General features: G+C 38.5%; 112 protein-coding genes, 2 riboswitches and 1 other annotated feature (2 of these 115 only partly in view). Of the genes, 24 read left to right on the top strand and 88 right to left on the bottom strand.

The window, feature by feature from the left end:
- The 6 genes from MHH95_RS07260 to MHH95_RS07235 all read right to left on the bottom strand — a co-directional run.
- Positions 1-868: the 5' portion of an O-antigen ligase family protein gene (locus MHH95_RS07260; protein ID WP_340726958.1), read on the bottom strand. It extends 710 nt beyond the left edge of the window; only the first 868 of its 1,578 coding nucleotides appear in the window; its start codon is at positions 866-868; its stop codon lies beyond the left edge, outside the window.
- Between the two features lie 18 nt (positions 869-886).
- Positions 887-1,381, bottom strand: a complete 495-nt coding sequence (locus MHH95_RS07255; protein ID WP_340726957.1) for a tetratricopeptide repeat protein — start codon at positions 1,379-1,381, stop codon at positions 887-889.
- Between the two features lie 848 nt (positions 1,382-2,229).
- Positions 2,230-4,791 carry an S-layer homology domain-containing protein gene (locus MHH95_RS07250; protein WP_340726956.1) on the bottom strand — a complete coding sequence of 854 codons (2,562 nt, stop codon included), beginning with the start codon at positions 4,789-4,791 and terminating at the stop codon, positions 2,230-2,232.
- Positions 4,792-5,483: 692 nt separating this feature from the next.
- Complete coding sequence (locus MHH95_RS07245; protein WP_340726955.1) at positions 5,484-6,206, bottom strand: WecB/TagA/CpsF family glycosyltransferase; 723 nt, start codon at positions 6,204-6,206, stop codon at positions 5,484-5,486.
- A 79-nt stretch (positions 6,207-6,285) separates the two neighbouring features.
- On the bottom strand, positions 6,286-7,554 hold the full coding sequence (locus tag MHH95_RS07240) for a nucleotide sugar dehydrogenase (protein ID WP_340726954.1): 1,269 nt from the start codon (positions 7,552-7,554) through the stop codon (positions 6,286-6,288).
- 443 nt (positions 7,555-7,997) lie between these two features.
- A complete protein-coding gene (locus tag MHH95_RS07235) occupies positions 7,998-8,477 on the bottom strand; it encodes an IDEAL domain-containing protein (protein WP_340726953.1) in 480 nt (159 codons plus the stop codon).
- Between the two features lie 448 nt (positions 8,478-8,925).
- Between MHH95_RS07235 and MHH95_RS07230 the strand changes: the two genes are divergently transcribed.
- Complete coding sequence (locus MHH95_RS07230) at positions 8,926-10,500, top strand: SWIM zinc finger family protein (protein WP_340726952.1); 1,575 nt, start codon at positions 8,926-8,928, stop codon at positions 10,498-10,500.
- Between the two features lie 51 nt (positions 10,501-10,551).
- A complete protein-coding gene (locus MHH95_RS07225) occupies positions 10,552-13,305 on the top strand; it encodes a DEAD/DEAH box helicase (protein ID WP_340726951.1) in 2,754 nt (917 codons plus the stop codon).
- Between the two features lie 172 nt (positions 13,306-13,477).
- Here MHH95_RS07225 and MHH95_RS07220 read toward each other — a convergent pair whose 3' ends face one another.
- Positions 13,478-13,888, bottom strand: coding sequence for a single-stranded DNA-binding protein (locus MHH95_RS07220; RefSeq protein WP_340726950.1), 411 nt, complete (start codon positions 13,886-13,888; stop codon positions 13,478-13,480).
- 256 nt (positions 13,889-14,144) lie between these two features.
- Between MHH95_RS07220 and MHH95_RS07215 the strand changes: the two genes are divergently transcribed.
- Positions 14,145-14,573, top strand: a complete 429-nt coding sequence (locus MHH95_RS07215) for a YwpF-like family protein (protein ID WP_191700828.1) — start codon at positions 14,145-14,147, stop codon at positions 14,571-14,573.
- Between the two features lie 89 nt (positions 14,574-14,662).
- On the opposite strand, the gene MHH95_RS07210 is transcribed toward MHH95_RS07215, so the two are convergent.
- The 42 genes from MHH95_RS07210 to MHH95_RS07005 all read right to left on the bottom strand — a co-directional run bounded on the left by MHH95_RS07210 (position 14,663) and on the right by MHH95_RS07005 (position 50,921).
- Positions 14,663-15,025: a hypothetical protein gene (locus tag MHH95_RS07210; protein ID WP_340726949.1), complete on the bottom strand. Its 363-nt coding sequence runs from the start codon at positions 15,023-15,025 to the stop codon at positions 14,663-14,665.
- 112 nt (positions 15,026-15,137) lie between these two features.
- A complete protein-coding gene (locus MHH95_RS07205; protein WP_340726948.1) occupies positions 15,138-15,521 on the bottom strand; it encodes a hypothetical protein in 384 nt (127 codons plus the stop codon).
- 191 nt (positions 15,522-15,712) lie between these two features.
- On the bottom strand, positions 15,713-16,150 hold the full coding sequence (gene fabZ, locus MHH95_RS07200) for a 3-hydroxyacyl-ACP dehydratase FabZ (RefSeq protein WP_340726947.1): 438 nt from the start codon (positions 16,148-16,150) through the stop codon (positions 15,713-15,715).
- Positions 16,151-16,325: 175 nt separating this feature from the next.
- On the bottom strand, positions 16,326-16,616 hold the full coding sequence (locus MHH95_RS07195) for a DNA-directed RNA polymerase subunit beta (protein WP_340726946.1): 291 nt from the start codon (positions 16,614-16,616) through the stop codon (positions 16,326-16,328).
- Between the two features lie 25 nt (positions 16,617-16,641).
- Entirely contained in the window at positions 16,642-17,481 is an 840-nt protein-coding gene (locus MHH95_RS07190) for a flagellar hook-basal body protein (protein ID WP_340726945.1), read from the bottom strand.
- A gap of 66 nt (positions 17,482-17,547) precedes the next feature.
- Positions 17,548-18,390, bottom strand: a complete 843-nt coding sequence (locus tag MHH95_RS07185) for a flagellar hook-basal body protein (RefSeq protein ID WP_340726944.1) — start codon at positions 18,388-18,390, stop codon at positions 17,548-17,550.
- A 71-nt stretch (positions 18,391-18,461) separates the two neighbouring features.
- Positions 18,462-19,454: a rod shape-determining protein gene (locus tag MHH95_RS07180; RefSeq protein WP_340727316.1), complete on the bottom strand. Its 993-nt coding sequence runs from the start codon at positions 19,452-19,454 to the stop codon at positions 18,462-18,464.
- A 191-nt stretch (positions 19,455-19,645) separates the two neighbouring features.
- Positions 19,646-19,912: a sporulation transcriptional regulator SpoIIID gene (locus MHH95_RS07175; protein ID WP_191700818.1), complete on the bottom strand. Its 267-nt coding sequence runs from the start codon at positions 19,910-19,912 to the stop codon at positions 19,646-19,648.
- Between the two features lie 150 nt (positions 19,913-20,062).
- Entirely contained in the window at positions 20,063-20,713 is a 651-nt protein-coding gene (locus MHH95_RS07170; protein ID WP_340726943.1) for a M23 family metallopeptidase, read from the bottom strand.
- Positions 20,714-20,762: 49 nt separating this feature from the next.
- The gene (gene spoIID / locus MHH95_RS07165; RefSeq protein WP_340726942.1) at positions 20,763-21,671 is read right to left on the bottom strand and encodes a stage II sporulation protein D; all 909 of its coding nucleotides are present in this window, start codon (positions 21,669-21,671) and stop codon (positions 20,763-20,765) included.
- Positions 21,672-21,903: 232 nt separating this feature from the next.
- Positions 21,904-23,205, bottom strand: a complete 1,302-nt coding sequence (gene murA, locus MHH95_RS07160; RefSeq protein ID WP_340726941.1) for a UDP-N-acetylglucosamine 1-carboxyvinyltransferase — start codon at positions 23,203-23,205, stop codon at positions 21,904-21,906.
- Positions 23,206-23,570: 365 nt separating this feature from the next.
- Positions 23,571-23,813 carry a DUF1146 family protein gene (locus tag MHH95_RS07155; RefSeq protein ID WP_340726940.1) on the bottom strand — a complete coding sequence of 81 codons (243 nt, stop codon included), beginning with the start codon at positions 23,811-23,813 and terminating at the stop codon, positions 23,571-23,573.
- A 133-nt stretch (positions 23,814-23,946) separates the two neighbouring features.
- Positions 23,947-24,354 (bottom strand): F0F1 ATP synthase subunit epsilon, encoded by a 408-nt coding sequence (locus tag MHH95_RS07150; RefSeq protein WP_340726939.1) that lies wholly within the window; start codon positions 24,352-24,354, stop codon positions 23,947-23,949.
- A gap of 23 nt (positions 24,355-24,377) precedes the next feature.
- Positions 24,378-25,793, bottom strand: coding sequence for a F0F1 ATP synthase subunit beta (gene atpD, locus MHH95_RS07145; protein WP_191700812.1), 1,416 nt, complete (start codon positions 25,791-25,793; stop codon positions 24,378-24,380).
- 48 nt (positions 25,794-25,841) lie between these two features.
- The gene (gene atpG, locus MHH95_RS07140) at positions 25,842-26,699 is read right to left on the bottom strand and encodes an ATP synthase F1 subunit gamma (RefSeq protein ID WP_340726938.1); all 858 of its coding nucleotides are present in this window, start codon (positions 26,697-26,699) and stop codon (positions 25,842-25,844) included.
- Positions 26,700-26,802: 103 nt separating this feature from the next.
- Positions 26,803-28,311: a F0F1 ATP synthase subunit alpha gene (gene atpA, locus MHH95_RS07135; RefSeq protein ID WP_191700810.1), complete on the bottom strand. Its 1,509-nt coding sequence runs from the start codon at positions 28,309-28,311 to the stop codon at positions 26,803-26,805.
- A 29-nt stretch (positions 28,312-28,340) separates the two neighbouring features.
- Positions 28,341-28,877 carry a F0F1 ATP synthase subunit delta gene (locus MHH95_RS07130; protein WP_340726937.1) on the bottom strand — a complete coding sequence of 179 codons (537 nt, stop codon included), beginning with the start codon at positions 28,875-28,877 and terminating at the stop codon, positions 28,341-28,343.
- Positions 28,874-29,395, bottom strand: coding sequence for a F0F1 ATP synthase subunit B (atpF, locus tag MHH95_RS07125; RefSeq protein WP_340726936.1), 522 nt, complete (start codon positions 29,393-29,395; stop codon positions 28,874-28,876). The genes MHH95_RS07130 and atpF overlap by 4 nt, the downstream gene beginning before the upstream one ends.
- Before the next feature lie 170 nt (positions 29,396-29,565).
- Positions 29,566-29,790: a F0F1 ATP synthase subunit C gene (gene atpE, locus MHH95_RS07120; protein WP_191700807.1), complete on the bottom strand. Its 225-nt coding sequence runs from the start codon at positions 29,788-29,790 to the stop codon at positions 29,566-29,568.
- Positions 29,791-29,867: 77 nt separating this feature from the next.
- On the bottom strand, positions 29,868-30,593 hold the full coding sequence (gene atpB, locus MHH95_RS07115) for a F0F1 ATP synthase subunit A (RefSeq protein ID WP_340726935.1): 726 nt from the start codon (positions 30,591-30,593) through the stop codon (positions 29,868-29,870).
- A gap of 30 nt (positions 30,594-30,623) precedes the next feature.
- Positions 30,624-30,995 (bottom strand): ATP synthase subunit I, encoded by a 372-nt coding sequence (locus MHH95_RS07110; protein WP_191700805.1) that lies wholly within the window; start codon positions 30,993-30,995, stop codon positions 30,624-30,626.
- A gap of 610 nt (positions 30,996-31,605) precedes the next feature.
- A complete protein-coding gene (gene wecB, locus MHH95_RS07105; protein ID WP_340726934.1) occupies positions 31,606-32,760 on the bottom strand; it encodes a non-hydrolyzing UDP-N-acetylglucosamine 2-epimerase in 1,155 nt (384 codons plus the stop codon).
- 120 nt (positions 32,761-32,880) lie between these two features.
- The gene (upp, locus tag MHH95_RS07100) at positions 32,881-33,510 is read right to left on the bottom strand and encodes a uracil phosphoribosyltransferase (RefSeq protein ID WP_191700803.1); all 630 of its coding nucleotides are present in this window, start codon (positions 33,508-33,510) and stop codon (positions 32,881-32,883) included.
- A gap of 300 nt (positions 33,511-33,810) precedes the next feature.
- Complete coding sequence (gene glyA, locus MHH95_RS07095; protein ID WP_340726933.1) at positions 33,811-35,055, bottom strand: serine hydroxymethyltransferase; 1,245 nt, start codon at positions 35,053-35,055, stop codon at positions 33,811-33,813.
- Between the two features lie 76 nt (positions 35,056-35,131).
- A complete protein-coding gene (locus MHH95_RS07090; RefSeq protein ID WP_340726932.1) occupies positions 35,132-35,677 on the bottom strand; it encodes a TIGR01440 family protein in 546 nt (181 codons plus the stop codon).
- A gap of 14 nt (positions 35,678-35,691) precedes the next feature.
- Entirely contained in the window at positions 35,692-36,129 is a 438-nt protein-coding gene (rpiB, locus tag MHH95_RS07085) for a ribose 5-phosphate isomerase B (RefSeq protein WP_191700800.1), read from the bottom strand.
- A gap of 216 nt (positions 36,130-36,345) precedes the next feature.
- Positions 36,346-36,690 carry a c-type cytochrome gene (locus MHH95_RS07080; RefSeq protein ID WP_340726931.1) on the bottom strand — a complete coding sequence of 115 codons (345 nt, stop codon included), beginning with the start codon at positions 36,688-36,690 and terminating at the stop codon, positions 36,346-36,348.
- A 170-nt stretch (positions 36,691-36,860) separates the two neighbouring features.
- The gene (locus MHH95_RS07075; protein WP_340726930.1) at positions 36,861-38,153 is read right to left on the bottom strand and encodes a methyl-accepting chemotaxis protein; all 1,293 of its coding nucleotides are present in this window, start codon (positions 38,151-38,153) and stop codon (positions 36,861-36,863) included.
- Position 38,154: 1 nt separating this feature from the next.
- A complete protein-coding gene (locus tag MHH95_RS07070; RefSeq protein WP_445682994.1) occupies positions 38,155-38,613 on the bottom strand; it encodes a low molecular weight protein arginine phosphatase in 459 nt (152 codons plus the stop codon).
- 10 nt (positions 38,614-38,623) lie between these two features.
- Positions 38,624-39,121 carry a manganese efflux pump gene (locus tag MHH95_RS07065; RefSeq protein ID WP_191700798.1) on the bottom strand — a complete coding sequence of 166 codons (498 nt, stop codon included), beginning with the start codon at positions 39,119-39,121 and terminating at the stop codon, positions 38,624-38,626.
- A 123-nt stretch (positions 39,122-39,244) separates the two neighbouring features.
- Complete coding sequence (locus tag MHH95_RS07060) at positions 39,245-40,279, bottom strand: L-threonylcarbamoyladenylate synthase (RefSeq protein ID WP_340726929.1); 1,035 nt, start codon at positions 40,277-40,279, stop codon at positions 39,245-39,247.
- 49 nt (positions 40,280-40,328) lie between these two features.
- Positions 40,329-40,925, bottom strand: a complete 597-nt coding sequence (locus MHH95_RS07055) for a stage II sporulation protein R (protein WP_340726928.1) — start codon at positions 40,923-40,925, stop codon at positions 40,329-40,331.
- A 44-nt stretch (positions 40,926-40,969) separates the two neighbouring features.
- Positions 40,970-41,833 (bottom strand): peptide chain release factor N(5)-glutamine methyltransferase, encoded by an 864-nt coding sequence (prmC, locus tag MHH95_RS07050; protein ID WP_340726927.1) that lies wholly within the window; start codon positions 41,831-41,833, stop codon positions 40,970-40,972.
- Positions 41,820-42,896: a peptide chain release factor 1 gene (gene prfA / locus MHH95_RS07045; RefSeq protein ID WP_191700794.1), complete on the bottom strand. Its 1,077-nt coding sequence runs from the start codon at positions 42,894-42,896 to the stop codon at positions 41,820-41,822. Before prfA ends, prmC begins: the two co-directional genes overlap by 14 nt.
- A gap of 455 nt (positions 42,897-43,351) precedes the next feature.
- Complete coding sequence (locus MHH95_RS07040) at positions 43,352-43,924, bottom strand: thymidine kinase (RefSeq protein WP_340726926.1); 573 nt, start codon at positions 43,922-43,924, stop codon at positions 43,352-43,354.
- A 390-nt stretch (positions 43,925-44,314) separates the two neighbouring features.
- Positions 44,315-44,515 carry a 50S ribosomal protein L31 gene (rpmE, locus tag MHH95_RS07035; RefSeq protein ID WP_191700793.1) on the bottom strand — a complete coding sequence of 67 codons (201 nt, stop codon included), beginning with the start codon at positions 44,513-44,515 and terminating at the stop codon, positions 44,315-44,317.
- A gap of 268 nt (positions 44,516-44,783) precedes the next feature.
- Positions 44,784-46,067, bottom strand: coding sequence for a transcription termination factor Rho (gene rho / locus MHH95_RS07030; protein WP_340726925.1), 1,284 nt, complete (start codon positions 46,065-46,067; stop codon positions 44,784-44,786).
- A gap of 187 nt (positions 46,068-46,254) precedes the next feature.
- A complete protein-coding gene (gene glpX / locus MHH95_RS07025) occupies positions 46,255-47,220 on the bottom strand; it encodes a class II fructose-bisphosphatase (protein ID WP_340726924.1) in 966 nt (321 codons plus the stop codon).
- Positions 47,221-47,373: 153 nt separating this feature from the next.
- A complete protein-coding gene (locus MHH95_RS07020) occupies positions 47,374-48,651 on the bottom strand; it encodes a UDP-N-acetylglucosamine 1-carboxyvinyltransferase (protein WP_340726923.1) in 1,278 nt (425 codons plus the stop codon).
- A gap of 63 nt (positions 48,652-48,714) precedes the next feature.
- Positions 48,715-49,365 (bottom strand): fructose-6-phosphate aldolase, encoded by a 651-nt coding sequence (gene fsa / locus MHH95_RS07015; protein WP_191700789.1) that lies wholly within the window; start codon positions 49,363-49,365, stop codon positions 48,715-48,717.
- 137 nt (positions 49,366-49,502) lie between these two features.
- Positions 49,503-50,357 carry a class II fructose-bisphosphate aldolase gene (locus MHH95_RS07010; protein WP_340726922.1) on the bottom strand — a complete coding sequence of 285 codons (855 nt, stop codon included), beginning with the start codon at positions 50,355-50,357 and terminating at the stop codon, positions 49,503-49,505.
- Positions 50,358-50,543: 186 nt separating this feature from the next.
- Positions 50,544-50,921, bottom strand: coding sequence for a response regulator (locus MHH95_RS07005; RefSeq protein WP_340726921.1), 378 nt, complete (start codon positions 50,919-50,921; stop codon positions 50,544-50,546).
- 131 nt (positions 50,922-51,052) lie between these two features.
- Here MHH95_RS07005 and MHH95_RS07000 point away from each other — a divergent pair, with 131 nt between their 5' ends.
- Positions 51,053-51,616, top strand: coding sequence for a DUF2529 family protein (locus tag MHH95_RS07000; protein ID WP_340726920.1), 564 nt, complete (start codon positions 51,053-51,055; stop codon positions 51,614-51,616).
- 117 nt (positions 51,617-51,733) lie between these two features.
- On the opposite strand, the gene MHH95_RS06995 is transcribed toward MHH95_RS07000, so the two are convergent.
- From MHH95_RS06995 to MHH95_RS06920, 16 genes are all read right to left on the bottom strand, one after another.
- Positions 51,734-53,338 carry a CTP synthase gene (locus tag MHH95_RS06995; protein WP_339215113.1) on the bottom strand — a complete coding sequence of 535 codons (1,605 nt, stop codon included), beginning with the start codon at positions 53,336-53,338 and terminating at the stop codon, positions 51,734-51,736.
- A 239-nt stretch (positions 53,339-53,577) separates the two neighbouring features.
- Positions 53,578-54,156, bottom strand: coding sequence for a DNA-directed RNA polymerase subunit delta (gene rpoE / locus MHH95_RS06990; RefSeq protein ID WP_340726919.1), 579 nt, complete (start codon positions 54,154-54,156; stop codon positions 53,578-53,580).
- Between the two features lie 414 nt (positions 54,157-54,570).
- Positions 54,571-57,813, bottom strand: a complete 3,243-nt coding sequence (gene icmF / locus MHH95_RS06985) for a fused isobutyryl-CoA mutase/GTPase IcmF (protein ID WP_340726918.1) — start codon at positions 57,811-57,813, stop codon at positions 54,571-54,573.
- A 92-nt stretch (positions 57,814-57,905) separates the two neighbouring features.
- A complete protein-coding gene (locus MHH95_RS06980; RefSeq protein ID WP_340726917.1) occupies positions 57,906-58,541 on the bottom strand; it encodes a TetR/AcrR family transcriptional regulator in 636 nt (211 codons plus the stop codon).
- Between the two features lie 3 nt (positions 58,542-58,544).
- The gene (locus MHH95_RS06975) at positions 58,545-59,681 is read right to left on the bottom strand and encodes an acyl-CoA dehydrogenase (protein WP_191700781.1); all 1,137 of its coding nucleotides are present in this window, start codon (positions 59,679-59,681) and stop codon (positions 58,545-58,547) included.
- A 131-nt stretch (positions 59,682-59,812) separates the two neighbouring features.
- Positions 59,813-60,949 carry an acyl-CoA dehydrogenase gene (locus tag MHH95_RS06970; RefSeq protein ID WP_340726916.1) on the bottom strand — a complete coding sequence of 379 codons (1,137 nt, stop codon included), beginning with the start codon at positions 60,947-60,949 and terminating at the stop codon, positions 59,813-59,815.
- Between the two features lie 9 nt (positions 60,950-60,958).
- Positions 60,959-61,813 (bottom strand): 3-hydroxybutyryl-CoA dehydrogenase, encoded by an 855-nt coding sequence (locus tag MHH95_RS06965; RefSeq protein WP_340726915.1) that lies wholly within the window; start codon positions 61,811-61,813, stop codon positions 60,959-60,961.
- Positions 61,814-61,826: 13 nt separating this feature from the next.
- Positions 61,827-63,017, bottom strand: a complete 1,191-nt coding sequence (locus tag MHH95_RS06960) for an acetyl-CoA C-acetyltransferase (RefSeq protein ID WP_340727314.1) — start codon at positions 63,015-63,017, stop codon at positions 61,827-61,829.
- 267 nt (positions 63,018-63,284) lie between these two features.
- Positions 63,285-65,639: a heterodisulfide reductase-related iron-sulfur binding cluster gene (locus MHH95_RS06955; protein ID WP_340726914.1), complete on the bottom strand. Its 2,355-nt coding sequence runs from the start codon at positions 65,637-65,639 to the stop codon at positions 63,285-63,287.
- A 196-nt stretch (positions 65,640-65,835) separates the two neighbouring features.
- Positions 65,836-66,396 (bottom strand): cob(I)yrinic acid a,c-diamide adenosyltransferase, encoded by a 561-nt coding sequence (locus tag MHH95_RS06950; protein WP_191700777.1) that lies wholly within the window; start codon positions 66,394-66,396, stop codon positions 65,836-65,838.
- A 30-nt stretch (positions 66,397-66,426) separates the two neighbouring features.
- Positions 66,427-67,893 (bottom strand): adenosylcobinamide amidohydrolase, encoded by a 1,467-nt coding sequence (locus MHH95_RS06945; RefSeq protein ID WP_340726913.1) that lies wholly within the window; start codon positions 67,891-67,893, stop codon positions 66,427-66,429.
- Positions 67,893-68,900, bottom strand: a complete 1,008-nt coding sequence (locus tag MHH95_RS06940; RefSeq protein ID WP_340726912.1) for a FecCD family ABC transporter permease — start codon at positions 68,898-68,900, stop codon at positions 67,893-67,895. The genes MHH95_RS06945 and MHH95_RS06940 overlap by 1 nt, the downstream gene beginning before the upstream one ends.
- The gene (locus MHH95_RS06935; RefSeq protein ID WP_340726911.1) at positions 68,884-69,840 is read right to left on the bottom strand and encodes an ABC transporter substrate-binding protein; all 957 of its coding nucleotides are present in this window, start codon (positions 69,838-69,840) and stop codon (positions 68,884-68,886) included. Before MHH95_RS06935 ends, MHH95_RS06940 begins: the two co-directional genes overlap by 17 nt.
- Positions 69,841-69,980: 140 nt before the next feature.
- Positions 69,981-70,172: riboswitch (cobalamin riboswitch) on the bottom strand.
- Between the two features lie 102 nt (positions 70,173-70,274).
- On the bottom strand, positions 70,275-71,444 hold the full coding sequence (locus MHH95_RS06930; protein ID WP_340726910.1) for an acyl-CoA dehydrogenase family protein: 1,170 nt from the start codon (positions 71,442-71,444) through the stop codon (positions 70,275-70,277).
- Between the two features lie 284 nt (positions 71,445-71,728).
- Positions 71,729-73,396, bottom strand: coding sequence for an arginine--tRNA ligase (argS, locus tag MHH95_RS06925; protein WP_340726909.1), 1,668 nt, complete (start codon positions 73,394-73,396; stop codon positions 71,729-71,731).
- Positions 73,393-73,836 carry a DUF1934 domain-containing protein gene (locus tag MHH95_RS06920; protein WP_340726908.1) on the bottom strand — a complete coding sequence of 148 codons (444 nt, stop codon included), beginning with the start codon at positions 73,834-73,836 and terminating at the stop codon, positions 73,393-73,395. The genes argS and MHH95_RS06920 overlap by 4 nt, the downstream gene beginning before the upstream one ends.
- Before the next feature lie 194 nt (positions 73,837-74,030).
- Between MHH95_RS06920 and MHH95_RS06915 the strand changes: the two genes are divergently transcribed.
- Positions 74,031-75,113, top strand: coding sequence for a diguanylate cyclase domain-containing protein (locus MHH95_RS06915; RefSeq protein ID WP_340726907.1), 1,083 nt, complete (start codon positions 74,031-74,033; stop codon positions 75,111-75,113).
- Between the two features lie 51 nt (positions 75,114-75,164).
- Here the strand turns inward: MHH95_RS06915 and speB are convergent, their stop codons facing one another.
- The gene (gene speB, locus MHH95_RS06910) at positions 75,165-76,037 is read right to left on the bottom strand and encodes an agmatinase (protein ID WP_340726906.1); all 873 of its coding nucleotides are present in this window, start codon (positions 76,035-76,037) and stop codon (positions 75,165-75,167) included.
- A 329-nt stretch (positions 76,038-76,366) separates the two neighbouring features.
- On the opposite strand from speB, the gene MHH95_RS06905 reads away from it, so the two are divergent.
- The gene (locus MHH95_RS06905) at positions 76,367-78,424 is read left to right on the top strand and encodes a transglycosylase domain-containing protein (protein WP_340726905.1); all 2,058 of its coding nucleotides are present in this window, start codon (positions 76,367-76,369) and stop codon (positions 78,422-78,424) included.
- Positions 78,425-78,755: 331 nt separating this feature from the next.
- On the opposite strand, the gene MHH95_RS06900 is transcribed toward MHH95_RS06905, so the two are convergent.
- On the bottom strand, positions 78,756-79,268 hold the full coding sequence (locus MHH95_RS06900) for a YwhD family protein (protein WP_340726904.1): 513 nt from the start codon (positions 79,266-79,268) through the stop codon (positions 78,756-78,758).
- A gap of 65 nt (positions 79,269-79,333) precedes the next feature.
- Between MHH95_RS06900 and MHH95_RS06895 the strand changes: the two genes are divergently transcribed.
- Entirely contained in the window at positions 79,334-79,519 is a 186-nt protein-coding gene (locus MHH95_RS06895) for a 2-hydroxymuconate tautomerase (RefSeq protein WP_191700766.1), read from the top strand.
- Between the two features lie 539 nt (positions 79,520-80,058).
- Here MHH95_RS06895 and MHH95_RS06890 read toward each other — a convergent pair.
- Positions 80,059-81,366: an HD domain-containing protein gene (locus MHH95_RS06890; protein ID WP_340726903.1), complete on the bottom strand. Its 1,308-nt coding sequence runs from the start codon at positions 81,364-81,366 to the stop codon at positions 80,059-80,061.
- A 189-nt stretch (positions 81,367-81,555) separates the two neighbouring features.
- On the bottom strand, positions 81,556-81,780 hold the full coding sequence (locus MHH95_RS06885) for a DUF1450 domain-containing protein (protein ID WP_008404549.1): 225 nt from the start codon (positions 81,778-81,780) through the stop codon (positions 81,556-81,558).
- Positions 81,781-82,001: 221 nt separating this feature from the next.
- Between MHH95_RS06885 and MHH95_RS06880 the strand changes: the two genes are divergently transcribed.
- On the top strand, positions 82,002-82,643 hold the full coding sequence (locus MHH95_RS06880; RefSeq protein ID WP_340726902.1) for an RsfA family transcriptional regulator: 642 nt from the start codon (positions 82,002-82,004) through the stop codon (positions 82,641-82,643).
- A gap of 14 nt (positions 82,644-82,657) precedes the next feature.
- Here the strand turns inward: MHH95_RS06880 and MHH95_RS06875 are convergent, their stop codons facing one another.
- Positions 82,658-83,485: a lipoate--protein ligase family protein gene (locus MHH95_RS06875; protein ID WP_340726901.1), complete on the bottom strand. Its 828-nt coding sequence runs from the start codon at positions 83,483-83,485 to the stop codon at positions 82,658-82,660.
- Between the two features lie 164 nt (positions 83,486-83,649).
- Here MHH95_RS06875 and hemQ point away from each other — a divergent pair, with 164 nt between their 5' ends.
- Complete coding sequence (gene hemQ / locus MHH95_RS06870) at positions 83,650-84,387, top strand: hydrogen peroxide-dependent heme synthase (RefSeq protein ID WP_340726900.1); 738 nt, start codon at positions 83,650-83,652, stop codon at positions 84,385-84,387.
- 224 nt (positions 84,388-84,611) lie between these two features.
- Here hemQ and MHH95_RS06865 read toward each other — a convergent pair whose 3' ends face one another.
- Entirely contained in the window at positions 84,612-84,797 is a 186-nt protein-coding gene (locus tag MHH95_RS06865; protein WP_191700761.1) for a hypothetical protein, read from the bottom strand.
- A 414-nt stretch (positions 84,798-85,211) separates the two neighbouring features.
- Between MHH95_RS06865 and gerQ the strand changes: the two genes are divergently transcribed.
- Positions 85,212-85,523 (top strand): spore coat protein GerQ, encoded by a 312-nt coding sequence (gerQ, locus tag MHH95_RS06860; protein WP_191700760.1) that lies wholly within the window; start codon positions 85,212-85,214, stop codon positions 85,521-85,523.
- Between the two features lie 68 nt (positions 85,524-85,591).
- On the opposite strand, the gene MHH95_RS06855 is transcribed toward gerQ, so the two are convergent.
- The 6 genes from MHH95_RS06855 to MHH95_RS06830 form a co-directional block, all read right to left on the bottom strand.
- Positions 85,592-87,277 carry a methyl-accepting chemotaxis protein gene (locus MHH95_RS06855; protein WP_445683003.1) on the bottom strand — a complete coding sequence of 562 codons (1,686 nt, stop codon included), beginning with the start codon at positions 87,275-87,277 and terminating at the stop codon, positions 85,592-85,594.
- A gap of 20 nt (positions 87,278-87,297) precedes the next feature.
- Entirely contained in the window at positions 87,298-88,473 is a 1,176-nt protein-coding gene (locus MHH95_RS06850; RefSeq protein ID WP_340726898.1) for an amidohydrolase, read from the bottom strand.
- 137 nt (positions 88,474-88,610) lie between these two features.
- Positions 88,611-88,988, bottom strand: a complete 378-nt coding sequence (locus tag MHH95_RS06845) for a DUF423 domain-containing protein (RefSeq protein ID WP_340726897.1) — start codon at positions 88,986-88,988, stop codon at positions 88,611-88,613.
- 50 nt (positions 88,989-89,038) lie between these two features.
- Positions 89,039-89,311: a YwdI family protein gene (locus tag MHH95_RS06840; protein ID WP_340726896.1), complete on the bottom strand. Its 273-nt coding sequence runs from the start codon at positions 89,309-89,311 to the stop codon at positions 89,039-89,041.
- Positions 89,308-89,490 carry a uracil-DNA glycosylase gene (locus MHH95_RS06835; protein WP_340726895.1) on the bottom strand — a complete coding sequence of 61 codons (183 nt, stop codon included), beginning with the start codon at positions 89,488-89,490 and terminating at the stop codon, positions 89,308-89,310. Before MHH95_RS06835 ends, MHH95_RS06840 begins: the two co-directional genes overlap by 4 nt.
- A 39-nt stretch (positions 89,491-89,529) precedes the next feature.
- Positions 89,530-90,240, bottom strand: coding sequence for a uracil-DNA glycosylase (locus MHH95_RS06830; RefSeq protein WP_340726894.1), 711 nt, complete (start codon positions 90,238-90,240; stop codon positions 89,530-89,532).
- A gap of 162 nt (positions 90,241-90,402) precedes the next feature.
- Between MHH95_RS06830 and thiD the strand changes: the two genes are divergently transcribed.
- From thiD to MHH95_RS06810, 4 genes are all read left to right on the top strand, one after another.
- The gene (gene thiD / locus MHH95_RS06825) at positions 90,403-91,251 is read left to right on the top strand and encodes a bifunctional hydroxymethylpyrimidine kinase/phosphomethylpyrimidine kinase (protein WP_340726893.1); all 849 of its coding nucleotides are present in this window, start codon (positions 90,403-90,405) and stop codon (positions 91,249-91,251) included.
- Between the two features lie 111 nt (positions 91,252-91,362).
- Positions 91,363-91,713 carry a YojF family protein gene (locus MHH95_RS06820; protein WP_340727313.1) on the top strand — a complete coding sequence of 117 codons (351 nt, stop codon included), beginning with the start codon at positions 91,363-91,365 and terminating at the stop codon, positions 91,711-91,713.
- 13 nt (positions 91,714-91,726) lie between these two features.
- Positions 91,727-92,404: a bacillithiol biosynthesis deacetylase BshB2 gene (bshB2, locus tag MHH95_RS06815; RefSeq protein ID WP_340726892.1), complete on the top strand. Its 678-nt coding sequence runs from the start codon at positions 91,727-91,729 to the stop codon at positions 92,402-92,404.
- A 388-nt stretch (positions 92,405-92,792) separates the two neighbouring features.
- Positions 92,793-94,145 (top strand): YjiH family protein, encoded by a 1,353-nt coding sequence (locus MHH95_RS06810; protein WP_340726891.1) that lies wholly within the window; start codon positions 92,793-92,795, stop codon positions 94,143-94,145.
- Positions 94,146-94,217: 72 nt separating this feature from the next.
- On the opposite strand, the gene MHH95_RS06805 is transcribed toward MHH95_RS06810, so the two are convergent.
- Positions 94,218-94,967 carry an SDR family NAD(P)-dependent oxidoreductase gene (locus MHH95_RS06805; RefSeq protein WP_340726890.1) on the bottom strand — a complete coding sequence of 250 codons (750 nt, stop codon included), beginning with the start codon at positions 94,965-94,967 and terminating at the stop codon, positions 94,218-94,220.
- Between the two features lie 347 nt (positions 94,968-95,314).
- Here MHH95_RS06805 and ilvA point away from each other — a divergent pair, with 347 nt between their 5' ends.
- On the top strand, positions 95,315-96,577 hold the full coding sequence (ilvA, locus tag MHH95_RS06800; protein WP_191700744.1) for a threonine ammonia-lyase IlvA: 1,263 nt from the start codon (positions 95,315-95,317) through the stop codon (positions 96,575-96,577).
- An 80-nt stretch (positions 96,578-96,657) separates the two neighbouring features.
- On the opposite strand, the gene MHH95_RS06795 is transcribed toward ilvA, so the two are convergent.
- From MHH95_RS06795 to MHH95_RS06785, 3 genes are all read right to left on the bottom strand, one after another.
- A complete protein-coding gene (locus MHH95_RS06795) occupies positions 96,658-97,452 on the bottom strand; it encodes an ABC transporter ATP-binding protein (RefSeq protein WP_191700743.1) in 795 nt (264 codons plus the stop codon).
- Positions 97,445-98,485: an ABC transporter permease gene (locus MHH95_RS06790; protein ID WP_191700742.1), complete on the bottom strand. Its 1,041-nt coding sequence runs from the start codon at positions 98,483-98,485 to the stop codon at positions 97,445-97,447. The genes MHH95_RS06795 and MHH95_RS06790 overlap by 8 nt, the downstream gene beginning before the upstream one ends.
- Before the next feature lie 196 nt (positions 98,486-98,681).
- Positions 98,682-99,698, bottom strand: coding sequence for an ABC transporter substrate-binding protein (locus MHH95_RS06785; RefSeq protein ID WP_191700741.1), 1,017 nt, complete (start codon positions 99,696-99,698; stop codon positions 98,682-98,684).
- 292 nt (positions 99,699-99,990) lie between these two features.
- Positions 99,991-100,035: riboswitch (PreQ1 riboswitch) on the top strand.
- 6 nt (positions 100,036-100,041) lie between these two features.
- On the opposite strand from MHH95_RS06785, the gene MHH95_RS06780 reads away from it, so the two are divergent.
- From MHH95_RS06780 to MHH95_RS06745, 8 genes are all read left to right on the top strand, one after another.
- Positions 100,042-100,527: a QueT transporter family protein gene (locus tag MHH95_RS06780; protein ID WP_340726889.1), complete on the top strand. Its 486-nt coding sequence runs from the start codon at positions 100,042-100,044 to the stop codon at positions 100,525-100,527.
- A 171-nt stretch (positions 100,528-100,698) separates the two neighbouring features.
- Positions 100,699-100,906, top strand: a binding site (T-box leader).
- Positions 100,907-100,966: 60 nt separating this feature from the next.
- Positions 100,967-101,950 carry a metal ABC transporter ATP-binding protein gene (locus tag MHH95_RS06775; RefSeq protein WP_340726888.1) on the top strand — a complete coding sequence of 328 codons (984 nt, stop codon included), beginning with the start codon at positions 100,967-100,969 and terminating at the stop codon, positions 101,948-101,950.
- Between the two features lie 6 nt (positions 101,951-101,956).
- Positions 101,957-102,994, top strand: a complete 1,038-nt coding sequence (gene trpD / locus MHH95_RS06770; protein ID WP_340726887.1) for an anthranilate phosphoribosyltransferase — start codon at positions 101,957-101,959, stop codon at positions 102,992-102,994.
- Positions 102,991-103,785, top strand: coding sequence for an indole-3-glycerol phosphate synthase TrpC (gene trpC / locus MHH95_RS06765; RefSeq protein ID WP_340726886.1), 795 nt, complete (start codon positions 102,991-102,993; stop codon positions 103,783-103,785). The genes trpD and trpC overlap by 4 nt, the downstream gene beginning before the upstream one ends.
- Positions 103,782-104,399 carry a phosphoribosylanthranilate isomerase gene (locus MHH95_RS06760; RefSeq protein WP_340726885.1) on the top strand — a complete coding sequence of 206 codons (618 nt, stop codon included), beginning with the start codon at positions 103,782-103,784 and terminating at the stop codon, positions 104,397-104,399. Before trpC ends, MHH95_RS06760 begins: the two co-directional genes overlap by 4 nt.
- Complete coding sequence (gene trpB, locus MHH95_RS06755; RefSeq protein ID WP_340726884.1) at positions 104,396-105,583, top strand: tryptophan synthase subunit beta; 1,188 nt, start codon at positions 104,396-104,398, stop codon at positions 105,581-105,583. The genes MHH95_RS06760 and trpB overlap by 4 nt, the downstream gene beginning before the upstream one ends.
- The gene (trpA, locus tag MHH95_RS06750; RefSeq protein WP_340726883.1) at positions 105,580-106,359 is read left to right on the top strand and encodes a tryptophan synthase subunit alpha; all 780 of its coding nucleotides are present in this window, start codon (positions 105,580-105,582) and stop codon (positions 106,357-106,359) included. The genes trpB and trpA overlap by 4 nt, the downstream gene beginning before the upstream one ends.
- A 66-nt stretch (positions 106,360-106,425) precedes the next feature.
- Positions 106,426-106,659, top strand: a complete 234-nt coding sequence (locus tag MHH95_RS06745) for a sulfate permease (RefSeq protein ID WP_340726882.1) — start codon at positions 106,426-106,428, stop codon at positions 106,657-106,659.
- Positions 106,660-106,694: 35 nt separating this feature from the next.
- Here MHH95_RS06745 and MHH95_RS06740 read toward each other — a convergent pair whose 3' ends face one another.
- From MHH95_RS06740 to MHH95_RS06715, 6 genes are all read right to left on the bottom strand, one after another.
- On the bottom strand, positions 106,695-108,308 hold the full coding sequence (locus MHH95_RS06740; RefSeq protein ID WP_340727312.1) for a long-chain fatty acid--CoA ligase: 1,614 nt from the start codon (positions 108,306-108,308) through the stop codon (positions 106,695-106,697).
- Positions 108,309-108,665: 357 nt separating this feature from the next.
- A complete protein-coding gene (locus MHH95_RS06735) occupies positions 108,666-109,616 on the bottom strand; it encodes an L-threonine 3-dehydrogenase (RefSeq protein WP_340726881.1) in 951 nt (316 codons plus the stop codon).
- Positions 109,617-109,886: 270 nt separating this feature from the next.
- Positions 109,887-110,207, bottom strand: coding sequence for a YolD-like family protein (locus tag MHH95_RS06730; protein WP_340726879.1), 321 nt, complete (start codon positions 110,205-110,207; stop codon positions 109,887-109,889).
- Between the two features lie 15 nt (positions 110,208-110,222).
- The gene (locus MHH95_RS06725; RefSeq protein ID WP_340726878.1) at positions 110,223-111,476 is read right to left on the bottom strand and encodes a Y-family DNA polymerase; all 1,254 of its coding nucleotides are present in this window, start codon (positions 111,474-111,476) and stop codon (positions 110,223-110,225) included.
- Between the two features lie 560 nt (positions 111,477-112,036).
- Positions 112,037-112,198, bottom strand: coding sequence for a hypothetical protein (locus MHH95_RS06720; protein WP_340726877.1), 162 nt, complete (start codon positions 112,196-112,198; stop codon positions 112,037-112,039).
- Positions 112,199-112,534: 336 nt separating this feature from the next.
- Entirely contained in the window at positions 112,535-113,326 is a 792-nt protein-coding gene (locus MHH95_RS06715; RefSeq protein ID WP_340726876.1) for a carbon-nitrogen family hydrolase, read from the bottom strand.
- 155 nt (positions 113,327-113,481) lie between these two features.
- Here MHH95_RS06715 and MHH95_RS06710 point away from each other — a divergent pair, with 155 nt between their 5' ends.
- Complete coding sequence (locus tag MHH95_RS06710; protein WP_340726875.1) at positions 113,482-114,663, top strand: pyridoxal phosphate-dependent aminotransferase; 1,182 nt, start codon at positions 113,482-113,484, stop codon at positions 114,661-114,663.
- A gap of 208 nt (positions 114,664-114,871) precedes the next feature.
- Here MHH95_RS06710 and fabG read toward each other — a convergent pair whose 3' ends face one another.
- Positions 114,872-115,343, bottom strand: partial view of a 3-oxoacyl-ACP reductase FabG gene (fabG, locus tag MHH95_RS06705; protein ID WP_340726874.1) — the 3' portion only. The gene runs 281 nt beyond the window's last position; the window shows 472 of its 753 coding nt (coding positions 282-753); its start codon lies beyond the right edge, outside the window; the stop codon is at positions 114,872-114,874.

The raw sequence follows: 115,343 nt of genomic DNA, 5'->3' as shown, positions 1-115,343 counted from the left end.
CTACCCAAAGAATAAATGGGATCACACTTAAGAACGTTACAAATCCGTTTGTAGATACTGACATTAGCATAATAGCTACTGAAGCACATGCGGTTATTAAGCCAATTAAACTTTCATAACCCTTTTCAGCTATTACTGCCCAACCTAAATACATTACAGTCATCATTGCAAACATACCACTCATGTAGTTCCATTGGTTTAATGTACCTAATAGTTGCGAGCCTTCACTTATACTAGCCCCTTCTGGCAACATAATGGAAACCAAATTTTGCATGAATCCTAATTGTAGTAAATCATGGCCGTAAAAGTTACGAATCATTATAAATAAATTTATAAATACTAAAGGCATCATTGCATACATAATCATGTTAATAACATTTTTAGGATATGTAATATTCATCGCCACAAAGAATAAAGCAATATAACACAACCATAATATTGCACCTTCTGAACGGTTATACTGTCCACTTAGTGCGACTGTAATATTAGGAGACATTAAAGTTGATGCAAGAATCGCTAATATAAACCCTCCTAATATATAATTAATAAATGATTTTTTAATACTACCATTCATAAAAAATAACTTAGATAAGAAAATTATTAAAATTACAACAGTTATTACTAAAATAAACGAAGCTTTGTAATGGGTAAATAATTCACCTTTCATACCAGATGACAGTATATCTACGTTAGAAACTAAAGGACTGATAAACTCCTTAACATTTGCCATTACAATTAAGGGCATAATCCCCAGTAAAGTTAATAATAAACGAAATATCCACTTATCTGCGTTCGCTCGGGATCGACTATTTTCTTGTTCATCACTGAATGAATCGGACTTATGTATTTCTTCGTAAAATGAAGCCATATTACCTAACCTTTCTTATTACATATTATCAATTTGATTCAACAATTCCATTACTCGTTCCTGATAATTTGGATAAGTTTCCGGTGTCCATCCCCAGTCACGGCATTGTTCTAATACAATTTTCGAATCCAAATATTTCTCAGCAAAAAATAGTACTTCTGCAAATTGAATCATAAACATTGGATCTTCAACCTTATGTGGATTTAAATCAAGAGACTTTTGAAGTAAAATTACTGCTTGATTGTACTCACCTTTCCCTGCTGCTATGAGGCCACCTAAATAATTTGCCACTTCTGAATCAGGTTTTTTTAATAATAACTCATTTATAAAATATGAAGCGTCCTCATTATTACCTTCCTGAAATAATTGAACAGCTTGTTGATAAAGCATATCCTCATATTTAAATACTTCATCCTGTTTACTTGCAAGCACTTTCGCAGATACAATGCCTACTACTATTAAAATTACTAAGCCCAGTAATATATACTTCCTAGTCGACTCTTTATTCTGCATAGTTCACAATCCTTTATGTATTGAAATTTTAATTAACGAATTTATTATACACTAAATTTCTCTTAATTTCCTTATAATTCCGCAAGTTTAATATAAATTATTGTAAAGTAATTTTATTGTTATATAATTAATTTTGTTAGTTGCAGTGTAAATTGAAATAACCAGTCCTTATATTAGTATTTTAAATTATTAATTACAATTTATCCCATGAATTCTTATAGTAACAGATCTGTTAAAGAAAGCGTTCCGGATCTCTCAACTTGTTTGTGAAATTGAAAGAGTCCTCCTAATCAGCCATTGTTTGTTTTAGTTGATACTCCCCCTTTAGTTCGATCTGTTTCTTTGAGCTTTTTTAAACTTTACAGCCTCTTTACGCATTCGCATGCACTTTTTCCTGAACTTCTAGAGGAACTTAATTTAATGCCCTATAAACATAACGACAATAATGTAAGCTGTCTATCACTGATTGGTATCCCTAAAGACTAACCGACCGCTTTATGGACCTTTTTCTTAAAGCGACGAATTACTTTGTACTAGAGGTAACTTTAACTTTCACTACTTCTTTAATATTTCGCTTTTAGTGGCTAAGGATACTTTTTCAGTAGAACGCTTCCAACAACCATATGCATAACAACGGCGCTAAAAAAAATTCGGTCATTTGCTCAAACCTTTTTAAGTGCTTAATTTTTTGTACTTAGTGATAGTGATAGTGTACTATCGTTGTGCATTGGTGCTATTCTAGACATTGCTTGTTATAGATTATAATAAAAAACTTAAAAAGCGAAATTGCATAATGCAATTTCGCTTTTTATAACAAGATTAAATCCTAGCCTTTTAAAACAATTCTACTATTGTGCTCTAAATACATTTCTGTTGTTAGAATCAGTAGCATATATAAAGTTATAAGCTTTACCTTTATAAGAAATTGTAACTGTTTCTCCAACTTTTACCGGAGCTGTTCCAAAGCCTAGATATAGAACTTTATTGTTAGCAGCATCAGTAGTTACTGTAGCAGTCGTAGTACCAGTACCATCAAGATTTGTTTTAAATGCATTAATACTTGTAGCTGCCACTGCTTCATTAAATGTTAATGTAATTGAAGCTGCGTCTTTTGTAGTAGGAGTTTGCACTACTTCTGAAATTGAGAAGTAAGAAGTGCTTGCACCTGATAAGAATGTAGCTGTTTTTGTAACCGAAGTTAAACCTGATAAGCCAGTGTTAGTTGGTGTTGCAGTAACACGAACATCTGAACCATTAGATTTTAAGAAGATTGAAACTTCCGTTCCACCTCTTGCTACTTCACGATTTGGTAGAGTTCTAGAAGTATATGCCGCTACTGTAATAGGATTACCGTTATTATCTAATATTGGATTTCCAGCTGCATCTACAAATTGTACTTCTTGTGCACCTGCACGTACTGTAAATTGTACTGGTGTCGCAACGTCATAAGAACGAGCTTTACCATTTTGATCTGATAATTGGTAAGTAAATTCAGCAACTGTATCACTACCAAATGTTGTTGTAGGTTTACCTTCATTCTTAACTACTAGTTCACTTCTATAATCAGCAGCACGTGTATCACGGAAGTAAGTAATTTCACCTGTAACTTGTAAATCTTTATCGTCTAATTTACCACGTTCAGAACCTGTTCCTGTACCATTATCAATAAATACGATTGGCGTTACGAATGCATCAGCAGAAGGATGAGCAACTGTAAATTGAGCAACACCATCTTTATCTGTAACAATACGGAATGTATCAGCAGTTGTTTCTGTTGCTGCTTCACCGTCTGCATCATATACCTCTACTGACGAACGTTCAGTTGTTGTATCATTTTTAAAAGTAACTAAAAGTTCTGCATTAGCTAGAGCTTTACCTTCTTTATTTTTAAGCGTTGCAACATAATCACGTCCACCAGTTTCATCAGGGCTTAACCATCTAGATGCTGTTTGGTTACCTTCAGCTTTTATTGTTAAATCAAATACTGATTCTTTAGCAAATGTTACTGTTGAACCAACGGCTTGTAATGCAGTAGTGTCATATCTTGCATCTGTATTTGGATTGTTAAAGAAAACAATAGGTGTTACCGATGCATCATCACCAGTTAATACTAAGTTAGCTTTACCTGTAGAATCTAATTTAAGAACACCTACTTTGTAACCACCTGTTGTATATTCATATGCATATTTTACAGATGAAGTATCTCCAGTAGTATTTAAACCTAAGAATTCTACGCCACGTACTGCTTTTTCAGGCGCAACATTTAAGTTTTCTTTGAAAGCTACGTAAACTGTTTCACCAGCTTTATTAAGACTACTATTAATTTGATAAACTTTTTGTTCACCATTTGCTAATGTTGTTTCTTCTGTAACATCTTTAATTGCTAATTTTGTATTCCAGTAAACTTTTGCAGCAGCTTTTAAAGCTGGTTTACCAGTTGCATACGCATTAACATTATCTGTAACACCTTGAGAACGAGTATAAGTATAAGTAGCTACACCATTTTCATCAGTTTTTACAGTCTCAGTTAATTGAGGAACAATAGTTGTATCTTCTGCCAATGTACTATGGAATACATCAAATTTCACTGGAATATTAGCAGCAGATTCACCTTCAGCTACAGTTGCTTTAGCTTTTAAAGTTACTGTTTCACCATAAGTACCTTGGATTGAAGTTTCTTCGAATGCAATTGCAGTTGGTAATACTGATGAAGCTTCTTGATCTTCTTGACCAGCAGCTGTGTAGTCAGCGTTGATTGTTTTGTGTAAGAATGACGCGAATTGACCACGAGTTGTGTTACCTTTTGGGTTGAAAGCAGGTGCAGCTGGGTTTGTAATGTCATAGAAGTCTAATACAGAAATCGCTGTGCGAGCTTCTGCTTTAGCTTGAGTTAAGTCAGTTACATCACCTTTGAAATCTTGAGTAGCTACGTACTCTTCTAAGCTGATATTGTATACAGTGTTAACTGTACGTACTAAAGTGATAGCCATGTTTTCGCGAGTGATTGGGTCACCAGCTAAAAGGTTACCGTTAGAACCTACGAATACGCCAGCTTCTTTAACTAGAGAAGCGTATTTTAATAGCTCTTCGTTAGTTTTTGTAGTTAAGTCAGCGAATGCTGGACGAGTTTTGTAGTCAGCAGCAGCTTCATAACCTTTAGTTTCTAAGAATTTACCTAATAATTTAACTACGTCAGAACGAGTTAATTCTTTGTTAGGCTTGAATGTGCCATCTTGGTAACCAGAGATGATCCCATCACTTACTAATGCAGTGATTGCTTCCTCGTGTGTGTTACCTGAGATGTCCGATAATGATGCAGCAGATGCAACTGGTACGATTGCAGATGCTACTAATGTAGCTGTCGCAGCTGTTGCTACGAATTTTTTGTATTTCTTTGGTTGGTTAGCCATTGAAAAATTTCCTCCTCATAAGTGAAAATAATAATTTTAGTTACCCACACGAAAAATGTGCAGAAAAACTAACTACACATAAATTCTAGTAGTATACATTTACTATGTCAATCTTTTTTTACCAATAAAACCACAAATAACCTGTTTATATAAGGTAGAAGATATAAAACAGCAAATATATTCAGATAACTTAAAATTTCTTTAATTATGACACACATATACTCACAAAGACAACATTTTCTTTCATAATTAATTAATAAACCTATTTTAATATAGTTATTTCATTTGTAAATTTTAGGTTTCCATAACTTAATAAGGTATGAAATTGGTTATATAATACAGTAATACCAAGGTTTTAAGTGTAAATATCGCATTACAAATATTACTAAAATATTACTTTTATAATATAATGATTATTTATGTGAACATATTTTTTACTACCTAGTTAGTATATTAAACGTATAAATTTATAGAACCAATTCGATAAAATTCGACAAAAATAAAATAAGAAAAAGGCTTTAGCATATAGATGCTAAAGCCTTTTTCTCGGGCTACCAACCGTTTTTTCCTTGCAGGGAAAAGTATAAATTTAACTATATATTGTAGAGGAAATCTTACTACTGAATTTAGTGTAACACTTAGATTACAATTACACAATCAAATATTACAAAGATTACACTATTTTTTTTCCATTACTTGTTCCTTTTAGAATTCCGTGCCACTTCCAGCAAGAATAAAGGAAGCGCTACTTGACGTTTAATCCGATGTGGTTCCTTCATTAAACGATAAAACCACTCCATTCCCACCTTTTGGAAAGCTTCTGGTGCGCGTTTCACATTTCCTGCCAGTACATCAAATGACCCACCCACTCCTTGGTAAATCGTTGGATGTAGTTGACCTCTGTTTGAATTAATCCAGTTTTCTTGCTTCGGTGACCCCATTGCAACAAATAATAAATCAGGCTTCGCTTCATTAATTTTGTTTATCACTTTTTGATTATCCTTTTCATAGCCGTCCTGTGTGCCTGCTATTTGAATCGTTGGGTAAAGCTCTTTTAACTTCTCTGCTGCTTTATCAGCAACACCTGGCTTTCCGCCGTATAAAAAAATCGGCTTTCCGCGTTTTGCAGCTTCTTCACATAGGCGGAGCATCATATCTACACCTGTTACACGTGATGTGATTTGACCTTTTTGAATTTTCGAAGCTAAAATGACACCGATGCCATCCGGAATTTGAAACTCAGCATTATTGAGAAGTGTTTTTAATGCCGGGTCTTCTTTTGCTTTGATTATTTTTTCCGGGTTGATGGCCACGATTAATGATTTTTGCTCTTTTTCGATTTGTTCAAATACGATTGGCAACAAATCATCATAGCTTTCGGTGTTCACTTGTATGCCGAGTACAGTTTCTTTCATATTAACTCTTCCTTTCTCAATATTGCTTCTATAAATACAGCAGGCAGTACGCTTTATACGTACTGCCGAATTTACTTTATTAGTTCTTCGCATCTCCAAGTAAGTGGAACTGGAAGCCTGCTTTTTCCCATACTTCGCGGTTTAAGCAGTTTTTCGTATCAAATACGATTTTGCTTTTTGCATTTAACGTTGCAGGATCAAGCTCACGGAATTCTTTATGATCTGTTAGGAATACTAAAATATCCGACTGCTCTAATGCTTCCTGCATGCTTTGTGTTTGTGTTGCATGCTTATTTTGCTTAATATGCGGATCATGCGACACAACTGTTAAACCAAGTTTTTGCAATTCATCAATAACAATTGTTGACGGGCTTTCACGCATATCATCAACATTTCCTTTGAATGCTAAACCGAAAGCGCCTACTGTTGCACCAGCAATACCATTTTTATTTAAAATAGCTTGTGTTTTTTGTGCTGTGAAGCTTGGCATAGAGTCATTTGTATTACGGGAAAGGTGAATAATTTGAGCTTGTTCGCCACCTAATTCCACTAGGAACCATGGATCTACTGCGATACAGTGACCACCTACACCTGGTCCTGGGAAATGAACGTTTACACGTGGATGGTAGTTCGCAAATTTAATCGCTTCCCAAATATTCACGTCTAACTTCTCTGCCATTTTCGCTAATTCATTGGCAAATGCGATGTTTACATCACGGTAAGTGTTTTCCATAACTTTTACTAATTCTGCTGTCGTCGCGTCTGTTAAATGGATTTCACCTTTAACAAATGTTTCGTATAGCTCCTTCGTAAGCTCAGCTGATTTTTGAGAAATCCCGCCAACAATACGATCATTGTTAACTAACTCTTCAAAAATACGGCCTGGAATAACGCGCTCTGGAGAATGGGATACAAATAGCTCTGTCCCAATTTTAAGACCAGATTTCACTAATTCTGGTAGCATTACATTTTCAACAGTTTTTGGAGGAACTGTTGATTCTAATATTACTAAATCGCCTTTTTTCACGAAAGGTACGATTGAAGCCGTTGCCTGACGAACATATTCTAAATTCGCTGTATTGTCCGGATTAATCGGTGACGGTACCGCGACAATGTACACATCTGAAGTTACCGGTGTTGTAGATGCAGTTAAAAAGCCTTCATCTACTGCCTTATTCAGGCGCTCCTGCAAGCCATTCTCCTCGATATGTAATTGTTTTTCCTGAATACTTTTCACAGCTGCTGGATTCACATCAACACCGTGTACCTTTACGCCGTGATTTGCAAACATTACCGCCGTTGGTAAGCCGATATATCCTAACCCAACGACACAGATTGATTTTGTCATGATCGTTTCTCCCTTTCACTTTCAAAAAAGCTATATCTCATTGTTTGATTATTGTTTAATTTGTTCCGCGCATTTCGCCCGCATTCAATTTTATACGGTTTTTATATCTCGCTATATATATGTAACGATATTATTAATCGAATGGTTGCAGTTCAATGCTTAGAAAAATAGTCCTGCCTTACAGTATACAACTTTCTATACGCTGTGTGAAATAGTTTTTCTTTTTTGTTAAGTTTGGGAAGGTTAAGAATAATGTTAAGAAAAGCATTTTAATGATTATCCGATATATTCTTAAATTTCCCCTTTAAATAAGTATTATACATCTTAATATCCGCCCTTTTAATCGCACCTCACCGCAACCCCTGTTATTTCCATCCCCCCAAAAAAGAAAAAACCCCATTAGCTAAACTAAGCTAACAGGATTTAATATTGATGTTGGTCGATCACGATGCGTAGCCTCCAGTTAATTTTGCTTTCTCTGCCATTAGGTCATGGAATAATGCTTCGTTGCGTGCTTCTAGTGCATCATCGATTAAGCGTGTTAAATTATTTTCTTCCAAGTTACGTACAATACTTTCAACTTCTTCATTAAATTGATACTGCTTTTCACTATCCGTTGGTCTTACTTGATTGGACACTTCCTCGATAAGAGGCATTAAGTATTCATGTACATTGGATACAAGTAAAAGTTGATATAGTGGAAGACGTACAAATCGATTACCGCGCTGGAAGACAAATACTTCTGATAAATTTTCAACTTGCATTGAATTTAAATCAATAATCATTTCCTTGCCCTCGATCGGAATGAAGTGGAAAATTTCCTCTTCTTTTGTGATTGAAAAATATTGATAAGCAAAAACTAAGCGTAATTTCGTACCTGTCATTTTTGTATAGAATGGCTTCATAAATTGAACTTGAATCATTGGAATTCCTCCTTTATTTTAATTTTCACGCAATTTATTCGAGTCCTAAGACCTAATTTCAATTATCATATGGATTGTTTCACCGAAAAGTTCCTGCTGCTTTACTCATTTCTTATAGTTTCCCCATACTTTCTTTTTTTCAAACTTCCTAAACTTAACATTCCTATAAAAAATTTATTCTGTACTATTCAAATTACCGCTTTGTAGTAATTCGTATTATAATGGAAGGAACGACTTTTTTAACTTCTTACAGTAAAACCCTTTTTTAGGTTATTGACGTATACAGAACGCTCCTCCCATAGGGTGGCAAGATCGCTGTAATTTTTAGCCTGTTTTTTGCGGAAGTTAAAGCCTCCAACATTCAAGTAAGGATTCTTTGCGCTATCGAACAGCAAATCCGAACAAATAACACCGAGGCGTAATTGATAATTAGGAGGGGAAACCCGTTTTGAGTTTAACGTTTTCTGAAATTGCTCATGCTCATAAAGATTTTATTCAACATACATTACAAACTTTTGAAGATCAGCTTCACCCTTCAGCCGATGAAGATGCAGAATTGGTGACTCGCGCTATGTTTTCCATACGCAATCAGGCAATCAAGCCGCCACATTATTCTACATTTACTCAAATCCTCGTATGCCAAATACAGGATGTGAATACTGCTGAAGTGACAATTAATTTCCCAAATAAGGAAATTAGCTGTAGTTGCCCTAAAAAGGAGCTGTGTCGGCATCAGCTCGCAACTATTTTAAAGCTATCGCAATACTTTATTTCCTTACAGCAATGGCTTTCCAATTGGCGTTCAAAAAAATCCATTCCATTGCATTCACTGGCTGCAACACGAAGCCCGGAGAACTGGCAAAGGATGGCCGATGAAATACTGAATTATGCGGTAAAAGGTCCCCAGCCGATTGAGCCTTATGCACTTTCTGCACTAAGCGAAAGTATTCGTTCTAAAATTCAACGTCATCGTCCGTATGAGCAGGAATGGCAGGAACTATACCAATTGTTTATGGATGTTGCCATTTTGAAGCATTTCCTTTTGCATGCGGTTAAAACTAAATCAGATATGGAACATCATTATTTTCAATTCTTTTTGGAAAATACATTAAGTCGCATTCAACGTTCGATTGATGTATTAAGTAAAACGACACGCTTATTTGCAACAGAACCGTTTTATGATGCCTTGCAACAAAGTGTCAGAGACATTCTCTTCATTGAAAAGGGAGCAAAATCATTCCGCCTGGCACTGTATTTACAATTTTGGACGAAGCTCTTTTATGAAAAGAAACGCATTACAAATGAATTAATGCTTTTGGAACAAAGCTCTGATATCGAAACGGATTTGGATTTAGATGTAGTATTGGCGATTTTCTATATTTTATTAGGTTCTACATCACCTTTAAAGCGTGTAACGGAAATATTGGATGAAGATAATGTAGAAAGCTTTATAGAAGTCGCACAATACGCTCTTCAAAAAAGCTATGTCGATGAAGCAGCGATTATTTTGAAAAAGGCGCTTCCTTTATTACAGACGTTCGTACAGGATAATTTGCTCCCGATTCGTCGTCAGAAATTTACACGTAAGCTCGATAAATTATATGGACAAATTTCTTTAACGGAAGAGGAAGAGCTGGCATTATACGCTTCTTTTGGACGATATGGCATTGAATCATTTTCCAATTATTTATTGCGCCACAATCGCTTGGATGAATGGGTGGCTCTGCATCAGCTTTATAAGTCTTCCATTCCTTATTTGGAGCAATGTGGCTTAAAGGATGTTGTCGCACATTCTCCAGAAACTGCGCTTCCTCTTTATCATTACTATGCGATGGAGGAAATTCAGCAAAAGTCACGTCAAAATTATAAACAAGCCGTACGAATTTGGCGTGCCATGAAAAACGCTTCCAAAAAAGCCGGAAAGCTCGACTATTTCACATCATATATCGAGGCCGTACAGCAACAATTCAAGCGTTTACGTGCGCTACAAGAAGAAATGAACAAAAGCAACTTACTCGGATAAGTTATGTATTTTGCTAATAGGAGGTGACATTGCGTTTTTAGCGCAAATACTATGCATTATTTATTTAATACAAAGCTACCCTTTTTAAAAGTATTTCGCATCAAGCTTACGGAGTTACGTCCTGGTTACTTCCGCGCTACTGCGTACAATAAAAATGACTTAATTTTACCGACAGCCAACTGGATCCCGTCGCTATTTTTTAAGTTTGAACAAAATTTCTATGGATTAAGCACTTCGTTGGAAGAACGTGATTTAATCCTATCAGCAGCTCAATTACTCGATGTTCTATCACCTGCTAACCGCCATCCATTTTTGGACTTTGCTGCTTATGACGAGGAAACCGTTGAATACTTTAAGACATTGCAAACGACTCTGCCACTATGGAACGCTCCGACACTTTGGCAACAGGCAACGGTGACTGCAGAAGGTTTTTCATTTCCAAATGACCTATTACAATATGCGATTGAACAAAAGTTGATGGACGCAGGGTTAACTAAGGACGATACATTGTCACTCATTCCTTTTTTCCAAAATGGTGGCTGGCCGATGCAAACTTCACATGTATTTGACGGTGTTAAAATGGCACTACGTTTAAGCGAACCTGAAGAAAATGAGGAAAATTGGGTTTTAGAAACCGTTCTTATTAGCCCAAGCTCTGTTAAACATTGGACACCTGCTTCGTCAAAACGCAAACTTCTAATTGAAGAGGCATTGCCGAAAAAATGGAGTACGATTGCAAATAGTATTGAAGAGATACAAAAGCAAATAATTGATTTAATTCAATTAAATGCGGAAAGTACGCACTTTATTCATACCCATTTCAATGATCTTGAAGTACGTGATTTTCTACGTCAAGAACTAGCCAAATTACAGGCATTAGGTTTTGAAGTGATTTTACCTGCATGGCTGAAAGAATTAAGACAATCTAAAATGCGTGTACGAGTTAGTGCGAATAACCAATCAGCTAGAAGTGTGGCAGGTCTTGACGATATATTAACGTTCAAGTGGCAATTTTCCATGAATGGCGAAGAAATTTCAGCCGAGGCTTTCCAAAAACTTGTGGACGAAAAACGGGAATTTGTTCGTGTCGGTACAGAATGGTTCCGAATCGATGCAGAATGGCTCAATGAAATGCGTGAACTGATGGAACAGGCGAAAGAAGAAAATTGGACAGTACGCGATTTACTATTCCGTGAACTCCCTGAAACGCTGACTGCGCCTTTGGAAGATGAAGGAGATTCAGATGCCGAGCGTGATGACCCATTATTCGCATTTGAAATGCAGCAATCGCTTCAATCCTATATTGACCAGCTGCAAAATAAAAAGGGATTACCAAAAGTCAAAGTACCAGTTAAGCTCCATGCTGAGTTACGTCCATACCAGCAGGAAGGTTTTGAATGGCTCGTCTTTATGCGTGACCAAAAATTCGGAGCTTGTTTAGCAGATGATATGGGGCTTGGTAAGACTGTACAGCTAATTACGTACATGTTGCATACGGTATCTGTACTTCAAATAGATAAACCGACATTAATTGTATGTCCAACATCTGTTGTTGGAAACTGGCAAAAAGAGATGACTCGCTTTGCTCCTGATTTAGAAGTCTATACACATTATGGTCCTCGTCGTCTAAAAGGGGATGACTTAACAAGCTTTGTAGCGACGCAACGTCCTCATGTCATTCTTTCGACATATGGAACGGTTACTCAGGATGCTGATGATTTACAGCAAATTAATTGGTCCACAATCGCTTTGGATGAAGCACAAAATATTAAAAATATGCAAACATTGCAATCGCGTGCGATCCGTAAATTAAAGGGCGATCATCATATTGCGTTAACTGGAACACCTGTTGAAAACCGCCTTTCAGAGCTTTGGGCCATTTTTGACTTTATCCATAAAGGTTACTTAGGTAGCTTTACGAAGTTTGCGGATAATTTTATTACGCCAATTGAACGCGATGAATCAGAAACTCATAAACGCGTTTTACGGATGAAGATTCGTCCGTTTTTACTGCGTCGTTCTAAACGCGATCCAGATCTTCAGCTAAACTTACCGGAAAAGCAAGAATCACATGAGTTTTGTGCACTTACACCTGAGCAAGCTGCACATTATGAAGGTTATATTCAAGATACGCTAGCATCACTTGAACAACTGACAGGTTTTGAGAAAAAAGGGCGTATTTTAAAAATGCTCAATAAATTAAAACAGCTATGTAATCACCCTGCGCTATTCTTAAAAGAGCCATTTGATAGTGCAAATAGTATGGTCAAACGTTCAGTAAAGCTAAAGCGTATTATTGAAATGACGAAGGAAATTATAGATAATGGTGAGCAATGTTTAATTTTCACCCAGTACATCGGAATGGGTAATTTAATCCAACATTGCTTAACAGAACTTTATGATGTGGATGTCCCGTTCCTAACTGGGAGTATGCCAAAACAACAACGTGACAATTTAGTCGAACAGTTTCAGGCAGGTGAATTCCCTGTATTTTTACTTTCGCTTAAAGCGGGCGGTACCGGGCTCAACTTAACTGCAGCTACACATGTACTCCATGCTGATCGATGGTGGAATCCAGCAGTTGAAAACCAAGCGACAGACCGGGCTTATCGAATCGGGCAAACACAGTTTGTACAGGTGCATAAGTTTGTTACGATTGGGACAATTGAAGAGAAAATTGATAAAATGATTGCAATGAAATCTACTCTGTCCGAAGAATTAATACAATCGAGCAAATGGCTGACTGAGCTTGATGATTCAGAATTAATGGATTTACTCGTTCTCGATACCGGCAATTTAAAATAATAGAAAGAGTCTACTTTTACGCCATGAAGTAGACTCTTTTTTATGCTTACTTCACTACTTATATTCAGTTGTTATAGGATTGTGAGAAAGAATGTACTACTGTGCGGTCAAACAGTAGATTAAAGCTGTTCACCTCCGCTATAGGAATTTTACTTTTAGGAGAGTACACAATTTAAAGTGGTTTTACGAGTTTGCTGTCATGTTCGGGTAGTACGAAATCTGCTGAAATAGAGGGTGATGATGCAAGTATTTCTGCTTCACCAGGGGTTTTTAATGCATAAAATTGGACTTCCTCAGCATTCACTTCCATCGTATACACCTTTTGGTTATCACGATTTGTATAGGTTCTTGACTGTATACGTCCTTTAATACCGATGAGCGAACCCTTTCCACAATACTTCGTGATTACTTCGGCTATTTTCCCCCATGCAATACATTGTACGAAATCCGCATCGACCTTCCCTTCACTATTTTTATATGGGCGGTTAATGGCGACTGCGAAACTTGTTTGTACACGCCCTTCCGATAATTGTCTGAGTACAGCATCTTTCGTCGTTCGTCCAACAAGTCCAACATGATTCATTCTTTGACCTCCCTTCTTTCGGAACTAGCTTTATCATAGCCGACATAATTCTTTTTTGGCAAAACGGCAAAATGACAATTTCAAGCGAAATGAGCTTCGAAAAATTTTATTTAGCCTACTTGGTTACAGACGGATTTTTAGGTAAATGCTAATAAACAGTAGCTTGAAAGCATTAATTTAAGTATGCTGATTTTTACAGTTTCGCATTTTTTATATGTTATACTTTTACAAAAGACAATTGAGGGGGTTTTAATAATTGAAGACATTTAAAATGCTTGGTTTCGATTTATTACTTTCGAATGAAATTAAAAAGATCCCTTTAATTGATGGGATTATTATTAACCAGGAAAACAGCCATCAAATGTGGATTTTAGAGCTTTTTACAGAAGATACATACTATGATTTTTTCCAAAACTACATCACATCCGGCGAAGCTATTGATGCACGTGCCATTATTTCTCTTCCTGACAATGAACCCGCCCCATTCGCTGTTGTCGTACATTCCATTACAAAGTTGGACGATAAAATTTCAGTACTTATAAAAGGTCGGTTAAAGGCACAGCGTAAAAAGTACGCAGAGCTATTATTAGGAAAGCTGCTTGAGGACGGTTTACGTAACGATGAACTACTTGAAGCATTTGAACAAGGGATGCGTAATCGTCCTTCATTAAAAGATAAAAAATGAAAGTACAGTAATTGTTACTGTGCTTTTTTTGTGCAAATGTTAAGATGAACAAAAAAACCAGCGTCCTAATGAACGCTGGTTTCCTTTTATTAACGGTTGTCTATCTTGTCTTTATCATTTCGGTCTTTTTGATCCTCAATGATATCTTCTTGGTTAACGGATGGTGCACCTGGTGCAGTTACGCCGTTATCACCATTTGGACCGCTTGAGCCATTCGGTACATTGGTATTGTTGTCCATTGTACTTTCATTTGTTTGCCCGTTTCGTGCATTCGGATCGACTGTGTCAACCGTATCATCAATGACATCACGTGTATCATCCATTACATCATTGACACCATTTTTAACATCACCTGCTGGTGTGTTGCCATTTTGAGCGTTGTCGTCGTTGTTACACGCCGCTAAAAATAACGCTGAACCAAGTGAAAGTGCTAACAAAAATGATTTTCGCATAAAAAAATCCCTCCTCTCCGTATACAATCATTGATCAATCACATCATGTCCTCATGTGATCGTACATAGATTGCCCGGGAAAAGAAGGATCTATCCTACAAAAAAAGTGTGGTTATTTTAATTTATCTTTTAAAAGCTGTTCAACATAAGCGGCTTCTGCTTTGCAGTCAAATTTGAAATTTGTTCCTAATTTTTTCTGCAATTGAGCAATGTCTTTCTTTTGCTTTTCTGTTGGCTCTTCATTTAAAATTTTGGCAATGATCTCGTCCATTTTCTTTGCAATTTCTTCATGGAATTCTGTGCTCAGCAAAATGTCGGCTGGTATTTTATCAATCCAAGCTGCACTTTCCTTAAAATACTTTTGCCAGCTTACCATGTAGTCTTCCATTGAAAACTTTTCTTCGTCCCAGCCAATGCTTGCTAAATACGCTTCAAACGACGTCGATATTGATCGTGTAATGCTAATTTTTACGCCTGAAGACAGTTGTTTATACATCTATTTTAAAACCTCCTACGTTTAAAGCCGAACTTCGCTCATTATATATGAGTGTTTGTAACTTCCATAAAAAAGGGGTAACTTACAATAATCGCGCTATTTGCGATATTTGGGAACTTTTTGTAAAAAGATGTTGAATAATATCTTCAACCTTTATATTTTATAATCTTTATGTTATAAATGCAAATCGCTTACTTTGGCTGTTCTGGTCCAATAGCAAACAAAATTTCACATTCACATACGAGCTCGCCGTCAACTGTTGCAGTTCCGCGACCTTTACCCATTTGCCCACGCAATTTTATAAATTCAACTTCTAACTTTAATTGATCGCCCGGTACAACTTGGCGTTTAAAACGACAACTATCTATACCTGTCAGAAAAACAAGTCTCCCTTTATATTGCGGTGCATTTAATAGAGCAACACCGCCAACTTGTGCCAATGCCTCGACAATTAAAACACCTGGCATAACCGGATAGCCCGGAAAATGACCATTAAAAAATTCTTCATTTATCGAAACGTTTTTTAAACCTAGCGCACACTTTCCTTCTTCTATTTCCAGAATGCGATCTACTAATAAAAACGGATAGCGGTGTGGTAATATATTTTGAATTTGTTCTGAGTTTAACAAAATAATCCCCCTCATTTACTCTATAATATTATGTATATAAATGTTCCTAAATATGTATGGCTCAATAAAACAACGAAAGTATGGAAGAAAAGCGCATAATTCCTTGCTGCTTTTGTTCCGCAATATACTTTTTCGTTGCAAAGGGATTGTTCGGTAATGATTTTCCCGACAATCCCTACTCTTTCCCATTTATAATATTGAGAAGATGCTGCCATGTATCGCCTTTTAAAACATCTGATGTCGCGCCATCCCCTATAATACTATAGCCAACAATTAGCCCTGCAATTGTTGCGATGCCAAAGATAAGGAGGACAACTATTATACGCAGCCAAATGGGAATTAGACGAAGTCGGACCCAGCGAGTAGGCTGATCCGTATTGGGCTCAGAAACTTCTTTTAAGCTACGTCTCGTCTTTTTTGCTGGAGACGCTTGTTGTACAACTCGTCTATCTAACTCTTTTGTCATAAATTTTCTCCCTTAGAAATACTGCTTAGCGAATGCCGTTAATCAGTCCAAGCATTTGGTCTGCAATAGTTACTGCACGTGTATTAAATTGATATGAGCGCTGTGCCTGAATCAGATTGGTCATCTCTTGCGATAAATCTACATTCGACATTTCAAGAGCACCTTTTTGAATACCTACCTGACGATTCGCTCCCTGTAAATCCGTTAGCACTTGTGCTTGTGTAAATCCAAGTTCATCTAAGTTTTCCGGTAACCCAATATATGTCCCACCCTGTAATTTTTCCATTACTTGTGGTTTTTGCAATGATGAAATACCTAATTGGAATGTTAAGGTTGTACCATTTGCATAATTCGCAACTAAAGTTCCATCAGAATCCATCGTGAATTGTGTCACATCATCGGGGAATGTAATCGGCTGACCGTTTGCATCTGCTACTTGGTATCCGTCACTGTTCACAAGTGTCACAATTCCAGCTTCTGTAGGAGATACGTAAAAGCTACCATTACGTGTGTATGCAGTACGCACTTCACCTGCATCATTTTGCATCAATACATTAAAGTATTGATTTTTCGTTGTTAAAGCAAAATCCAAATCACGTTCTGTTAATTGGATTGAACCCTGTGCCTGGTTTGATTGGATTTGACCAATTTGTGCCCCAACACCATAACGGATGCCTACAGGCGTATCCCTTACAGTACGGTCATATTCATCGTTTTTAAACTGTTGATAAAGCATTTCAGAAAAATTTGCCTGCTGCGCTTTATAACCATGCGTATTACTATTTGCAATATTTGAACTGATTGTATCTAGTTGCTGTTGAACTTGTGACAATGTGTTTGTCGCAGTCACCATTGTACGTAACATTTTCTAGTACCTCCTTAATTATACGAAACTTCGACGGTTAATGAAAATCATTTGCCATTTCCTTATTTAGTTAACGCGTCCAATTTCGTTTACGGCTTTCTCCATGCTCTTATCATATGCCTGCAGCACTTTTTGATTTGCTTCAAATGCGCGATATGCCGTTAAAAGATCTGTCATTGCTTTTGATGCATCGACATTTGAACCTTCTAAATACTGTTGTTGCATTGAAAACTGAACATTTGCCTGGCCGTAAGCTGAAGGTAAATCGACACCATCCAATGTGTTAAATAAACCATTCTCTTGTTTCATAAGTACATCTGGATTTTCAGAAAATGCGACACCTAATGTGCCAACCTGTACATCATTTTCGTCAAAAATTGCACCATCCGCACTAATACGAATATTGTCGTTTGCAAATTGCAGACGCTCACCATTCGAATCCAATACAAATAGTCCTTGAGGATTTACTAAATTTCCTAGTCCGTCCATTGTAAAGTTCCCGTTACGAGTATAGCTTTCTACACCATCTTCATTTTCCAGACGGAAAAATATTTGAGCTGAATTGCCTGAAGCCTCGTCAATTGGTAACGAACTATTTATTAATGCCACATCTGTCGTTAGGCCTGTAGAGTAAATTTGGCCTTGCGCTTGATTAGGCATAGTTTCTTGTAAATATACACCAGCATTTAACGCGCCCACTGGATTCAGCTTCTTTAATGCAAAGCCTTTTTCTGTAGGGATTGTTGTCGAATTTACTGCAGACATCAACATATCCGGAAAAGATCGGATTGTCGTTTGGTCTGATTTGAAGCCAGGTGTATTAGCATTGGCCATATTATTTGTCAGAATTTCTGTTTTACGTTGTTGTGCAACCATTCCTGTAGCTACTGTATAAAAACCTTTAAACACCCTTTTCACCTCTAATTATGTTTGTATTTATAATTTATCGGTAAAATTTAAAGAATTATTAGTAATTTAACTTATTTATTTACCGCACGATCAATATTGTCCAGCATAATTCCAGTTCCAATTGCCACACAATCCATTGGGTTTTCCGCAACAAATACAGGTACTTTCAGCTCTTCAATTAACAGCTGGTCAATCCCATGCAATAAAGCACCACCGCCTGTTAAAATAACACCTCGATCGATAATATCTGCCGATAATTCCGGTGGCGTTTTTTCTAGGACATCTTTCGCTGCCTGAACAATCATCCCAATCGATTCACGCAATGCTTGCTCAATCTCTTCTGAATTGATTTCGATTACTCTTGGTAAACCAGTAACCATATCTCGACCGCGAATTTCCATTGTGTCTTTGCGTCCACCAGGGAAAACTGTGCCGATTGTTGTTTTAATATTTTCTGCTGTGCGTTCGCCGATTAACAGCTTGTATTCTTTCTTTATGTATTGCAAAATATCATTGTCGAATACATCCCCAGCGACTTTTATAGATTCGCTTGTTACAATATCCCCCATAGACAGCACCGCAACATCCGTTGTACCTCCACCGATATCAACGACCATATTGCCACTAGGCTGGAAAATATCCATACCAGCTCCGATTGCTGCAACTTTAGGTTCTTCTTCCAAGTATACCTTTTTGCCGCCCGATTTCTCTGCTGCTTCCCGAATAGCTTTTTGCTCAACGGATGTAATATTAGTTGGACAGCAAATTAAAATGCGTGGCTTTGAAAGAAAACCTTTTAAGTCCAATTTATTAATAAAATGCTTCAGCATTGCTTCTGTTACATCAAAATCAGCAATTACTCCATCCTTTAATGGACGAATTGCGACGATGTTTCCAGGTGTACGTCCTACCATTTGACGTGCCTCTTCACCGACTGCCAGTACTTTATTTGTCTTTTTATCAATCGCTACTACAGATGGCTCATTTAATACAATCCCTTTACCTTTTAGGTGAATGAGCACATTGGCAGTACCTAAATCTATCCCAATATCTTTAGAAAACATGTTTTGTAATTCTCCTTCCGACCATTTCAACATGCATACGAATCTTTATCTCTGTATCTTAGTCATTTTATCATATACAGTACTTAATTACATCAATATTATGGGAAGGTTTTTCCTTTATAATGGATTTTAATGGAAGAATTATGGAGTTATAATCACTTAAAAAAGCATTTAGTTGCTATAAAAACAGCCTAAATGCTTTTTTCTTGTTGCTTTGATATCCATTTTTTACGTGTTGCTTCACCACCGCGTAAATGGCGAATTGATTTGTTGTAGGATAATACCTGTTGTACTTGTAGCGCAAGTGGTTCATTCACTTGTTTTAGGCGCTCTGTCAAATCTTTGTGTACAGTACTTTTAGAAAATCCCGTCATTTTCGCGAGTGCACGCACGGTTACCCCTGTCTCTACCAACAGTTCACCCAATCGAACGCAGCGTTGCCGAATATGTTCGTGCACGTCCTCTCCCTCTCTATCTCAATTCTAAAGAGCCTTGCTTTCTTAATATTTCACCTTATGTGAGTTGGCTCTTATTTATTCGAGTTAGAATGAAGGAATCGATGAGATCTTGCTAAAAACATTTCTGTATCAATCCATTTTATCAGGAAATCAAAAGGATAAATATTTATTCGGGTTCACTAATACCCCATCTTCAACAACTTCGAAATGTAAATGGATTCCTGCTGTAGGATTCCATTCATTTTCTTGGGAAGTAGCGATTGGCTCACCTTGAGAAACTTTATCTCCTTGTTTCACAAGAATATCTGCCACTGAGTTATAGCGCGTTTGCATACCGTTTGGATGTGTTAGGGTAATCATATTGCCCGTAAACGAATCCATTTTAACCTCTGTCACTTCACCGCTCATTGCAGCTACTACTTCAAAAGGCTCGCTATTAATCGCGATTGATACCCCAGTTGATGTTGTAAACACTTGATTAAATACAAGTAATGCATTTTCTCGTGTTGCTTCATCTTTTGTGACATCATAAAAATCTTGTAAAATTGTTACTTCACTTAAGTATTGTTCTTTAAATGGATACTTTAATGTTTCCTGAGCTGTAGAAGTTGGAATAATTGTTTCTTCCACTGGTGCAGTTACTTCAGTTAATAATTCTTTTTCTTCCTGACTTTCGTATAAAGCGGTAAAACTAAAAATTACAGCCACAATCATTAATGCCATACTACTGTACGCTACCGGCCAAAACCACTTTTTTTGTGTAAATGGTTTCTGAGAAGGCTTTTGTTTAACTTCTCTCATGTTCATCACCTCAAGTGAAAGTGTAGACAGGAGTTTTAAAAGTTAAACATCATTTTTTACAATAATTTATCAATTTTAAGGTAGTATTTGGATAATAGTGCGCAAGTATTTGTTTAGCCGCTGTTCCACTATGTGCCATCGCATTGGCACCATACTGGCTCATGCCTACCCCATGCCCGTAGCCAAAAGTCGTAATTGTAATACCAGTAGCTGTAGCTGACCATTTAAAACTGCTGGATTTCAAATTTAAAAGTGTTCTGATTTCTCGTCCTGACCAGATTTTTTTGCCGATTTTTATCTGCTCTATACGTTTAGAATCATTGAGCTGAATTTTAGCGTTTTGTAATTCGGATTTTGTGAAGTTCTGTTGAAGCATTTTATTTAGTTGCTCAAATGTGTAGTGTGTTTCTTCAGGATCTACTTTCTCGGGTGAAGTGGTAGTTTTTAAATAAGGTATGGAATTGCCACTATAATTTTTGGCGGATTCTGTTTGTTGATAGGACGCAGCATGAAACATTGCTGTAATTAGTTCATCATTGTAGGTGAGGATTTGATTGGCTGTTTGCTGAACTGCTTCTGTAAGTTTTTGTTCATATTCTGCAAAGGTAGTTTGCCATTTTTGTTCACGTAAATTTTGATCATTGTATACTTGGTGTGCGGTCGTTGTAAGAATTGGTTTTGCTCCATAGTCTGTCTGCTTCAATACGTAAGTGCGAGCAGCAATAGCCTGAGCCTTCAAAGCTTCTAAATGGAAGCTTGCCGGCATCTCTCCTGCAAGTACACCGATTAAATAGTCTTCAATTGGTATTGTTTCATTGTTTGCAGTAATAAGTAATGGACATGACGCTGCTTCTGTTATTGGATCAGTTGAAGTTGTGCTTGGTTTTTTAGTCTTAAAAGTAAGAGGGATTAAAAATAATAAAACACAAATGATAAAATAAATTATAATTTTTTTCATGAGACAGTATATGAGAAGATTGGAGGAATATGAGTTGGATTATTTAAGAGAAAGTGAGATATGAACATTCTACTTTGTATTGTCATTATCTATTTTTCGGGACATATATTTTACTGACTAGGAAGTTGCGTTGATTCCTATATAAACTCTCTATTATTATAAAAATCTCTTGAAAATTAAAAAGCATTCCGAAAACTTTACTAGTCCTCGAAATGCCTTAAACTATTTATATTTAAACGGGTACGATTGTTTCCTGTAAGATCTCTTCTTCTGTATCGATGCGCTCAATATGTGCACCTAGAGAAGCCAATTTTTTGTGGAAATCTACATAACCTCGGTCTAAATGGTGTAATTTCGTTACTCGTGTTATACCTTCCGACACTAACCCAGTTAATATAAGTGCTGCTGCTGCGCGTAAATCTGTAGCTGAAACTTCAGCTCCCTGAAGATTTTTTCCACCTTCAATAAATACAGAGCGTCCTTCGATCTTTGCGTCTGCATTCATTCGACGGAATTCTTCAACATGCATGAAACGGTTTTCAAAAACTGTTTCCGTAATGATGCTTGTTCCGTTCGCTGTTAACATTAAGGCCATCATTTGTGATTGCATATCGGTAGGGAATCCTGGATGGGGCATAGTTTTAATATCCACCGCTTTTAAGGGGTCATTTGAACGTACACGTACGCCTTCATCTTCCTCAATAACTTCAACGCCCATTTCACGCATTTTTGCGATTAATGCCGTCATATGCTCAGGTACTGCATTTTCAATAAGTACATCACCGCGTGTAATTGCTGCTGCTACCATAAATGTTCCTGCTTCAATACGATCTGGAATAATGTAATGCTCACAACCTTTTAGTTCCTTAACACCCTCGATGCGTATTGTATCTGTCCCCGCACCGATAACACGACCACCCATCGCGTTAATAAAGTTTGCTAAGTCTACTATCTCAGGTTCTTTTGCTGCATTTTCAATAATCGTTGTACCTTTTGCAAGTGCTGCTGCAGTCATAATATTTTCTGTAGCTCCTACACTTGGGAAGTCTAAATAGATTTCTGCGCCTTTTAATTCATCTTTCACCTTTGCTTCCACATAACCATGTCCAAAGGAGATTTCAGCACCCATTGCCTCAAAGCCTTTTAAATGAAGTTCAATAGGACGAGAGCCAATAGCACATCCGCCAGGTAATGCAACACGTGCATAGCCATTACGTGCCAATAGTGACCCCATCACTAAAATCGATGCTCGCATTTTACTAACAAATTCAAATTGTGCTTCACTTGATAGCTTCATAGAGGCATCTATTATCATTTCATTATTCTCAGCATTAAACTCTACAATTGCATTTAAACTTTTTAATACTTCACCAATCGTTCTAACATCTGCTAGGTTCGGTACGTCTTTAATCATATTTTTATTTTTAGAAGCTAATAGAGAAGCAGCTAAAATTGGTAATACGGCATTTTTTGCACCTTCAACGCGTACTGTACCTTTTAGAGTCTGACCCCCAGTAACAATAATTCTCTCCACAATTCGTCCCTCCGAATTCAATTCTCTTATAATAAATGGATAAGTTCAATTTAACTATAATTATTTTAAACTTCATTTGACTTCAATTTTACACACAAAAATCATACTACATTTATTGGCACTGTATTTCAAGCACCCAAATTACTATTTTAAGCTAATTTTTCTGAAAAGGCTATTAAATTATAATACGCAGCGCAACTATTTAATGTGAATAGACAAATTTTCACATATAAGTACCACCATCTACTAACTACCCAAAACCTCTATATTCGCAAACGTCTATATTTCCTAGGAAATTTTATTTCTTGGAGTGAAAAACAAACAATTATTGCTCCCTACAAGAAATAAAATGGTCATACCCCTTTTTAACCGAATATATAAGGGATAGTTTGCGACCAATCCAGAAAATTTAAAAAGAAGTCTGCTACAGCCGAGCCGATTGCAATACTCATAAATATATAGAAGAGCTGGATCTGAAACGTTTTCCCTTTTTTAAATAATTGTTCAATACGTAAGCCTTGTAATGCATAAAGAGCCATTCCTATAAATATAATGTATGCTAAAACATTAATGATTGCCTGTTGACCAGCTTCAACAAATAAATCCATTTTTCTCCACTCCTTTTATAAAACGGGAATATGTTTCGCGCAATTTTAAACGCTTTCAAATTTTTTGTTACTCGTAAATATGTTACACCCAAAAAAAGCGGGCAGAGAGACCTCTGCCCGCACGTCATCAAATTTAGATGTTACCCTCATGAACGTTGATACGATTCATCGCACGATTTAAAGCTAGTTCCGCACGTTTGAAATCGATGTCATCTTGTTTCTTTTGAAGGCGACCTTCAGCACGCGCTAACGCTTCTCTAGCACGTGCAATATCGATTGAAGCAGCAACTTCAGCAGAAGGAGCCAAAATCGAAATTTTATCAGGACGAACTTCAATGAAACCACCGCTAATCGCTGCAACTTCTGTCGTGCCATCTGCTTTTTTAAGCTTCACTGCACCAATAGCAAGTGGAGCAACCATAGGAATATGGCCAGCTAAGACACCGATTTCACCTGAAGTCGTTTTAGCGATTACCATCGTAACCTCTGAATCGTATACTGAGCCGTCGGGAGTGACAATATTGACTGTAACTGTCTTCATATTTTTTCCTCCTCGTCAGCTAATTAAACTTGTACGCCCATTTCTTTAGCTTTCGCTACTACTTCATCAATTGAACCAACTAAACGGAAAGCATCTTCTGGTAAGTGATCCCATTTGCCATCAAGGATTTCCTTGAATGAACGAACAGTTTCTTTAACAGGTACATAAGAACCTTTTTGACCAGTGAATTGCTCCGCTACGTGGAAGTTTTGAGATAAGAAGAACTGGATACGACGAGCACGTTCTACAGTTTGTTTATCTTCATCAGATAACTCATCCATACCTAAGATAGCAATGATATCTTGTAACTCACGGTAACGTTGGATTGTACGTTGAACACCAGTTGCGATTGCATAGTGTTCTGGTCCAACGATTTCCGGTGATAATGCACGAGAAGTCGAAGCTAGTGGGTCTACAGCTGGATAGATACCCATCTCAGATAATTTACGCTCAAGGTTAGTTGTTGCATCTAAGTGGGCGAATGTTGTAGCCGGAGCCGGGTCAGTATAGTCATCGGCTGGTACGTAAATCGCTTGGATAGAAGTTACAGAACCTTTTGTAGTAGATGTGATACGCTCTTGTAATTTACCCATTTCTGTAGCAAGTGTTGGTTGGTAACCTACCGCTGAAGGCATACGACCTAATAGGGCAGAAACCTCAGAACCTGCTTGTGTGAAACGGAAAATGTTGTCGATGAATAAAAGTACGTCTGCACCTTGCTCATCACGGAAGAATTCAGCCATTGTTAAACCAGTTAAAGCTACGCGCATACGTGCTCCAGGTGGCTCATTCATTTGACCGAATACCATTGCAGTTTGTTTGATTACGCCTGAATCTGTCATTTCGAAGAATAAGTCGTTACCCTCACGAGTACGCTCACCTACACCTGCGAATACAGAGATACCTGCGTGTTCTTGTGCGATGTTGTTGATTAATTCTTGGATTAATACTGTTTTACCTACACCGGCACCACCGAATAGACCGATTTTACCACCTTTGATGTATGGTGCTAATAAGTCTACTACTTTGATACCTGTTTCAAGGATTTCTACAGTAGTTGATAATTCATCGAATGTTGGAGCTTCGCGGTGAATTGAATCACGACGAACGTCTGCAGGAATTTCTTCACCTAAATCGATAACTTCACCAAGTACGTTAAATACGCGACCTAATGTAGCATCACCAACTGGTACTGAGATCGGTGCTCCTGTGTTTGTTACTTCTGCTCCACGTTGTAAACCATCAGTAGATGACATGGCAATTGTACGAACAGAATCGTCACCTAAGTGAAGCGCTACTTCTAATGCAAGAGTAGTCGGAGCTTCGTTAGGACGTTCAATTTTAACTGTTAATGCGTTATAAATATCTGGTAATTGACCATTAGCAAACTTTACGTCTACTACTGGACCCATTACTTGAAGAACGTGTCCGTTGTTCATTACTTTGTACCCTCCTATCGTATTCTTATACGACGTTGGTGAATGCGCCTATTCTAAGGCAGCAGCTCCACCAACGATTTCTGTAATTTCTTGTGTAATCGCCGCTTGACGTGCACGGTTATATTGTAGAGAAAGGTCTGCAATAAGATCGTTTGCATTGTCTGTAGCGTTTTTCATGGCTGTCATACGTGCTGAATGTTCACTCGCTTTTCCATCTAATATAGCGCCATAAATTAAGCTTTCCGCATATTGTGGAAGTAATACTTCTAAAATGGCTTCACCTGATGGCTCAAATTCATAAGCAGCATCGCTTGATGAAGGTGCAATATCAGTTAAAGGAAGAACTTTTTTCACAGTCACTTCGTTTTGAATAGCAGACACGAAGTGATTGTAGTACATATAAAGTTCATCATACGTACCGTCAATGAACATACCAACAGCATTACGAGCGATTTCTTTAATATCAGCAAATGATGGTTGGTCTGGAAGACCGATAACATCTGCGATAACATTGTGTCCACGCTTTACAAAGTAATCACGAACAACACGACCTACTGCTAAGATTACATACTCATCTGTAGAGTTGTGACGTTTCATAATAGTGTTTTGAACCTCACGTAAAATGCTTGAGTTGTAAGCACCTGCTAACCCGCTATCAGAACCGATAACTAAGTAAGCTGTTTTCTTAACAGGACGAGACGTTAACATTGGATGTCCACTATCTTTAGTACCTGCTGCGATTGCGCCTACTACCTCTTGAATTTTCTCCATATATGGAACGTAAGCCTTAGCGTTTTGCTCTGCACGGCGCAACTTTGAAGAAGAAACCATTTGCATTGCTTTAGTAATTTGTTTCGTAGACTTTGTAGAGTTAATACGACCTTTAATTTCGCGTAAGTTTACCACTGGTATTTCACCACCTTTTGATTTTTATCAAGCTCTTATTAAAAAAGAGTTGTCCAGTTTTTCACGCTTTATAAACATGCGTGAAAAACCGTTCAATTCTTACTTACTCAGATTTAGCGAAAGTCTTTTTGAATGCGTTAATTGCTTCAACATACTCTGCATCTGGAGCAAGTTCTTTAGTTGTACGAACATGATCTAAAACATTTGTGTGGTTTGTATCTAACCAGCTTAAGAATTCGTTTTCAAAACGAACGATATCTTGTACTGGAATATCATCTAAGTGACCTTTAGTTAATGCATAAAGGATCGCAACTTGTTTTTCAACTTTAAGTGGTTTGTTTAAGTCTTGTTTTAACACTTCAACTGTACGTTTACCACGCTCTAATTTACCAAGCGTAATTGGGTCTAAGTTAGATCCGAACTGAGCGAATGACTCTAATTCACGGAACGCTGCTAAGTCAAGACGTAATGTACCTGCTACTTTTTTCATCGCTTTGATTTGTGCAGAACCACCTACACGTGATACTGATAAACCAGCGTTGATCGCAGGACGTACACCTGAGTTGAATAAGTCAGATTGTAAGAAGATTTGACCATCTGTAATAGAGATTACGTTTGTTGGGATATATGCAGAGATATCGCCCGCTTGCGTTTCTACGAATGGAAGCGCTGTAATCGAACCATTTTTGTAAGTTTCGTTTAACTTCGCAGCACGCTCAAGTAGACGGCTGTGTAAGTAGAATACGTCACCAGGGTAAGCTTCACGACCTGGAGGACGGCGTAGAAGAAGTGAAAGTTCACGGTATGCTGATGCTTGTTTAGTTAAGTCATCATACACGATTAATACGTGCTTACCATCTAACATGAATTCTTCTGCCATAGAAATACCTGCAAATGGAGCAAGGTATAATAATGGAGCTGGTTGTGATGCAGAAGCTGTTACAACGATTGTGTAATCTAATGCACCATGCTTACGGAAAGTTTCAACTACGTTACGTACAGTTGATTCTTTTTGTCCGATTGCTACGTAGATACAAATCATATCTTCGCCTTGTTGGTTTAAAATTGTATCGATTGCTACAGATGTTTTACCAACTTGACGGTCACCGATGATTAACTCACGTTGACCACGACCGATTGGAACTAAAGCGTCAATCGCTTTAATACCTGTTTGTAATGGCTCATGTACTGATTTACGTGCCATTACACCGAAAGCTGGACTTTCGATTGGACGAGATTTTGTTGTGTTGATTGGACCTAATCCATCCACTGGCATACCAAGTGGGTTTACAACACGCCCAATTAGTGCTTCACCAACTGGTACTTCCATAATACGACCTGTACGACGAACCTCATCGCCTTCTTTGATGCCTAGGTAGTCTCCTAAAATTACGATACCAACGTTACCTTCTTCTAGGTTTTGTGCCATACCCATAACACCGTTTGAGAACTCTAAAAGCTCTCCAGCCATGGCGTTGTCGAGGCCATGAGCACGAGCGATACCGTCACCAACAGTGATAACTGTACCTACTTCGCTTACTTTTAATTCCGATTGATAACCTTCAATCTGCTGTTTAATCAGACTGCTGATTTCTTCAGCTTTGATGCCCATGTATGTTCACCTCTCACATTTCTTAAGATTTAGCCAACTAATACTCGTTTTAAGTCCTCTAGCTTAGAAGCTACAGTGCTGTCGAAAATATAGTTGCCGATTTGAACGCGTACGCCACCAATTAATGACGCATCGATAATGTTTGTAATGTTAAGTTGCTCTTTGCCGACTAACTTACTGAAAGAAGCAGAAATTTCAGCTCTCTCCCCTGCCGTTAACTCGCGCGTAGAGTAAACTTTTGCATCTGCAGAGCCTTGAGCAGCTGCTGCTAATGTTTGATACTGTTCTGCTACAGCTGATAATTCGTTTAAACGTTTCTTTTCAATTAAGAATTGAATCATGTTAATTACGATTGGTTGTGCACCAGTTAAAACTTGTGCAATAAGTTCTTTCTTACGGTCAGTAGAGATTTTAGGAGCAGATAGTAATGCTATAAACTCTTCGTTTAGAGCCATTACTTTTGTAAGTTCCTGCAAATCTGCACTTACTTCAGTAAGAACGTTTTGTTTAATTGCTAATTCAAATGTTGCTTGAGCATAGCGATTTGCTACAGTCGATTGACTCATTTCGCTTCGCCTGCCTTCGCAATCGTTTCTTTAATTAGTGCGCTATTGTCTGCTTCAGAAATTTCTTTCCCAAGAACTTTAGACGCAGCAAGTACTGATAATGAAACCACTTCTTCACGTACAGCAGCGATTGCTTTTTCTTTCTCTGCTTCGATATCACGAACAGCAGATTCTTTTAGACGATTCGCTTCAGCGCGTGCAGCGACAACGATCTCTTCGCGTGTTGCTTCGCCTTGCTTTTTAGCACCTTCAATAATCGATTGTGCTTCTGTACGAGCTTCTTTAAGAAGGCTCTTTTGTTCTTCTAATAGTGCTTGTGTTTCTTTTTTAGCTTTTTCAGCCGCGTCGATTCCGCTTGCAACCAACTCTTCACGCTCGCGCATGATACCCATTAAAGGACCCCAAGCGAACTTTTTAAGAAGTGCCATTAAACCTAAGAAAATCACTAATGTAGCAATAGCATCACCTAAGTTAATGCCAGTGTTACCCGCACCAAGTACAAGATAGTCTAAAAACACGATTGTTTCACTCCCTTCAAGAGCTTGAATAGAAATCTATATTTTGTATTACTTTTTATTCATTTTAAAATTTGTAAAAAAAGGGTACTCCTTTTTTATACAAAACTAATGGCGAAGGGTTTCAAAAGAATTCTACTTCGCCACTGGGTTTAAAATAATCTTAATGAAGACTATTGGTTCATTACGATGAATGCGATTACTACTGCGATGATCGGTAATGCTTCTACTAACGCTACCCCGATGAACATTGTAGTTTGAAGAACGCCACGTGCTTCTGGTTGACGAGCGATACCTTCTACTGTTTTTGAAACGATAAGACCGTTACCAATACCTGCACCTAGTGCTGCTAAACCGATTGCGATTGCTGCTGCTAATAAACCTACTGAACCTACCATTGATAATATCCTCCTTGGATGTGTTGTTTTTTTTTTTTTTCAAATTGCCGCGCTACAATGAATGCGGAAATTTATAATTAATGGTCTGCACTCACTTTGTGAGCCATATAAACCATTGTTAACATAACGAAAATGAAAGCTTGGATAAACCCGATGAAAATTGAGAATCCCATCCATGCCATCATTGGTACGATTGCACCGAAGAAACCAAACACACTTGAAACTGCTAAACCAGTTAGTAACGTTAGTAAAATCTCACCGGCGTAAATGTTACCGTAAAGACGTAGACCAAGAGTTAGCGTATTTGCGAACTCCTCGATAATTTTTAACGGGAACATAAATGACATTGGTTGGACGAATGTTTTAGCATAACCACCTGTACCTTGCATTTTCACGCCGTAATAGTGTGTTAATACTAGAATCATCGACGCTAATGTCATTGTAACGACTGGATCGGCTGTTGGTGATTTCCACCATAAGTCAGATCCGTACAAAATACCACCCATTGGTAAACCAAGTAAGTTGGATACGGCAATGAACATGATTAATGTAATACCTAGAATGTGGAAGCGACCGCCTGTTTTCCAGTCCATGTTACTCTTAATAATACCTTTCACGAAATCCATAATCCATTCCATGAAGTTTTGCATACCAGTCGGTTTTAATGCGAGTCTTCTTGTAGATACAACTGCGATTAAAAATACGATGGCTGCTGCTACTAAAAGAGTTAACACTGTAGATAAGTTGAAAGTAAGCGCCATAAAGCCTAAATCCAAGTGGAGCTCTGGAGCTGTATGATCCATTTTTGCATTCACCTCTCTTTCAAATGCACCTTAGTGGCTTTTTGTTTGATGTACAATTCTTTCTACTACTAAAAAGATGTACGGAATCATCAGCCCAATGACCGTGCTTATTAAATGAAAATATTGTGGCAACGATATTGCGATTGCGACTGCGGCAACACCTGATCCAAAGCGAAGCGCTGTACCGATAGATGCTACTTTTGTCCCTTCACTAATGGAACGGTCAAATTTTTCCATACGTCGAACTAATATCCAAAAGTTATACGTACCAAAGAACGCACCCAGGGCTATACCAGCAAATACAGAATCATATGGCGAAAATCCCCAGCCTAACGCACAAACAACAAGCAAAAAAAAGAACGCTTTCTTCTGCATTGTAAAAATGTGATGCAAATTTAGCATTGGCAATTAATCTCCTGAAACTTTTTCGAGTAAAGAAAGTGTTCATCGACCATTAAATGAATTAAAATCGTAGTGAATGCACTACAAAATTAGAGGCCGTTACAAGTACTAAATAATTTTTACTATAGACAAATCACATAGTAAACATTCATTTCATACTTCTAAATGTCTCTTAATCTTCACGGACTTAATCCAGACGCAACGTTGCAAATTGACGAATTTCGTTTCAACCGTCAATCTAGTAGAAACTTGATATAACAAGTGTTTCAACGTCTTCAGACTAAACGAAACCCTTATCATTCTTACCCTTTGTAAGCATACAATAGGGGGTTTTTGATGTCAATTAGTAATGGTGAAAAACTTCACACAGTTAAATTCCTTGTCAAATTGTTGACAAATTTGTGTATTCTTGTTCATAATTATTCTCTGCTTTTTTTCACTAAAGCTGAAATTCGCTATTTCATGCATTTTTTCCATTCCCACTTAATATGAAGCATCATAGAAAAATTTTTTTAGCAATAATAGCGAATTTTGCTATTGACAAAATAGAAATAAGTGTAACCTCCTATTTTTCCCTCTTAAAGGTCAAAATTATTGCGCTAGGATAAGTTTATCTAGTTTCTGCATTTTTAATTATATCTTCCAATAGTTGCTTTTGTGCGAACTTTAACAATGCTTCCACGATACGAGCAGATGCAAATCCATCACCATATGGGTTCGATGCATGAGCCATCGCTTCGTATGCTTTATTATTTGTTAATAGTTCTTTCGCCATTGAGTAAATAACTTCCTCATCTGTACCAGCAAGCTTTAATGTACCAGCCGCAATACCTTCCGGACGTTCAGTCGTATCACGTAATACGAGCACTGGCTTTCCTAACGATGGTGCTTCTTCCTGCACTCCACCTGAATCAGTTAAAATCATATAGGAACGTGCTGCAAAGTTATGGAAATCAAACACTTCCAATGGTTCAATTAAATGAACTCTCGGGTTGTCGCCTAAAATTTCATTTGCAACTTCTCGAACTGCCGGATTCATATGCACTGGATACACCACTTGAATATCTGTATGTTCATTTAATAAACGCATAATGGCACGGAACATATTACGCATTGGATTACCTAAGTTTTCACGACGATGTGCCGTCAGTAAAATCATTCGGTCTGTCCCTATCTTTTCAAGTACTGGGTGGGTATAGTTTTCACTAACAGTAGTTTTCAGCGCATCGATCGCCGTATTACCTGTTACGAAAATTGATTCATCCAGCTTGTTTTCTTTTAGGAGGTTTGCTCTAGATTGTTCTGTAGGAGCAAAATGCAAATCTGCCATTACACCCGTCAACTGTCGATTCATCTCTTCTGGATAAGGCGAGTATTTTTGTCCTGTACGTAAACCTGCCTCTACGTGACCAATTGCAATCTGATTATAAAAAGCAGCTAAACTCCCCACAAATGTTGTCGCAGTATCTCCATGAACTAATACAATATCCGGCTTTGCCTCTTTCATTACACGGTCAAGACCAAGTAATGCATTTGTCGCTACATCGACCAATGTTTGGCGATCCTTCATTATATTTAAATCATAATTTGGTGTAATATCGAACGTTTCCAATACTTGATCAAGCATTTGACGGTGTTGCGCTGTCACAGTTACGATGGATTCAATTTCCTCTGGATGCTTTTCTAACTCCAACACAAGTGGTGCCATTTTAATTGCTTCTGGACGCGTCCCAAAAATCGTCATAACTTTAAACTTTTTCGTCATCATTCTTCTCCTTGTCTAATCTAGAGTATTAATTATTGCATTGATTTTAGCAGGTGTTTCAAACACTGCCGATTCAAGATAAAACGCCCGTTACTTGTGTACGGGCGTTTGTTGTTTTCATTATTTTGTACCGAATAAGCGATCCCCGGCATCACCTAAACCTGGTACGATATAGCCGTGGTCGTCTAGTTTTTCATCTAAAGATGCAATGTAAATATCTACATCCGGGTGTAATTTTTGAATTTCTTCTACACCTTCTGGAGCAGCAATTAAGCACATAAACTTAATGCTTTTAGCGCCACGCTTTTTCAGTGAGTTGATTGCTTCAACAGCTGAACCACCTGTTGCTAACATTGGGTCGACAATAATAAAGTCACGTTCTTCAACATCAGCTGGAAGTTTTGCATAATATTCTACAGGCTTTAGCGTCTCTGGATCACGGTAAAGACCAATATGCCCTACTTTTGCAGCAGGAATTAGCTTTAATACTCCGTCTACCATTCCGATACCTGCACGTAAAATTGGTACAATCGCAATTTTCTTACCTGACAGTACTTTTGCCTTTGCTTTTGTAACAGGTGTTTCCACTTCAATTTCTTCAAGTGGTAAATCACGTGTAATTTCAAAAGCCATCAATGTTGCGACTTCATCTACTAGCTCGCGGAATTCTTTTGTCCCAGTATCTTTATCTCGAATATAAGTTAACTTATGCTGAATTAATGGGTGGTCAAATACGTATACTTTACTCACATTGACATCTCCTAACTGTTGTTTATCTAAGTTAGTATAACAGAAAATAAAGTTAACGAAAACTCTCACAGGAATGTTTTGAAAAACGTCTTATTTTGTATAGTAGAGTTTATATTTCACAATAATTAAAATAGATATATTCTTCACTAAAATAGCTAGTATATGTCCGCTTTCTCTTTCAGATAGCTTTACCCTTAACTTGCCCTCCATGCAAAAAAATACCCTTCTTAATATTTGCAAGAAGAATATAATAAAAGCCTTTCTAATTACAGATGTGTAGTTAGAAAGGCTGAAATTTAATTAAGCATATAATGGATATTTCGCTGTTAAAGCTTCTACACGTTTACGGGCTTCTTCTTTTACTGCAGTGTCTTCATGATTTTTAAGAACAGATGCCATGATTTTGCCTACTTCAATAACATCCTCTTCTTTAAAGCCACGAGATGTTACTGCAGCTGTACCTACACGTATTCCAGAAGTTACAAATGGAGATTCTGTATCGAATGGAATTGTATTTTTGTTCGTTGTAATCGCTACTTCATCTAATACATGCTCTGCAACTTTACCTGTTAAACCTAAAGATTTTACATTTAATAGAAGTAAGTGGTTATCTGTACCGCCTGATACGATTTCAACGCCTTCTTCCATTAAAGATTTAGCTAATGCTGCTGCATTTAGTTTAATTTGTTTTGCGTACTGTTTAAATTCTGGTTGTAATGCTTCACCGAATGATACTGCTTTTGCAGCGATGACGTGCATTAATGGACCACCTTGAATACCTGGGAATACTGATTTGTTTAATTCTTTTTCCCATTTCGCATCATTTGTTAAGATCATACCACCACGAGGACCACGTAATGTTTTGTGTGTTGTTGTTGTTACGAAATCTGCGTATGGTACTGGGTTTTGGTGTTCACCCGCAGCAACTAGACCAGCAATATGTGCCATATCTACCATGAAGTATGCGCCTACTTCATCAGCGATTTCCCGGAATTTTGCGAAGTCAATTTCACGAGGATAAGCTGAAGCACCGGCAACGATTAACTTTGGCTTAGATTCCAACGCTTTTTGTCTTACATCTTCATAGTCGATGACATTTGTATCTTCTGTTACACCGTACTCTACGAAATTATATAAAATACCAGAGAAGTTAACTGGAGAACCATGCGTTAAGTGACCACCGTGAGATAAGTTCATCCCTAATACTGTATCACCTGGTTTTAAAATTGTATGGTATACTGCCATGTTGGCTTGTGCACCTGAGTGAGGCTGTACGTTAACATATGTAGCTCCGAATAATTCTTTTGCACGGTCGCGCGCAATATTTTCAACTACGTCTACATGCTCGCAGCCGCCATAATAACGTTTCCCAGGATAGCCTTCTGCATACTTATTTGTAAGATATGAGCCTTGTGCTTCCATTACAGCTTCCGATACGAAGTTTTCTGAAGCAATTAACTCAATGTTCGTGTTTTGACGTTTTTTCTCTAAAAGAATTGCGTCTAAAATTGCTTTGTCTTGTCCAGCTAAGTTTTCAAATGCCATTATAAAAATCCCCCTAAATTTTGTTCCGAATAGATCGGAGTTTCCAATTCAAAATGATGTATGTAACGTTAAAGCGTTACTTATATTGCGCACGTTCTCCACCGATAAGTTTTGGACGTGTTGTCGCTAATGTAATGACAGCATTACCTAAACGTTTTACAGATGTTCGAATAGGTACCGCTACAGCTTTCAAATGCATGCCGATTAAAGTTTGACCGATATCAATGCCATAGTGCGCCTGAATCGATTCCACAACTACAGGTTCAGTCAATTGTGAAAAAGCATAGGCGGACATGGAGCCACCCGCTGTACGCACTGGAATGACTGAAACTGGTTCTAAGTGATACTTTTTAGCCACAGCTGACTCAAGCGTTAAAGCTCGATTAATATGTTCGCAGCCCTGAAAAACTAAATGGATATTGTTTCTTTGTGCGAATTTTGAGAATTCTTTATATAAAACTTCTGCAACATTGAGTGCGCCGGCTGTACCGATCTTTTCGCCCATTACTTCCGACGTGGAACAGCCAACGACAAAAAGCTGATCTTCAGTAAACTTCACTTGTTGCTCAAATTCAATTAATGCTTGTTTTAAATCATTTTGCAAATCGTGTAAGTCCGTCATTGGATCACTCCTTGTTACCCTTCAATTTCTGAAATCTTTTCTACGCGGCGAATATGACGGCCACCTTCGAATTCAGTATTCAACCAAGTTTCAACAATTTCTCTAGCCAATCCTGGTCCTATTACACGCTCGCCCATCGCCAATACATTGGAATCATTATGACAGCGTGTTGCTTTCGCAGAAAATACGTCATGTACAAGTGCACAGCGGATGCCTTTAAACTTATTGGCAGCAATCGAAATACCAATACCTGTCCCGCAAATTAGTATTCCGCGGTCGAACTCACCTGCTGCTACACGTTCTGCTACGGGACGAGCATAGTCTGGATAGTCTACAGAATCATTTGTTTGTGGACCAAAGTCTTCATAACTTATCGACATTTCGTCCAATAGTGACATAATTTCTTTTCTTAAATTATTTCCACCGTGGTCTGATGAAATCGCAATTTTCATGAAGGTACCTCCTACCTCTTTTTTACTCAATTATATTCAACATCAGTGTACCATTTATTACATCAAAATGACACGTCTTTTCCTCAGAAGTTTCGTATTATCACTTCAAAACACGAATATTAAACCTATAATATTATTATATTGTTATTTTTTTGGACAATTCGCTTTAAAAGTTTACATAAAAAAGATCACCCTTATAAGAGTGATCTTTTCCAATTATTGTATAGATAATAAATAATCTGCTACTGCCTCTTCTTCGCCTGCTGCAGTTCCTGCAGGCATTGCGCCTTTACCATTTTCTAAAACATCGATAATTTCCTCTTTAGATAATGAGATGTTAGTTAAGTCCGGTCCCATTGCTCCTGACAAATCTCCCCCGTGACAGCCGATACAGCTAGCATTCACTACTTTTACCCCTTCTGAAACATCTGACGTAGCTGAGTCATTTGATTCAGTAGGCGTTGAATTTGTAGTGTCTGTATCTGTTTCTTCTGCATCCCCACATGCAGCTAAACCAGCTACTACTACACCCATTAATAACCAGTATTTGAGCTTTTTCAAAACGATCCCTCCAGGATTAATTTTTATACGTAATATTCCGTACATACCCTATTCATTTCAACATGAAACGACAAACCCCTTTTATAATGCACATAGAGTCATAATTATGACAAATAAGAAACCCTTTATAGAATTGGATTTCGTCCAATTCTATAAAGGGTATTGACAATCTATTGATTGCGGTCGAATTGCTGAATCATTCGATATAGCTCAGCAGATTGCTGTTTTAAATCACTCGCCAATGCTTCTACTTGCTTAATAGCATGAGCTTGTTCTAAAGAGGCAGCACTTACTTCCTGCGCACTTGCGGATGTTTGTTCAGCAATTGCGGCTACTTCTTGTGATTGATGTGATGTATGCTCAATATTTTTCATTTGCTGTTCAACCAATTGGGAGATTTGAACAACATCATCTGCCATTTCATACACTGATTTCGTCATGCCTTCAACTGCTGTTGTCGTTTCAGATACACGTGAAGACTCGTTGGCAGCAAATGAAACTTGTTCGTTCATTTGTTTTACTACAATAGATACATTTTGTTGCATCGTCTGAATTAATTTTGTAATTCCTTGAACTGCGTTAGCACTTTCATCGGCTAAACCACGTACTTCTTCTGCTACTACCGCAAAGCCTTTACCGTGCTCACCTGCTCGTGCTGCTTCAATTGAGGCATTTAATGCAAGTAAATTCGTTTGACCTGCAATATCTCCAACTAAGCCGATAATTCGTTCAATTTGCTCTGCATTTTTTTCTAATTCGCGAATATTGACCAATGAATTTTCATTATCCGCTGCAATTTTTTGAATACTATTTACGACTCCGTGAATCGCATCTGTAGTTGACGTTAAATTGGACAAAAGATCTTTCGAACGGCTGGCTGTATGCAACGCTTTGTTGTTTACTTCAGATGCCAGTGTACGTACTTCTTCAATAGCTTCTACTGTTTCTTGAATCGCAACTGCGGAAGATTCAGCTCCTAAAGAAATTTGACTGATATTGCTCGTAATTTGCTCAGCATTATTCGTTACAGATATACTTTCATCTGAAAGCTTTCGAATAGTTTCATCTGTAGTTTTATAATTTCCCTCAATGCCATTAACCATTTTGCGCAAATTAACAACCATCGCCTGAAATGCCTCAGCTACAGTCCGGATTTCATCATTTGTTTTCGGCATGTCGACATCTTTCCCAATCTTGCCCTCAGCTACCTGATTGGCACTGCTCTCTAATCGCTGTAACGGACGTACAATTACTAAACTAAACACAGCTGCCAAAGCACAAGACCAAAAGATTCCTAATACATATGTAATAATTTGAAACATGCTCGTACTAGTATTTTCGAAAAACATCGGACGTAAATATTCGATAAACACAAAACTGCATGTATATGTAATAAGCGCTAATATCCCGACAAATAATACGAGCTTCCGACGTAAACTAAATGATTTTCTCTGTGAATCCATGTTAAATTTTTCCCTCCAATTGTAATTTGGTCTCTAGTTTATTAATCGCTTCGTTTAGTTGGTCATATGTCTGCTCATATATTTGAAGGTTGCCTCCAAATGGATCTTGGATATCCGGTCCACCCTCCATCGCTACATATTCTTTTAACGTAAACGTTTTATGTGCAGCTTCTTCAACAAGACTAATGACCATTTCTTTATGTGCCGTCGTCATTGTTAAAATTAAATCTGCCCACTGTGCATCGTTCTTTGTAAACTGCGAAGAGTGATGGGGTTGAAAAATATCCTTTTGCAATAATATTTCTTCGGCATTTCGGGACATTCCATTCCCCTCGTAGGCATAAATACCCGCAGAACGTACATTTATATTCTCATAGTTTTTAGCTTTTAAAATTGCTTCTGCCATAGGACTTCTACATGTGTTTCCTGTACAAATAAAGTAAATATTTATCTTCCTCACACCCTCTAATCTACCATTTTAATAACATAATACTCATTACAATCAGTAATAATCCAGCAATTTTCTTTAATGCGTTATTTCTCAAAATAGTAGTTTTTTGCGCTACTACTAAAGCTGCATAAGACAATAAGAATGTGGATAACCCTGCACTGATAATAAAAACATATTTTTCTAAATTTAGCATACCAAAAGATAGGCTAACTGAAAAGGTATCAATACTCGCAAATATGGCAATAATCGGTAAAGATATGGCAGGGAAACTTTCATCTTTTTTTGACAGCAGTAATTGCAAACCTACAAAGAATAGTAATATTGTAGAAAGGCTTGTCGCCCAGTTATTTAAATACACGGCTATCCATTCCCCAAAACGGTATCCTATTAATGGGAAAATCATATGTAATAATGCCGTCCATAACGCTAATAACCACTTAGCTTTAACATTTGTAGCAATTAAATAAAGTGCAACGACATCAAACGACATTAATATCCCAGCAACCACTTCCTGCATTTTTTCCCCTCTTCCTCTATGCGCTGTTGTAATTTATGCTTTTCCAATTAAAAATATCCTACAGATTTACACACAACCAAAAAAACCACATCTACAAAATTTTGCAGAATGTGGTCATAAAGATTATTTAAGTGAAAACCAATTGCCGCCAGCTGCTTTTTCCAGGCGGTTCATAATTGCTGTCCCTACCCCGGATTTTGTTGTAGCCGTCGCTAAAATAATTGTTGCATCTGTTTTATCACAAGCGCGTAAAGCATCATACAAAGTTGCACTCATCTGTTCAAGATTATGTGCTTCACCAAAGGAAAAATAGTAATCTGCTTTTATATCTTTAAAGCTTTCCGGAGCCAATAGAGCAACTTTATGCACAGATTTTAATTGTTCGAGTGCATTTTCAATTGTTTCTTTATTTGCATCTATTAAATAAACAGGTGCATTTGGTGCATAATGAGTATATTTCATCCCCGGTGCTTTCGGTGTCGACTCAATCTTTTGCTGTTCAATGCTTGGCTCATCTACCGGACCGATTACTGCTTCTAGCATTTCTTTCGTTACTCCACCTGGACGTAAAATAACAGGCGTATCTAACGTAACATCGAGAACGGTTGATTCTACACCGATTCCTGTCATTCCACCATCTAAAATGCATGGGATAATACCTTGCAAATCTTCGAAAACATGATCCGCTTTTGTCGGGCTTGGCTTCCCACTGCGATTTGCACTTGGCGCTGCTAATGGTGCTTTTAAAGTTTGCAGCAGTTTGAGAGCAACCGGGTGATCAGGCATACGAATGCCTACTGTATCTAAACCTGCAGTTACGCTCGGTGCCAATATATTCGGTTTTGCATGCATAACAATTGTGAGTGGACCAGGCCAAAAAGCCTCCATGCATATTTTAGCAAGTTCAGGAATATATGATATATAGAGGGATATTTCTTCCGCAGTTCCAATATGTACAATAAGCGGATTATCGGAAGGACGACCTTTTGCATCAAATATTTTTTTCACTGCTTTCTCGTCTGTTGCCACTGCACCCAGCCCGTAAACTGTTTCGGTAGGAAATGCAACAACTTCCCCCTTTTTTAACAAATCCACAGCTTGTGTATAATTTTCTGAATTATCCACAAAATCATCCACAGGTAATTGTAAAGTTCGCATCATTTCATCCCCCTTTCTACAAGTATTTCAAAAGATTATCCACAATTTGTTAATAACTAACAGTTACCTGTGTATATTCTTTTATTTTCTGTTGATTACTTTTTTGTTTATTTTTCTTCCACCATTCGGAAATATAAAATGTTGGTCGTTCAGTTTTCGCTGGTTCATCCTTTTTACAAAGCGTTGGAAACACTGCACAGAACCAATTTTCTCCTCGGCCTTGTCCAATCACAAAATTGACAGAATAATATTTATTTTGTGGATAAAACTGACCTAAATACCATTTCGGCGGCATTAAGTTATCCCCAAATTTATATGAAACTTTTAATTGTGGGTAAGTTTTCTGAATTTCTTGATAAATCTTTTCCACACTGTGGATATCTTCTGAAAAATCTGATGTTTCCTGTATATAACCTTGAATTGTTTCTACTACCTCATACTTTACCAATTGATCAGCTTTCGTTGAGCTATTTGCAATCACACGGATTTTTAACTGCTCATCGCTTAGCGTCTGCCCTTCACGTACTCCCTCTACAAAATCAGGTACTATACAAGCTGCACTATATATAAACAACACACTTATTAGTAATTTAGCAACCGCTAAAAATAGATTGGATTCATTTTTAATATCGTAATCATGTAACATTTTCATTCCCCCTTGCAAAACATTGTTTACAAGGAATCTAGTTTTTATTCACTAATCTCACAAAAAATAATTCGATCTTTTTTATTTATATCTTTAACTACTGTTACATGGGCATTTGGGAAGCTCTTTTTGAAAAAGCCAGCTACAGCTTCTCCCTGTGTATAGCCAATTTCAAGTCCGATTAAGGCCGGAGTATTCATAATGGCCGGTAAATTTTCTGCTAGTTTACGATAAAGTAACAGTCCATTTTCCTCGGCAAACAATGCACTATGCGGTTCATGTGCTACTACTACATCCGACATATCCTTCATTTCATCAAATGCGATATAAGGAGGGTTGGATAATACGATATCCCACTTTTCATTGGCAATCGGTGTTGTTAAATCCCCCTGCTTAAATGTAATGTGTGCTTGGAGTTGCTCTGCATTTTTCTTTGCTGTTTCCAATGCGTCTTCTGAAATATCCGTTGCTGTTACATCAAGATTCGGGCATTCTTTTTTCATCGTAATAGCGATTGCTCCACTACCTGTTCCGATATCCGCAAATTTAAATTCTTTTTTTTCACCGAATAGCTTTTGTATCCGCTCTATTGTCCCAACAATCAATTCTTCCGTTTCAGGACGTGGAATTAAAACCGACTCATCCACATTGAAAGTTCTTCCATAAAATTCTTCTACACCTGTAATGTATTGTATAGGGCGTCCTTTAATATGCTCCTGCAAATAAACGTCAAATTGCTGCTGGTGTTCAACTGCTAACGGCTCATGCATTTTCATCATCAAGCCTGAATAATTTGTCTGTAAAATATGCTGCAATAGTAATCTTGCGGCATTTCCTTCGCGACCGTTTTCCTCTAAAAAAGAAGAAGCCCCATTCAGGGCCTCAAAAATAGTTTTATGCATCTTCATTTAAGTTGGCTAAGCGTGTTGCTTGCTCATCTAAAATAAGTGCATCAATAATTTCATCCAACTTACCTTCAACAATTTGATCAAGCTTTTGAATCGTTAAGCCAATTCGATGATCTGTTACACGGTTTTGTGGATAGTTGTAAGTACGGATACGCTCAGAACGGTCGCCTGTTCCTACTGCTGTCTTACGTGTTGCATCAATTTCTGCCTGTGCTTCTTGACGGTGTTTATCCGCTACACGAGCTACTAAAATTTTCATCGCTTTTTCACGGTTTTTAATTTGTGAACGCTCATCCTGCATCGAAACGACAACCCCAGTTGGTAAGTGGGTCATACGTACAGCGGACATCGTTGTATTTACTGACTGACCACCTGCACCTGATGAAGCGAATGTATCAACGCGAATATCCTTTTCATGAATTTCTACATCTTCTACATGTACTTCCGGTAAACAAGCAACTGTTGCAGTTGATGTATGAATACGGCCTTGTGATTCTGTAGCCGGAACACGTTGAACACGGTGTGCGCCGTTTTCATATTTGAATTTTGAATAAGCACCTTGACCGTTAATCATCAAGATTACTTCTTTATAGCCGCCTGCCGGATTTGGCGTTGCTTCCATAATATCCACTTTCCAGCCTTGTGTTTCTGCATAACGTGTATACATACGGAACAAGTCACCAGCAAAAATATTCGCCTCGTCACCGCCAGCAGCACCACGGATCTCCATAATTACGTTTTTCGAATCGTTCGGGTCTTTTGGAATTAATAAAATACGCAGACGTTCTTCCAAATCGGGAACTTGTTTATTTAAGTCGTTAAACTCTTCCTTCATCATTTCAAGCATTTCTGCATCTTTTTCTATTTCCATTAATTCGCGTGTATCAGCCAGTTGCTCTTTTACTGATTTGTATTCACGATATACGTCTACCATTTCCTGAATATCGGATTGCTCTTTTGAATACTCACGTAACTTGTTCGAATCACTTACGATATCTGGATCACTCAGTAATTCATTTAATCTTTCATATCGGTCCTCAACCGCCTGTAAACGATCAAACATTTGTATTTCACCTCTAAAAGTTATTTTATTTTATTTCCTCACATTACCACGTGTTGATTTCCATTCCGGGTCGGACGCTTTCCGCGGGCACGAGGCCAACACGATGTTGGTCACAAAAGCGTCGCCACAGGACGTGGCGTTCTTAGCTTTTGTTCCTTTTGCTCTCCCTCGTGCTCCTGCGATTACTCGTCGCAAATAGCCATTTGCTATTCCCGCAGGAGTCGCCTTCCCTCCATTCCAATCAACGGTCTTTAACATCTAGTTTTATCATCTTCATCTTTTAATGAAGCATCAAATTAATTTCTCGAGTCACGTTAAAATGCACCTTTACTAGTATAAAGAAATTTCACGGTTGTTGCTACCTCTACGGCGAACTTTATTGTTATCATTTACACCTTTGCATAAATACATTTAGGATTCCAGTTTTCTTTGAAATATATACTATATGCCTGAAGTTATAAAGGTGGGTTTGTATGACATTTACGACAAACGGGATAATAACTATCATTACCCCCAATTTGGATTTGATCACCTGTACGAACGGGTTTTTTATTTTCATCTACTCTTAAATTCATCGTCGCCTTTTTATGGCAGAACCAGCAAATTGTTTTCATTTCTTCAATTTTGTCAGCGTAAATCGTCATGTAACGGCTACCTTCAAACAGTTCGTTCTGGAAATCATTTTTTAAGCCGAATCCCATAACCGGTATATTCAACTCATCGACAATTTGAGTCAATTGTAGAACATGCTCTTTTGATAAAAATTGAACTTCATCAACGAGTACACAGTATAATTTTCCTTCATGATCTTTGACGATCTCATAAATATTTGTATCATTAAAAACGGCAATTGCCGGGCGTTTTAAACCAATTCGGCTTGATACCACTCCTACTTCATCACGTGTATCAATACCGGATGTAAATATAAGAACTGACTTATTTTGTTCTTCATAATTGTGGGCAACTTTTAAAATTTCAATCGATTTTCCACTGTTCATTGCACCATGTTTATAAAATAATTGAGCCATTATAATTCCTCGTTTCTCCACGTAATTACAGACAAAAACCTTGAGTAATTACTCAAGGTTTTACTTTTTATTTTTCTTCTTTTATCTTAGCTATTTTTTCACGATTCGTCTATTGCAAACGATGCTGTACTTTAAGAAAACTTGTGTGAAAGACTTCTACTATAACTAAATTTTTGCTAAAATAATTTTATTTTTTCTAATAAAACCCGTGTCTTCTAATAAAGTATGTATATTTTCTAATATACGTTTTCCGTTTTCGAATATACTTTTCATGCTTTCTAATAACCATTAAAAGTATTCTAATAACTTCACAATATGTTCTAATATAATTATTTGCTTAATATAAAAATCAAAAACCCATCTCCAACAACGTGGAAATGGGTTAAGGTATTATTTCATACCATATTTTTTGTTGAACTTATCAACACGTCCGTCAGCAGAAGCGAACTTTTGACGACCTGTGTAGAATGGGTGACATTCGTTACAGAACTCGATTGAGATCTTTTCTTTAACTGAACCTGTTTCAAAAGAATTACCACAAGAGCAAGTTACTGTTGCTACTTTGTAATCTGGGTGGATACCTTGTTTCATATTCGTTTTCTCCTCTCGCCCTGAACCATCCGGAACAGAGTATTTTCGAACTGCACCTTACATAGCCCGAATATGTCACTACATACGTAATGTGTGGAGGTCAGCTATATATGTGCACGTTTCATACTTAAAGAATTATAGCAACAATTAAAATAGGTTGCAACTATTTTTAATTATTTTATAAAAAGCATTAGAATACAATTCGTTACCTTCACATGGGGGTTAATTTAAAATAACTTATAGCTTTCAGCAATTACTTGATGAAAGATTACAATAACCCTTTACCGTTCGTTGCTTTTTTCATATCTGTATCAAGCTTTTCGAAAAATTCTTCATTTGATTTCGTTGTGCGTATTTTGCGTAAAAACTTCTCGCCGAAATCATGAGAGTCACTAAATGTTTTACGGATTGCCCATAACTTATCCAACTGATCTTTCGGTATAAGAAGCTCTTCTTTACGTGTACCTGAACGGCGAATATCTAGTGCTGGGAATATACGGCGCTCTGCCAAGCTGCGGTCTAGGTGTAACTCCAAGTTACCCGTTCCTTTAAACTCTTCGTAAATTACTTCATCCATACGGCTTCCTGTATCGACAAGAGCAGTAGCCAAAATTGTTAAACTACCACCCTCTTCAATATTACGAGCCGAACCGAAGAAACGTTTTGGACGATGGAATGCTGCTGGGTCAATACCACCTGAAAGTGTACGACCGCTTGGCGGAATAACTAAGTTGTAAGCACGTGCTAAACGTGTAATTGAGTCCATTAAAATAATGACATCACGCTTATGTTCCACTAAACGACGAGCACGTTCTAGTACGATTTCCGCTACTTTTACATGGTTTTCTGGCACTTCATCAAAGGTAGAAGAAACAACATCAGCATTTACTGAACGCTCGATATCCGTTACTTCCTCTGGACGCTCATCAATTAATAATACGATAAGTTCCGCTTCAGGATGATTTGTCGTAATAGCATTGGCAATTTCCTTTAATAAAGATGTTTTACCTGCTTTTGGCGGTGCTACAATTAAACCACGTTGACCAAAACCAACAGGAGCTACTAAATCCATAATTCGTGTTGAAAGTTTTGTAGGTACTGTTTCCAATTTAATATGACGATCCGGGTAAAGTGGCGTTAATGCAGGGAAATGCACTCGCTCTTTAGCTACTTCAGGGTCTTCGCCATTTACTGCATCAACTTGCAATAGTCCATAATAGCGTTCGTTTTCTTTTGGCGGACGAACTTTTCCAGATACTTTATCTCCATTTCGTAAATCAAAACGACGAATTTGTGAAGCTGAAATATAAATGTCCTCTTTCGAAGGAGAATAGTTAATCGGGCGTAAAAATCCGAAGCCATCTGTAGGAATGATTTCTAAAACGCCTTCCATGAAAAAGAAGCCTTCCTGTTCAGAGCGTGATTTTAAAATCGCAAAAATAAGTTCCTTTTTATTTAGCTTACTAGCATTCATAACTTTAAATTGCTTCGCTAAAGCATATAATTCTTTTAATGTCATGCTTTCTAATTGAGCAATGGTTAATGCTGTCATAGGTTTTCTCCAGTCTATTAATAATTTTAAATTTTTGGGCTTTTACATGTAGAAAATTTAGGAATGCGCGTTGGAAGAAGATTCACTTATTTGAAAGATGCCCGGCTATTATACCGGGCATTAATTATATAATATCGTAAATTAAATGAAAATGGGATTTTCTATGTTAATTACAATATATGAGAAGTTAGAGTTGACCGTACTTTGGTTTTTTGGCAATGCTGTGACGCCCTTCGATAAAGCGTACTGTGCCAGATTTTGCGCGCATAACAACAGAATGTGTCAGTGCATATGAACCTTTATATTGAACACCACGTAAAAGTTCTGAGTCAGTTACAGCAGTCGCTGCAAAAATCGCATCGTCTCCCTTAACTAAATCATCCAACATTAATACTTTATCAACATCGATGCCCATTTTTTTGCAACGTTCTAGTTGTTCTTCATCTTCCGGAACTAGTTTAGCTTGGAAATCGCCACCTAAACATTTTAATGCAACTGCTGCGATAACACCTTCTGGAGCGCCACCCATACCAAACATAATGTCGATACCTGTTTCGTCAAAAGCTGTATTAATTGCAGCAGCTACATCGCCATCTTGGATAAATTTAATTCGAGCGCCTGTCTCACGGATTTCATCAACAATATGCTGATGACGATCACGATCTAAAAGAGTTGCTACAACATCAGAAATATCCTTATTTTTTGCCTTCGCTACTTGCAGTAGGTTATAAGTAACAGATGCATTAATATCAACTTTACCTGCTGCTTCTGGACCTACTGCAATTTTATCCATATACATATCCGGTGCGTTTAAAAGATTCCCGCGGTCTGCAATAGCTAGTACTGTCATCGCGCCATTTGTTCCTTTTGCTACGATATTCGTACCTTCTAATGGATCCACTGCAATATCAACTTCAGGTCCGCCATTTCGAAGCCCTAATTCTTCACCGATATAAAGCATCGGTGCTTCATCCATTTCTCCTTCACCAATTACAACTGTCGCATGCATTGGGATTGTATCAAACATAACACGCATTGCTGTTGTTGCTGCGTCATCTGCTTCAATTTTAAGTCCGCGCCCCATCCATTTCGCTGATGCAATCGCTGCTGCTTCTGTTACACGTACTACTTCCATTGATAAACTACGTTCCATTTTGTGTTTGCCTCCTGTAATCGGTTAAAGCCGATTTTAACAGCATTAAAAAACCGCTGTTTTGAAATTGTATATTTCACTGACTATTTTTTTCACAGTTAATTTTAACATATTCTAAAGGTGCGTGAATTTGCTCATCAATTATGGCAAATTTTATGCTTTATTATTCATTTTAATGACAGATGGCTCTTTGCGGATATTCGCACCTAACGCACATAATTTTTCAATTAATGAACTATACCCGCGTTCGATATGATGAATCTCATGGATTTCAGTCTCGCCTTTTGCAATTAAACCAGCTAAAACTAATGCCGCACCTGCACGTAGATCAGTTGCTGTTACAGCCGATCCTTCTAAAGAGGCAGGTCCTTGTATGATTGCGGTATTCCCTTCTACTCGTGCTTTTGCACTCATACGACGTAATTCATCGATATGTTTGAAGCGTGCTGAATAAATAGTATCCGTAATCATCGAAGCGCCTTCTGCCTGGGTCATTAATACCGATAAAGGCTGCTGTACATCAGTTGGAAACCCTGGATATACAAGAGTTTTAACATCAACAGCCTGTAAGTTCGTTTGCTTTGGAATGTACAAGCTTTCTTCGTTTTCTTCCACGATTACGCCCATTTCCCGAAGCTTCGCTGTCACTGCCTCTAAATGTAGTGGAATAACATTGTCGATTACTACGCCATCACCAATCGCCGCTGCCATTATCATAAATGTTGCAGCTTCAATTCGATCCGGAATAATCGTATGTTTCGTTCCTTTTAGCTCATCGACACCTTCAATACGTATAACACTTGTTCCAGCACCTTTAATATTTGCGCCCATATTTGTCAAAAGTGTTGCAACATCAATAATTTCAGGCTCTTTAGCAGCGTTTTCAATAGTTGTTTTACCTTTTGCCCGCACTGCTGCTAGCATAATATTGATTGTTGCACCTACACTTGCCACGTCTAAATAAATTTTTGCACCGATCAGTTCATCTGCACGCAAATAAATTGCACCGTGCTCATTCGTCACTTTTGCACCTAAAGCTTCAAATCCTTTAATATGCTGATCAATTGGACGCGGGCCTAAAAAACAGCCTCCTGGCAAACCAATTACGGCTTGCTTAAAACGTCCTAACATAGCACCCATCATATAGTAAGATGCCCGTAATTTTTTTACATTGCCATTCGGCAGAGGCATTGCTACCATTTTCGATGGGTCGATTATCATCTTCCCATCTTCAAATGTTACTTCCCCACCGATTTCTTCAAGTAGTGCTTTTAATGTCCACGCATCCGAAATCTCCGGAATTCCTCCAATTGTTACGGAAGAATCCGCCAAAATTGATGCAGGAATTAAAGCAACTGCACTATTTTTTGCACCACTAACAGTAATTTTCCCTTTTAGTCGACGTCCGCCTTGAATTTTAAATACATCCATTTTGTGTTCTCCCTTTAATTGGACAAATTTCACAATGAACCAGATTGCTGTGAAGTATTCTTATTATTTCCCTTCACGCTTTGCCCAATCCGCTAAAAATCCTTCAATTCCTTTGGCTGTTAATGGATGGTTAAACAGTTGCTGTAAAACTTTGTATGGCGTAGTTGCAATATGTGCACCTGCCAATGCAGCTTGCGTAATATGTTGTGGATGACGAATAGAAGCAGCAATTATTTCAGTATCAATCTCATGGATTGCAAACATTTCAGCAATTTCACGAATTAATTCAACACCGTCTTGACCAATATCATCTAAACGTCCTAAAAATGGAGATACATATGATGCGCCAGCACGAGCGGCCATTAATGCTTGGTTTGCAGAGAAAATTAATGTCACATTTGTTTTAATCCCTTTTTCAGAGAAGTGTTTACATGCTTTTAAACCATCTGGAGTCATCGGCAGTTTTACTGTAATGTTTGGGTGAATTGCCGCTAATTCTTCCCCTTCACGAATCATTCCTTCAGCGTCTAAAGAGATTACCTCACCTGACACCGATCCGTTTACTAATTCCGCGATTTCACGTAAGCGATCATGGAAGTTTACACCTGATTCTTTCGCTACTAATGATGGGTTCGTTGTTACACCTGAAAGAATGCCCCAAGAGTATGCTTCTTTAATCTCGTCAAAGTTTGCTGTATCAATAAAAAATTTCATTATATGTCCTCCGATTTATGTGTACTTAGAAAAACACATCCCGCCCAGTTGTGAACGAGATGCTTGAAGTTGAAAACAAGTGTTCACAAAGAAATGTGCTCTACTATGCGCATTTCTTTTGTGGAATCATTTATTTGTTAAGCTTTCCCCGAGCTACCGAATTCACGCATTTTTCCGATTACTGTTGCTTTAATCGCTTCACGAGCCGGGCCTAAATATTTTCGTGGGTCATATGTTTTCTTGTCGCCATCCAAAAATTCACGGATTACTTTAGTCGCCGCGATTTGGTTTTCTGTATTTACGTTAATTTTAGCTGTACCTAACGAGATAGAACGTTGAATATCCTTTGTTGGAATTCCAGTACCACCATGTAAAACTAAAGGTACATCCGTTAGTGTAGAGATTTCTTCCATTTCAGTGAATCCTAAGTTTGGCTCCCCTTTATAAGGACCGTGTACTGAACCTAGTGCTGGTGCTAGGCAATCTATTCCTGTAGCTTCCACTAAAGCTTGGCACTCTTGTGGGTTAGCATACATAATACCACCGATAACTCCATCTTCCTCGCCACCTACTGTACCCAATTCAGCTTCTACAGAAACACCTTTTGCATGGGCATATTCAACAACAGATTTTGTTGTTTCTACATTTTCTTCATATGGATGATGGGAAGCGTCAATCATAACAGAAGTAAAGCCAGCATCGATTGCTTCTTTACATTTATCGAAGCTCGAACCATGGTCTAAATGAATGGCAACTGGAACTGTTGTTTTATAGCTTTCCATTAAGCCCTCAACCATTTTTACAACAGCAATGAAACCGCCCATATATTTACCGGCACCTTCTGAAACACCTAAAATTACTGGTGATTTTTCTTCTTCTGCTGCCTGTAGAATAGCTTGTGTCCACTCTAAGTTGTTAATATTAAACTGACCTACTGCATAACTTTCTGCTTTTGCTTTAATTAACATTTCTTTCATTGAAACTAACGGCATTATTAAAATCCTCCTCGAAGATACATAAATAGTTTGCTACTAGAAAAACATAGTTTGTGCAATATGCTTTTTTTAAGTATTTTTTCTATTGTCAATTCTATGCAAATTCACAAGAATTGATATAAACATTCAGATTAATCATAACAAAAACAGACAGTATGCGCTACTGCCTGCTCACCGGTTCCTTTATATTTTTTCGTGGATTGTTAATATTTTTTTGACTTCATCCCGTATTTCAAATATATTGAATGGTTTAGAGAAGTACTTTGTCACGCCAAGTTCTGTTGCGGTATCAATCATATGCTGTTCAACATACGCTGTCATCATTATTACCGGTAAATCGGGATTTTCACTTTTTAAATGCGCTAAAATCTCCAATCCATCCATTCCAGGAATTTTCATATCCAGTAAAACGCAATCTATTGCATTTTCCTTTGCTATTTTTAATGCATCGTAACCATTTGCAGCCAGATGTGTGATAAAACCTTCTTTTTTAAATAATTCATCTAACAGCAACCTTATCCCTCTTTGATCATCTACGATTAATATTTCCCTCATAGTCATTCCCCATTTACGATAATGATTTTATATTACTAAGAATTCAATTTTTATCTTTATTTTCCTTCTTTTACAATAAGTATATATGATTTTGCTTTTTCTTGAGCACAATTTTATAATAGCTTTGAGGTGGAATTATGTCTAAAATTTTAACTACACAATTAACAGGGCTATTTCAGCGCATTCAACAGTCCGAAGAAGAACCAATTGAGGAAACAGCCCGTTTATTGGCACAGGCGGCAATCGGGCAAGGAACTATTTACTTTGCTGCTTTTGGTGAAATGGACGCTGTCGCAATCCATGCAGAGCTTGGTGCAAGTCCTTTTGCAAAATTTGCACGTTATACGGATGAGGTAGAGCTGTTACCTGCCGATCGTCTTATTATTTTTACGCAGCATGCAACGGATGAACAAGCGTTAAAGCTGGCGCAAAAAATGCATGATGACTTTATTCCCTTTGCAGCTGTGGCAAGTGAGGTTGCTGAGACTGGCAATCAATTAAGCGAGCTTGCCTATACGTATATTTCGTTGAAAGTACGTGGCGGAATTTTACCCCATCCAACTAAACTTGGTGAGCGAATTGTGTTCCCTCATTTAATGGCTGCTTTATATATTTATGAGGCGATTAAAATGGAATTTGATGAAATGCTGGTCGATGATGACGAAAATGACGAAGAGGAATCTATCTCTCCATTTGCTTAAATCGCAAACGATTCTTATTACGTATTACAACGTAATGGGGGTCGTTTTTTATTTGGGTTTTCAGCTCTTCAAAAATTAAAGCGTGCCCCATTTAAAATAGGACACGCTCCTGAAACGTTATTTTCGGTTGTTAAACGCAGCTCCAACAAACTCACGGAATAGTGGCTGTGGGCGTTGTGGGCGAGAAATTAATTCTGGGTGGAATTGACCTGCAACAAAGAATTTTTTCTCTGGTAATTCAATAATTTCTACTAACTTATTATCAGGTGATACGCCTGAGAATACCAAACCTTCCGCTTCCATTGCTTCACGGAATTCATTGTTGAACTCGTAGCGGTGACGGTGACGCTCATACACTAATTCTTCACCATTGTATGCAGCGCGTGCACGTGACCCTTCTTTTAATTTACATGGATATAGTCCAAGACGTAACGTACCGCCTAAATCGATCTCCTCAGATTGATCTGGCAGGAAGTCAATGATTGGGTACTTCGTGTTTTTATCTAATTCTGTTGAATGTGCACCATCTAATCCCATTACATTACGCGCAAATTCAACCGTAGCCATTTGCATACCTAAACAAATACCGAAGAATGGAATGTCATTTTCACGTGCATAGCGAATGGATTCGATTTTCCCTTCAACACCACGGTCGCCGAAACCACCTGGTACTAAAATACCGTCTGCTTGTCCTAATAATTGCTCCACGTTTTCAGCTGTAATATTCTCAGCATTAATCCAGTCAATTTCGATATCCGAATTGTAAACATAACCTGCATGCTTTAATGCTTCTACTACTGAAATATACGCATCCTGAAGCTCTACATATTTACCAACTAATGCGATGCGTGTTTTATGTTCTAAGTTTTTCACTAAATGTACAAGGTCTTTCCAATCTTCCATATTTGCCTGTGGTGCGCTAATGCGGAAATGGTCAAGAACGATTTGGTCGAATCCTTGTGCATGTAAGTTTAATGGTACTTCATATAAATGTTCGGCATCGCGCGATTCGATAATATCAGAAGATTGCACGTCACAGAATAGCGCAATTTTCTCTTTCATATCCTGAGGTACCGGCTGTTCAGTACGTAAAACGATAATGTTTGGCTGAATACCTAATGAACGCAACTCTTTTACAGAGTGCTGTGTTGGCTTTGTCTTCATTTCTCCTGCTGCTGCGATGTAAGGCATTAGTGTACAGTGGATATACATAACATTTTCATGACCTAGGTCACGACGCATTTGACGAATTGCTTCAAGGAAAGAAAGGGATTCGAAGTCACCTACTGTACCGCCAATTTCCGTAATTACCACATCCGCCGAAGTTTCACGGCCTGCACGTTGAATACGGTCTTTAATTTCATTTGTTACATGAGGAATTACTTGAACTGTACCACCGTTGTAGTCACCACGGCGCTCTTTATTCAATACAGACTGATATACTTTACCAGAAGTTACTGTTGAGTGTTTTCCTAAATTAATGTCAATGAAACGCTCATAGTGTCCTAAGTCTAAATCCGCCTCTGCGCCATCATCAGTAACGAAAACTTCACCGTGCTGGTAAGGGCTCATTGTACCTGGATCGATGTTTAAATACGGATCAAACTTTTGAATTGTTACTTCCAATCCACGGTTTTTTAATAAACGACCTAAAGAAGCAGCTACAATTCCTTTACCAAGAGATGATACTACCCCACCTGTTACGAATATATACTTTGTCATATAATAAATTCCTCCTTCTTTCTAAAACAAATTAGAAAAACACCCGGTTACTTACTTAAAGCAAGTGAATGTTTTTCTAATATACATATAAAAAAATAAAAAACGCTCCTCCTGCATCAGTTTGCAGGGGGAGCGTATTACTTATACGGTCAATCTCCTTTTTAAAGGAGCCCAAGTAAAAGATTATACGTAACTGAAAAAGAAGTCAAGTACTTTCAATTTTTCGATTGAAACGCTACTTATTTTAAATCTTCTTCGTCTTCCAGTTCTTCATCCAATTCCTCTTCGTCGTCATCCTCGATAATAAATGTATCATCTTCATCGATTAGCTCTTCATCAATGTCCGCGTCGATTTCCTCGATGTCTTCTTCTACAAAGTCGATGTCTTCTTCCACTTCATCTTCATCGTCTTCGTCGTCTACGAATTCATCGTAATCTTCCTCGAATAATACATCTTCTTCTTCAAGTTCAAGTACTTCGTCATCTTCGTCATCCGCGACTTTAGCTTTCTTTTTACGCGTCTTAATAGTCGGTGCAGTTTCTTCTTCGATTGTTTCTACTTTATACCATTCACGTAAACCCCAACCATTTTCCTGGTTTAATAAGAAACGACCTTCTACATTTAAGTCTGTATAAAATTGCACTAAACGAGATTTCAAGTCTTCATCGGAAATTCCATTTAATTCTTGGATACCTTTTAATAATTCATTTAAAGGCATTGCTTGTTTTTTTTCTTCTAGTAGTGCGTATGCTAAGTCGATTAATGACTCTTCTGCTAATTGTTCATCTGTCATACCACGAAAGTTCAAATCGTGCACGTCCTTTCTTATCTTACATATCTATTTATCCAGAGGCACTATGTTCATTCAACCACTCTCAAACACCAGCCGAATGAAGATAAGCATAATACCCATTATATACAAACATGCCATCACTATGCTAGTTTCATTTCTTGTTTTTTAAATTTGTTGCTTTTTTATATGCTACATAAAATAAAATGAATGATAATATCAGCAAAGGGACTGCTGCTAATTGCTGATTGTATAAAAAGAAGGTTGCGATCAGGCATGCTAATATCAAAATGTAATGTAAATATTGCTGCACAATGCCGCACCTTCTTCCTTTAAAATATCATGTGTTTACTAGTATAACGAAATTTACTGTCTACGTGGTATGCCAAATTAATTTATTTGCAAATTTTGCAAAATATTAGTGATTTTTTGCTTTTTCTATTACATATTGCGTCGGTATTGACCTCCAACTTCATAAAGAGCTTGTGTAATTTGCCCTAAGCTTGCTACTTTTACAGTTTCCATAAGCTCTTCGAAAATATTGCCACCCGTTTTTGCAACTTCCTTTAACTTATTAAGTGCTTCAGTGCAAGTATGTGCATTGGCACCTTTAAAACTTTCTAAATTAGCAATTTGTAAATCCTTTTCTTCTTTTGAGGCACGTGCAATCTCCATATTATTGATCGTATCCTCAGAAGGTGGATTTGGATTCAGGTACGTATTTACGCCAATAATCGGCAGTTGCCCTGAATGCTTTAAATGCTCGTAATACATTGATTCTTCCTGAATTTTCCCACGTTGATACTGTGTTTCCATCGCACCGAGCACACCGCCGCGATCATTCATGCGATCAAATTCCTCAAGCACTGCCTGTTCCACCAATTGTGTAAGCTCCTCGATAATGAAAGCGCCTTGTAAAGGGTTCTCATTTTTCGATAAACCATGCTCTTTTGTAATAATCATTTGAATCGCCATTGCACGACGAACCGATTCTTCTGTCGGAGTAGTTATAGCCTCATCATATGCATTTGTATGCAATGAATTACAGTTATCCTGTAACGCCATTAATGCCTGTAATGTCGTACGAATATCATTAAAATCGATTTCTTGTGCGTGTAGACTTCGACCCGATGTTTGAATATGATACTTCAGCTTTTGGGAGCGTTCATTTGCTCCATACTTTTCACGCATAACTACTGCCCAAATACGACGCGCTACACGGCCAATTACAGTATATTCAGGGTCCAGTCCATTCGAGAAGAAAAAGCTTAAGTTCGGTGCAAAATCGTCAATATTCATACCACGACTCAAATAATATTCTACATAGGTAAAGCCATTTGCGAGTGTAAATGCCAGTTGTGAAATTGGATTTGCTCCTGCTTCGGCAATATGATAACCCGAAATCGAAACAGAATAGTAATTGCGGACTTTATGATCGATGAAATATTGTTGAATATCCCCCATCATACGAAGTGCAAATTCTGTTGAGAAGATGCATGTGTTTTGCCCTTGATCTTCTTTTAATATATCCGCTTGTACAGTACCGCGCACAACTTGCAATGTTTGTTCTCTTGTTTCCGTAAATTCTTCCATAGTTAATGTACGACCAAGCTCTTGTTCGCGCTTACGGACTTGTTGATCTATTGCTGTATTCATAAACATCGCCAAAATAATCGGTGCCGGTCCATTTATAGTCATCGAAACAGACGTTGAAGGTGCACATAAATCAAAGCCTGCATACAGCTTCTTCATATCATCAAGTGTACATATGCTTACTCCTGATTCGCCAACTTTCCCGTAAATATCCGGGCGTGTATGAGGGTCCTCCCCATATAGAGTTACTGAGTCAAATGCAGTTGATAGGCGCTTTGCATCATCATCCTTCGATAAATAATGGAACCGTTTATTTGTACGTTCTGGTGTTCCTTCTCCAGCAAATTGACGTTTCGGATCTTCTCCTTCACGTTTGAACGGAAACACGCCCGCTGTATAAGGGAATTCCCCTGGTACATTTTCTTTATACACCCAGCGTAAAATTTCACCGTAATCCTTAAAGCCTGGCAATGCTACTTTTGGAATTTTCAAGCCCGCTAAAGACTCTGTTCGTAAAATGGTTTTAATTTCTTTATCGCGTACTTTAGTAATTAACTCATCACCCGCATACGCTTCTTTTAATGTTTGCCAATTTTTTAAAATACGCTTTGATTCTGCTGTTAGTTCATTTTGTACCCCTTCCAATAAAGAATCAATCGACAAAATCAATGCTGTTTCATTTTCGTTCAGCAACGCTTTTGTTCCTTCGAGCTGATACCATTTTGTTGCGAGGTTCGCCTGTTGTTCTGCATGTTTATGATAGTTACGTACTGTTTCTGATATTTCGCGTAAATAGTAGCGGCGATCATTTGGAATAACAATGTTTTGCTTTTGTGTTTTCACAAATTGCTCATAGGAAGTTTCCCAATTGTAGCCGAACTTTTCATTGATTTTGGATACGAGTGCAGCAAACAATGAATTCGTTCCTAAATCGTTAAATTGTGAGGCGATTGTTCCGAAAACCGGCATTTGCTCAATTGGCTCATCCCAAAGCTCACGTGAACGCTGGAATTGTTTTTGCACTTGGCGTAGTGCATCTTCAGAGCCTTTTCGCTCAAATTTATTGATTGCGATTAAGTCAGCAAAATCTATCATATCGATTTTTTCGAGCTGCGTTGGCGCCCCAAACTCACTTGTCATTACATACATTGAAAGATCTGTATATTTTGTGATTTCTGCGTCCCCTTGCCCAATACCGCTTGTTTCGACAAGAACTAAGTCAAATCCTGCTGCACGTACTACATCGAGTACATCGCCAATTGAGCTTGATAATTCTGTATGCGAGCCACGTGTTGCCAAACTACGCATATAAACTCGATTATTAAAGATGGCATTCATACGAATACGGTCACCAAGCAATGCACCGCCTGTTTTTTGCTTCGTTGGATCGACTGATATAATAGCGAGCTTTTTATCCGGAAACTCTTGCAGGAAACGTCGGATTAATTCATCCGTTAATGAAGATTTCCCTGCTCCACCAGTACCGGTAATTCCAATAACCGGTGTGTTTAAATTCTTGCTACGTACAAGCTGTAGCATATTTTGAATCTCTTCTCCATCGCCGTTTTCGGCAGCTGTTATTAAATTCGCCAAAATTTCCGGTGTATCTGTCGAAAGCTTTTCTAAAAGCTCTTTATAATTCCCTTTTAATGTAGAAAAGTCCGCGCCTTCTAACTTTTTATTAATCATTCCTTGTAAGCCTAATTGACGACCATCCTCCGGCGAGAAAATGCCGGCAATCCCATACTCATGGAGCTCTTTAATTTCACGTGGTAAAATAACTCCCCCACCACCGCCAAAAATCTTAATATGCGGCGCACCTTTTTCACGAAGTAGGTCATACATATATTTAAAATATTCCATATGTCCACCTTGGTATGATGATATCGCTATCCCTTGTGCGTCTTCCTGTATAGCAGCGTTAACAACTTCCTCTACTGAACGGTTGTGACCTAAGTGAATTACTTCTGCACCACTTGATTGTAAAATTCGGCGCATAATATTAATCGAAGCATCATGACCATCAAAAAGACTAGATGCTGTAACGAAGCGAATATGATTTTTTGGTTTGTATACTTCAATTTTCCCCATTTTATTACCCCTTTGTTATAGTGAAATAATGAAAAAACACCATACAAAGCACACTTCCTAAAATAGTTGCTCTACATGGCGTTTTTCCTTTCTTATTTTTCAAACTGCATAATGCCTTGTAAAAACATTTTTGTTTGCAATTCAATATATTCTTCAATTGTATAGCGTTTTTGTAACGCCCATTTACGGAAAGCCCAACTTTGCCCCTGAACGACAATTTGATGCGCTGCCAAATAGATGGCATCGTTTGATAAAGATAAATTACCAGAGTCGACACAATCTTTTAGTATACGCTCAAAGATCGCAACCATTTCAATCTCCTTGTCGAGAATATAATGCATTGCTTCTTTCGGCAGTGACTTCGTTTCCTGGTACATAATCGTAAACTCTTCAGGCATTTTATCAATGAGCAAATAATATTGACGGATTGCTTTTTCCAAACTTGCCACTGAACCTATTTCAGAAGGAAATTCCAATAAGCATTCCGTCACTTCATTGAAGATATTGTCACACACTAAAAATAAAACATCTTCCTTAGTGCGAATATATTCATACAATGTCCCAATTGAAAATCCGGCAGCCTTTGCAAGTTCTCGTGTTGTTGCACGGTGGAAGCCCTTTTCCTTAAAGAGCTTCACACCTGCATCGATAATTTGCTGGCGCCGCTCTATAATTTTATTTTCATCCTTTATTGACGATCGTACGTGCAGCTTATCATTGTTCGCCATACACTATTTCGTAATCATACGCGAAATTACGAGGCGTTGAATCTCTTGTGTACCCTCATAAATTTGCGTAATTTTCGCATCACGCATATAACGTTCTACCGGATAGTCTTTTGTATAGCCGTAGCCACCAAAAACCTGAACAGCTTCTGTCGTTACTTTCATCGCTGTATCTCCCGCAAGTAGCTTCGCCATTGCCGATGCTTTTCCGTATGGTAAATCATTTGATTCCAACCATGCTGCTTGGTACGTCAATAAACGTGAAGCTTCAATTTCTGTTGCCATATCTGCAAGTTTAAACGAGATACCTTGATTTGCTGTAATCGGTTTTCCGAATTGGACACGCTCTTTTGCATAGTCAACCGCTGCGTCCAATGCGCCTTGTGCAATTCCTACTGCCTGTGCAGCAATCCCGTTACGTCCACCATCAAGTGTTTTCATGGCAATTTTAAAGCCTTCTCCTTCTTCACCTAACATATTTTCTTTCGGCACACGGCAATTATCAAAAATAATTTCCGTTGTAGGAGATGAACGAATTCCTAGTTTTCTTTCTTTCTTGCCTACTGAGAAGCCTGGGAAATCCGCTTCAACGATAAAGGCAGTTGTACCGTTTTTCGCCTCTGGATCTGTTACTGCAAACACGACATAAATATCTGCGATTCCACCATTTGTTATAAAGATTTTTGAGCCATTTAAAATGTAGTCATCGCCGTCTTTTACCGCATATGTTTTCATCCCGCCAGCATCTGAACCTGATGCCGGCTCTGTTAAGCCGTAAGCACCGATTTTCTTGCCTTCAGCCATTGGTCGAAGATATTTTTGTTTTTGCTCTTCATTTCCGAATTTAAAAATTGGCCATCCTGCAAGTGATGTGTGTGCAGACAATGTTACTCCAGTTGATGCACAAACTCGTGATAATTCTTCTACTGCGATACAGTAAGCTAAGTAGTCGAAGCCTGCTCCGCCATATTCTTCCGGCCATGGAATACCCGTTAAACCTAGCTCTGCCATTTTGTCAAAAATGCCGCGGTCAAATTCTTCATGCTCATCGCGGTGTTCCGCTGTTGGTGCTACTTCATTGATTGCAAAGTCGCGAATCATTTCGCGTAGTTGTTGGTGTTCTTCTGATAATTGAAAGTTCATATCCCCATATCCCCTTTAAATTAAATTAACTGTTGTTTTCCGTTACGATTACGCTTTTCGTGAGTTTTTAGCATTTATTCTTCTTTACTTGCGTCCACCGAGAAGCAACCTTAACTACATATCAAAAATATCTACCCAATCACATGCTTACTAATAACGATGCGTTGGATTTCGCTTGTGCCTTCATAAATTTGCGTGACTTTTGCGTCACGGAAATAGCGTTCTACTGGATAGTCTTCTGTATAGCCATAGCCCCCGAAAATTTGTACTGCTTCAATTGCTGTGTCCATCGCTGTTTGTGAAGCGAATAATTTGGCCATTGACGCTTCCTTACCGCATGATAAACCTTCACTTCGTAAGTTTGCAGCACGGTAAACAAGTAGCTTTGCCGCTTCAACTGCAGTCGCCATATCGGCAAGCTTAAAACCAACACCTTGCTGCTGGGCTATCGGTTTTCCAAATTGAATGCGCTCTTTTGCATAATTCGTCGCAGCTTCCAACGCAGCTTCGGCAATACCTAAGCTTTGGGCTGCAATACCAATCCTACCTACATCTAAATTGGCCATTGCAATTTTAAAGCCTTCCCCTTCCTGCCCTAGAAGGTTTTTGGCAGGAATACGCATATTTTCGAATGTTAGCTGTACTGTTCTAGAGCCATGCAGTCCCATTTTGCGTTCATCTTTGCCGATAATTAGGCCGGGTGTATTCTTTTCTACAATAAATGCCGAAATGCCACGTGATCCTGCTTCAGGATTTGTAGAAGCAAATACGATATAGACATCGGCTTCTCCGCCATTCGTTATGAATACTTTTGCACCATCCAGTACATAATGCTCTCCATCTCGAATCGCCCGTGTTTTTAAAGATGCTGCATCACTTCCTGCACTTGGCTCTGTTAAACAAAAGGCCCCGATATATTCACCACTTGCAAGCTTCGGTACATATTGTTTCTTTTGTTCATCATTGCCGAAATACAAAATAGGATTTGTGCCAACAGATGTATGGACTGATAAAATAACCCCCATCACTGCACTCACTTTCGATAGCTCATTGATAGCAATAATATAGGAAGTAAAGTCCATTTCCGCCCCGCCGTATTCAGCAGGTGCTGTAATGCCCATCAGGCCGAGTTCCCCCATTTTCGTTAGTAAATGCCTGGGGAATTCACCCGCTTCCATTCGCTCAATAAATGGCTCGATTTCAGTTTTGGCAAAATCACGAACCATGTTACGCATCATTATCTGCTCATCAGTAAATTGTAGATTCATAGGAGTCCCTCAGCTTTCGTATATGTAGAAACCTCGGCCACTCTTTTTGCCTAACCAGCCGGCTGCCACATATTTGCGTAGTAATGGACAAGGGCGATACTTACTATCACCAAGTCCTTCGTGTAAAATTTCCATAATTGATAAACATGTATCCAACCCGATAAAATCAGCTAATGTGAGTGGACCCATCGGATGATTCATCCCCATCTTCATCACATCATCAATCGCTTCTTTCGTTGCTACCCCTTCATACAAGGCATAAATTGCTTCATTGATCATCGGCAGTAAAATACGATTTGAAATAAAGCCTGGGAAGTCATTTACTTCTACACCTGTTTTACCAAGTTGCTTTGTCATATCGGCAACCGTTTCATATACTGCATCTGTTGTTGCCAAACCACGAATAATTTCCACAAGCTTCATGACTGGTACAGGATTCATAAAGTGCATGCCAATAACTTGCTCCGGACGGTTTGTCACTGCTGCAATTTCTGTAATTGGCAAACTTGATGTATTCGTTGCTAAAATCGCATGCTTGGGTGCAATTTCATCAAGCTGTTTAAAAATTGATTGTTTAATATCCATATTTTCAACGGCCGCTTCAATAATAATGTCGGCGTTTTTCGCGTCTTCAATGGCCACAGATTTTGTAATTCGTGCTAATATAGCCGATTTTTCATCTTCTGTTTTACGACCTTTTTCAACATCACGTGTTAGGTTTTTCGTTATGGTATTTAAACCACGTTCGAAAAACTCATCCTTCATATCATTTAAAATGACTTCATAGCCTGCTTGTGCACAGACTTGTGCGATCCCAGAGCCCATTTGTCCTGCCCCGATGACCATTACTTTTTGAATCGCCATTTATTTCATCCCCTTAGTTTGTTACTTCGATTAATACCGCGTCCCCTTGGCCACCGCCTGAACAAATTGCCGCAATCCCTAAACCACCGCCACGACGCTTTAATTCGTAAGCGAGCGTTAAAATGATACGGGCACCACTTGCTCCAATTGGATGGCCTAATGCAACTGCGCCACCATTGACATTCACTTTATTCTCATCTAATCCGCTAATTTGATTGCTCACTAGCGCAACCGCTGCAAATGCTTCATTAATCTCAATTAAATCAATGTCTTCCAATGTTTTACCTGATTTTTTAAGTAACTCATTTATTACAAGTCCCGGTGTTTGAGGGAAATCTTCCGGTGCTACGCCCACTTCTGCATGTGCTAGGATTGTTGCAAGTGGCTGGCGGTTTTCCTGTTGTGCCTTTTCTTCACTCATAAGTACTAATGCACAAGCCCCGTCATTAACACCTGGTGCATTTCCGGCTGTAATGGATCCATCGCTACTGAATGCCGACTTTAATTTTGCAAGCGTTTCCACTGTAGTCCCTAAGCGTGGCGCTTCATCCGTTTCAATGCGGAGCGGCTCACCTTTTCTTTGTGGAATTTCTACAGGTACGATTTCCTCAGCAAATTTTCCTGATTCAATTGCTGCAAGCGCTTTTTCATGGCTACGCGCTGCCCATTCATCCTGCTGTTCACGGGATACCTCAAACTTGCTCGCTGTTTCATTACCGTAAATGCCCATATGCACTTGTTTTGGATGAAATGCACATGACAATCCATCATAAATCATGCCGTCTACTAAACTCGCATCGCCCATACGCAAGCCGAATCTTCCTTTCGGCATATAGTACGGTGCATTTGACATCGATTCCATTCCACCTGCTACGATTACATCCTCTTCACCTAAACGTATAAGCTGATCGGCAAGTGTGACACTGCGCATTCCTGATGCACAAACTTTGTTAATCGTTTCTGTTTTCACATTCCATGGTATACCGGCTTTATTTGCAGCTTGTCGTGAAGGAATTTGCCCCTGACCTGCCTGTAAAACTGTTCCGATAATCACTTCGTCTACAGCTTCTGCTGCTACGTTTGCTTTTGCCAATGCCTCTTTAATTGCAATTCCACCTAAATCACTCGCTGTTAATGAACTTAAACCACCGCCAAATTTACCGAATGGTGTTCGTGCTCCGTCTAAAATGACTGTTTTCGACAATCCATACACCCCTTTGTTTGAATCTGCTGATCTTGCAAAATCCAAAGTAGAATTTTGCCTTTTTCCCTACCTTTAAGTAACCCCTTACTTAATATCCCTTTGTTTAAATCACTTTTTTAGTTATTCGACTGAACGCTCGCTCAATCAATATTTAGAAAAAAATGAGAGTAATAGCTACTCCCATTTTTTCACTTAATCTCATTGTATTAAATAGTATTCTAAACTGCAACAATTATTCAAATATACTGACTTTAAATATTATTCTCTTTAATTCTTATTTTCTTTATCTTGTTCGCCATTTTCCTCTAAAGGACTATTCACCGATTTTTCATCCGTTGCGACTTGCTGTTCTTCTGTAATCGATGATTGTTCCACAGGTGGTGCTTCTTTTTCAACTTCTACAAGTTCTGTTTCCTGCACTTTTTCAATAGTCGGTTCTTCAGAAACTTCCACTGGTGCTAAAACAATTTCTTCATCGATTTCTTCTACTTGCTCTTTTTGTACTTGAACTTTTTCCGGTGTACCGAATACTGCTCGCTCTAAAATTTCCGCAATATCAAATGTTCCAACCGTTTCTTCCACTTCTTTTGCTTTCGTACCATCTGATAGCATTGTTAAACAGTACGGACATCCTGATGAAATTACAGAAGCCTGTGTTGCCAGAGCCTGCTCTGTACGTGCTACGTTAATACGGTTTCCGACATGTTCTTCCATCCACATTAAGCCACCACCAGCACCACAGCACATACCGTCTTGACGATTACGTGTCATTTCAACTAGCTTAACACCTGCAATGCCTTTTAAAATTTCACGTGGTGGATCATATACATCATTGTAGCGACCTAAATAACATGAATCATGGAATACAATCGTTTCATCCACACGATAGTCCATCGTTAAACGACCTTCTTGGATTAAATCGTATAAAAGCTCTGTATGGTGAAGTACTTCACCTTTCCATCCGAAATCCTGATATTCATTTTTGAAAATATTGTATGCGTGCGGGTCAATTGTAACAATTTTCGTTACACCATTTTTTTCAAATTCATCAATATTTGCTGTTGCCAGCTCTTGGAACAGGAATTCATTTCCTAAACGACGTGGTGTATCACCAGAGTTCTTTTCCTTGTTACCTAAAATTGCGAACTTAACCCCAGCCTTATTCATTAATTTAGCGAATGCTAATGCAATTTTTTGTGAGCGGTTGTCAAATGAACCCATTGAACCTACCCAGAATAAATATTCCATTTCTTCGCCTGATTTTTTAAGCTCTTTAACTGTTGGAACATGAACAGATTCGTCCAACTCTCTCCAGTTTTCTTTTTCTTTACGGTTTAAGCCCCATGGATTACCTTGGCGTTCGATATTTGTCATCGCTCGCTGTGCATCCGGGTTTACTTTACCTTCTGTCATTGTTAGGTAACGGCGTAAATCAATAATTTTATCCACGTGCTCATTCATTACTGGACATTGATCTTCACAGTTACGACATGTCGTACAAGCCCAAATCTCCTCTTCTGTAATAACATCACCAATTAATGATGGGCTATAAATATCTTCAATTACCGCGCCTTCAGCACCAGCTGCCATCGCTAATTGGTTCCCTTGTGTATTATTGAAGAAAGAAAATGGTACCCATGGCTTTTTCTTTAATTCAACTGCTCCTGTAAATGTTAAGTGATCACGTAATTTTACAAGTAAATCCATCGGAGACAGCATTTTTCCTGTACCTGTTGCCGGACACATATTCGTACAACGGCCACATTCAACACAGGAATATAAATCGAGCATTTGCTTCTGCGTGAAGTCATGGATTTTACCAACACCGAGCGGCGGCATACTTTCCTCGTCTTCCGCTTCTTCCAAAGCAGCAAAATCTATTGGACGTAATGTACCCATACGTTCCTGACGATTGAAATAAACGTTTAAAATCGACGTAATTAAGTGGAAGTGCTTACCTTGTGGAATATAAACAAGGAATGCTAATAGCGCTAATAAATGCGCCCACCACATTACAAAGAACATTACAGCAGCAATTGTTGGGTTCATCCATTGGAATACCCATGCAATAGCTGAGGCAACAGGTTCAGAGCCTGTTAAGCCATGATCATGCCAAATTAAATAAAAACCGTTACCAAATAGTGTAGCAAACATTAAAATTGCTAAAAACATGTATACTAAACCGTTTTTAAAACCTTGCTTTAAACGTGCTAGCTTTTCCATATAACGACGGTAAAATGCCACTGCAACTGCGATTAAAATCGTTAGTACGACAAGCTCCTGTGTAAATGTAAATACTGGGTATAAGCCACCTAACGGCAAATGTGAGCCTGGTGCTAGCCCTTTCCAGATCAGGTCAATTGCTCCGAACTGAACCATTAAAAATCCGTAGAAAAACAGAACGTGTACAAGTCCCATCTTCTTGTCTTTCAATAATTTTGATTGACCGAATACTTTCTCAATAATATCTTCCATACGCTCAGAAAATTTTTGATTGAACTCCTCTTTACGGCCAAGCTGAACGTAGTCATAGCGTGTTTTCAATAAGTATGCAAATAACCCTAATGCATAAAGTAGCACAGCAATGAATGCAATCCAGTTAATAATTAAAAATGTATTCATACTTTTCCCCCCTGGAATACTAAGTTTCCGAACCCCTTTGTTCCTACAAACTATATTACCCTATTAATCTATAACCTCATTGTAGTTATGAATGAGCATTCAGTCAACAAATTTCATCATTAATTCTGAAAATTAAATCAAAATATAAAAAATGCTAGCTTGACAATTTATTTGTCTAAGCTAGCATTTTCCTACTTTATTTAAAGACGTCACCACTGCGAATATATTCAACATCCGGAATGGATAAGCGATAATTCACTACCCGTGCTGCAGCAAATAGATAATCCGATAAACGATTTAAATATTTTTGTACAACAGGTGAAACATCTTCAATTTCTTTCATTAACGATACAGTTTGTCGTTCTGCGCGACGGGCTATCGTGCGAGCAATATGCAATGTGGCAGCAGCAGGTGCGCCTCCTGGTAATATGAAACGTTTTAATGGAGGTGCTTCTTCAGATAATAGGTCAATCCGATTCTCTAGAACTGCAATAGGTTCCTCTGCTAATTTATAGTGACGTTCCTTCATTACATTGGCCAAATCGCCGCCGCCATCGAACAATTCATGCTGGATAGCTGTTAAATCTTCAATAATATCCTGAAATTTACTTGAATCGAGTTCCGACACTGCTTTGCCGATAAATGAATTTAATTCATCAATTGTTCCGTATGCCTCTACACGTAGATGATCTTTATCAACACGGCCCCCAATAATGCTTGTCTTCCCTTTATCGCCTGTCTTTGTGTATAATTTCATCAAATTTCATCCTTTCGATTTAGCGTTGCATTAAAGAATTGTATGCTCTTTATACTTTTTTATTGCGGACACGGTAACTTCGAAAACGGCTCTACCGATTAATTTTCCGACTTCAGTAATTGGTCCTGCATACGGCATTTCTTCGCCTTGCTGGGTCGCGGCGATTAATAAGCTGTCCGTTGCGGTACTAGTTGCCGTTGTATTTGTTAAAGGGTCTTTAATTTGTTGGTCTGCCAATGCTTTTGTTTTCGCTTCTGTTGCCGTAATCATAGCTTGAATAAATGCTTCATCCGTTAGTTTACCATTAATAAAAACCCACGTATTAATAGTCCCGATATGCGGCTTATCTTCGCGTAAATAAGCTTTTGTGACATCTACACCATTTCCTACCCCTGCTGTTACCATAACACTAATTTCAACATTATCTTTTGAAAAATGCTGAATGGAAGCACACTTCGTTTTCACAGCTGTTAACATAACGACCGTATTTGTTGGTGAAAAGTGATTGTGTTGTAAAAATTGCTCTGTTTCTTCTTTTACATTGTATATATCATATTCCGGAGCAATCGCCCGGTTTAAAAATGTATCATACCAGCCTATTCCCGCATTATGTACTGCCGAAGAAATAACTTTTAATGGGGATGGAGAAATATACTTAACATACTCATCTGTTATTTTGAAATTATTTTTATTTATAGTCGATTGTTTTTGTTCTAATTCATTTGTTGGCATCATTGTTATTTGTGGCTTTGGTAGTTCAGGATGTGGATACGTCACCACACGCGCCTGGTAGACATCGGCAATTTGATCTTGCATGATGACTTCATGTGGCTCACCAAAAGCTCGTATTTCCCCATTTTCAATTAAAAGCAGTTCATCACAATATAGCGACGCCAAATTAATATCATGAAAAATTGATACAACCGTTAATCCATTAAGTTCGACTTGCATTCGAATCATATCTAAAATTTGCTTCTGGTGAGCAATGTCCAAATGATTTGTCGGCTCATCCAAAAGAAGCAGCTCCGAATCCTGAGCTAGTGCCTGTGCAATAAATACACGCTGTTGCTCACCACCTGAAAGAAACTCCAGATGTCGATTTCTATAATGCGAAACCCCGGTGCTTTCCATTGCACGATTTACAAGGTTTTCATCTTCCTCTGACCATGTGGAAAAAAAGCCCCTTTGATGTGGATATCTGCCCAGTGAAACAGCGTCATATACACTGTTCGTAAATACACTGGCGTTTAATTGAGGAAGAACAGCCATCTTTTTTGCCAATTGTTTATTATCGTAGCTATTAATCGGGCGATCTTCAATCAGGATTTCCCCCCGTGTAGGTTTTAAAACGCCACTGATCATTTTTAATAATGTCGATTTTCCACTACCGTTTGGACCAAGAATCCCGAGGATTTTACCTTTTTCCACGTGAAACGTCATATTTTTCACAATCTGTTTTCCGTCATAACCACCTGACAATTCGTTCACTTTTAACACTATGCAACAACCTTTCTACGTTGCTTAAAGAAAATATAGGCAAATACCGGTGCACCAATAAACGAAGTAATTACGCCAATTGGGAGTTCTACAGGTGAGATGATGGTCCGTGATACTAAGTCGCAAATGACGAGTAGACTCGCACCGTTTAAAAAGGATAATGTCAGTAAATGTCGATGATCGGCTCCAACTAATAGACGAATCATGTGCGGTACAACTAAACCGACAAAACCAATCGTACCGGATGCTGCTACAGCAGACCCTGTTAAAATGGAGCCACCTGCTAAAATCATATATTTACTGCGCTTCACATTTACCCCTAAGTATTGAGCACGTTCCTCTCCGTATATCATTGCATTCAGTTCACGGCGATTGAACCATATAATACTCGTACCGATAATCATGAATGGTAAAATCATATTTACATATGACCAGCCGCGCATCGATACACTCCCAAGCAGCCAACCAATAATCGCTCTAAGCTCTTCCCCCGTTAAAGCAACCATTAATGAGATACATGAACCTAAAAACGAGCTAAATATAATTCCTGTTAAAATTAACGTTTCCATTTTCATTGAACGATCCACAAGTCGGGCAAATGATAATACAATGACCATTGTACATGCGGCACCTGCCATGCTGAATACTGGTAATGTAAATGCCCCAAGAAACGGAATCGAGATACCTAAAAAAATTGTCATAACGGCTCCGACTGATGCACCTGATGAAATCCCTAACGTATAAGGATCGGCCAAAGGGTTTTTTAATAGCCCCTGGAAAGCCGCCCCTGCAATCGCCAGTGATGCACCAACGATTGCGGCTAAAATTACCCGTGGCATTCGAATTTTCCACAGTATACTGTAAGCTATCGGATCTGTCGTTTTATCCCATAATGTCGAAAGGGGGATATTAACCGTTCCAAATGATACTCCGATCCACAAGCTACAAAGAAGCAATGCAATGGAAGTAACATAAGCATATATATATTTTCTATTCTTTAAATACATCTGGATAAATTGCCTCACCTAGTGATTCAATACCTTCTACAATACGTGGACCTTGGCGACTCGTCGTATCCCCATCTACGACATGAACATTGCCATTTTTAATTGCATCCATTTCGTTATAGGCAGAGTTATTTACGATGCTTTCATAGTCGTTTTCATATGTTACGATCACTTCGTCCGGATTACTGTCAACAAATTGCTCAGAGCTATACATCGGCCACCCAAGCTCTTGTACTGCATTTTCTACATTTAATACTTCTAGCATTTCATTAATAAATGTCTCCTGTCCCGCTGCATATAAGTCCGGCTCTGTGCCCACTACGATAAACACAGATTTCTCTTCTAAATCAGCCACTTTAACTTCAATGTCTTGAATTCCTTTTTGTATGGATGCAATCATCTCTGTTGCCTCAGCGGTTTTCCCTGTTAATTGCCCAATTTGTTCAATAGTCGTATATGTTTCTTCAAATGTTGTAGTATTTTTCACTACAAATACAGGAATGCCAACTGATTCAAGTTGCGCAATACCTTCTTCGTTAAAGCTATAAAGACCTGATTCATGAGCTACTACTAGATCTGGCTGCAATGCAATCAATTGTTCCAAGTTAAATTCCATCCCACCAACTTTTTCTTTTGTCTGAACTTCTTCCGGGTAATTATCATTGTCAGATACCCCAATAATTTGTTCATTTAAGCCTAAGCCAAATAATATTTCTGTATTGGATGGAATAAGGGAAATAATGCGTTCAGGAGCTTTTTCCACTGTCACTTCTTTGTTTAAAGCATCCGTTACCGTTATAGGGAACTGTGCTTGTTCCTCAACAGTTTCTATCGATTGTTGAGCTGTATCTTTTTCTACTGCTGTTTCTTCAACCCCACACCCTGCAAGGAGCATAATGGAGATAATTCCTGTTGAAGAAAGTCGTTGCCAAGTTTTCATATGTAATTAATTCCTCCTAAAATTGTTCTAACCTGTAATTTTAAACAAAAATAAAAAGCCTCCTACAAACTAGGAAGCTTTATGAAAGCAAATAAATTCAAATAAAAAATTCATTTACCACATCCTATCCGCGTAGGCATTAATCGGGCATTATAAAGGCAGGTCTCCTGGCTTATGCATTAACGTTTATGAGCTGCCTTCCCGAAAATTTCAGTGGCATATAGCTCAAAACTAGCAATTACAGTGGCGGGACCGCATCGGATTTGAACCGATTTCCCTTTTACTTCTTACTTTAATTAGATATAGTAAGAACCTTTATAGTACATATTTAATTAATAATATTATTATAGCGGATATTTCATTAATTGTATGCAAAATTACCAAAGTTTCAGATAATTTGTTTATAATTCAGTTTCTGCGTATTAAATAACAGTTCATTCTTTTGTTTTTAAATTGTTTTCAATTGCTGTCTCTGCTAAACGCTTAATTGTAATGTCATCCATTGGTGGATTGTGTAAGCCTGCACGTACATCACGGTAATAGCGTTGAAGTGGGTTGGAACGTTGAAGGCTCTTTGCGCCAACTAAACGCATCGCTTTATCAACGACTTCAATCGCTGTATTTGTCACAACATGTTTAGCAATATTGATTTCGTTAACTAAGGTCGCCTTCTTCGTCGGGTCATTATACAGTCTTGCTACTCCATAAATAGTAAAACGAGCTTTTGTTAATGCTAAATCCATTTCTCCGATGAGCGTTTGAACATTCGGCAATTGTGCAATGGTCCCTTGAATACTATTTGGTGAATGGCTATTCGCAAAATCAACCGCATAATCACGTGCTGCCTGTGCAATCCCTAAATAAGTCGCTGGGATAAGCAGTAACCAGCCGTTCAACTTAAAGCCTGTTGTATAGTTTGGGATTTCCACTAAGTTCGTCTGATCAATACGTACATTGACGAGCACTAAATCATCGCTTCCCGTACCGCGCATTGATGCCACATCCCACGTGTTTTCGACCGATACTCCTTCAGCTGTTTTCGGAACAAGGAAAAACCCTAACTGATCCTCATCTTCAATCCATGCAGATACTAAAAAATAATCGAGATCCGGTGCACCGCTCGTATAGTTTTTACGCCCGTTAATTATATAATGTTCGCCATCACGTTTTGCGGAAGTCGCCGGACGCCCACCACGCACTGGACTTCCCATCGCAAACTCACTTACTGCACGATTTACTGTCGCACCATTTGCAATTTCTCCACCAAACCAATCAAGCTTTTGAGGATTCCAGTAACGGTTTTCAAAAATCTCGCCTACATTTTGAATTGTCCACGAAGCTGCCAACCCCGTACTTCCGCAATAGCTTGCCAACGTTTCATGTAGTAAAAGCGCATCATATACGGTGAAGCCATCTCCTCCGTATTCCTTTGGCAACGTTATTTTTGTATAGCCAATTTCGCGTAGCTTTTGGAAATTTTCAAATGGAAATGTCGCTTGCTCATCTGTTTGTTGAGCCAATTGTTTTATACTCTCTGAAATTGTTTCGAGCTTTTCCAACCATTGTCGCTGCTCGTCCGTTTCAATAAATAATTCCTTGCTCATGAAAAGCACCACCCTCGTCTGTTGTCTTACGTAGTTATTTCATCAAATTAATAGTACGTTTCAGAAATTTACAAGTCAATAGATATCCCTAGTTTCTTTGTAGGGATTTATTCACTTAATAAATAAGGGGGTAATTTCCAATTTAAAGTGGAACGGTGGCGGGAGAAAGGAGAACCTTTACAACAAAAGGTAGAAAGGCTCAGTTAAAAAGTAGAAACATCGCATTTCGAAAAAAAACACCCTATTTTCCGTTAATAGAAAATAGAGTGTCGTGAAATTTTGGATTACATTTTCTCAGGTGCACTTACGCCGATTAATTTCAACGCATTTGCCAATGTTGTTTTTACTGCTGTAATTAACGCTAAACGAGCTTGAGTTAGCTCTTTATTGTCTTGATTTAATACTTTTTCTGCATTGTAGAAGCTGTGGAATGCTGCTGATAAGTCTTGGATATAGTTTGCGATACGGTGCGGTGTGCGGTGTTTCGCTGCATCTGCCACGATTTGCGGGAATGCACCAACCTTTTTCAGAACATCTTCTTCTTTTTCTGCTACTAGTAAGTTTAGGTTTTCCAATGATGCCTCAAAACCTTGCTCGCTTGCTGCACGTAAAATAGATGAAATACGTGCATGCGCATACTGTGCATAATACACTGGGTTTTCATTTGATTGTGATACTGCTAAATCTAGGTCGAAGTCCATGTGTGAATCCCCTGCAGTTTTTACAAAGAAATAACGTACTGCATCAAGACCTACTTCTTCCACTAACTCACGCATTGTAACAGCATTACCTGTACGTTTACTCATTTTAAATTTCTCACCGTTTTTGTAAAGCTGAACCATTTGAATTACTTCCACTTCCAATGTTTCACGCTCATAGCCAAGTGCTTCAATCGCTGCTTTCATACGTGGGATATAACCGTGGTGATCGGCACCCCAAATATTGATTAATTTATCAAATCCGCGACGTAATTTATCTTCATGGTAAGCAATATCTGGTGTTAAATATGTGAATGAACCATCGTTTTTAATTAATACGCGGTCTTTGTCATCGCCAAATGTAGTTGAACGGAACCAAGTTGCTCCATCTTCATCAAATACATGTCCATTTGATTTTAGTTTCTCTAATGCAACATCGATTTTGCCGTTTTCATATAATGAAGTTTCAGAATACCAAACGTCAAATTCAACACGGAAGTTTTTAAGATCGTTTTGTAGTTTTGCTAATTCTAATTTTAAACCGTGCTCACGGAAAAATTTGAAGCGTTCTTCTTCTGTTTTGTCCAAAATTGAAGCACCAAATTCTTCAGCTAGCTTACCTGCAATAGCGATAATGTCTGGACCGTGGTAGCCATCTTCCGGCATTTCGGCATCCATGCCTAATGCTTGTTTATACCGTGCCTCCAATGAGTACGCTAAATTGTTGATTTGATTACCTGCGTCATTAATGTAGTACTCACGAGATACATCAAAACCGGCAAAATCCATAACGTTACATAAAGAGTCCCCTACAGAAGCACCGCGGGCATGTCCTAAGTGTAAGTCGCCTGTTGGGTTCGCTGATACGAACTCGACTTGTACTTTTTCACCAGCTCCTGCAGTAGAACGACCGTAATTTTCACCTTGTTGGAATGCTGCTTTTACTACACCTGCTAAAAAGTCTTTACGAACTGTGATGTTTAGGAAGCCAGGACCTGCGATTTCGATTTTTTCGATATCTGTCCCTTCTGTTTTTACATTCTCTAAGATGCTTTCTGCAATGGCACGTGGTGGCTTTTTCGCCAATTTAGTTAATTGCATCGCTACGTTTGTGGCGAAATCACCGTTTGCTTTGTCTTTTGGTGTTTCCAGGTGAATATTTAGTTCTGTGCCAGCTTCGACTAAGCCTGCCTGATTGATCGCCGCTTTTAAAGCGTCTTTAATCGATTGCTGTAATTGTTCTACTGCATTCATGAATATACCTCCGTAAATTGAATTTCCAATGTGTATTGTCCGACAGAATTACCGCCTATTATAAGATCATATTGCGTTTTAAAACGCCCTGATACTTTTTCGCTTTGTGTTACTTCAATGGCTAACTGATGTGTATCGGTAACGATTGGCAATGATCCGAATGGACTTTCATAATGTCCATTTTCCCGTAAACCCGGATTTAAGGGAAGACGCATGTTGACACCACCGCTTCGCATTATTAAGGCTTTCGCTTCATCTAGCTTTATCGTCGTTTGAATTCGTGTCTCTTCCTGAATTTCTTCATAGCGTAAATAATGATTTGCGCCTTTTTCTACACAGTTGCCTTCCAGCCACATTTCATATTTTTCAAGCTCGCCCTCGGTAGGAATGATGGAGGAAATTAGCTTAATTTTGACTGTTTTCCCATTCTCGTTCGCCACAGCAGTCAGCTCCTATGCATATATTTCTATAACCTTTTTATTATAGGATAAGTTCATCTCTTTAAGCAACATCGAACTTAAACTTTACCTTAGTACTTTTATCATCTAGTTTTGAGTATTTTTTCGTTATTTAAATCATTTTTATAGTATTTTGGGTAGAAAAGAGTAATGATTATTTTATAAAGGAGTTAATTATGTTTATCGAAATATTGTCTTATTTTTGTATATTATTTACTTTTACTCTATTAATTTACTGGCCATTTATCAATCACTTTAAAATTACGCCATTTATAGACCGATCTATTCCTTATGTGACAGGCATAAAATTCGGTGTGACGGGGCTAATTTTAACCTATTCCGCAATTCATTTAGTTGACGGTGTATTGGTAAATTCCCAGTTCATATCTGTTCTGTTCAGTGGTTTATTAGGCGGACCCTTGGCGATATTAATTAGCGGACTTATTATAGGGATTGGTCGCTTTTTCTTTTCAGAAGGAACGATGGTTTCATCAATATTTAACTATAATTTTATTTTACTCGTATTGTTCCTGTTTCTCCTTACACGAAAATATGAAATGACTACTAAAACCGTTTTCATATATTTTTGGCTTTGTTTGGTTGAAACGATTTTGATTTCATTTATAGGTCTTTGCTTTAGCAGTAATGCATACGCATTCCTCCTGGTATATGGTTTATTTACAGTTTTCGCATTTTATTTTATTTACATTGTTATTCATCAGGTGAAACGTACAAATGATACTGTACAGGAAACTACTTATTTGCGAAAAATTGATTATTTAACACAGTTGCCTAATACAGCAGAATTAGAGAAGTGTCTTCAACAACTTGTTAAGAAAAACGGTGTTTTCAGTTTATTATTGGTAGATATTCGGGATTTTAAAATGATTAATTACCGATACGGATTTTCAACAGGCGATTTAATCATTAAGCAGTTGGCTTTTCATTTACAAGAGTATGCAGCTAAAAATGATGCATTTGTTGGCCGGTTAGGTGGCGAGGAGTTTGCCATTATTTTGAGGGATATCCCTCCAGCTCTAGCGATTTTTGAGGCGGATAATTTAATAAAGACTATAGCCCAACAGCCTTTTAATGAAATAGGTAAAGAGGAAATTTATATATCCGTTACGATTGGATTAAGCTCTTATCCGGATAATGGTCCAAATTCACATAGTATGATTGAAAATTTAATTAGAGCTTCTCAACATGCCAAATCGAATCTAACATCAGGCTACTTTCATGCAAACAACTTAAAGTAAATGCTTAAAAAGCGAGCGACAGAAATTCTGTCGCCCGCTTTATTTTTCTTTTTATTTCACCCAGCCTAAAATCATTTCGCGAATTAATTTTGCTGCTGTGTTTACTGTTATTTCTGAATGATCGTATATCGGTGCTACTTCCACAAGATCAAAGCCGACCACATTTACTTCAGAGTGCGCGATTTCATGAATCGATGCCAAAAGTTCTTTTGGTGTAATACCGCCTGCATCTACAGTGCCTGTTCCTGGTGCATGTGCCGGGTCCAATACGTCAATATCAATTGTCACGTAAATATTGCGCCCTTTTAATGTTGGCAGGATTTGCTTTAAAGGCTCGAGTACTTCGAATAATGAAATGTGCATCCCATTTTCCTTTGCCCACTGCAATTCTTCCTTTAAACCTGAACGAATCCCGAATGAATAGACATTTTCAGGTCCGATTGTATCAGCTATTTTACGAATTGGCGTTGCGTGTGAATACTGTTCACCTTCATAATCGGTACGTAAATCAGTATGCGCATCAAAATGAATAATTGCTAAATCATCATACTTTTCGTATACCGCCTCCATTACTGGCAATGATACTAAGTGTTCGCCACCCATACCAACTGGAACTTTGTTGTCTGCCAATACTTGGCGAACAAATGTCTTAATTTCCGCTAAAGATTTTTCCGGATTACCGAATGGCAATGGAATGTCTCCTGCGTCAAAAAATGGAACATCCGCTAATTCGCGATCCAAGTAAAAACTGTATTCTTCCAAACCGACTGACACTTCACGGATTCTAGCTGGCCCAAAACGTTGACCTGGACGATAGCTTACTGTCCAATCCATTGGCATGCCGTAAAGAACTGCCTTACTTTCTTCGTAATTTTGATGGCTTTTAATAAACATATTGCCAGCATAAGTTTCATCAAATCTCATTTACGATCACCTACATCCTTCTCTATTTTAAATTATCAATTATAAATCAATTTGTTCTCAATTTCGTATGCATAGCGACCGGTGATTTTGCTCATACTAAATCTAACAAATGAAACTTTTGATCGCTATTTTCGTATAATTAAGTACAACTGACAAAATTCGACATTATGAATACGTATAGTCATAGCAGTATTAATGCTTATTTCCATTTAATGTGCTACGACAAAAGTATAGTTGTTTTCATTGAAAGTGCAATAGAATTTTTATAACTTTTCCTAAATGACTGAAAATTTATTGCTTACTATAAAAAAGAAATGAGGTGGAAAAACTTGAAAAGACAGCAATATAAAAAACGAAAAAGTCGTAAAAGATTTATAAAAAAAGTAGGACTCGTTACTATTGCCCTTTTATGTTTTTTCGCTGTAACGTTCCTTTCATTGCGTATATATGCACAAGTTGCTGGAGCACCACCACTTACTGTTCCGAAAGCTTCGATCTTTTTGGATAGCAACAATAATAAAATTGGTGATTATTTTACCGAGGAGCGTCGCTATTGGACAGAATTGGATGATATTTCACCTTATTTAATTGACGCTACTGTAGCCGTGGAAGATAAAGACTTCTTTGACCATAGTGGTTTTGACTATTCCCGAATTGCCGGTGCCGTTTTAGCAGATATTAAAGCGGGAGGTAAGGTCCAAGGAGCTAGTACACTTACTCAGCAATATGCGCGTAACCTTTATTTAACACATGAAAAAACATGGACCCGAAAAATAAATGAAGCCTTATTTGCCTATCGTTTAGAGTTATTTTACTCCAAAGAAGAAATTTTAGAAGGCTATTTAAATACGGTTTACTACGGACATGGAATGTATGGTGTAGAAGCAGCGAGCCGTTATTTTTATGACAAATCAGCAAAGGATTTAACATTAGCCGAAGCTTCTATGCTTGCCGGTGTTCCAAAAGGGCCGACGTATTATTCGCCACTAAATGATTTAAAAAAGGCGACAAATCGTCAGCAAGTTATTTTACGATTAATGGCTGATCAAGGAAAGATTACAGAAGATGAAAAAACACGTGCTACGTCTGAACAAGTTGTACTAAAAAGTGATCAATGGATTGCGTCAAAGTCGATAGCACCTTACTTTTTGGATGCTGTTAGGGAAGAAGCGACTGACATATTAAAATCCAAAAACCTTAGTATTAATGAAGGTGGATGGACGATTCAAACAACATTGAACCAGGCGCATCAGCGTGCAGCCGAAAATGCAATTAAAACGAATATGCCTAATAGTGATTTACAGGTTGGTTTTGTTAGTATGGATGCACATACTGGTTATGTAACAGCGCTTGTAGGAGGACGTGATTATAGTATAAGCCCCTTTAATCGGGTCTCATTGGGAAATCGTCAACCCGGCTCCGCCATCAAGCCGATTTTATACGCAGCTGCCCTGGAAAAGGACTTTCACCCAATGTCGTTTTTAGATGTTAGTGAGACAACATTCACTTATGATAGTGGACGAGCAACTTATACACCACAAAACGTCAATAATAAATTTGCAGATCATGCCATTTCCTTAGCCCAAGCATTGGCTATTTCCGACAATATTTATGCTGTAAAAACATTGGAAGGAATCGGCTACCGTTCCTTCCGGGATATTCAAAAACGCTTTGGACTTCAATATTCTGAAAAAGATATCCCTTCCATTGCTTTGGGAACCGCTGAAAATTCGCTGTATGATTTAACAAATGCATATAACATACTTGCAGCTGGTGGAGAAAAGAGAAAACCGGTTACCGTATTATCGATTACTGATGCAAAAGGGAAAGTTGTTTATAAATATAAAAAACCGGAGAAAGAACAAGTAATTTCTGAACAGGATGCTTTTGTTCTCACACAAATGATGACAGGAATATTCGATCCTGTATTTAGTGATTACTCTCCTGCAACCGGTCTATCTTTACGCTCTAGAATGTCCCACACGTATGCAGCAAAATCGGGGACGACAAATAGTGATCAATGGATGATTGGCTTTACACCTAGCTTAACTGCCGGTGTATGGAATGGCTATGACCAAGGGAAAACACTATCTGTGCAGGCAGATATGGCAGCTTCCAAACAAGTGTGGATCGATTTTATGGAAACCGCCCTTGATGGAAAAGCAAACGAAACTTTTAAAATGCCAAGTGGCGTCGAGCCTGTTACGGTTGATATTCTAAGTGGTAATTTAGCCGATGCCTCCTGTCCGAACCAACGTGTCGTTTATATGAAAACAGCAGATATCCCAACGGAATCATGTGGAACATTCGATTTCTTCGATACCGATACATGGGGTAATTTCTTTGAAACATTACCATTTGAAGCATTCAAAGGTTTTTGGGACTAAAAATTAAAAAAGCTCTTTCGTTTCCGGTTCTAGTCCGTAAAACGAAAGAGCTTTTCTATTGTGGTTAACGAAAGGATGAGAATCATGGGGCATTCGGCTTGGGAAAGTTCAAATGCCGCTTAATACTCATCACTATTCATTTTCCACGTGTCCTAGCCTACTACTTTGCAAGCTTTAAAATCAGTTTACTTTCTTTTGGAAGCAGTTTCAACCACCGATTAGGATGTTCTTGAAATGTCACATATTGTTCACCGGATGAATTCATTTTCCCAAAAAAATAATTGACTGATTATCAATTTATTTGTGTCTTATATTTACCCTATAAGTCATTTTACGCTAAATCATTTGCTAATTTTTCATCGCTATTGTTCCACATTTCTTCATTGTGGCTTTTCAGGAAGTCTGCCAATATTTTTTTTGATGGTGCATCCATATGATCAACGATTATATGGCGCTTCATAGATTTATCCATTCTGTTTACATGATCCGCCAATATTTTATAGCCGCGGCGTTTTTCACGGTTTACAACCATTTCACATGCAGTTACGCCTGCAAAGTAGGCACCGGATTCCTTATGGTCAATCGTCACCCATACTAACCAGTAATTTTTACCACCTGCTGAGTCTTCACGGTTCGTTGTAAATTTAATACCACGCTCTACTTCACTTTTTGCATGCATTGCACCTATATCAACAATCGCCGTTCCTTCTGCGACATCGACAATGACTGGCGACACATTTTCTAGAGAAAGTGAGCCAATGCCAAAACCTTTATGTCCATCGGTTGGATCATTTTTAATAATCGTAAAACCCATTTTTGGTTTAGAATTTTCTTCATTTGCCATTGTAAATACCTCCAAATACGCTAATATAAATACTATACACTATATTTTAACTAGGAGGCGACTATATGCCAATCGTTACAATTAAAATGGTTGAGGGGCGTACAGAAGAACAAAAGCGAGCGCTTGTAGAAGAAGTGACACAAGCTGTTTCAAAAACAGTTGACGCACCAGTAGAAAATGTATCCATTATCATCGAAGAAATGTCTAAAAACCACTTTGCAAAAGGTGGCGTGCGATACAGCGACAATTAATTTGTCCTATATTTCAGCTGACTACGCAGTACACAATGAAAATTGCAGTGCAAATGGGACTGGGTCATAATCTAAAAATGATGGGCCTGGGACAAAACCCGCCTCAAAATCAAAAGCAGTTCAAATTTTACGATTAGTAAAATTTGAACTGCTTTCTTATTGTGTCTACTTCGTAGCCGTTGTTCTCCGTTACGGCGGACGCTTTCCTGGGGGCACGGCTCGAGCCTGTAGTCTCTCCCACGTGCTTGTCCCCTGGGAGTCGCCGCCTTCACTCCGAACAACTAATTTCCCTTCTATATCAAGTAAATCTCTGCATAATTTCTGGCATGAAAAAAGGACACTCTCTGTTAAATTTTAAGTATCCTACCACCAAATTTCAAACGAAAGAAGTGTCCCTATATTTAAAGATTAAAACATGAATCAACTTATTTTACCGCTAGATTTAGAAGTAAAGTTACATAAGCCGTCAGCTACACTCGCCCCCCATTCCAATCAATATAAGACCCTTTTCCTTATCCACTTCTGCCTTAGTCTCTTTTTTATATATGCTCAATTAGTTTCTGTATTTCCTGACGTAATGTTTCCGGAATGTTCTCGTCATCGAATAACTCTTCCGGATAGTAAACTTTATGGTCCACTTTTATGCGGCCGGCAATTGCTTCAACTATTTGACTTTCCTCTGATAGCTCACACTGTTCACCGTCTCGCATAAGTAAATATATTGGCTTTTTTGTCCCTTCAATTCCTGGTCGATAAAAGTCATATGGCAAATCGGATGTGGAATCATGGACTAAATAATAATCCGGGTCCATACCTGCCTCTAAAAATAGACGGCGCAGCTCTGCATATACTTCAGGTTGCTTAAAAGGGTTGAGATTTGTATATTGGAACAGTTTCCGATTCACGAATCTTCTACATAAATCCCGTAAAATTAGATCTTCTTCTTTCATCCAAAATTGGAAGTATGCGAGCATAATACTTTCATCTAATGCTATATAATCTTCCAGCGTGACATCACCTTTGAAAAAAGCAATAAAAGGCGTTGGCTCATATTTAAAGACATAATTACTCGCACATAACACTTTTACCCGCTTTAAAATATTATTGAGTACAACTTCTGCACTGCGTGATACAGGGTGGAAGTAAATTTGCAAATACATTTGGTAACGGCTCATAATATAATGTTCTACTGCATGCATTCCACTTTCTTTTATAACTACGCCATTTTCACGGGGGCGCATAACACGCATAATACGTTCCATATCAAAATGCCCGTAGCTAACGCCTGTATAATAGGCATCACGCTGTAAATAATCCATTCGATCGGCGTCAATTTGACTTGAAATTAAGCTGACAACCAATTCGTTCGGATATGTTTTTTCTATTACTTGGGCGACTTTCTCAGGGAAGTCCTCTGAAACCCTGCGCAGTACCGCATTTACTTCTGTCTCCCCTAGTAAAATTTGACGCGTAAAATATTCATGATCTGTCTCAAACACATTTTCAAAGGCATGGGAAAACGGGCCGTGCCCTAAATCATGCAAGAGCGCTGCACATAATACGAGTAATCTCTCAGATTCGTCCCATTCTTTTCTTCCTCTGAATACGTCATCTACAATACGGCGTACAATTTCGTACACTCCTAATGAGTGATTAAAACGGCTATGCTCCGCTCCGTGGAATACTAAATATGTGGTACCTAGCTGTTTAATACGGCGCAGTCTTTGAAATTCTCTTGTTTTTATTAAATCCCAAATCACTTGATCCCTAACATGAATATAACGATGGACAGGGTCTTTAAAAACTTTTTCCTCTTGCAGTTTTGTTTTTGCATATGTCGTCAACATAGCCGACCTCCTTATCCCTTTTCCTTATTATAAGTGAGTTCTCAGTGAAAAAGAAATGAATCCATTAGGTAAAAGCATTATTGTCTTTAATTATTTAAATTCTTTATAGATCATTTTCATCTGCAAAACCCTTATAAACGCGAAAAGGACCTATTCTGAAAATTATTTCAGGACAGGTCCCCTACGTCGTTACTTTTTTAGTTTGTCTAGTACCTTTACCATTAACTCCTCTTCAGTTAATGCGGCAACTGGACGATTATTTACAAATGTAAATGTTTTTTTGCGGCCTGGACCACAGTATGAATGACAGCCAATTTCAATCGTTGCTTCTGGATCAATTTCTTTTAATTTTGGAATTAACGTCTTTAAATTAACGGCCTGACATTCATCGCAAACGTGAAATAAGTTTGCCATAGTGTCAACACCTTTCTATTAGCTATTTTAACCTATTCTTTATTGTATCGCATATTGCTTATTCCATTCAAGTATATACTAGCAATTCCGTCAAAGGTCTGATAGGAATATATTTCTCATTATTCTATCAACAATTTACGATATATTGAATAAATGTTTTCCCCTTTGGACATGATAGATTTACAACAACAAAACTATGAAATGATTAGGGGGAGTTTTAAATGACAAAAACAAGACAAGATGCGTGGGTAAAAGAGAATGATGAGTTATTGGCAGAAGCTGTTTTGCGCCATGTTAAAGAAGGAAGCACACAGCTTAATGCTTTTGAAGAGGCTGGTGATCTATTGAACAGAACAGCTGCAGCGTGTGGTTTCCGCTGGAATGCAGTAGTAAGACGTATTTATGAGGAAGATTTGGCACAGGCGAAAAAGGAACGAAAAGAGCGTATGCGTATGATGAATACGGCAACAAAGCGCAGAACAACGCCTTTATACTTAATGCCTTCAAATGAAAATCAGCCGACTTCCATTCCACTATCGGCATTATCATTGGATATCGTTATTGCATATTTAGTAAAGTTGCAACATACGAATTCAAATGAGCAAGATTTAGTAAAGTGGCGTAAATTAACATCACTGTTAACAGAACAAAAGACTCAGCTTGAACAGCAATTGGCTGCACTTCAAAAAGAAAATAAAGCGATTAAAGAAGATTACGAGCAATTTGTATCTATTATGAATCGCGCTAGAAGACTTGTGGCACTAGAAGATTCAGAGCCGAATGCACCGACATTCAAAATGGAGCGAAACGGCAACTTAATTTCACAGTCATCATTAAATGATTCAGGCGAAGCGCTATATTAGCACCTCGCCTTTTTTTATTTATTTAACATTGATTCATTGCGCTTTAATACGCGCTGTAAATAATATTCATATAGTTCTATTTCAGTTTGCTGCAATGGTTGTTCATTTAACTGTCCATTCCATTGGGCTAATAATTTACGGAGGCGCTCATTCACTTGGGATACAGTGATGTCTTGTCCTGTCAATTGCTGTAATGAAGCCATAACGTCCGGTTTAATGTCCGGATATTGAAATTTCGTTTCCTCACCTTTTAGACCAGCTTCATAAAATCGCTTAATCAGCTCTGCCCGCTCACTTCCGCTACCTTCTACACATAAGTAGATTTGTACAGCAATTCCGTTTTTCATACGGCGCTGTGATATGCCGGCAAACTTTTTACCATCGATACTTAAATCATATGAACCTGGACAATACGAGCCGACAATTTCATATGCTTCTATTTTAGTTGCGATTTCTGGAAGAAGCTGTCGAATCAAATCAACCATCATTTCAAAGGCATTGTTAATACTAAGCGGTTTGTCCTCCCCTATGACAATGGAAATGTTCAACACTCCCCCGTCTAGTACAACAGCTAACCCTCCTGAATTCCGGACAATCGGTTCATGACCGTGAAAATTTAATGTTTGCATGCCTTCTTCTATATACGGTAATCGGTGATCCTGAATGCCTAACACTACTGAATCATAATGCACCCATGTACGAATTGTGGCATCTGACATGTGCTGTCCAACAAGATGGCAAAGTGTGTCATCCATCGCAAATGACTCTAAAGGTGAGCGTTTGTTTGCACTAATCGATTGATCAATGAAACGCCACTTCGTTTGTTTTAAAATTTCGTTCATACATATACTCCTAGCTTAATTTCTCTTCACTTTAGCATACCTCAATTCAAAGTGATGTCAAATTGGTGAAAATATCGATTATGCGAGGTTGAAATGATTTTTTTTTATTGATTTATGCTACACTAACTGTGAATCATTTTCATTTACAAGGAGTGTTTAAGCACATGAATGAAGCAGCAATTACTTTAGATGGCTGGTATGCATTACATGATTTCCGTTCGATTGATTGGGCATCATGGAAATTAGTTTCAGCTGAAGAACGCGAAGCCGCTACGAAAGAATTTATCGCATTTTTAGAAGAATTAAATACAGATACAGGTTCGAATGCTTTCTACTCTATTATTGGTCAAAAAGCAGATTTCATGATGATGACATTACGCGAAACACCGGAAGAATTAAACGAAATCGAAACAAAATTTGCTAAATTAGCAATTGCGGATTTCACTATTCCAACCTATTCTTATGTTTCGGTTGTAGAATTATCAAATTATCTAGCTGGGAAGTCGGATGAAGATCCATACCAAAACCCACATGTACGTGCGCGTTTATATCCTGAATTGCCGAAGTCAAAATACGTTTGCTTCTATCCAATGGATAAAAAGCGCGATGGTAATGACAATTGGTACATGCTTTCTATGGAAGATCGTAAAAAACTGATGTATGACCACGGGATGATCGGCCGCAGCTATGCAGGTAAAATCAAACAAATCATTACAGGTTCTGTCGGTTTAGACGATCATGAGTGGGGCGTTACATTATTCTCTGATGACATGCTTCAATTTAAAAAAATCGTTTACGAAATGCGCTTTGATGAAGTATCAGCCCGCTATGGCGAGTTCGGTGAGTTCCTAGTAGGTAACTTATTAGACAATGAAAAACTGGGGAAATTATTAGCGATTTAATACTCATATACCCGTTCAACCTCTTGATATTTGGTTTATCCATTCATTCAAGTTGCTGGACGGGCTTTATTTATGAATCAAGTTAACGAAGAAAATTTTTATTAAACACTTTTCTCTTATTTATCGTCAATCGTCCCCACTTATTCACCACTCCCCTATACCTAATCGACATATTATGATACACATTCGCCACATTCTCCCAAAAAAGGAAAAAGGCGAGTCGATTAATTCGACTCACCTTCAGTATGATCATCCTGTAATTTTAAAATAATAATAATGGTATTAATGAACAAACCCGTTACGATGAGAAGGATTAGTAAATACCAATGAATCGGTTGTTCATAGAATATCGCAACTGCATAGGACAAAAATGCACTAATTATTATCCCTAACCATATTCCTATTTTCATGAGGTTCCACTCCCGCGATTTTCATTAACAATGGGCAACAATCTTCTATTTATGTAATTTATAGTACCCATTTCATTAAAATTTATTACATCTCCCTAAATAAATTACTCTATAGTATGTCAGGTATTCAAAAAATAACACTGTATCGGTGTTCAACTTTTTTTTTATGCATATACTAAAACGAAAAAGGAGGTTACTTAGAACGCCTATAGTTCAAACAAAAGATAATCTTCCTGTTCGATTAAGATGCTACAAAAGGTTATTCGGTTGACCTGCCTAGTAGTATGGACAATAGCGTAGTAGTCACATATTGAAGTTGAGTGTTATGTGTATCGGCAACTGCCAATTGTCTAGCGGTAAACTAAATTTATTTAATGAAAGGATGCAAAATTGACTTATTACTGGACGTCTCCAATGCAACAAATGAACCCTTCGGCGGTTACAATGCCTTCGACTATGCAGGGGGTAGGCTTTCCACGAGAGGAATCCTATATTGAGAATATTCTTCGGTTAAATCGTGGGAAACCAGGTACGTTTTATTTTTCATTTGATAATGCGGTAGCTGGCAGCAATACGCGTGCTGTTCGCGGTGTGGTCGAAGCAGCAGGACGCGACCATGTTATTTTACGTGATTTAAAGAATAACCATCGCTTCTTGTTCCCGATGATTTACTTTGATTATGCGGAATTTGATGAGGAATTAAGCTACTTTACTCAAACACCTTAATAGGCGGTAAGTCTTTTAAAGTGCATAAAAAAGCAAGGTGCCTTCACAAAGCACCTTGCTTTTTATATTTACACTTTAAATTGCTGTATTTCCTGCTGTAGGTTTTGGGCATTGTCACTTAATGTAGCTGCTACTGCATTGACTTGCTGCATCGTTGCCGTTTGTTCTTCCACGGCAGCTGCTATCATTTCAAGGTGGCTGCTCGATTCGTTTGAGCCATTGGCAATTTCATTTACCGAAGCAGTTACTTGTTCTGCACTTGCCGAAAGCTGTTCCGATGTAGCTGAAATTTCTTCTATTTGCATAGACATTTCGGTTACTGCTTCCACAATCGATGTAAAGGATTGACCTGCATTTGTAATGATATTCACTCCGTCGTTTACAGATATTAAAGAGTCCGATACAGCACGCTCGACATTTTCTGTATCTGCTTTAATTTCAAGTGTTAAGTTGACGATTGAATTAGCTGAGTTTTTCGATTGCTCTGCCAGCTTACGTACTTCATCTGCTACAACTGCAAATCCTTTTCCATGTTCCCCTGCCCGCGCCGCTTCAATTGCAGCATTTAATGCAAGCAGATTCGTTTGATCTGTAATTGCCGTAATAATTTGCGAGATATTATTGATTTCCTCTGTTTGTTGTGCAAGTTTTTGCACTAAATCATTAACTGAATTTGTGGATGAACTAATAATTTTCATTTGCTGTTGTGCATCATGAATAATTTGACCACCATTTCTCGCTGTTTGTGTCGCTTCAACAGAATTGCCATGTAATTTTTGAGTCGCTTCTGCAATTCGCTGTACTCCGGCTGCTGTCTCTTCCATTGCACGAGCACTTTCGTTCGAAGCATGTGCAGAAATTTGAGATCTTTCTGCTGTATGACTAACACGTGTCGTCACATCTTCTGTTGTTGCCGTGATTTCCTCTGTACTCGCTGAAAGTTCTTGTGCAGCAGCACTTACTTGCTCTGAATTCATTTGCATATTTTTAATAAGGTTGGCTAGATTGCTTTTCATCAAATTAAAGGATTTGCCTAGCTCACCAATTTCGTCAGTTGTTTTCACAACAAAATCCTGCTGTGATAAGTCTCCTGAAGCAATAATATTCGCTTCTTTTACGATATTCTTTAATGGTGATGTAATTGTTTTACGAATAAATAACATCACGAGTACAGCTATAAATATACTAATTGCCAAGGCAATGCTTGCAACCGTTTGAGAAAAGGCAATTGAATTGTCGGCCTTTGTAGTAATCTCATCAAGCTGCTGTTCCTGATATTCGACAATCTGATTTGTTACATCAAACATGCCATTACTTGCCACATGAAGCTTCGTATTAATAAATCCATTTGCCAGTGTTTGATCCCCGCGATTATATGCATCAACCATATCAAGGTAACCATTGTTAAAATCATCGCGGAACTTCTTTACTTGCTCCATATATTCTGTCATCGCACCACCTACAACCATTGATTCCAAATAATCAATTTCCGTGTCCAATAATTCATTGTATTGCTTAAAGTTATCGAAAGATTCCTCTTTGCCGTCCAACACGATGGCACGTGCATACATCCCTTGCATCCCTATATTCAGGCGGATTTGATCGACCGTACGGATTTGCTCAACACGATGATCAAGTGCTTCATCCATATCGTCTTGAATTTTATTTAAACTAATAAAGTTAAGAACTACAGTAATCGTAATTAACACAATCATTAAAATGAAAGCAGAATTCAACTTTTTCCCAACACTCATTTTCATATCCCTTCCTTCTGTCAATCATTCTCTAGAAAGTCCAATGCAGCCTGTCCTAATACTTTCGCGGCAATCAGCATGGCTCTTTCATCAAAATTAAATTTGGCATGATGATGTGGGTAAACGGCTTCCCACTGCGGATCTTTGGCTCCTGTAAAGAAAAATGTGCCTGGAATATGCTGCATATAATAGCCATAATCCTCCCCAATCATAAATGGTGGACACTCAGTAACCTTTTCCACTCCACTTGTTTGCTCCGCTACTTTCGCTATAAACTTTGTCTGTTCTTCATGGTTAACAACAGGTGGATACCCATCGAAATATTCATAACTATAGGTAGCGTGCATCCCTAAACATGTTGCTTTTAACAATAATTCAATTTCTTCTTTTATTTGCCTGCGGACCTGTTCATCTAGAGCACGTACAGTCCCTTGTATTTTCACTGTATCGGCGATGACATTAAACGGATTGATAGCTTCAAACTGACCAATTGTCACAACCCCCGATTGAAGCGGTGCGATCCGGCGGGAAGTAATGGTCTGTACTTGCGTAACAAAGTGGGCTCCGACGACTATTGCATCCACTGAATGCTGTGGCTCTGCGCCATGTCCACCCTTACCTTGAATCACAATTTCAAATCGGTCTGCTGCCGCCATAATTGCCCCATCTTTTACAAGCACTTCGCCTAATGGGGTTGGTGCCCATAAATGTGTCCCAAAAATAACGTCCACACCATCTAGGCAGCCATCTTCAATCATGGCCAATGCACCACCAGGAGCTAACTCCTCTGCATGCTGATGAATAAAAACAATATTACCGGACAATTGTTCCCGCATGTCCACCAGTACTTTTGCTAAAACGAGCAATGTTGCAGTATGACCGTCGTGACCACACGCATGCATTACCCCATCGTTTTTAGATTTATAAGGCACATCATTTAATTCCTGAATAGCCAATGCATCAAAATCCGCACGTAAAGCGACCGTTTTTCCTGGCTTGGCACCTCTTAGTATGGCTACAACTCCACGTCCTCCTACATACTCGCGCACTTCTAATCCAAGCTCACGATGAAAATTCGCAATGTATGCAGGTGTATGTACTTCCTCATGTGATACTTCCGGATGCTCATGTAAATAGCGACGTATAATCACCATTTCTTCAAAATGATCTTCCAGCTTTAATAATAATTGGTTCATTTTCCTTACCCCTTTACTAACCTACTTTATAACTATACAATAAATTCAAACAATTTAGATAAAAGATTTATTTTTCCTAGTAAAATAATAAAAAAAGCATATACTACCATTTTTAGGAGTATACGCCTTCTATCTATCTATGACTTTTTTACTATTGAAATTATAACCATTATCCAACCAATTAAAAATAAGACGCCACCGATTGGAGTAATTGCCCCCAATATTCCGATTCCTGTTAAAGCTAATACCATTAGACTTCCTGCAAAAATGACGATTCCTGCATTAAAACAAATCATTGCTATTTTTAGTTGCTTTACTTCACCTAAAATAGCCTTTGACATTAATATACCTACTAATATAAGTGCTGTTGCATGGAACATTTGATATTGTATGGCTGTATCCCATATTCCCGTACTGTAGTCATCTAGCATATCTTCCAATGCATGTGCTGCGAATGCGCCTAATGCAACTGCTAAAAAGCCATGAATCGCTCCTGATATAATTGAACCTTTCATTATCTTACCTCTTTCTTTTATATGTTCAACGCCCTATTTAGTAATAACAATTAAAAATCAAAAAGTGAATCCCCATTTGCATCCTCTTCCTCGAGCTTTTGCGATGGAATTGCAACAGGCTGTGTATATACCGGTGAGGAAACAGTCGTACTGACAAGATTTGTAGCCGGGAGCTTTGTAGAGTTTATTTTTTCATCCAATACGACATCACATAATGCACGAATAGCCGTGAGCTTTTCACGAGCCAGTTGCTCCGTTGTCGCATGAGTAGCTTCTGCGGTCAACTTTTCAATTTGTTTGATGATTGTTTCATACGTGATCATCTCCCATTTTTCCCTCCTCTATTTTTCGGCACAAACTTTAAGCAATCCATTCCCGATGACTGTTTTACAACAAGAGATGGTAGCTGCTTCGTTTTAAAACCGTAAGCCGTGCACCCGCGCGGATTATTTTGATCCCATGTCACACGGAAAAAATGACATTTAAAGCAATCAACTTTCATTTGCCGCTCCCTCTCTTTCTATCATTACTTTACCATGCTTCACAGTAAAAGTTTAGATTGTTTAGAACCATTCTCATTTAAACACCAATTTATAGGCTTTTCACCTATCGACTGAAGCGCTTCATTTGTTTTTGAGTAGGGTCTGCTTCCAAAAAATCCACGATGGGCACTTAATGGACTTGGATGAGGTGCTTGGAGAATAATATGCTTATCGGAAATTCGTTCAATTAAAATCCGTTTACTTTGAGCCGGCTTTCCCCATAATAAAAAGACGATTGGTTGAACACGCTCTGCAAGTTTTTCGATAACTGTATCAGTAAACTGTTCCCATCCTTGTCCTTTATGAGAATTCGCTTTTCCTGCCTGGACAGTTAATACAGTATTCAACAATAAAACACCTTGCTTTGCCCAGGATGTTAAGTCTCCATGATCAGGTATTTCGCAGCCCATATCCTGCTGTAACTCTTTCATCATATTTCTTAAGCTTGGTGGCAATTTTTGCCCTTGTTCGACTGAAAAGCTAAGTCCATGCGCCTGATTGGGACCATGATATGGATCTTGTCCTAAAATGACTACTTTAACCGCATCATAATCTGTCAGCCTAAAGGCATTTAAAATATGTTCTTTTTTTGGATAAACAGTTTCCAACTCATACTGCGTGGATAAAAAACTTTGCAAGTTTTTATAATAAGATTGCTGTTCTTGTGCGGCCAATATTTCCTTCCAACTATTTGTTAATTGTTCAATCATAGTTTCACCTCATCTCAAACGGTATTGAAATTCATAAAGAAGTTCAAGTAATTTCTTCTGACCTTAAAGTTTTTTCTTTTTCTGACTATTTTTATATAGTCAGATAAGCGCTATACTAAGCATAATTATTATTCGAATATTCACTTTAAGGAGATATATTTTATGACACTTAAAAAAACTTTAACAATTGCAGGTTCTGATACTTCCGCAGGTGCAGGGATGCAAGCAGATTTAAAAGCTTTCCAGGAACATGGCACTTACGGAATGGTCGCATTAACAGTAGTCGTGACAATGGATCCTAAAACTTGGAGCCATACTGTGACACCATTGCCGACAGACCTTTTGCAAAAACAAATCGATACAGCCCTTTCTACAGGAGTAGATGCAATTAAAACAGGGATGCTTTCTACAGAAGAGATTATACAAATGGCTTCACAGGCTATTCAATCTTCAGGAACGAATAAAGTAGTTATCGATCCAGTAATGGTATGTAAAGGCGATGACGAAGTTTTAAATCCTGGCAATACAACAGCTATGGTTAACTATCTATTACCTCATGCTACAGTTGTTACACCTAACCTCTTTGAAGCAGGTCAACTGGCTGGAACAGGTACACCAAAATCAATTGAGGAAATGCAGGCTGCCGCAGTAAAAATACATGAGCTTGGGGCAAAAAATGTTGTCATTAAAGGCGGAAAAGCATTAGTTCATGATAAAGCGGTTGATTTATTTTATAATGGACAGGAATTCAAGTTACTTGAATCTGAAAAAGTCACTTCAACTTACAATCACGGGGCAGGCTGTACATTTGCAGCAAGTATTTGTGCCAACTTAGCAAATGGTCTCTCTGTTGAAGAATCGGTAATAGAAGCGAAGGAATTCGTTTCGGCTGCAATTAAACATGGGTGGGCTTTAAACGACCATGTCGGTCCAGTTATGCATGGTGCTAAACCCCGTTTTGGTGCACCGGTAGTAACGGTTACAACGATCCCAAACTACATTAACGCATAAAATATACTGAGTCACACAGGAATTCGCTTCTTGTGTGACTTTTTCTTTTCATACTCCACAAAATTTGACTATACTATTAACAGATAGATTCGAAAGGAGTTAATAAGAGTGATGAAGGAAGTAAATACTAACGAGCTCCAGGAATTACTTAATTCTTTTGCGAACAAAGACGTTTTTATTCATCTAGAAACTACGAATGGCTCTTATGCAACACACTATAATGAAAGCTTTTTCAATGCAGGAGCATTTATCCGCAATGTACAATTACGTTATGAATTAGGGAAAGTTGTAGGAGACGCTCCACACCGTGTTGGCTTGAAAATGCCACATGGTTGGGTATATGCACAAGGAATTACACATTTTGAATTAGATGATCAAGGTCGCTTATTAATGGCTGGAATTGATAATACAGGAAAGCTTGCGATTGCGTTGGAAATTAGCGAATCGCCATTTGCTTATTAAGGAGGTTGCTTACATGACATTACAAGAAGAACGCCATGTTTTGGTCGTTTACCCTCACCCCGATGATGAAGCCTTTTCGGTTGCAGGTACATTACGCTTATATCACAATATGGGAGTTCCTGTTACATATGCTTGTTTAACATTAGGGGAAATGGGCCGGAATCTAGGAAATCCTCCGTTCGCCACTCGTGAATCATTACCGGAAATACGTAGAAAAGAACTGATGGCTGCTTGTGAGGCGATGGGTATAGAAGATTTACGTATGATGGGTTTACGTGATAAAACGGTGGAATTTGAAGATGATGAAAAGATGATCAAACTCGTAACCGATTTAATTGTGGAACTTAATCCTTCTTTAATCTTCACATTTTTACCTGGTTTTGCAGTGCACCCTGACCATGAAGCAACTGGTCGTGCAGTAGTAGAGGCCGTTCGTCGGATTGATAAGCAATATCGTCCCCGTATTTTAGCATGTGCTTTTGCCAACGATACAGTCGAGAAAAATGGAGAGCCCCATGTAACAATTGATATCCAATCTGTTAAAGAAGACAAATTAAAGGCGCTAAAAGCCCATATTTCTCAAACTGGCTGGATGTTGCAGGAAACAGCAAAACGTGTCGACGAAGGTGAAGTTTTATCGGACAGCTGGTTAAATACTGAAAAATTTTATAATGTTACATTTAACGATTAAAAGTCTTATTCTTCGTATGTCCAATTGGAAAGAAGCTGAGACAAACATCGAAATGAAAAGCGCTGCAAGTTTGGAATTCAACCAAAATTTGCAAGCGCTTATTTTTTTCTCTCTATTAAAGCCAGCTTTTTCCTACATATAAAACTTCTTGGGTGTCATACTAAAATATGCATTTTTTTATAAGCTCCGCCATTCCATAACTGGCTGGGATAAAAATAATGAATCAATTCAATTTGGTTTTCAAATCTTTTACATAGGGTAAAGATAAAGCCTTCCTACTCAACATATATTTCTGAAAATTTAATCTTTACGCAAAACAGTAGACAAATGAATATTCAAGATTTATAGTGTATAAATATTCAACTAACAAATTAAAGAGGTTATATATATGACAAAGAAATTTTCTTTTTATACGTGGTTTCTTTTTATAGCATTTTCTGTGCTTGGTGTGTTTATCTTTATTACTCCGATTGGAACAGACGATGGCATAAAAGTACCGATTGCTATTCTTGCTAATTTTTTGGCAGGTAAAGTTGAACCTTTTATTCATTGGTTCGCATTCATAGTGTTTATAATTGCTGCTGCGGGTTCTGTAGCAATGCAATTCATTCCACAAAAAGGTTCTCGTACATTAGCGGATTCTTTATTCCGTGTTAACTGGTTCTGGACAATTATGCGTGTACTTGCAGTTATTTTCGCAAGTATGTATGTTTTCCAAATTGGGCCAGAGAGTCTGAAAAGTGATGTAACAACAGGTGTGCTGCTCGATCCTGCTGCTGGTCTTGTAACATTCATGTTTGTATTATTCCTATTTGCCGGATTATTACTACCATTATTGACTGACTTCGGTTTACTTGAATTTTTCGGGTCAATGATGGTGAAGATTATGCGTCCCCTATTCAAAATTCCTGGCCGCTCTGCAATTGACTGCTTAGCTTCTTGGGTTGGTGACGGGACAATTGGTGTCTTACTGACGAGCAAGCAATATGAAGATAAAAATTATACGGGGCGTGAAGCTGCAACAATCGCCACAACATTTTCTGTCGTTTCGATTACATTCTGCTTAGTAGTTGTTGAAACAATTGGCATTGGGGATTACTTCCTTGAGTTTTATGCTTCTGTAATTATTTGTGGATTAATTTTAGCATTTATTATGCCACGTATTTACCCGCTTAAGCAAAAAGCGGATACGTTAATTGACGGTAGTGAAGTACCTGCCAATCGTGAAGATGTACAAGAGGGCTTTAATGTATTTTCATACGGCTTACACAATGCATTAAATAAAGCGAATTCAAACCGCAACTTAGGTAAAATGGTGAAGAACGGGTTTGTGAATGTATTGGAAATGTGGTTTGCGGTAACACCTATTATTATGGCATTTGCAACAATTGCATTAGTTTTAGCTGAATTTACAAGCTTCTTCCGTATTTTAGGAATGCCGTTTGAGCCTATTTTAGCACTTCTTCAAATTCCAGAAGCAAGTGAAGCCGCACAAACAATGATTGTCGGTTTTGCTGATATGCTATTACCTTCAATTTTAGGCGCAGGCATTGAATCGGAAATGACACGTTTCTTCATTGCAACGGTATCTGTTACGCAATTGATTTACATGTCGGAAGTCGGTGGATTAATCTTAGGTACGAAGCTTCCATTAAAGATTTGGGATTTATTCGTTATCTTCCTAATCCGTACAATTATTTCGATTCCGATTATTGCGGCAATCGCACATTTACTATTCTAAATCGAACAAAAAATAAAGGGCTGCCGAAAGATCAGATTTTCCTCTGACATTTCGAGCAGCCCTTTTCATATTTTATTTTGTGCTAGTGAATCCACCATCAATACGGATAACTTCCCCATTAATATATTCTGCTTTTGATGTTAATAGGAAAGTTACGAGCTCTGCCACTTCCTCAGGTGTCCCTAAGCGTTTTTGTGGAATTCCACTTGTTGCATTTTCCTTCATTTGCGGATTTGCTTCAAAAAATGTTTTTACCATTGGTGTTTCAGTTGGCCCCGGTGCAATGGCATTGACACGTAAACCGTCCTTTGCATACTCTGCTACCATACTCTTCGTTAAACCAATGATTCCATGTTTCGTTGCTGAATATGTGACAACGGAGTCCTGTCCAATGACACCAGCACTTGAGGCTGTATTCACAATTGAACCTCCACCATTTTTCAGCATCACTTCTGCTACATAACGTACCCCGTATAATGCACCTAACAAATTGATACCAACAATCTGTTCAATTTCTTCGATTGTTGTATCTAAATAATATTTCCCGCTTCCCGAAATCCCCGCATTATTGAAGAAGTAATCGATAGAACCGAATTTCTGCATTGTTTCGTCTACATATTTTTTTACTTCCTCTGCTTTTGAAACATCTGCTTTTATAAAAATAGCATCAACGCCAAGTGCTTTTACTTTTTCGACGGTTTCATTTCCGCCTTTTTCGCTTACATCCACTACTGCAATATTTATACCTTCTTGGGCCATACGGATAGCTGTCGATTGACCTAATCCGCTTCCCCCACCTGTAATAATAGCTGTTTTAGTCATATTTAATTCCTCCTAGATATGTTCTTGGAACTTGTAAAAAATTGATTTACTATAAAACAAAATTCCACTGCCATAGCATTGTATTTTTTACCCCTTCACTTCTTTACATAAACAATAAAACGGTAAATACGGGTTCTGACAATTCTTCATAAGGCTATCCGATTTGCTAAACAGATATGCAACTTTCTTTATTAAGGTAGTATGAAATAAATTATTTTCTTCAATAAAACGCTTTCATTATGAATAATTTAAGAACTTTCTAAATTTACTGACTTTTTAGGTCTCATAAGCACAAATTTATGATAGAATGATGTAATCTTTAAACTGATTACGGAGGTCACATGAAAATGGAAGTTGCTCAACCTAAAACAATTGCAGTTGAAAATGTATTGATTGCCCATCATTTTTTAAAAGATGTAGTCGTGCATACCCCGCTGCAATTAAATGAATATTTATCCGAAAAGTATGGTGCAAAAATTTATTTTAAGCGTGAAGACCTACAGCATGTTCGGTCCTTTAAATTACGCGGTGCCTATTATAAAATTAAGAAAATCGAAAATGAGGCCCGTGCTTCTGGTGTCGTATGTGCAAGCGCTGGGAATCATGCACAAGGTGTTGCTTATGCCTGTGCAAAGCTTGAAATTCAAGCAACCATTTTCATGCCAAAAACAACACCAAAACAAAAGATCGATCAGGTTCGTATGTTTGGCCGGAACTTTGTTGAAATTGTGTTAGCCGGTGATACATTCGATGACTCAGCGGAAAGCGCAGTAGCTTATTGTGAAGAAGAGAACCGTATTTTCATCCACCCATTTGATGATGTTGACGTCATGGCGGGTCAAGGAACTGTAGCCGTCGAAATTATGAATGATATCGAGGAACCGATTGACTATATTTTCGGCAGCATAGGTGGCGGCGGTTTAATGTCCGGCGTATCCGCCTACATTAAAAACTTATCACCTACAAGTAAAATCATTGGCGTAGAGCCTGCCGGTGCAGCAAGTATGAAGTCTGCCTTTGAAAATAAGGAGCCTATTGCTCTCGACTGGATTGATAAATTTGTCGATGGTGCTGCTGTTAAATGTGTCGGGCAGGAAACGTATGAAGTATGTAAGCATTATTTGGACGATATTATTACTGTTCCAGAAGGAAAAGTGTGTACTACGATTTTAGACTTATATAATAAGCATGCAATTATAGCCGAACCAGCTGGAGCTTTGTCAGTTGCAGCTCTTGATTTTTATGCGGAACAAATCCGGGGGAAATCCGTTGTTATCATTATTTCAGGTGGAAATAACGACATCGGACGGATGCAGGAAATTAAAGAACGCTCGCTTATTTACGAAGGACTATTACATTACTTCATCGTTAGCTTCCCACAACGTTCCGGGGCGCTAAGACAATTTTTGGCCGAAGTGCTTGGGCCGAATGATGATATTACAACTTTTGAATATACGAAGAAAAACAATAAAGAGAGTGGTCCGGCATTAGTAGGGATTGAACTTGCCCACCCTGATGACCGCGCCGGTTTAATCGAGCGCATGTTGGCCAATGGTTTTGAATATAAAGAGGTCAATAAGGACAGTACATTGTTTGCACTGCTTGTGTAGCTCCTGGCTAAAACCTTTTTCATTCCATCTATATAAAAAATCCCGACAGTCATTACCACAATGATTGTCGGGATTTTAATTTAGCCTAATAGCGCGCGATCTGAATTCATTTTTTCTCCGCGGATATGCTCGAATTCGGTCATTAAATCCGGAATCGTTAGTGCCGGTTTTCGATCTTCCCCTACTTCCAGGATAATCTGCCCTTTGTCCATCATAATTAAGCGATTGCCTAAGTCCAACGCCTGCTGCATATTATGCGTAACCATAAGCGTTGTCAGCTTACTTTCTTCCACCAACTCTTTTGTCAGCTTTGTAATAAGCTCTGCACGTGATGGGTCCAGTGCTGCTGTATGTTCATCGAGTAGCAAAATGGAAGGCTTCGTAAAGGTAGCCATTAATAGACTTAATGCTTGGCGTTCACCACCAGATAATAGACCTACCTTTGCATTTAGACGGTTTTCTAAATTCAGGTGCAATTTTTCTAATGAGGATTTGAAAAATTCACGGCGTTTTTTATCTACACCGAACCGAAGTGTGCGTTTGGCATTGCGTGAATAGGCAATCGCCAAATTTTCTTCAATCGTCATTGTAGGTGCTGTACCAGCCATTGGATCCTGGAACACACGGCCAATATGTACCGCCCGCTTATGTTCAGGTAAACGTGTTAAATCATTGCCATTAATAATGACGGATCCAAAGTCGGGTGTTAGGGCCCCGGAAATCATATTCATCATTGTCGATTTTCCTGCACCATTACTTCCAATTATTGTGACAAAATCGCCAGGTGCTAAGTGCAAATTAATATTATCCAATGCCATTTTCTCATCGGGTGTTCCTTCGTTAAACACTTTATTGATACTATCCAATTTAAGCAAGGCCATTCCCTCCCTGCTCAACTTTTAATTTTGCCTTTTGTAGTGCCATTCGTTCTTCCAAACGTTTTGCCTTACGTTTCTTTTCTTTATACTTATTAACGATTTGCGGAATTACTAATGCCAAAATAACGATAAATGCTGTTATTAATTTCATATCACCTGAATCCAGCCATTTTACACGCAACGCTAAAGCGTAAATCATACGGTAAATTATTGCCCCGGCAATAACAGCGAAGGTTACGCGTACAATCGATTTAGCACCAAAAATAGCTTCCCCTATAATAACAGAGGCCAAACCGACAACAATCATCCCGATACCTAATCCAACATCCGCAAATTTTGTATATTGCGCAATTAATGCCCCGGACAGTGCAACCATACCGTTTGAAATACCTAACCCTAAAATAACTAATGAATCAGTATTTGCCGAAAAACTGCGAATCATCCGTTTGTTGTCCCCTGTTGCACGAATCGCCAAACCGACTTCCGTTTTTAAGAACCAGTCAACGATAAGCTTAATAATAATCGTCACAACAAGCATAACGGCTAAAATACCCCAAGTTGTTGGCACCGTTGTCATACCCATTGACTTTAAAGCATTTGAGATGACTGAATCAATGCCTAAACTTGCCCAAAAATTATTAAATACTGTAAAAATTGTTTCTGAATTTAAGAGTGGAATATTTGGTCTTGTTACACCCGTATCGGAGCTTAATCCCATAATGCGAAGATTAATAGAATAAAGCGCGATCATCATTAAAATCCCTGCAAGCAGCGGATTGATTTTCCCTTTAGTGTGTAAAATTCCTGTCATACATCCAGCAATAAATCCAGCAACTGTTGCGACCAATGTTGCGAGTATCGGATTATAGCCAAGTACAATCATCATTGCGGCCGTACCTGCACCCGTTACAAAGCTTCCATCAACCGTTAAATCCGGAAAATCCAGCACCCGGAATGTTAAATAAACACCCAGTGCCATAATTGCATAGATGATTCCTTGCTCTACCGACCCAAACAAAGCTGTAAACATCTCGAATCATCTCCTATAATTTTTATCCACTGCACCTTGCGAGCTTATGAGTATCCATTAAAAAGTAGTTAAACGTTAATTCGCGCTAGGACCCTCTAGAATATTAGCCTTGGATTTCATTACGATGACTTTAGGCAGACCTTCTTTGAGGGCACAAGCGCGAATATTTACTCCTGGCTATTTACCAGCATTCAAATTATTGTACTTCTGCTTCCCACTCAGGTTTAACTTCTAAGCCTAAATTTTCTGCAGCCGCTTTATTGATGACTAATTTTAAGTTTGCTGGGTATGCTGCCGGAATTTCAGAAGGAGATTTCCCTTCCAATAAAATTTGAGCTGCCATTTGCCCTGCTTCATAACCGATATCGTAGTAATTAAAACCGTATGCTGCTAACCCGCCACGTGCTACAGAGTCCAATTCACCAACGATTAATGGTAATTTGTTTGCATTTGCTACATCGATAACTGATTCTAATGCATTTACAACTGTGTTATCTGTAATGATGTAATACGCTTCTACTTTACCTAATAATGATTCAGTTGCTTGTTTTACTTCCGCTGATGTTGAAGCAGATGCTTCTACAATTGTAATACCTTCTTTTGCTGCTAATTCTTTAGCAGTTGAAATTTGGGCTACTGAATTTTGCTCTCCAGCGTTATAAACCATCCCGACATTTTTTACACCGAGTTCTTTTAAAAACGCCATTGTTTTTGGCATTGTTTCCGGATGTAAATCAATTGTTCCAGTAACGTTTGCCCCTGGAGTTGCCATTGATTCGATTAATTCCGCACCTACCGCATCGGTTACCGATGTGAAGATAATTGGAATATCAGCAGTTGCACCTTTTGCCGCTTGTGCAGATGGTGTTGAGTTTGCAAAAATCAGGTCTACATTATCGCTTACTAATTGTTGTGCAATTGTCATGTTTGTACTGTTATCTCCATTAGCTGAGTTATCCACATATTCCGCTTTAATTCCTGCATCTTCAATCGCCTTTTTGAATCCTTCTTTTGCAGCATCTAATGATGGGTGCTCTACGATTTGAGTTGTTCCGATTTTAAATGTTTTTGCTTCATCAGTTTGTGCAGACTCTGTTCCTCCGTCACTAGCTGTAGCATTAGTAGCAGTATCTTGCTCTTCTCCACCGCATGCTGCTAAAAGTAAAAGAAGCCCAAATACTAAAAAGGAAAGCTTCGTTAATTTACGTGTCATATAATTTATCCCCCTATTATTCTCTGTCACTTTAAAGCGACGAACTTCATTTGGATGAAGTGTGAATTAAAATTATATTACCTCTTCATTTTCAGATAGTCAATAAGATTTAGAATGTTCAGAATTCAAATTAAATCTCCTCATATTCATTCATGTTAATTTCGCGCTTTAAACCACTGAATTATAATTGTATTATTCAAAATTTTATCATTTGTCAATTTATTGAACTTTGAAGGGAAATTAGTTCTATAATTCTTTACTTTCTTTTTCAATATTGCTATGATTGCAGTTGCTTTGCGTGGTTCGTAACCATCCCACGTTAAAAAACTAGGAGGAATTTAATATGAAAGTAAAGTTTCTTGCAACGAGTGCAATTATTGCAGCATTATATATTGCAATTACTATGCTAGTTGCCCCGATTAGTTTTGGACAAGTACAGTTCCGTATTGCCGAAATATTTAATCATCTAATCGCCTTCAACCCTCGTTTTATGCTAGGTGTTGTATTGGGTGTATTTTTTTCAAATTTCCTTATGTCATCTGTTGGTCCAATTGACCTAATTTTTGGCGTAGGACATACTATTCTTACACTTGGGGTTTTTATTTTCGTCTGTAAGTTTGTAAAAAACATTTGGGCACGTTTAGTTATTAATACGATACTCTTTACGTTTACAATGTTTATCATTGCGGCACAGCTTAACCTAGTGTTGGACTTTCCGTTTTGGGAGACATGGTTATTTGTAGCATTTGGGGAGTTTGTAGTTTTAGCGGTTGGTGCACCTATTATGTACACTTTAAATAAACGACTTGATTTCAAAAAATTGATCTAACATATATCGTTTCACCCACGGGTCATTAGCCGGTGGGTTTTTTGTTGAAGTTTTTTTAGAATTGTTTGACATTTTCATTTTCAATGTTAGAATAAGCATATTCAAAATATTACATTACGGTAGCAGGTTGCGGGAGCGCGACCACCGTTTCAGTTGAGAAGAGTTTAGTTGAGTAAATTGTTGAATAAGAAGAGTAGCATTTTCCATTTTGTGCAGAGAGCGTATGGTTGGTGAAAATACGTCAAAAGGTAAATGTGAATGGGCCTTATGAAAGCTGCCGGCATTAGTCGGCGGACGGTACCCTGCCGTTATCAGGTTTAAGTGGAGGCTATTTTATAGCTTCAATCGAGGTGGCAACGCGGTGCAGATCGTCCTCAGCAAAAGTTTATTCTTTTGCTGGGGACTTTTTTTATTCCCAAAATTAAAAGGAGTGTGTCGAATGGCAATTCAACAACGTTTTCGTACATCAATGAAAAAAGTGAACGGTGATCTACTGACACCAATCTCCATTTTCCAACGTTTAAAGGGCGAACGAAAGTTTCTTTTAGAAAGCTCATCCAAATATGAGGGTAATGGACGCTATTCCTTCATCGGGGTCAATCCAAGAAAAACCTATAGCGGCAACGGACAGCAGCTTATTGATAAATCGCATCTATCCAATCGAGAGTACACATATGACGGTGAGCTTATTCAATTGATTAAACAAGTAATGCCGCGCATATCATCACATACCGAATATCCTTTTACGGGCGGGGGGATCGGCTATATTCATGCATTGCAAAAACCATTGCCTGAACTGCAGTTTCATGTTTACGATACACTCGTTATTTTCGATCATTTAACAGACGAGATTGCTGTTTTCCATACGAATATTGAAGCCGAGCAGGAGGAGCCAAATATTGATGTACTGATTGAGCAGTTGTTTACAAGCACATCACCAGAAGAAACATCGTATACCCTAAACCATGTCGAAAAAGAACGAAGCGGTCATTATGCCGCACAATTTACTGGGGATGCCCTTTCGCTTTATCGAAAAATGCGGATTGATTATGCTGCACCATATATGTATTATGTCGAATTTGATGATTGCACTGTACTAGGTACATCACAGGCAAACTTTATGCAAGTGCGGGACGGATCTATTTCAGTTACAAACAAAGCATTGCCGATTGAACCATTTAGTGTGGAAAATTCAGTGCACAAATTGTCCACAACAACACAAGGATCACTGAACCCAACGTTGCATGCGATTGATGTTGTAAAGGAGCTTGTGCCGGCACAAGGATTAATCGGCTATATTGGCTTTAACGGGCAAGTCGATTTCACGACACCCGATAATACGATAACGATTCAGGGAAATGTTGCACATCTTCACACAGAAACGAGTGAGGATGCCCCATTCCACTCACTATTGAAAGGATGAGTATGTATGTCTTTAACTCCATATATTGAACAAATCGGCCGAAAAGAACATTTAGTTTTTAAAGAGATGCAGCAGGCTGCACAACTCATTTTTAATGAGCAGACACCGAAAGAACAGATAGCTGCCTTTTTAACAGCGATGAGTATTAAAGGCGAAACAGCACATGAAGTTGCCGGACTCGCTTCTGTCATGAAATCACATGCCGTCTCAGTTGATGCACCAGAAGGTATTTATATCGATAATTGCGGTACAGGTGGCGACGGCCTCCAAAGCTTCAATATTAGTACGACCGCCGCTTTCGTGTTAGCTGGCGGGGGCATTCTAGTCGCGAAGCATGGTAATCGGAAAGTGTCGAGCGCTTCAGGCAGCTCAGATGTTTTAGAAGCACTTGGCATTACCCTACTCCCGGATACAGCACAAACGATAGATTTATTGAAACAGCACGGAATCGCCTTTTTGCATGCACCGAACATGCATCCAAAGCTAAAGCGAATCGGCGAAGTTCGACAATCACTTGGAAAGCCGACAATCTTTAATTTAGTCGGACCTTTAACAAATCCTGTACCTTTGAAAACTCAATTCGTTGGTATTAACCGCCCTAACTTTACTACTGATTATGCTGAAGTGCTGCACATGCTCGGCCGTGAGCGCGCAATTGTCGTATCGGGTGCACAAGGAATGGATGAGGCATCATTGGACGGTGAGAATACATTCGTCCTTTTAGACCACGGTGATATTATTCCATTTAAGCTTCGTGCGGAAGATGTAGGTTTAACTGCACAGCCACTATCGGCTATCCGTGGTGGCACCCCTGCTGAAAACGCAGTAATTATGCGCGATTTATTAAAAGGAAAGCAAAGTGTATATTTCGACACAGTCGTGTTAAATGCCGGCATTGGGTTCTTTGCATATGGCTTAGCGAGCACGATGAAAGAAGGTATCGACATGGCAAAGGACAGCATCCTGTCGGGTCGTGCATATGAAAAGCTAGAAAGTGTTGTTGCCTATAACAAAAAAGTGATGCAGGAGGAAACGATTATATGACTATTTTAGACCGAATTATAGCGCAAAAAGAGCTTGAATTACCTGCTTTACTTGCATCAGCACCAAACTTCCCAACAATTGATAAGGTACGTCCCTCTTTGTATGAAACATTAATTACCGCCAGTACGTTGCAGGTCATTTCTGAAATGAAACGCGCCTCACCATCGAAAGGTGATATTGCGACACATATCGACCCTGTTGAACAGGCAAGACAGTATGAGGAAGCCGGGGCTGCCTGCATTTCCGTATTAACAGAGCAGGCATTTTTTAAAGGCAGCTTCGAAGATTTACATGCGGTAGCAAATGCAGTGAATATTCCAGTGTTATGCAAAGACTTCATGATTCATGAAGTGCAGATTGACTATGCAAAGGCTGCAGGTGCCTCAGTCATTTTATTGATCGTGGCGGCATTAACGGATGAACAATTAAAGGCACTTTACACATATGCAACCGAAAAACAGTTGGAAGTTCTTGTAGAAGTGCATGATACGGAGGAGTTACAGCGTGCACTGAATATTGGTGCGAAAATTGTCGGAGTTAATAATCGTAACTTAAAGACATTTGAAGTTTCCTTAACAACTACCGCTGAAATTGCCCAGCATCTTCCCCCTTCTTCCATTGCATTTATTAGCGAAAGTGGCATTTGGAACGCTGAAGATGCGCAGTTTGTGGCGAATGCAGGCGCAAAAGGAGTTTTAGTTGGTGAATCATTAATGGTGAGCGGAAATGTCAAGAATTCCCTTAAAGCACTACAAATCGACATCATAGCGAAGGTTGGCGAAAAGAGATGACTAAAGTAAAAATTTGCGGATTGAAAGAAATCGAACATGTCGAAGTTGCGGTAAAAGCTGGAGCAGATTTTATCGGATTTATGTTTGCGCCCAGTAAACGACGCATTACAGTAGAGGAAGCAACCGAGCTGGCGAAGAGTATTCCAAGTACGGTAAAAAAGGTTGGAGTTTTTGTAAATGAACAGAACGATGTCATTCGACAAATTGCCGATCAAGTCGGGCTCGACTATATCCAGTATCACGGGGATGAAACGCAGGCGCAAATACAGGAAATTGGCCTACCAGCTATTAAGGCATTTTCGATTCGTGGGGAAGAAGACGTTAAGCGAGCGGCAGCATATGATGTCGACTACTATTTATTCGATGCACCAGGTACAAACTTCCGCGGAGGTAGTGGAGAATCATTTGACTGGATGCTTTTGGATAAAGTAAATATTCCGATGGATAAGGTCATTTTAGCAGGTGGTTTAAATGGAGAAAATGTAGGACTGGCGATCATGCTGGTCGAGCCATTTGCTGTAGATGTTTCAAGTGGTGTAGAGGTAGATGGTCGAAAAAGTTCGACAGCGATTACGAATTTTATTGAAATAGCAAAAGGAGAGTTGATTTTATGACGACAGTAAAAGGACGCTTTGGACGATTTGGCGGTCAATTCGTGCCTGAGACATTGATGACATCACTTGAAGAATTGGAGCTTGCATATGAGGAAACAAAAAAGGACCCTTCTTTCAAGGAAGAACTTGACTATTATTTAAAGCAATATGTCGGACGGGAAACTCCCCTTTATTTTGCGGAGCGTTTAACGAAAAAAATCGGCGGTGCGAAAATCTATTTAAAACGTGAAGATTTAAATCATACCGGCGCTCATAAAATAAATAATGCGATCGGCCAAGCACTTTTAGCAAAACGTATGGGGAAGAAGAAAATTGTTGCTGAAACAGGTGCAGGTCAGCATGGGGTCGCAACGGCAACTGCGTGTGCTTTGCTTGATATGGAATGTATCGTTTATATGGGGGCAGAAGATGTACGCCGTCAGCAACTGAACGTTTTCCGTATGGAGCTGCTCGGGACAAAAGTTGTTGCGGTAGAAAAAGGTTCTGCCACATTAAAAGATGCGGTGAATGAAGCATTGCGTCACTGGGTTACTCATATTGAAGATACGCATTACATTTTAGGTTCAGCACTTGGCCCGCACCCCTTCCCTACAATTGTCCGTGATTTCCAACGCGTTATTGGGGATGAAACACGTGCCCAAATTTTACAGCAGGAAGGACGTCTTCCGGATACAGTTATTGCTTGTATTGGCGGCGGCAGTAATGCGATTGGAATGTTCTATCCGTTTGTAGAAGATCAAAATGTTGCATTATACGGGGTTGAAGCTGCAGGTTCGGGTGTAGATACAGATAAACATGCCGCAGCAATTCATGTCGGGAAAACAGGCGTCCTACATGGTGCCTTCATGTATTTACTGCAAGACAAAGATGGTTTTGTACAAGAAGCACATTCCATTTCGGCAGGGCTCGATTATCCAGGTGTTGGTCCTGAGCATTGTCATTTACATGAAACAGGTCGTGCATCCTACCCTTCTGTTACAGACGAACAAGCACTTGAAGGTGTGAAGCTGTTATGTGAAACGGAAGGAATCTTGCCGGCATTGGAAAGTGCCCATGCCGTTTACTATGCAGCACAATTTGCCAAAGACCGTCCTGCAGATGAAATTATTGTCGTGTGCTTATCAGGACGTGGGGACAAAGATGTTCACACATTAATGGATAAACTTGGAGGTGACGTGAAATGACATTGCAAAAACAGCTTGAAGACGTATTAGCAGCTGGGGATAAAGCATTTGTTCCTTATATTATGGCAGGCGATGGCGGGCTTGAAACGTTAAAACCTACTATATTAAAGCTTCAGCAAATCGGAGTTTCCGCAATTGAAGTCGGAATTCCATTTACAGATCCTGTAGCAGATGGACCAACAATTGAACAAGCCGGCGAACGTGCACTTGCACACGGTGCGACATTGAAAAAAGTACTGGATGAACTGCAAAGCTTTGCACAGGAAATCCATATCCCACTCGTTGTCATGACTTACTTAAACCCGATTTTAGCTTATGGAATTGAGGCATTTGCAGAGGATGCAAAACGTGGTGGTGTTCAAGGACTAATTGTACCAGATATGCCTTACGAAGAAAGTGCTTTATTGCATGACGCTTTAAAAGAAAACGGCATTGCGCTTGTTCAGCTCGTGTCATTAATGAGCCCTCCTGAACGTATTAAGAAATTAGCCACTGCAAGTGAAGGCTTCGTTTATGCCGTTACGGTAAATGGTATTACCGGTGAACGTGCAAGCTTTGCTACAGAACTTGCCGGGCACTTTGCAAACTTGAAAGCAGCAAGCAACATTCCGGTGTTAGCAGGATTCGGGATTTCAACAACCGAACATGTGAAGAGTTTTGGTGAGATTGCAGATGGCGTAATTGTTGGCAGTAAAATTGTTACTGCACTAGTTGAGCAGGACTGGGCAACGATTGAAGCACTCGTACAGGCGACGAAAAAAGCTACGATAAATTAGTCTACTTTCTCTTTCCTTCCTGTGGTATCGTTTACTTATTAAGTAGTAGCGGATGGAGGCCAATGAATGAGTGTAAAGGATTTTTTTGCTGGGGTATTTTTCATCGCACTTGCAGGTTATTTTACGTATGCTTTAGTCGACAACATGCCCTTGCTGTTTATTGAGAGTACGACGACGTGGCAATATTTTGTCGCATTCTTCCGTGTAGCACTTATTATTTTCCTTTTCAATTTAGGACTTTCGTTAATGAAACGCTTTTTTACAGGTGGAAAAGCAACAAAAAATGGGGACGCTCGGTAATTCGATGCGTTCCCATTTTTTTCGGCAATTCTGTATTACACTTGGAGCTGCGGATAAATTTCGTTTACATTTTCACGCAGCTTCGCCTTTAAAAACTTCCCTACAGAAGTTTTCGGAATTTCTGTTAAGAAGACGATATCATCTGGTAGCCACCATTTGGCAAATTGCCCTTCCAAAAATGCAATTAATTCCTCTTTTGTAGTGGTTGCTTCCTCTTTTAATACGACACATGCCAGTGGCCGCTCCTGCCATTTCGCGTGTGGGATAGCAATTACTGCCGCTTCAAATACAGCTTCATGCGACATAAGCGCATTTTCCAAATCAACTGATGAAATCCATTCGCCACCTGATTTAATTAAATCTTTTGTGCGGTCTGTTATTTTAATGAAGCCTTCCTTTGAGCGGACTGCTATATCGCCCGTGTAAAGCCATCCGTCTGAAAATGCTTCCGCTGTGCGCTCATCTTTATAATACTCCGCTGCAATCCAAGGTCCACGCAAACGTAGCTCCCCCATCGTTTCGTTGTCCCAAGGTACTTCTCCGTTTTCGTTTACGATGCTCGATTCAATTCCGGGAACTGTTAGCCCCTGCATTGCGCGTGTTTCAATTTTTTTATCTAACGGCCAGTCATCCATATGCGACATATCACGTGACATCGAAACAATCGGTGAAGTTTCCGTCATACCGTACACCACAATATAATTGACACCCATTTCTTCATATTTCTTAATTAGCCCTTTTGGCGAAGCCGATCCCCCGCAGAAAATGGCCTGTAATGACGATAAATCACGCGCCTTCTTTTCTAGCTCTTGTATTGCTCCAAGCCAAATTGTCGGTACTCCTGCTGTTTTCGTCACACTATATTGCTCGATAAAATCTAAAATTAAAGCTGGTGTAAATTGTGGGCCGATTAACACTTGCGTCGCTCCTACATTCACTGCAGCAAATGGCATACCCCATGCATTTACATGGAACATCGGGACAATCGGCAAAATCGTGTCACGCTCCGAAATCCCCATCGTATCCACCATTGAGATCGACATACTATGCAGCACGAGCGAACGATGTGTATAGACAACTCCTTTTGGATTGCCTGTTGTAGCACTTGTATAACACATGCTTGCCGGTTCATTTTCATCCAAATCTTCCGGGAACGCAAATTCTTCATCTGCTTCTTCCAGCAATGCTTCATACGATAAGGCGTTTGGCAAAGTTGTATTTGGCAAATCTCCATCTGCCATAATAATGTAGTGCTGCACCGTTTTTAATTCGTGTTGCACTTCTTCAATTAACGGCACTAAATCTTCGTCTATTAAAATAATTTTATCCTCTGCATGGTTAATAATATAAGCAATATGTTCCGGTGATAGGCGAATATTGACCATATGCAATATTGCACCTGAACATGGAACTGCAAAGTACGCTTCTAAATGGCGGTGTTGATTCCAGGCAAATGACGCAATTTTATCGCCGCGTTCCATGCCTAACTTTGTTAATGCATGCGCCAGTTTTCTCGTGCGCTTTACCCATTGCCCGTATGTAAGGCGGTGAACCTTATTCTCACTTGTACGTGATATTATTTCTTTGTGTGCATAATACGTTTCTGCACGCTTGATCATATCTGTTAGAACGAGTGGTGTTTGCATCATCATAGTTTGTTTCCCCCTTGTATTAGGCGTTTCTTTTATCGGCAAATCCCCATCCCCAACAAAAGACTACCAATTTATCCCACAATATCATTCTAATATAATATACTGAAAAATGAAAATATTTTGTTAATAATGGCACTTTTTGCTTATTAAGGTTTGTTGATTTCAGTTGAGATTAGGCGATTGTGAGGGAACTGAGAAGTGAAGTGAGGGGTTTGTAAAAACTAGATAATTGTCCCAACCTAAGGAATCCAGGTTTTCCCTTTAGAAAAATAACTGGCTTCTTAATCTAAGAAACTCATCTACGATAAAAAAGCGAGTGAAACCGCTTTTCAACAGGTTCACTCGCTCTATAAATTAAATTGCGTTTTGTGCTAATCGTACTTTTAGTTTTTCTAGCATATCGACTGTCATTTTTTCCAAATCGTAGCTTGCTTTAAAGCCCCATTCTTCAATAGCAGCCGATGAATCAATAGCATTTGGCCAGCTGTCTGCAATTGCCTGACGTATTGGATCTACATCATAATCCATTGAGAAGCTTGGAATATGCTTTTGAATTTCTGCTGCAATCTGTGACGGCTCAAAGCTCATGGCTGATATATTAAACGCATTACGATGTATAAGCTTTGCCGGGTCTGCTTCCATTAAATCAACAATTGCCTGCAGTGCATCCGGCATATACATCATATCCATATAAGTACCTTCTGCAATATAAGATGTGTAGCGACCTTCTGCAATCGCCTTATAATAAATATCTACTGCATAATCCGTCGTTCCCCCACCTGGTGGCGTTACATAAGAAATTAATCCTGGGAATCGGACTCCGCGCGTATCCAGTCTATAGCGTGTATAGTAATAATCACATAATAATTCGCCCGCTACCTTGTTTACTCCGTACATTGTAGTTGGACGCTGTAATGTATCTTGTGGTGTATTGTCCTTTGGCGTAGAAGGACCGAATGCGCCGATTGAGCTTGGCGTGAAAAACTGCATATCGAGCTCACGTGCTACTTCAAGTGCATTCATTAAACCGCCCATATTTAAATTCCATGCAAAAACTGGATTTTTTTCTGCTGTTGCTGATAGTAGTGCAGCCATATGAATCATCGTATCTGCGCCAAAATCATGTGCGAGCGCATGCATGCGTTTGCCATCTGTTACATCCAATACTTCAAATGGACCTTCATGCTGATCAATTTTTCGAATATCTGTTGCCAATACATTGTCAACGCCATACGTATGACGCAATTTCTCTACTAATTCCGAACCAATTTGACCTAAAGCACCGGTCACCATAATTTTTTTCACGATGAAGCCTCCCTATCCTTTAAAAGATGAATCCACCCCTAAATATTGCTGAACTCTATCTATTATTTTTTATTCACTAAAAACAATTGTCCTTCAGGAAAGCACAATCATCTACAACGAAAACTTGATGTTCAAAGATTTCCATGAAATTGATTATAGGGTGTTCTTTTGTAAAAAACAATATTTTTTGAATATTCTTTTTCAGCGATACATTTGTACGTGTACAAAATCCGAATGGGTAATGCCCGCTAGATACGTATAGTTGGAATTTTATTCATCCAATATGGCTTCATAAATATTGTGAAATAGAATTTTTCGGTTGTCTGTTAGCTTCACATATTGTTCGTGTACATTTACTTTTTGAATAATACCTGTAATTGTGTAAATGCCTGTTTGCTCCCACACCTTCAATTGGATGGGGCTAGCTTCTGAATAGGCTCTCTGTAAATTTATATTAATTTGTTCCAATTGGGCTTCATCCAATTCAGGCTGTATCACCAATGCATCCTCTTCCTGCCATTCACGCAATAACTTTACATGCTCGGGTAACATCATCGCGGTCCATTTAATCACACCTCTATCTTTGTTCATCGCGCGTTCACTCCCTTATTGTTTATGTCCGCCTACTAATGTCGACCGTGCAAGTGCTGTACCCGCTTCTGTATAGGAAACCGCACGTAATAATGCAGTCGTTCCGTATTTTGTACGTAAACGGTCCATTGTTTCCCCGAGCTTACGGTTGCGCCACCTCTTCTCATCAAATAAGCTAAGCTGCATTGAATATTCACTTTCGATATTACTTAATGTAATTGTAATTTTGCGTGCTGGGCGTTCTGCGTAAAATTCGTCGAGTAATTGTTTGCATACTTCAAAAATCTTCAATGTATCATTTGTCGGCTCATCAATTGTACGCGAACGATGGAATCCACCTCCGAAAGCATCTTTACTATAGCTAAGTCCCAATGATATCGTTCGTCCGGTTTTCTTTGCTTCCCTTGCACGCCTTGCTACGTCTTCGCACATTTCAAGCAGTACGACTAAAATTTCCTTTCGGCTGCGGTAATCACGCATGAGCATTTGCCCTTTTCCGAAGCTGATTTGCCCCTGCATGATTGGTGCACCAACAGTCGAGTGATCGATTCCCCATGCATGATAATAGAGCTGGTTACCCAACACTCCAAAGCGCTTTTCCAGTAGGGTTAAATCGGTATGCGCTAAATCATGAACAGAGTAGATACCCATATGATTCAGCGTTTTTTCTGTACGACGACCAATTCCCCACATTGTAGATAGCGGCATTATCGGCCATAATTTTTCCGCTACATCATTATATGTCCATTTCGCAAATCCCGTTTTCTTTGCTTCAATATCCAGCGCCAGCTTTGCCATAAGCATATTTGGTCCAAAACCGACTGCACATGGAATGTCAAATTGGTTGTAAATAAGTTGTTGAATATACTGCGCCGTTTCTTCAGGAGATCCCCATAATTTTTCTGTGCCGGTCAAATCGATAAAGCTTTCATCAACGCTATATACATGAATGGCCTCTTTTGGAACGAAATTATTGAACAAACGTGTAATTTCCATCGACATACGAATAAAGAGTGACATTCGCGGCTCAAATAAGCGAATGTCCGGATGTGGTGGGATTTCAAACAAACGTGATCCGGTACGAATATTAAAGCGCTTTTTCATTGGAGGCGATGCAGCAAGTACGACGCTTCCCTTTTGCTGAAAATTCCCGACAATGGCAATTGGCACTTCCATTACATTTAAGTTTTCTAACGATGCGATACAGCTCGCATAAAAGCTGCGCATATCAATACATATAATCGAGCGTTCTGGTGCATTTTCATACATGAAGCTCATCTCCTTAAAGAGAACATTTGTTCTTATATTAAAATGAGACATGTGAGATGGCAAGTGGTAAGTAATGGGGAACTTTGTATAAAGGATAATTTTTTTCGTCAGATATTTTGCGTTATTTATCTAATTTAGGCTCTTTTTAGACAATCTATTGAATATTATTTTAAGGTCAGGGAATTTTATTCGTCTCTTCTTTGTTCATATTCGTCAACTGTAGTTACTTAATCGTCAATTTCATAAACTTAATCGTCAATCGGTATTACATATTCGTCACTTAAGCACCGATAATCGTCGCTTGAAATTTTAATAGACAATTAAACTTTTTATTCGCCACTTGATGCAACTTAATCTCCACTCTCTATTTTCTAGTTGAATCCATATCTATCTAACAGGTTCGGTTAATGGAGAGAAAAATCAATTAGCAACACAAATAACAGGTTAATCAGCACACGTTTCAGCAGTGAAATGGGTTATATAAATAACAAGAAAAACGCTCACTCTGAGCGTTTTTTTGTCGAAATATTTTACTATCTTTATTGAACTAAAATCTCCTTCTATTTATCATTTTTACGCTGAATCTCTGCTAAAATAAATCCTCCCATAATTGCAAGCGGAATGCTGTTTGCAAAGATTGGTGGTTCTAAAAAGCTTTCTAAAAAACTTCCGAAAATTCCACCCAAAATTGTTAATATAATTGCAATTATAATTCTCCCCATATAATTAAATCCTCCTCTTCAACTTTGCATAATTACATAATATTCAGTATATTTTAACTATTCATTAACTTCCTTCTAAAAAATGACATTCAAATAAATATAATTAGCAATGGTTTTGACAATGGAATTAACAAAGGAACATAAATTTATGCGCTGATGCTAATTCTTAAGCCAAATGGTGTGTCAATTTGACCATATAAAGCATCTAAATGTTGTTATAATAACAAAAACAGGGACACCAATTAATATGCGAATTGTGTCCCCAAATGTTATGTTTTTACTGTTCTCTCCCTATCAACCGAACCCGTTAATAGCTACCTGGTACGCTTCAAAAATTTATTCTTTTATTACTTTCTCATAAAGACCCGGGCGGCGATCCTCGTAAACCGGGATTCGTCCGCGCACCTCATCGACATTCGAAAAATCAACATCAATAATTGCCAGCTCCTCATCTTCTGCACCTGTCCAAAGAACCTCGCCCCATGGACCGATAATCATCGATTGCCCGTTGAAATTTTCCACTTTACGTGCGATGCGATTTACCGCCACGACGAAGCACTGATTTTCAATAGCACGGGCCTGTAATAAAACTTTCCAATGATCGATACGCGGCGTTGGCCATTGTGCCGGTACAAACAATACCTTTGCACCATCCAATGCATGAGAGCGTAACCATTCCGGGAAACGAATGTCATAACAAATGACACCACCAGCTTCCAGCTCATCTAATGCAAAGCGGTTCATCTCATTCCCTGACTCCAAATACAAATGCTCATCCATTAAACGGAATAAATGTGCTTTACTATACTCGCCGACCAATTCTCCATCACGATTATATGTGTACATTGTATTATAAAACTTGTCGTCACGTTTTACCGATACGGAACCACCGACAATATGTACTGCCAATTCCTTTGCTAGCCCGCTTAAAAATGCTTTTGTACGTTCTCCGTTAGTATCAGAAAGCGCATCTAATTTTTCAAGCGCATAACCAGTATTCCACATTTCAGGTAATACGATAATTTCTGCGCCACCTGCTGCCGCTTCACGAATGAATTTTTCTGCACGCTCATAGTTTTCATCTACTTTTCCAAAACCTACATTTAATTGAATACAGCCGATTTTCATAAATAGACACCGCCTTTAAATAATTTTCCTACGTATAGTTTTCGCATACTTGCCTTCTATTGTAACATTCTACTTTAAGTTATCAAAATCTTCACTTTACTTAAACCTAGAAAAGTACTAAGATTAATTTTAATATTTTTAAAGGATGATGAATAATGGAATTCTCAAAAAAACTACAACAGCTTCCTCCACAATTTTTTGCAGCGCTTGTGAATAAGGTGAATGCAGCAATGGAAGAAGGGCGCGATGTCATTAATTTAGGTCAAGGAAATCCAGACCAGCCAACACCGGCACATATTGTTGAAGCATTGCAGATGGCGGCAACTGATCCGCAAACACATAAGTATTCTCCATTTCGCGGCATTGCGGAATTAAAACAAGCAGCAGCCGACTTTTATAAACGTGAATATAATGTGGATATTGATCCGCATACAGAGGTTGCGATACTTGGTGGGACAAAGGTTGGTTTAGTCGAACTTCCGCTTGCGCTATTAAACCCTGGAGACTATATGCTTCTTCCAGACCCGGGTTATCCTGATTATTTGTCGGGAGTAGCACTTGCAGATGTTAAATTCGATACAATGCCACTGAAAACAGAAAATCAGTTTTTGCCGGACTATAGTGCCCTGGCAGATGAAGTAAAGCAGCGCGCCAAGCTTATGTATTTAAACTATCCGAACAACCCTACTGGCGGTATCGCCACAAAGCAATTTTTCGAGCAAACCGTTCAGATGGCGAAGGAAAACCGTATCGCTGTTGCACATGACTTTGCATATGGTGCCATTGGTTTTGATGGAGAGCGTCCGCCTAGCTTTTTACAGGCTCCTGGTGCAAAGGAGGTTGGCATTGAGCTTTATACTTTGTCGAAGTCCTATAATATGGCGGGTTGGCGTATTGGATTTGCTGTAGGAAATGCAGAAATAGTAGAAGCAATTAATATTATTCAAGACCATCTCTTTTGCAGTCAGTTCCCTGCAATTCAGCATGCCGCAGCCCTGGCACTGAATGAAGAACAAACTTGCGTGGAAGAACTGCGGGATTTATATGAACGACGACGAAATATCCTTGTGGAAGAAGCTCAAAAAATCGGCTGGCATATTACTGCACCTAAAGGCTCGTTTTTTGCCTGGCTTCCTGTCCCTGCATCGTATACGAGCGAGCAATTTGCCGACCTTTTACTAGAAAAAGCGGATATTGCTGTTGCTGCGGGAAATGGATTTGGTGAGTATGGTGAAGGCTATATTCGTGTCGGGCTACTCGTAGATGAAGAGCGTTTGCGCGAAGCCATACAGCGTATTGCGAAGCTTGGACTTTTTGCGAAAGTCACTTTAGAATAAAGTGACTCAGAGACTAGGACATAAATAAATATTTTAGAGGCGCGTGACTCGCATTTTGTTGTGCTACAGCATCTAACATATGTAAATCCGCGTAACTTCGGAAGGACCGAGAAAAGTACGCGCCATTAACAATTTAAACACGCCTGTTTACAGTTTATAAATAAAAGTAATAGTAGACTTCTAATTGGTTACGTTATAAAAATAATAGTTATCTACCTAGCCAACCACCGTCAACTGGAATGGTAATACCATTCACGTAATCTGATGCAGGCGATGAAAGGAATACGATTGCACCAATCAAATCAGCAGGGTTTCCCCATCTTTTTGCCGGTAAACGATCCAAGATTTGTTTATTTCTAATTTCATCGGCGATAAGTGCCTCATTCATATCTGTTGCAATATAACCAGGCGCTACACAGTTTACAGTAATTCCTCTACTGGCCCATTCATTTGAAAGGGTTTTTGTAAAATTCATTACGCCCGCTTTACTTGCTGAATATGCCGGAATATAAATGCCGCCTTGATAAGAGATAACCGAAGCTAAATTTACTATCTTTCCATATCCTTCACCAAGCATTTTTTTACCAAATAACTTACATAAATGAAAGACGGCTGTCATATTCACTTCAACCACTTCGTCCCATGCTTCCAGAGGGAAATCTTCCGATGGATAGCGTTGT

The organism is Solibacillus sp. FSL K6-4121, assembly GCF_038002585.1.
Lineage (GTDB): Bacteria > Bacillota > Bacilli > Bacillales_A > Planococcaceae > Solibacillus > Solibacillus faecavium.
Note: the sequence above shows the minus strand (reverse complement) of the source record. Positions and strands in the feature narration are given on the sequence as shown.

Coding starts and splice junctions, on each gene's coding strand:
- MHH95_RS07055 (WP_340726928.1), bottom strand. CDS start 40,925: ATGTTACATGATTACGATATTAAAAATGAATCCAATCTATTTTTAGCG.
- MHH95_RS07130 (WP_340726937.1), bottom strand. CDS start 28,877: ATGAGTCAATCGACTGTAGCAAATCGCTATGCTCAAGCAACATTTGAA.
- MHH95_RS06950 (WP_191700777.1), bottom strand. CDS start 66,396: ATGAAATTATACACAAAGACAGGCGATAAAGGGAAGACAAGCATTATT.
- MHH95_RS06820 (WP_340727313.1), top strand. CDS start 91,363: ATGAAGGAAGTAAATACTAACGAGCTCCAGGAATTACTTAATTCTTTT.
- MHH95_RS07195 (WP_340726946.1), bottom strand. CDS start 16,616: ATGACAAAAGAGTTAGATAGACGAGTTGTACAACAAGCGTCTCCAGCA.
- MHH95_RS07225 (WP_340726951.1), top strand. CDS start 10,552: ATGCATTATTTATTTAATACAAAGCTACCCTTTTTAAAAGTATTTCGC.
- rpiB (WP_191700800.1), bottom strand. CDS start 36,129: ATGAAAATTGCGATTTCATCAGACCACGGTGGAAATAATTTAAGAAAA.
- MHH95_RS06730 (WP_340726879.1), bottom strand. CDS start 110,207: ATGAACAAAGATAGAGGTGTGATTAAATGGACCGCGATGATGTTACCC.
- trpA (WP_340726883.1), top strand. CDS start 105,580: ATGACATTGCAAAAACAGCTTGAAGACGTATTAGCAGCTGGGGATAAA.
- MHH95_RS06915 (WP_340726907.1), top strand. CDS start 74,031: ATGTTTATCGAAATATTGTCTTATTTTTGTATATTATTTACTTTTACT.
- MHH95_RS07060 (WP_340726929.1), bottom strand. CDS start 40,279: ATGCGAACTTTACAATTACCTGTGGATGATTTTGTGGATAATTCAGAA.
- MHH95_RS06995 (WP_339215113.1), bottom strand. CDS start 53,338: ATGACAAAGTATATATTCGTAACAGGTGGGGTAGTATCATCTCTTGGT.
- MHH95_RS06855 (WP_445683003.1), bottom strand. CDS start 87,277: ATGAGTGTTGGGAAAAAGTTGAATTCTGCTTTCATTTTAATGATTGTG.
- MHH95_RS06845 (WP_340726897.1), bottom strand. CDS start 88,988: ATGAAAGGTTCAATTATATCAGGAGCGATTCATGGCTTTTTAGCAGTT.
- MHH95_RS06785 (WP_191700741.1), bottom strand. CDS start 99,698: ATGACACGTAAATTAACGAAGCTTTCCTTTTTAGTATTTGGGCTTCTT.
- rho (WP_340726925.1), bottom strand. CDS start 46,067: ATGACAGCATTAACCATTGCTCAATTAGAAAGCATGACATTAAAAGAA.
- MHH95_RS06940 (WP_340726912.1), bottom strand. CDS start 68,900: ATGTATTTAAAGAATAGAAAATATATATATGCTTATGTTACTTCCATT.
- icmF (WP_340726918.1), bottom strand. CDS start 57,813: ATGGGGAAAATTGAAGTATACAAACCAAAAAATCATATTCGCTTCGTT.
- MHH95_RS06895 (WP_191700766.1), top strand. CDS start 79,334: ATGCCAATCGTTACAATTAAAATGGTTGAGGGGCGTACAGAAGAACAA.
- MHH95_RS06775 (WP_340726888.1), top strand. CDS start 100,967: ATGGCAATTCAACAACGTTTTCGTACATCAATGAAAAAAGTGAACGGT.
- trpB (WP_340726884.1), top strand. CDS start 104,396: ATGACGACAGTAAAAGGACGCTTTGGACGATTTGGCGGTCAATTCGTG.
- MHH95_RS06840 (WP_340726896.1), bottom strand. CDS start 89,311: ATGATCACGTATGAAACAATCATCAAACAAATTGAAAAGTTGACCGCA.
- MHH95_RS06885 (WP_008404549.1), bottom strand. CDS start 81,780: ATGGCAAACTTATTTCACGTTTGCGATGAATGTCAGGCCGTTAATTTA.
- MHH95_RS06875 (WP_340726901.1), bottom strand. CDS start 83,485: ATGAACGAAATTTTAAAACAAACGAAGTGGCGTTTCATTGATCAATCG.
- MHH95_RS06975 (WP_191700781.1), bottom strand. CDS start 59,681: ATGAACTTTCAATTATCAGAAGAACACCAACAACTACGCGAAATGATT.
- MHH95_RS07000 (WP_340726920.1), top strand. CDS start 51,053: ATGTCTAAAATTTTAACTACACAATTAACAGGGCTATTTCAGCGCATT.
- MHH95_RS07245 (WP_340726955.1), bottom strand. CDS start 6,206: ATGAAAGAAACTGTACTCGGCATACAAGTGAACACCGAAAGCTATGAT.
- MHH95_RS06725 (WP_340726878.1), bottom strand. CDS start 111,476: ATGTATGAAAATGCACCAGAACGCTCGATTATATGTATTGATATGCGC.
- MHH95_RS07180 (WP_340727316.1), bottom strand. CDS start 19,454: ATGTTTTCTAAAGATATTGGGATAGATTTAGGTACTGCCAATGTGCTC.
- MHH95_RS06930 (WP_340726910.1), bottom strand. CDS start 71,444: ATGAGCAAGGAATTATTTATTGAAACGGACGAGCAGCGACAATGGTTG.
- trpC (WP_340726886.1), top strand. CDS start 102,991: ATGACTATTTTAGACCGAATTATAGCGCAAAAAGAGCTTGAATTACCT.
- speB (WP_340726906.1), bottom strand. CDS start 76,037: ATGAGATTTGATGAAACTTATGCTGGCAATATGTTTATTAAAAGCCAT.
- MHH95_RS06835 (WP_340726895.1), bottom strand. CDS start 89,490: ATGAAAGTTGATTGCTTTAAATGTCATTTTTTCCGTGTGACATGGGAT.
- MHH95_RS06740 (WP_340727312.1), bottom strand. CDS start 108,308: ATGATGCAAACACCACTCGTTCTAACAGATATGATCAAGCGTGCAGAA.
- MHH95_RS07190 (WP_340726945.1), bottom strand. CDS start 17,481: ATGTTACGTACAATGGTGACTGCGACAAACACATTGTCACAAGTTCAA.
- MHH95_RS07235 (WP_340726953.1), bottom strand. CDS start 8,477: ATGATTCAAGTTCAATTTATGAAGCCATTCTATACAAAAATGACAGGT.
- prfA (WP_191700794.1), bottom strand. CDS start 42,896: ATGTTTGATCGTTTACAGGCGGTTGAGGACCGATATGAAAGATTAAAT.
- atpB (WP_340726935.1), bottom strand. CDS start 30,593: ATGGATCATACAGCTCCAGAGCTCCACTTGGATTTAGGCTTTATGGCG.
- MHH95_RS06850 (WP_340726898.1), bottom strand. CDS start 88,473: ATGAACCAATTATTATTAAAGCTGGAAGATCATTTTGAAGAAATGGTG.
- MHH95_RS06865 (WP_191700761.1), bottom strand. CDS start 84,797: ATGAAAATAGGAATATGGTTAGGGATAATAATTAGTGCATTTTTGTCC.
- hemQ (WP_340726900.1), top strand. CDS start 83,650: ATGAATGAAGCAGCAATTACTTTAGATGGCTGGTATGCATTACATGAT.
- MHH95_RS07220 (WP_340726950.1), bottom strand. CDS start 13,888: ATGAATCATGTTGGACTTGTTGGACGAACGACGAAAGATGCTGTACTC.
- MHH95_RS07010 (WP_340726922.1), bottom strand. CDS start 50,357: ATGCCGTTAGTTTCAATGAAAGAAATGTTAATTAAAGCAAAAGCAGAA.
- MHH95_RS06805 (WP_340726890.1), bottom strand. CDS start 94,967: ATGACTAAAACAGCTATTATTACAGGTGGGGGAAGCGGATTAGGTCAA.
- MHH95_RS07255 (WP_340726957.1), bottom strand. CDS start 1,381: ATGCAGAATAAAGAGTCGACTAGGAAGTATATATTACTGGGCTTAGTA.
- MHH95_RS06720 (WP_340726877.1), bottom strand. CDS start 112,198: ATGGGGAGAATTATAATTGCAATTATATTAACAATTTTGGGTGGAATT.
- MHH95_RS06710 (WP_340726875.1), top strand. CDS start 113,482: ATGGAATTCTCAAAAAAACTACAACAGCTTCCTCCACAATTTTTTGCA.
- MHH95_RS06935 (WP_340726911.1), bottom strand. CDS start 69,840: ATGAAAACTTGGCAACGACTTTCTTCAACAGGAATTATCTCCATTATG.
- spoIID (WP_340726942.1), bottom strand. CDS start 21,671: ATGAAAAAAATTATAATTTATTTTATCATTTGTGTTTTATTATTTTTA.
- atpE (WP_191700807.1), bottom strand. CDS start 29,790: ATGGTAGGTTCAGTAGGTTTATTAGCAGCAGCAATCGCAATCGGTTTA.
- MHH95_RS07090 (WP_340726932.1), bottom strand. CDS start 35,677: ATGACGGACTTACACGATTTGCAAAATGATTTAAAACAAGCATTAATT.
- MHH95_RS06830 (WP_340726894.1), bottom strand. CDS start 90,240: ATGATTGAACAATTAACAAATAGTTGGAAGGAAATATTGGCCGCACAA.
- MHH95_RS06955 (WP_340726914.1), bottom strand. CDS start 65,639: ATGAATACATTTTTAATTATTAACTGGATTGCATTCATTGCTGTGCTA.
- atpA (WP_191700810.1), bottom strand. CDS start 28,311: ATGGGCATCAAAGCTGAAGAAATCAGCAGTCTGATTAAACAGCAGATT.
- MHH95_RS07065 (WP_191700798.1), bottom strand. CDS start 39,121: ATGCAGGAAGTGGTTGCTGGGATATTAATGTCGTTTGATGTCGTTGCA.
- MHH95_RS06760 (WP_340726885.1), top strand. CDS start 103,782: ATGACTAAAGTAAAAATTTGCGGATTGAAAGAAATCGAACATGTCGAA.
- MHH95_RS07020 (WP_340726923.1), bottom strand. CDS start 48,651: ATGGATGTATTTAAAATTCAAGGCGGACGTCGACTAAAAGGGAAAATT.
- MHH95_RS07150 (WP_340726939.1), bottom strand. CDS start 24,354: ATGAAGACAGTTACAGTCAATATTGTCACTCCCGACGGCTCAGTATAC.
- glpX (WP_340726924.1), bottom strand. CDS start 47,220: ATGGAACGTAGTTTATCAATGGAAGTAGTACGTGTAACAGAAGCAGCA.
- MHH95_RS06890 (WP_340726903.1), bottom strand. CDS start 81,366: ATGTTGACGACATATGCAAAAACAAAACTGCAAGAGGAAAAAGTTTTT.
- ilvA (WP_191700744.1), top strand. CDS start 95,315: ATGGAAGTTGCTCAACCTAAAACAATTGCAGTTGAAAATGTATTGATT.
- prmC (WP_340726927.1), bottom strand. CDS start 41,833: ATGAAGATGCATAAAACTATTTTTGAGGCCCTGAATGGGGCTTCTTCT.
- fsa (WP_191700789.1), bottom strand. CDS start 49,365: ATGAAATTTTTTATTGATACAGCAAACTTTGACGAGATTAAAGAAGCA.
- gerQ (WP_191700760.1), top strand. CDS start 85,212: ATGCAACAAATGAACCCTTCGGCGGTTACAATGCCTTCGACTATGCAG.
- MHH95_RS07240 (WP_340726954.1), bottom strand. CDS start 7,554: ATGACAAAATCAATCTGTGTCGTTGGGTTAGGATATATCGGCTTACCA.
- MHH95_RS06900 (WP_340726904.1), bottom strand. CDS start 79,268: ATGGCAAATGAAGAAAATTCTAAACCAAAAATGGGTTTTACGATTATT.
- MHH95_RS07075 (WP_340726930.1), bottom strand. CDS start 38,153: ATGGATTCACAGAGAAAATCATTTAGTTTACGTCGGAAGCTCGTATTA.
- MHH95_RS07250 (WP_340726956.1), bottom strand. CDS start 4,791: ATGGCTAACCAACCAAAGAAATACAAAAAATTCGTAGCAACAGCTGCG.
- glyA (WP_340726933.1), bottom strand. CDS start 35,055: ATGGCATTTGAAAACTTAGCTGGACAAGACAAAGCAATTTTAGACGCA.
- MHH95_RS06780 (WP_340726889.1), top strand. CDS start 100,042: ATGAAAGTAAAGTTTCTTGCAACGAGTGCAATTATTGCAGCATTATAT.
- MHH95_RS07155 (WP_340726940.1), bottom strand. CDS start 23,813: ATGGATTTATTTGTTGAAGCTGGTCAACAGGCAATCATTAATGTTTTA.
- MHH95_RS06810 (WP_340726891.1), top strand. CDS start 92,793: ATGACAAAGAAATTTTCTTTTTATACGTGGTTTCTTTTTATAGCATTT.
- MHH95_RS06880 (WP_340726902.1), top strand. CDS start 82,002: ATGACAAAAACAAGACAAGATGCGTGGGTAAAAGAGAATGATGAGTTA.
- wecB (WP_340726934.1), bottom strand. CDS start 32,760: ATGACGAAAAAGTTTAAAGTTATGACGATTTTTGGGACGCGTCCAGAA.
- MHH95_RS07170 (WP_340726943.1), bottom strand. CDS start 20,713: ATGAGAGAAGTTAAACAAAAGCCTTCTCAGAAACCATTTACACAAAAA.
- MHH95_RS06790 (WP_191700742.1), bottom strand. CDS start 98,485: ATGTTTACAGCTTTGTTTGGGTCGGTAGAGCAAGGAATCATCTATGCA.
- MHH95_RS07110 (WP_191700805.1), bottom strand. CDS start 30,995: ATGCTAAATTTGCATCACATTTTTACAATGCAGAAGAAAGCGTTCTTT.
- rpmE (WP_191700793.1), bottom strand. CDS start 44,515: ATGAAACAAGGTATCCACCCAGATTACAAAGTAGCAACAGTAACTTGC.
- trpD (WP_340726887.1), top strand. CDS start 101,957: ATGTCTTTAACTCCATATATTGAACAAATCGGCCGAAAAGAACATTTA.
- MHH95_RS07005 (WP_340726921.1), bottom strand. CDS start 50,921: ATGACTATGAGGGAAATATTAATCGTAGATGATCAAAGAGGGATAAGG.
- MHH95_RS06970 (WP_340726916.1), bottom strand. CDS start 60,949: ATGAATCTACAATTTACTGATGAGCAGATAATGATGCGTAACATGGTT.
- MHH95_RS07040 (WP_340726926.1), bottom strand. CDS start 43,924: ATGGCTCAATTATTTTATAAACATGGTGCAATGAACAGTGGAAAATCG.
- argS (WP_340726909.1), bottom strand. CDS start 73,396: ATGAATGCAGTAGAACAATTACAGCAATCGATTAAAGACGCTTTAAAA.
- MHH95_RS06965 (WP_340726915.1), bottom strand. CDS start 61,813: ATGGCGATTCAAAAAGTAATGGTCATCGGGGCAGGACAAATGGGCTCT.
- MHH95_RS07205 (WP_340726948.1), bottom strand. CDS start 15,521: ATGTATAAACAACTGTCTTCAGGCGTAAAAATTAGCATTACACGATCA.
- MHH95_RS06980 (WP_340726917.1), bottom strand. CDS start 58,541: ATGGCGAACAATGATAAGCTGCACGTACGATCGTCAATAAAGGATGAA.
- MHH95_RS06745 (WP_340726882.1), top strand. CDS start 106,426: ATGAGTGTAAAGGATTTTTTTGCTGGGGTATTTTTCATCGCACTTGCA.
- thiD (WP_340726893.1), top strand. CDS start 90,403: ATGACACTTAAAAAAACTTTAACAATTGCAGGTTCTGATACTTCCGCA.
- atpD (WP_191700812.1), bottom strand. CDS start 25,793: ATGAACAACGGACACGTTCTTCAAGTAATGGGTCCAGTAGTAGACGTA.
- bshB2 (WP_340726892.1), top strand. CDS start 91,727: ATGACATTACAAGAAGAACGCCATGTTTTGGTCGTTTACCCTCACCCC.
- MHH95_RS07210 (WP_340726949.1), bottom strand. CDS start 15,025: ATGCGAAAATCATTTTTGTTAGCACTTTCACTTGGTTCAGCGTTATTT.
- MHH95_RS06715 (WP_340726876.1), bottom strand. CDS start 113,326: ATGAAAATCGGCTGTATTCAATTAAATGTAGGTTTTGGAAAAGTAGAT.